The 115,343-nt window shown below is 40.3% G+C and carries 104 protein-coding genes, 1 other RNA gene and 6 pseudogenes (1 of these 111 running past the window's edge); 67 read left to right on the forward strand and 44 right to left on the reverse strand.

What is annotated here, in order from left to right; genetic code table 11:
- The first annotated feature begins 231 nt into the window (after positions 1–231).
- Together argO and AB6N04_RS03050 are read left to right on the forward strand one after the other, a co-directional pair.
- The gene (gene argO, locus AB6N04_RS03045) at positions 232–864 is read left to right on the forward strand and encodes an arginine exporter ArgO (protein ID WP_369310460.1); all 633 of its coding nucleotides are present in this window, start codon (positions 232–234) and stop codon (positions 862–864) included.
- A 155-nt stretch (positions 865–1,019) separates the two neighbouring features.
- Complete coding sequence (locus AB6N04_RS03050; RefSeq protein ID WP_369310461.1) at positions 1,020–1,751, forward strand: oxidative stress defense protein; 732 nt, start codon at positions 1,020–1,022, stop codon at positions 1,749–1,751.
- Here AB6N04_RS03050 and AB6N04_RS03055 read toward each other — a convergent pair.
- Positions 1,748–2,662: a LysR family transcriptional regulator ArgP gene (locus AB6N04_RS03055; protein ID WP_369310462.1), complete on the reverse strand. Its 915-nt coding sequence runs from the start codon at positions 2,660–2,662 to the stop codon at positions 1,748–1,750. The two genes, AB6N04_RS03050 and AB6N04_RS03055, sit on opposite strands and share 4 nt — an antisense overlap.
- A 193-nt stretch (positions 2,663–2,855) precedes the next feature.
- On the opposite strand from AB6N04_RS03055, the gene rpiA reads away from it, so the two are divergent.
- Together rpiA and serA are read left to right on the forward strand one after the other, a co-directional pair.
- A complete protein-coding gene (rpiA, locus tag AB6N04_RS03060; RefSeq protein WP_369310463.1) occupies positions 2,856–3,524 on the forward strand; it encodes a ribose-5-phosphate isomerase RpiA in 669 nt (222 codons plus the stop codon).
- Positions 3,525–4,024: 500 nt separating this feature from the next.
- A complete protein-coding gene (gene serA / locus AB6N04_RS03065) occupies positions 4,025–5,275 on the forward strand; it encodes a phosphoglycerate dehydrogenase (protein WP_369310464.1) in 1,251 nt (416 codons plus the stop codon).
- A gap of 46 nt (positions 5,276–5,321) precedes the next feature.
- Here the strand turns inward: serA and AB6N04_RS03070 are convergent, their stop codons facing one another.
- The 3 genes from AB6N04_RS03070 to zapA all read right to left on the reverse strand — a co-directional run bounded on the left by AB6N04_RS03070 (position 5,322) and on the right by zapA (position 6,668).
- Positions 5,322–5,912, reverse strand: a complete 591-nt coding sequence (locus tag AB6N04_RS03070; protein WP_369310465.1) for a 5-formyltetrahydrofolate cyclo-ligase — start codon at positions 5,910–5,912, stop codon at positions 5,322–5,324.
- 133 nt (positions 5,913–6,045) lie between these two features.
- A non-coding RNA gene (ssrS, locus tag AB6N04_RS03075) (6S RNA) lies at positions 6,046–6,227 on the reverse strand.
- Between the two features lie 111 nt (positions 6,228–6,338).
- Entirely contained in the window at positions 6,339–6,668 is a 330-nt protein-coding gene (zapA, locus tag AB6N04_RS03080) for a cell division protein ZapA (RefSeq protein WP_004913067.1), read from the reverse strand.
- A 139-nt stretch (positions 6,669–6,807) separates the two neighbouring features.
- On the opposite strand from zapA, the gene AB6N04_RS03085 reads away from it, so the two are divergent.
- The 4 genes from AB6N04_RS03085 (at position 6,808) to ubiI (ending at position 11,353) form a co-directional block, all read left to right on the forward strand.
- Positions 6,808–7,386 carry a YecA family protein gene (locus tag AB6N04_RS03085; RefSeq protein ID WP_369310467.1) on the forward strand — a complete coding sequence of 193 codons (579 nt, stop codon included), beginning with the start codon at positions 6,808–6,810 and terminating at the stop codon, positions 7,384–7,386.
- A 164-nt stretch (positions 7,387–7,550) separates the two neighbouring features.
- Positions 7,551–8,882, forward strand: coding sequence for a Xaa-Pro aminopeptidase (pepP, locus tag AB6N04_RS03090; RefSeq protein WP_369310468.1), 1,332 nt, complete (start codon positions 7,551–7,553; stop codon positions 8,880–8,882).
- Between the two features lie 38 nt (positions 8,883–8,920).
- Complete coding sequence (gene ubiH, locus AB6N04_RS03095) at positions 8,921–10,099, forward strand: 2-octaprenyl-6-methoxyphenyl hydroxylase (protein WP_369310469.1); 1,179 nt, start codon at positions 8,921–8,923, stop codon at positions 10,097–10,099.
- 24 nt (positions 10,100–10,123) lie between these two features.
- Positions 10,124–11,353, forward strand: a complete 1,230-nt coding sequence (gene ubiI / locus AB6N04_RS03100; protein WP_369310470.1) for an FAD-dependent 2-octaprenylphenol hydroxylase — start codon at positions 10,124–10,126, stop codon at positions 11,351–11,353.
- Between the two features lie 76 nt (positions 11,354–11,429).
- Here ubiI and AB6N04_RS03105 read toward each other — a convergent pair whose 3' ends face one another.
- Positions 11,430–12,005 carry an NleF caspase inhibitor gene (locus AB6N04_RS03105; RefSeq protein WP_369310471.1) on the reverse strand — a complete coding sequence of 192 codons (576 nt, stop codon included), beginning with the start codon at positions 12,003–12,005 and terminating at the stop codon, positions 11,430–11,432.
- A gap of 508 nt (positions 12,006–12,513) precedes the next feature.
- On the opposite strand from AB6N04_RS03105, the gene gcvT reads away from it, so the two are divergent.
- The 3 genes from gcvT to gcvP all read left to right on the forward strand — a co-directional run bounded on the left by gcvT (position 12,514) and on the right by gcvP (position 17,305).
- Positions 12,514–13,608, forward strand: coding sequence for a glycine cleavage system aminomethyltransferase GcvT (gcvT, locus tag AB6N04_RS03110; RefSeq protein ID WP_369310472.1), 1,095 nt, complete (start codon positions 12,514–12,516; stop codon positions 13,606–13,608).
- A gap of 43 nt (positions 13,609–13,651) precedes the next feature.
- Positions 13,652–14,044: a glycine cleavage system protein GcvH gene (gene gcvH, locus AB6N04_RS03115; protein WP_369310473.1), complete on the forward strand. Its 393-nt coding sequence runs from the start codon at positions 13,652–13,654 to the stop codon at positions 14,042–14,044.
- 384 nt (positions 14,045–14,428) lie between these two features.
- Entirely contained in the window at positions 14,429–17,305 is a 2,877-nt protein-coding gene (gene gcvP / locus AB6N04_RS03120; RefSeq protein ID WP_369310474.1) for an aminomethyl-transferring glycine dehydrogenase, read from the forward strand.
- 95 nt (positions 17,306–17,400) lie between these two features.
- Here gcvP and AB6N04_RS03125 read toward each other — a convergent pair whose 3' ends face one another.
- The 3 genes from AB6N04_RS03125 to ygfZ all read right to left on the reverse strand — a co-directional run bounded on the left by AB6N04_RS03125 (position 17,401) and on the right by ygfZ (position 20,105).
- Complete coding sequence (locus AB6N04_RS03125; protein WP_369310475.1) at positions 17,401–18,297, reverse strand: YncE family protein; 897 nt, start codon at positions 18,295–18,297, stop codon at positions 17,401–17,403.
- 189 nt (positions 18,298–18,486) lie between these two features.
- On the reverse strand, positions 18,487–19,107 hold the full coding sequence (locus AB6N04_RS03130; RefSeq protein WP_369310476.1) for an HD family hydrolase: 621 nt from the start codon (positions 19,105–19,107) through the stop codon (positions 18,487–18,489).
- An 11-nt stretch (positions 19,108–19,118) separates the two neighbouring features.
- The gene (gene ygfZ / locus AB6N04_RS03135; protein ID WP_369310477.1) at positions 19,119–20,105 is read right to left on the reverse strand and encodes a tRNA-modifying protein YgfZ; all 987 of its coding nucleotides are present in this window, start codon (positions 20,103–20,105) and stop codon (positions 19,119–19,121) included.
- 248 nt (positions 20,106–20,353) lie between these two features.
- On the opposite strand from ygfZ, the gene sdhE reads away from it, so the two are divergent.
- Both sdhE and AB6N04_RS03145 read left to right on the forward strand, forming a co-directional pair.
- On the forward strand, positions 20,354–20,620 hold the full coding sequence (gene sdhE / locus AB6N04_RS03140) for an FAD assembly factor SdhE (protein WP_369310478.1): 267 nt from the start codon (positions 20,354–20,356) through the stop codon (positions 20,618–20,620).
- Complete coding sequence (locus AB6N04_RS03145; protein WP_369310479.1) at positions 20,601–21,011, forward strand: protein YgfX; 411 nt, start codon at positions 20,601–20,603, stop codon at positions 21,009–21,011. Before sdhE ends, AB6N04_RS03145 begins: the two co-directional genes overlap by 20 nt.
- Positions 21,012–21,067: 56 nt before the next feature.
- Here the strand turns inward: AB6N04_RS03145 and fldB are convergent, their stop codons facing one another.
- Entirely contained in the window at positions 21,068–21,586 is a 519-nt protein-coding gene (gene fldB / locus AB6N04_RS03150) for a flavodoxin FldB (protein WP_369310480.1), read from the reverse strand.
- 117 nt (positions 21,587–21,703) lie between these two features.
- On the opposite strand from fldB, the gene xerD reads away from it, so the two are divergent.
- The 7 genes from xerD to AB6N04_RS03185 all read left to right on the forward strand — a co-directional run bounded on the left by xerD (position 21,704) and on the right by AB6N04_RS03185 (position 34,620).
- A complete protein-coding gene (gene xerD, locus AB6N04_RS03155) occupies positions 21,704–22,606 on the forward strand; it encodes a site-specific tyrosine recombinase XerD (RefSeq protein WP_369310481.1) in 903 nt (300 codons plus the stop codon).
- Positions 22,607–22,622: 16 nt separating this feature from the next.
- Positions 22,623–23,327, forward strand: a complete 705-nt coding sequence (dsbC, locus tag AB6N04_RS03160; protein ID WP_369310482.1) for a bifunctional protein-disulfide isomerase/oxidoreductase DsbC — start codon at positions 22,623–22,625, stop codon at positions 23,325–23,327.
- Between the two features lie 9 nt (positions 23,328–23,336).
- Positions 23,337–25,070, forward strand: a complete 1,734-nt coding sequence (gene recJ, locus AB6N04_RS03165; RefSeq protein ID WP_369310483.1) for a single-stranded-DNA-specific exonuclease RecJ — start codon at positions 23,337–23,339, stop codon at positions 25,068–25,070.
- Positions 25,071–25,199: 129 nt separating this feature from the next.
- Positions 25,200–26,301 (forward strand): peptide chain release factor 2 gene (gene prfB, locus AB6N04_RS03170; protein ID WP_369310484.1). Its coding sequence is split into 2 segments (ribosomal slippage): positions 25,200–25,277 and positions 25,279–26,301, totalling 1,101 coding nucleotides; the frame shifts between segments, so codons are not numbered across the junction.
- Between the two features lie 7 nt (positions 26,302–26,308).
- The gene (gene lysS, locus AB6N04_RS03175; protein WP_369310485.1) at positions 26,309–27,826 is read left to right on the forward strand and encodes a lysine--tRNA ligase; all 1,518 of its coding nucleotides are present in this window, start codon (positions 26,309–26,311) and stop codon (positions 27,824–27,826) included.
- Positions 27,827–29,029: 1,203 nt separating this feature from the next.
- Complete coding sequence (locus AB6N04_RS03180) at positions 29,030–29,593, forward strand: hypothetical protein (protein ID WP_369310486.1); 564 nt, start codon at positions 29,030–29,032, stop codon at positions 29,591–29,593.
- A gap of 20 nt (positions 29,594–29,613) precedes the next feature.
- Complete coding sequence (locus tag AB6N04_RS03185) at positions 29,614–34,620, forward strand: hypothetical protein (RefSeq protein WP_369310487.1); 5,007 nt, start codon at positions 29,614–29,616, stop codon at positions 34,618–34,620.
- Between the two features lie 205 nt (positions 34,621–34,825).
- Here AB6N04_RS03185 and AB6N04_RS03190 read toward each other — a convergent pair whose 3' ends face one another.
- From AB6N04_RS03190 to AB6N04_RS03200, 3 genes are all read right to left on the reverse strand, one after another.
- Positions 34,826–35,647, reverse strand: coding sequence for a helix-turn-helix transcriptional regulator (locus AB6N04_RS03190; protein WP_369310488.1), 822 nt, complete (start codon positions 35,645–35,647; stop codon positions 34,826–34,828).
- A 956-nt stretch (positions 35,648–36,603) separates the two neighbouring features.
- On the reverse strand, positions 36,604–36,951 hold the full coding sequence (locus AB6N04_RS03195; protein ID WP_369310489.1) for a nitrous oxide-stimulated promoter family protein: 348 nt from the start codon (positions 36,949–36,951) through the stop codon (positions 36,604–36,606).
- Between the two features lie 210 nt (positions 36,952–37,161).
- Entirely contained in the window at positions 37,162–37,377 is a 216-nt protein-coding gene (locus AB6N04_RS03200; RefSeq protein ID WP_369310490.1) for a DUF465 domain-containing protein, read from the reverse strand.
- 267 nt (positions 37,378–37,644) lie between these two features.
- On the opposite strand from AB6N04_RS03200, the gene eco reads away from it, so the two are divergent.
- A complete protein-coding gene (eco, locus tag AB6N04_RS03205) occupies positions 37,645–38,121 on the forward strand; it encodes a serine protease inhibitor ecotin (RefSeq protein ID WP_369311944.1) in 477 nt (158 codons plus the stop codon).
- A 199-nt stretch (positions 38,122–38,320) separates the two neighbouring features.
- Here the strand turns inward: eco and AB6N04_RS03210 are convergent, their stop codons facing one another.
- Positions 38,321–38,758, reverse strand: a complete 438-nt coding sequence (locus AB6N04_RS03210) for a universal stress protein (protein ID WP_369310491.1) — start codon at positions 38,756–38,758, stop codon at positions 38,321–38,323.
- A gap of 300 nt (positions 38,759–39,058) precedes the next feature.
- Here AB6N04_RS03210 and AB6N04_RS03215 point away from each other — a divergent pair, with 300 nt between their 5' ends.
- Together AB6N04_RS03215 and AB6N04_RS03220 are read left to right on the forward strand one after the other, a co-directional pair.
- A complete protein-coding gene (locus AB6N04_RS03215) occupies positions 39,059–39,988 on the forward strand; it encodes a cation diffusion facilitator family transporter (protein WP_369310492.1) in 930 nt (309 codons plus the stop codon).
- A 237-nt stretch (positions 39,989–40,225) separates the two neighbouring features.
- Entirely contained in the window at positions 40,226–41,266 is a 1,041-nt protein-coding gene (locus tag AB6N04_RS03220; RefSeq protein ID WP_369310493.1) for a galactose-1-epimerase, read from the forward strand.
- A gap of 192 nt (positions 41,267–41,458) precedes the next feature.
- On the opposite strand, the gene AB6N04_RS03225 is transcribed toward AB6N04_RS03220, so the two are convergent.
- From AB6N04_RS03225 to prpB, 3 genes are read right to left on the reverse strand one after another with little or no spacing between them, the layout of a single operon-like run.
- Positions 41,459–42,913, reverse strand: a complete 1,455-nt coding sequence (locus tag AB6N04_RS03225; RefSeq protein WP_369310494.1) for a bifunctional 2-methylcitrate dehydratase/aconitate hydratase — start codon at positions 42,911–42,913, stop codon at positions 41,459–41,461.
- 13 nt (positions 42,914–42,926) lie between these two features.
- Complete coding sequence (gene prpC, locus AB6N04_RS03230; protein WP_369310495.1) at positions 42,927–44,090, reverse strand: 2-methylcitrate synthase; 1,164 nt, start codon at positions 44,088–44,090, stop codon at positions 42,927–42,929.
- Positions 44,091–44,143: 53 nt separating this feature from the next.
- Entirely contained in the window at positions 44,144–45,031 is an 888-nt protein-coding gene (gene prpB / locus AB6N04_RS03235; RefSeq protein ID WP_369310496.1) for a methylisocitrate lyase, read from the reverse strand.
- Between the two features lie 245 nt (positions 45,032–45,276).
- Here prpB and prpR point away from each other — a divergent pair, with 245 nt between their 5' ends.
- Positions 45,277–46,899 (forward strand): propionate catabolism operon regulatory protein PrpR, encoded by a 1,623-nt coding sequence (prpR, locus tag AB6N04_RS03240; protein ID WP_369310497.1) that lies wholly within the window; start codon positions 45,277–45,279, stop codon positions 46,897–46,899.
- A gap of 571 nt (positions 46,900–47,470) precedes the next feature.
- On the forward strand, positions 47,471–48,613 hold the full coding sequence (locus AB6N04_RS03245; protein WP_369311946.1) for an MFS transporter: 1,143 nt from the start codon (positions 47,471–47,473) through the stop codon (positions 48,611–48,613).
- Between the two features lie 63 nt (positions 48,614–48,676).
- Here AB6N04_RS03245 and AB6N04_RS03250 read toward each other — a convergent pair whose 3' ends face one another.
- Together AB6N04_RS03250 and AB6N04_RS03255 are read right to left on the reverse strand one after the other, a co-directional pair.
- Complete coding sequence (locus AB6N04_RS03250) at positions 48,677–49,621, reverse strand: ATP-grasp fold amidoligase family protein (RefSeq protein ID WP_369310498.1); 945 nt, start codon at positions 49,619–49,621, stop codon at positions 48,677–48,679.
- 375 nt (positions 49,622–49,996) lie between these two features.
- Positions 49,997–51,091: a fatty acid desaturase gene (locus AB6N04_RS03255; protein ID WP_369310499.1), complete on the reverse strand. Its 1,095-nt coding sequence runs from the start codon at positions 51,089–51,091 to the stop codon at positions 49,997–49,999.
- Positions 51,092–51,624: 533 nt separating this feature from the next.
- Here AB6N04_RS03255 and AB6N04_RS03260 point away from each other — a divergent pair.
- The 7 genes from AB6N04_RS03260 (at position 51,625) to fghA (ending at position 57,471) form a co-directional block, all read left to right on the forward strand.
- Positions 51,625–51,951 (forward strand): DUF1090 family protein, encoded by a 327-nt coding sequence (locus AB6N04_RS03260; RefSeq protein ID WP_369310500.1) that lies wholly within the window; start codon positions 51,625–51,627, stop codon positions 51,949–51,951.
- Between the two features lie 224 nt (positions 51,952–52,175).
- On the forward strand, positions 52,176–52,919 hold the full coding sequence (locus AB6N04_RS03265; protein WP_369311948.1) for a DeoR/GlpR family DNA-binding transcription regulator: 744 nt from the start codon (positions 52,176–52,178) through the stop codon (positions 52,917–52,919).
- A 16-nt stretch (positions 52,920–52,935) separates the two neighbouring features.
- Positions 52,936–54,000 carry an oxidoreductase gene (locus tag AB6N04_RS03270; RefSeq protein ID WP_369310501.1) on the forward strand — a complete coding sequence of 355 codons (1,065 nt, stop codon included), beginning with the start codon at positions 52,936–52,938 and terminating at the stop codon, positions 53,998–54,000.
- A gap of 149 nt (positions 54,001–54,149) precedes the next feature.
- Positions 54,150–55,067, forward strand: a complete 918-nt coding sequence (locus tag AB6N04_RS03275) for a bestrophin family protein (protein WP_369310502.1) — start codon at positions 54,150–54,152, stop codon at positions 55,065–55,067.
- Between the two features lie 160 nt (positions 55,068–55,227).
- Positions 55,228–55,500 (forward strand): formaldehyde-responsive transcriptional repressor FrmR, encoded by a 273-nt coding sequence (gene frmR, locus AB6N04_RS03280; RefSeq protein ID WP_369311950.1) that lies wholly within the window; start codon positions 55,228–55,230, stop codon positions 55,498–55,500.
- Between the two features lie 17 nt (positions 55,501–55,517).
- Positions 55,518–56,630, forward strand: a complete 1,113-nt coding sequence (locus tag AB6N04_RS03285) for an S-(hydroxymethyl)glutathione dehydrogenase/class III alcohol dehydrogenase (protein WP_369310503.1) — start codon at positions 55,518–55,520, stop codon at positions 56,628–56,630.
- Between the two features lie 10 nt (positions 56,631–56,640).
- On the forward strand, positions 56,641–57,471 hold the full coding sequence (gene fghA / locus AB6N04_RS03290; RefSeq protein WP_369310504.1) for an S-formylglutathione hydrolase: 831 nt from the start codon (positions 56,641–56,643) through the stop codon (positions 57,469–57,471).
- Positions 57,472–57,541: 70 nt separating this feature from the next.
- Here the strand turns inward: fghA and AB6N04_RS03295 are convergent, their stop codons facing one another.
- From AB6N04_RS03295 to hemP, 8 genes are all read right to left on the reverse strand, one after another.
- Entirely contained in the window at positions 57,542–57,760 is a 219-nt protein-coding gene (locus tag AB6N04_RS03295; RefSeq protein ID WP_369310505.1) for a HEAT repeat domain-containing protein, read from the reverse strand.
- Positions 57,761–58,068: 308 nt separating this feature from the next.
- Positions 58,069–58,281 carry a HEAT repeat domain-containing protein gene (locus AB6N04_RS03300; RefSeq protein WP_369310506.1) on the reverse strand — a complete coding sequence of 71 codons (213 nt, stop codon included), beginning with the start codon at positions 58,279–58,281 and terminating at the stop codon, positions 58,069–58,071.
- Positions 58,282–58,558: 277 nt separating this feature from the next.
- Positions 58,559–59,347 (reverse strand): heme ABC transporter ATP-binding protein, encoded by a 789-nt coding sequence (locus AB6N04_RS03305; RefSeq protein WP_369310507.1) that lies wholly within the window; start codon positions 59,345–59,347, stop codon positions 58,559–58,561.
- Positions 59,348–59,350: 3 nt separating this feature from the next.
- Entirely contained in the window at positions 59,351–60,352 is a 1,002-nt protein-coding gene (locus AB6N04_RS03310; RefSeq protein ID WP_369310508.1) for a FecCD family ABC transporter permease, read from the reverse strand.
- Positions 60,349–61,170 (reverse strand): hemin ABC transporter substrate-binding protein, encoded by an 822-nt coding sequence (locus AB6N04_RS03315; protein ID WP_369311952.1) that lies wholly within the window; start codon positions 61,168–61,170, stop codon positions 60,349–60,351. The genes AB6N04_RS03310 and AB6N04_RS03315 overlap by 4 nt, the downstream gene beginning before the upstream one ends.
- Positions 61,171–61,187: 17 nt before the next feature.
- Complete coding sequence (locus AB6N04_RS03320; RefSeq protein WP_369310509.1) at positions 61,188–62,237, reverse strand: hemin-degrading factor; 1,050 nt, start codon at positions 62,235–62,237, stop codon at positions 61,188–61,190.
- Positions 62,238–62,262: 25 nt separating this feature from the next.
- Positions 62,263–64,281: a TonB-dependent hemoglobin/transferrin/lactoferrin family receptor gene (locus tag AB6N04_RS03325; protein WP_369310510.1), complete on the reverse strand. Its 2,019-nt coding sequence runs from the start codon at positions 64,279–64,281 to the stop codon at positions 62,263–62,265.
- Positions 64,282–64,640: 359 nt separating this feature from the next.
- A complete protein-coding gene (gene hemP / locus AB6N04_RS03330; protein WP_369310511.1) occupies positions 64,641–64,814 on the reverse strand; it encodes a hemin uptake protein HemP in 174 nt (57 codons plus the stop codon).
- Between the two features lie 246 nt (positions 64,815–65,060).
- Between hemP and AB6N04_RS03335 the strand changes: the two genes are divergently transcribed.
- Both AB6N04_RS03335 and uhpC read left to right on the forward strand, forming a co-directional pair.
- Positions 65,061–65,690 carry an NAD-dependent dehydratase gene (locus tag AB6N04_RS03335; RefSeq protein ID WP_369310512.1) on the forward strand — a complete coding sequence of 210 codons (630 nt, stop codon included), beginning with the start codon at positions 65,061–65,063 and terminating at the stop codon, positions 65,688–65,690.
- Between the two features lie 183 nt (positions 65,691–65,873).
- Positions 65,874–67,199 carry an MFS transporter family glucose-6-phosphate receptor UhpC gene (gene uhpC, locus AB6N04_RS03340; RefSeq protein ID WP_369310513.1) on the forward strand — a complete coding sequence of 442 codons (1,326 nt, stop codon included), beginning with the start codon at positions 65,874–65,876 and terminating at the stop codon, positions 67,197–67,199.
- Between the two features lie 150 nt (positions 67,200–67,349).
- On the opposite strand, the gene AB6N04_RS03345 is transcribed toward uhpC, so the two are convergent.
- Complete coding sequence (locus AB6N04_RS03345; RefSeq protein WP_369310514.1) at positions 67,350–67,487, reverse strand: hypothetical protein; 138 nt, start codon at positions 67,485–67,487, stop codon at positions 67,350–67,352.
- 326 nt (positions 67,488–67,813) lie between these two features.
- Here AB6N04_RS03345 and galE point away from each other — a divergent pair, with 326 nt between their 5' ends.
- The 7 genes from galE to AB6N04_RS03380 all read left to right on the forward strand — a co-directional run bounded on the left by galE (position 67,814) and on the right by AB6N04_RS03380 (position 77,489).
- Entirely contained in the window at positions 67,814–68,851 is a 1,038-nt protein-coding gene (galE, locus tag AB6N04_RS03350; protein WP_369310515.1) for a UDP-glucose 4-epimerase GalE, read from the forward strand.
- On the forward strand, positions 68,852–69,904 hold the full coding sequence (locus AB6N04_RS03355; RefSeq protein WP_369310516.1) for a UDP-glucose--hexose-1-phosphate uridylyltransferase: 1,053 nt from the start codon (positions 68,852–68,854) through the stop codon (positions 69,902–69,904).
- Between the two features lie 92 nt (positions 69,905–69,996).
- A complete protein-coding gene (gene galK / locus AB6N04_RS03360) occupies positions 69,997–71,148 on the forward strand; it encodes a galactokinase (RefSeq protein ID WP_369310517.1) in 1,152 nt (383 codons plus the stop codon).
- Between the two features lie 20 nt (positions 71,149–71,168).
- Positions 71,169–72,200, forward strand: a complete 1,032-nt coding sequence (gene galM, locus AB6N04_RS03365) for a galactose-1-epimerase (protein ID WP_369310518.1) — start codon at positions 71,169–71,171, stop codon at positions 72,198–72,200.
- A gap of 135 nt (positions 72,201–72,335) precedes the next feature.
- On the forward strand, positions 72,336–73,340 hold the full coding sequence (locus AB6N04_RS03370; protein ID WP_369310520.1) for a substrate-binding domain-containing protein: 1,005 nt from the start codon (positions 72,336–72,338) through the stop codon (positions 73,338–73,340).
- Between the two features lie 278 nt (positions 73,341–73,618).
- Positions 73,619–75,250, forward strand: coding sequence for a sodium/sugar symporter (locus tag AB6N04_RS03375; protein ID WP_369310521.1), 1,632 nt, complete (start codon positions 73,619–73,621; stop codon positions 75,248–75,250).
- 631 nt (positions 75,251–75,881) lie between these two features.
- Positions 75,882–77,489, forward strand: coding sequence for a GMC family oxidoreductase (locus AB6N04_RS03380; protein WP_369310522.1), 1,608 nt, complete (start codon positions 75,882–75,884; stop codon positions 77,487–77,489).
- A 232-nt stretch (positions 77,490–77,721) separates the two neighbouring features.
- Here the strand turns inward: AB6N04_RS03380 and AB6N04_RS03385 are convergent, their stop codons facing one another.
- Positions 77,722–78,702: a LacI family DNA-binding transcriptional regulator gene (locus AB6N04_RS03385; protein WP_369310523.1), complete on the reverse strand. Its 981-nt coding sequence runs from the start codon at positions 78,700–78,702 to the stop codon at positions 77,722–77,724.
- A gap of 268 nt (positions 78,703–78,970) precedes the next feature.
- Between AB6N04_RS03385 and AB6N04_RS03390 the strand changes: the two genes are divergently transcribed.
- Genes AB6N04_RS03390 through AB6N04_RS03410 form a run of 5 tightly spaced genes read left to right on the forward strand, consistent with a single transcriptional unit; the run spans position 78,971 to position 84,453 of the window.
- Positions 78,971–79,888, forward strand: a complete 918-nt coding sequence (locus tag AB6N04_RS03390; protein ID WP_369310524.1) for a GNAT family N-acetyltransferase — start codon at positions 78,971–78,973, stop codon at positions 79,886–79,888.
- Between the two features lie 27 nt (positions 79,889–79,915).
- Positions 79,916–81,169, forward strand: coding sequence for an MFS transporter (locus AB6N04_RS03395; protein ID WP_369310525.1), 1,254 nt, complete (start codon positions 79,916–79,918; stop codon positions 81,167–81,169).
- Position 81,170: 1 nt separating this feature from the next.
- On the forward strand, positions 81,171–82,247 hold the full coding sequence (locus tag AB6N04_RS03400; RefSeq protein ID WP_369310526.1) for a Gfo/Idh/MocA family protein: 1,077 nt from the start codon (positions 81,171–81,173) through the stop codon (positions 82,245–82,247).
- Positions 82,244–83,308, forward strand: coding sequence for a sugar phosphate isomerase/epimerase family protein (locus AB6N04_RS03405; RefSeq protein ID WP_369310527.1), 1,065 nt, complete (start codon positions 82,244–82,246; stop codon positions 83,306–83,308). Before AB6N04_RS03400 ends, AB6N04_RS03405 begins: the two co-directional genes overlap by 4 nt.
- A gap of 11 nt (positions 83,309–83,319) precedes the next feature.
- Complete coding sequence (locus AB6N04_RS03410; RefSeq protein WP_369310528.1) at positions 83,320–84,453, forward strand: Gfo/Idh/MocA family oxidoreductase; 1,134 nt, start codon at positions 83,320–83,322, stop codon at positions 84,451–84,453.
- A 151-nt stretch (positions 84,454–84,604) separates the two neighbouring features.
- Here the strand turns inward: AB6N04_RS03410 and AB6N04_RS03415 are convergent, their stop codons facing one another.
- Positions 84,605–85,978: a phosphoethanolamine transferase gene (locus AB6N04_RS03415; protein WP_369310530.1), complete on the reverse strand. Its 1,374-nt coding sequence runs from the start codon at positions 85,976–85,978 to the stop codon at positions 84,605–84,607.
- 1,052 nt (positions 85,979–87,030) lie between these two features.
- Between AB6N04_RS03415 and AB6N04_RS03420 the strand changes: the two genes are divergently transcribed.
- From AB6N04_RS03420 to AB6N04_RS03435, 4 genes are all read left to right on the forward strand, one after another.
- Entirely contained in the window at positions 87,031–87,180 is a 150-nt protein-coding gene (locus tag AB6N04_RS03420) for a copper resistance protein CopC (RefSeq protein WP_369310531.1), read from the forward strand.
- A gap of 12 nt (positions 87,181–87,192) precedes the next feature.
- Entirely contained in the window at positions 87,193–87,573 is a 381-nt protein-coding gene (locus tag AB6N04_RS03425; RefSeq protein ID WP_369310532.1) for a hypothetical protein, read from the forward strand.
- A gap of 53 nt (positions 87,574–87,626) precedes the next feature.
- Positions 87,627–88,136, forward strand: coding sequence for a CopD family protein (locus AB6N04_RS03430; protein ID WP_369310533.1), 510 nt, complete (start codon positions 87,627–87,629; stop codon positions 88,134–88,136).
- Between the two features lie 404 nt (positions 88,137–88,540).
- Positions 88,541–88,711, forward strand: a complete 171-nt coding sequence (locus AB6N04_RS03435) for a hypothetical protein (protein ID WP_369310534.1) — start codon at positions 88,541–88,543, stop codon at positions 88,709–88,711.
- A gap of 529 nt (positions 88,712–89,240) precedes the next feature.
- Here AB6N04_RS03435 and AB6N04_RS03440 read toward each other — a convergent pair.
- From AB6N04_RS03440 to AB6N04_RS03450, 3 genes are all read right to left on the reverse strand, one after another.
- Positions 89,241–89,579: a hypothetical protein gene (locus AB6N04_RS03440; protein ID WP_369310536.1), complete on the reverse strand. Its 339-nt coding sequence runs from the start codon at positions 89,577–89,579 to the stop codon at positions 89,241–89,243.
- 15 nt (positions 89,580–89,594) lie between these two features.
- Complete coding sequence (locus AB6N04_RS03445) at positions 89,595–90,212, reverse strand: glutathione S-transferase family protein (protein WP_369310537.1); 618 nt, start codon at positions 90,210–90,212, stop codon at positions 89,595–89,597.
- A gap of 432 nt (positions 90,213–90,644) precedes the next feature.
- The gene (locus AB6N04_RS03450; protein WP_369310538.1) at positions 90,645–91,556 is read right to left on the reverse strand and encodes a bile acid:sodium symporter family protein; all 912 of its coding nucleotides are present in this window, start codon (positions 91,554–91,556) and stop codon (positions 90,645–90,647) included.
- 1,447 nt (positions 91,557–93,003) lie between these two features.
- On the opposite strand from AB6N04_RS03450, the gene AB6N04_RS03455 reads away from it, so the two are divergent.
- From AB6N04_RS03455 to AB6N04_RS03465, 3 genes are all read left to right on the forward strand, one after another.
- On the forward strand, positions 93,004–93,540 hold the full coding sequence (locus AB6N04_RS03455; RefSeq protein ID WP_369310539.1) for a hypothetical protein: 537 nt from the start codon (positions 93,004–93,006) through the stop codon (positions 93,538–93,540).
- Between the two features lie 140 nt (positions 93,541–93,680).
- Positions 93,681–94,244, forward strand: coding sequence for a hypothetical protein (locus tag AB6N04_RS03460; protein WP_369310540.1), 564 nt, complete (start codon positions 93,681–93,683; stop codon positions 94,242–94,244).
- A gap of 56 nt (positions 94,245–94,300) precedes the next feature.
- Positions 94,301–94,813 carry a hypothetical protein gene (locus AB6N04_RS03465; protein ID WP_369310541.1) on the forward strand — a complete coding sequence of 171 codons (513 nt, stop codon included), beginning with the start codon at positions 94,301–94,303 and terminating at the stop codon, positions 94,811–94,813.
- Here AB6N04_RS03465 and tssD read toward each other — a convergent pair.
- The 4 genes and pseudogenes from tssD to AB6N04_RS03485 form a co-directional block, all read right to left on the reverse strand.
- Positions 94,782–95,045: pseudogene (gene tssD, locus AB6N04_RS03470) on the reverse strand (type VI secretion system tube protein TssD); the annotation flags it as partial. The gene AB6N04_RS03465 and the pseudogene tssD sit on opposite strands and share 32 nt — an antisense overlap.
- 13 nt (positions 95,046–95,058) lie before the next feature.
- Positions 95,059–95,451, reverse strand: a complete 393-nt coding sequence (locus tag AB6N04_RS03475; RefSeq protein WP_369310542.1) for a DUF1240 domain-containing protein — start codon at positions 95,449–95,451, stop codon at positions 95,059–95,061.
- A gap of 2 nt (positions 95,452–95,453) precedes the next feature.
- On the reverse strand, positions 95,454–96,356 hold the full coding sequence (locus tag AB6N04_RS03480) for a hypothetical protein (RefSeq protein ID WP_369310543.1): 903 nt from the start codon (positions 96,354–96,356) through the stop codon (positions 95,454–95,456).
- Positions 96,357–96,518: 162 nt separating this feature from the next.
- Positions 96,519–96,817 (reverse strand): annotated as a pseudogene (locus tag AB6N04_RS03485) (integrase core domain-containing protein); the annotation flags it as partial.
- Between AB6N04_RS03485 and AB6N04_RS03490 the strand changes: the two are divergent.
- From AB6N04_RS03490 to AB6N04_RS03505, 4 genes are all read left to right on the forward strand, one after another.
- Entirely contained in the window at positions 96,815–97,132 is a 318-nt protein-coding gene (locus AB6N04_RS03490) for a hypothetical protein (RefSeq protein WP_369312206.1), read from the forward strand. The pseudogene AB6N04_RS03485 and the gene AB6N04_RS03490 overlap by 3 nt on opposite strands.
- Before the next feature lie 32 nt (positions 97,133–97,164).
- Entirely contained in the window at positions 97,165–97,680 is a 516-nt protein-coding gene (locus tag AB6N04_RS03495) for a hypothetical protein (protein ID WP_369310544.1), read from the forward strand.
- Positions 97,681–97,758: 78 nt separating this feature from the next.
- The gene (locus AB6N04_RS03500; RefSeq protein WP_369310545.1) at positions 97,759–98,013 is read left to right on the forward strand and encodes a hypothetical protein; all 255 of its coding nucleotides are present in this window, start codon (positions 97,759–97,761) and stop codon (positions 98,011–98,013) included.
- Positions 97,997–98,200, forward strand: a complete 204-nt coding sequence (locus AB6N04_RS03505; protein WP_369310546.1) for a hypothetical protein — start codon at positions 97,997–97,999, stop codon at positions 98,198–98,200. Before AB6N04_RS03500 ends, AB6N04_RS03505 begins: the two co-directional genes overlap by 17 nt.
- A gap of 330 nt (positions 98,201–98,530) precedes the next feature.
- Here the strand turns inward: AB6N04_RS03505 and AB6N04_RS03510 are convergent, their stop codons facing one another.
- From AB6N04_RS03510 to AB6N04_RS03520, 3 genes are all read right to left on the reverse strand, one after another.
- The gene (locus AB6N04_RS03510) at positions 98,531–101,077 is read right to left on the reverse strand and encodes a DEAD/DEAH box helicase (protein WP_369310547.1); all 2,547 of its coding nucleotides are present in this window, start codon (positions 101,075–101,077) and stop codon (positions 98,531–98,533) included.
- Positions 101,074–101,964: a DUF1837 domain-containing protein gene (locus AB6N04_RS03515; RefSeq protein WP_369310548.1), complete on the reverse strand. Its 891-nt coding sequence runs from the start codon at positions 101,962–101,964 to the stop codon at positions 101,074–101,076. The genes AB6N04_RS03510 and AB6N04_RS03515 overlap by 4 nt, the downstream gene beginning before the upstream one ends.
- 491 nt (positions 101,965–102,455) lie before the next feature.
- Positions 102,456–102,851, reverse strand: coding sequence for an IrmA family protein (locus AB6N04_RS03520; protein ID WP_369310549.1), 396 nt, complete (start codon positions 102,849–102,851; stop codon positions 102,456–102,458).
- On the opposite strand from AB6N04_RS03520, the gene AB6N04_RS03525 reads away from it, so the two are divergent.
- On the forward strand, positions 102,850–102,993 hold the full coding sequence (locus AB6N04_RS03525) for a hypothetical protein (protein WP_369310550.1): 144 nt from the start codon (positions 102,850–102,852) through the stop codon (positions 102,991–102,993). The two genes, AB6N04_RS03520 and AB6N04_RS03525, sit on opposite strands and share 2 nt — an antisense overlap.
- A 210-nt stretch (positions 102,994–103,203) precedes the next feature.
- Here AB6N04_RS03525 and AB6N04_RS03530 read toward each other — a convergent pair whose 3' ends face one another.
- Positions 103,204–104,616, reverse strand: coding sequence for a hypothetical protein (locus AB6N04_RS03530; RefSeq protein WP_369310551.1), 1,413 nt, complete (start codon positions 104,614–104,616; stop codon positions 103,204–103,206).
- Between the two features lie 150 nt (positions 104,617–104,766).
- Positions 104,767–105,108 (reverse strand): annotated as a pseudogene (locus tag AB6N04_RS03535) (transposase); the annotation flags it as partial.
- Between the two features lie 66 nt (positions 105,109–105,174).
- Between AB6N04_RS03535 and AB6N04_RS03540 the strand changes: the two are divergent.
- The 6 genes and pseudogenes from AB6N04_RS03540 to AB6N04_RS03565 form a co-directional block, all read left to right on the forward strand.
- Positions 105,175–105,362 (forward strand): annotated as a pseudogene (locus AB6N04_RS03540) (transposase); the annotation flags it as partial.
- A 5-nt stretch (positions 105,363–105,367) separates the two neighbouring features.
- A pseudogene (locus tag AB6N04_RS03545) lies at positions 105,368–105,610 on the forward strand (helix-turn-helix domain-containing protein); the annotation flags it as partial.
- Positions 105,607–106,329, forward strand: a complete 723-nt coding sequence (locus tag AB6N04_RS03550) for a replication protein P (RefSeq protein ID WP_369310552.1) — start codon at positions 105,607–105,609, stop codon at positions 106,327–106,329. The pseudogene AB6N04_RS03545 and the gene AB6N04_RS03550, both read left to right, overlap by 4 nt.
- 60 nt (positions 106,330–106,389) lie before the next feature.
- Complete coding sequence (locus tag AB6N04_RS03555) at positions 106,390–106,863, forward strand: hypothetical protein (RefSeq protein ID WP_369310554.1); 474 nt, start codon at positions 106,390–106,392, stop codon at positions 106,861–106,863.
- A 39-nt stretch (positions 106,864–106,902) separates the two neighbouring features.
- The gene (locus tag AB6N04_RS03560) at positions 106,903–107,208 is read left to right on the forward strand and encodes a hypothetical protein (RefSeq protein WP_369310555.1); all 306 of its coding nucleotides are present in this window, start codon (positions 106,903–106,905) and stop codon (positions 107,206–107,208) included.
- Between the two features lie 67 nt (positions 107,209–107,275).
- Positions 107,276–108,444, forward strand: a protein-coding gene (locus AB6N04_RS03565) for an IS3 family transposase (RefSeq protein WP_152964394.1) whose coding sequence is annotated in 2 segments (ribosomal slippage) — positions 107,276–107,525 and positions 107,525–108,444 — 1,170 coding nt in all. Because the reading frame shifts where the segments join, the coding sequence is not laid out codon by codon here.
- A 135-nt stretch (positions 108,445–108,579) separates the two neighbouring features.
- Here the strand turns inward: AB6N04_RS03565 and AB6N04_RS03570 are convergent.
- The 3 genes and pseudogenes from AB6N04_RS03570 to AB6N04_RS03580 form a co-directional block, all read right to left on the reverse strand.
- Positions 108,580–110,331 (reverse strand): hypothetical protein, encoded by a 1,752-nt coding sequence (locus tag AB6N04_RS03570; protein WP_369310556.1) that lies wholly within the window; start codon positions 110,329–110,331, stop codon positions 108,580–108,582.
- 543 nt (positions 110,332–110,874) lie between these two features.
- On the reverse strand, positions 110,875–112,368 hold the full coding sequence (locus tag AB6N04_RS03575) for a DNA/RNA helicase domain-containing protein (protein ID WP_369310558.1): 1,494 nt from the start codon (positions 112,366–112,368) through the stop codon (positions 110,875–110,877).
- 486 nt (positions 112,369–112,854) lie between these two features.
- A pseudogene (locus AB6N04_RS03580) lies at positions 112,855–113,991 on the reverse strand (integrase domain-containing protein); the annotation flags it as partial.
- A 552-nt stretch (positions 113,992–114,543) separates the two neighbouring features.
- On the opposite strand from AB6N04_RS03580, the gene AB6N04_RS03585 reads away from it, so the two are divergent.
- The 3 genes in view from AB6N04_RS03585 to AB6N04_RS03595 are tightly spaced (at most 11 nt apart) and all read left to right on the forward strand, a layout consistent with a single transcriptional unit that may run on beyond the window.
- Entirely contained in the window at positions 114,544–114,738 is a 195-nt protein-coding gene (locus AB6N04_RS03585; protein WP_272516550.1) for a hypothetical protein, read from the forward strand.
- 11 nt (positions 114,739–114,749) lie between these two features.
- Entirely contained in the window at positions 114,750–115,331 is a 582-nt protein-coding gene (locus tag AB6N04_RS03590) for an ABC-three component system protein (protein ID WP_272516551.1), read from the forward strand.
- Positions 115,325–115,343, forward strand: partial view of an ABC-three component system middle component 5 gene (locus tag AB6N04_RS03595; RefSeq protein ID WP_369310559.1) — the beginning only. It continues 482 nt past the right edge of the window; only the first 19 of its 501 coding nucleotides appear in the window; its start codon is at positions 115,325–115,327; its stop codon lies off the right edge, out of view. The genes AB6N04_RS03590 and AB6N04_RS03595 overlap by 7 nt, the downstream gene beginning before the upstream one ends.

Genomic DNA, 115,343 nt, shown 5'->3' on the forward strand with positions numbered 1-115,343 from the left:
GGCGAAAATCAACATATTGATTTTCCTTATTTTTTCAAAACCTATCCACCCTGCCGCCAAACATGTTATGTTTGTCAGCAGTCTGAATGGCGCAATTTATAGCGCCATTTTTTGCATATCGCCCAATCCTATAAGTCTTGCTTATGGCCTATTAGAGTTAATCATTTCCACTGATAATAATTCATCGTTATTATTCATGCAGTTGAGTTGAATAATTATTAGGGTTTTTGCATGTTTACAACATATATACAAGGTGCGCTACTGGGTGCTGCAATGATTTTACCTATAGGGCCACAAAATGCTTTTGTTTTACAACAAGGTAGTCGTAAACAGTTTCATATGATGAGTGCATTTCTATGCGCTTTAAGTGATACAGTGCTAATTATTGGCGGGGTATTTGGTGGCAGTGCATTATTAAGCCAATCTGAAATATTGATGCAGTTAATCACATGGGCGGGTGTTATTTTTTTAGCATGGTATGGCTACGGTGCATTTTGCACCGCACTTAGCCCCGATGATGTCATATTGCGAGCGGAAAATAAGGTCAGTACTCGCTGGAAAGTGATTGCGACATTGTTTGCGGTAACTTGGTTAAACCCCCATGTTTATTTAGATACTTTTGTGGTCCTTGGCAGCGTAGGCGGGCAGTTAGAGAGCCAGTTTCGCCCTTGGTTTACAGCGGGAGCATTAACAGCTTCTTTTGTATGGTTTTTTGCTTTAGCAATTTTGGCAGCATGGTTTTCACCTGTATTGAACAAGCCTCGTTCACAGCGAATTATCAATATTTTTGTGGGTACGGTGATGTGGTTCATCGCAATTCAATTGGCAATACAAGGGCTTAAAGGTTTAGGTTTGATATCCTAATGACAATATAACCTCAACAGAATGATAAATGTGGTGAATTTCTTACTATTCTGATCTGCACTTTTTTTATGATGTGTTACTGTTAATTTGTACTCGGGATAGTTTATGGTGAACTGTCCCTTTTTTAGCGACAAATTATTGTATTGGGAGGTTCTGTGAAATTAAAATCTTTAGTTCTCGCTGCCATGGTGGCAGGTACAGCGGTTCCTACCCTGTCATTGGCTGACGCGTTACCGAATGGTCCCCACATTACGACATCGGGTAATGCTGTCGTGAAAGCGACGCCAGATATGGCAACATTGAATATTGTTGTTGAGGTGACGGCTAAAGACGCAGCGTCGGCAAAAGCCGCAGTCGACAAACGCGTTGCGGAGTATTTCGAATTTTTAAAGAAAAATGGAATAGAGAAACAGGACATTAATGCAGCTAATGTGCGCACGCAGCCAAAATATGATTACAGTAGCGTAAAACAAAAATCGACGATTGAAGGTTATACGGCGATTCGTTCAGTGGAAGTGAAAGTGACTAAACTCGACCAACTGAATACATTGTTAGACGGTGCGTTAGCCGCAGGTTTAAATGATATTAATTCCGTGCAGTTTGGCGTGGTGAACCCAGAGCAGTATCGCGATGCGGCGCGCACCCAAGCTATCAAAAATGCAACCGAGCAAGCTAATGTGCTTGCAAAAGGGTTTAATGCTCAATTAGGTCCTGTGTATAGCATTAATTATAATGCACCTGCTGCGGTGCCGTATCCAGTGGCGGCAAGAGCCTATGGGGGTAAGATGAAATCGGCCGTTCAAGATCTCAATATTGATGAGACCTATGAACAGCAGAGTATTGATTTTAATGACCAAGTTGACGTGGTTTTTGAGCTAAAACGCTAATCGTTAATTGCGATATCATCTTCTTGTTTTAACATCTGGCGTCCTGTTTTTAATAGGGCGTCAGTCACTTTTCTCATTGTCCGGCTTTCTGGCGCAAAACGGTGCCAGTACAGCATGCGTCGTTGGCATAATCCTGGCGTTAAATCGACTAATTCACGATTTTCTAACTCTTGAGCAATTTGTAAGTGTGGGATCATACAACAGGTAGATCCTTGTTTAGCTAATTGCACAAAGGCCTCTGATGAATTAACGATATGACAAGGAACACTGCCCGGTGATAAGTCAAAGTTTTGCTGCACAAACGCTTGGTGCATATCATCCAAGTGGTCAAATGCCACTGCAGGTGCCTTCAATAAGGAAGAGCGAGTGACGCCATTAGGGAAATACTTGGCAGCGAAATCAGGCGAAGCAACAAAGATATAATCTAATGCGCCCAACTTATCGACTAGGCAGCCCGGTAAAGCCTGTGGCTGGATACTGATTGCGCCGACAACTTCACCGCGTCTTAGACGTTCTTGGGTGCGTGTCTCGTCTTCCACTTGGATATTCAATCGGATAGGACTATTGCCTAACACAGGATTGAGCGCCGGGAGGAACCAGGTTGCTAAACTGTCGGCGTTGACCGCAAGGGAAAGCAACAATGGGGTAGAGCCTGTATTTTCGTCTCCGAGCCATTGTTCTTCCAACAATTCAACTTGATGAAGCAGTGCTAACAGCTTTTGGCCTTGTTCGGTCGGCTTTGGCGGGACGGTTCGTACCAGCAAAGGTTGGCCAAATAAGTTTTCTAGCTGTTTTATCCGTTGTGAAACAGCGGATTGTGTAATGCATAGCTTCTGAGCTGCACGCTCAAAGCCGCGTTCGCGGATAACGGCATCCAGTGCTTGTAATGCGCGATAATCGGGGCGCTTCATCAAAAAGTCTCCTTGTTGTTATTCTGCTAAGCACTATGCCATATTTTTATTGATAACACCTGCAATTATTGCGGGCACTCGACAAATCGCAAGAAGTCACGCACAAATGCACAGAACAACACTGCAACTTATTGCTTGCTCGGTATATACTAATAGAAGATTAGGTCTCAATTAAATAGCAAAAGGCATAAGCATGACGCAGGATGAATTAAAAAAAGCGGTGGGTTGGGCTGCACTTGAGTACGTTAAGCCGGGCACGATTGTCGGTGTCGGAACTGGGTCGACCGCATCGCACTTTATTGATGCATTAGCCACAATAAAAGGGCAAATTGAAGGTGCCGTTTCTAGCTCCGAAGCTTCTACGCAAAAACTCAAATCATTGGGTATTCCTGTTTTTGATTGTAATGAAGTGGATTCATTAGATGTGTATGTTGATGGCGCAGACGAAGTTGACCACCATATGAACATGATCAAAGGAGGTGGTGCTGCGTTAACTCGTGAAAAAATTGTCTCTGCGATTGCCAAAACGTTTGTCTGCATCGTTGACCAATCAAAACTTGTCGATGTATTAGGTAAGTTCCCCTTGCCTGTTGAAGTGATCCCAATGGCCCGTAGCTATGTGGCGCGTGAATTGGTGAAACTGGGAGGGACTCCTGAATATCGCCAAAACGTGGTCACTGATAACGGCAACGTGATTTTAGATGTTCACAATTTAACGATTGTTGATCCGGTGGCATTAGAAAACACTATCAACGGTATCGCTGGGGTTGTGACTGTTGGTCTATTTGCCAACCGTGGTGCTGATATTGTCCTGATGGGCACAACGGATGCAGGTGTCAAAACGATTAAATTGCCATCGTAGTGACTGACGATGAATTGATTTGTTTAGTCTATAAGCCAGCAAGCGATTTAGCTGCTGGCTTTTTTTATCCGATGCGCCTTATCTCCCCGTTCTTCTGAGCTGCACAGGGCAGAATCAATGCTCGGACTGGAGGCAGCGATCACGAAACAGTTTTATAAATATCATTAATTTAAAATTTATTTCATTTTTTTTAATATCCCGTTATTTTGGTGATATATCTCACATTAATATGCATTGTGCAGGAAAAATCCTTATTTTGTGTTACTGCTCCTGATTTTCTGCCATTTAACTTCTTTTTCTTCGCGCTTTTTAGCATCTTTTAAGCAAACGGTTGTATTGATACTGCGCAGAATTTTGCTATGTTGGTATACGCTTTTCATACTTCAAGGTAGATGAATGTGCTGGTATGAATATGCCTTGAATTATGTTGAGAAAAGTTATTAGTCAAACAAGCAAATTCATCTGTCACAAATTAAAAACGTTCACGATAGGGTAGGGAAATGGTTAAGGTATCTTTGCAAAAAGACAAAATTAAATTTTTACTGCTAGAAGGTGTTCACCAAAGCGCGGTCGATAACCTAAAAGCCGCGGGTTACACCAATATTGAATATCATAAAAGTGCATTATCCGATGAAGAATTAAAACAAGCGATTAAAGATGCGCGTTTTGTGGGTATTCGTTCCCGTACTCATTTAACTGAAGAAATTTTTGCTGCGGCAGAAAAATTAGTGGCCGTGGGATGTTTCTGTATCGGAACCAACCAAGTGGATCTGGATGCCGCTGCAAAACGCGGTATCCCTGTCTTTAACGCACCTTTCTCAAATACCCGTTCTGTTGCTGAAATGGTATTAGGTCAGTTATTACTGCTATTACGTCGTATACCTGAAGCCAATATGCAAGCACACCGTGGCATTTGGGAAAAACAAGCGAAAGGCTGTTTTGAAGCGCGCGGTAAACGCCTTGGTATTGTTGGATATGGTCATATCGGTACTCAGCTGGGGATCTTGGCGGAAGGTATTGGTATGAATGTTTTCTTCTATGATATTGAAAACAAACTGCCTTTAGGTAATGCAACGCAAGTTCGTTCTTTGACTGAGCTGCTTAATATGAGTGATGTCGTCAGCCTGCATGTGCCAGAAACAGCCAGCACGAAAAATATGTTTGGCAAAGCGCAGTTTGACCGCATGAAACCAGGCTCTATTTTTATCAACGCGTCGCGTGGTACTGTGGTGGAGATCCCTGCATTGGCTGCGGCGCTGGAAAGCAAGCATTTATCGGGGGCAGCGGTTGACGTCTTCCCAAGTGAACCTGCGGCAAATAATGATCCAAATGATCCTTTTGTTTCTGAGCTGATTAAATTCGATAATGTGATTTTAACGCCTCACATTGGTGGCTCTACTGAAGAAGCCCAAGAAAACATAGGATTAGAAGTTGCAAGTAAACTGGCAAAATATTCAGATAACGGTTCAACGCTTTCTGCGGTTAACTTCCCGGAAGTTTCTTTGCCTGTACATACTGAAGACACTAACCGCTTCTTGCATATCCATGAAAATCGCCCAGGTATTTTGAATAGCATCAACCAAGTGTTTACTGAAAGCAATATTAACGTGGTTGGTCAATATTTGCGGACATCGGGTAATGTTGGTTACGTCGTCATTGATGTCATGATGCAGACACCAAATCAAACAGATGAAGCGTTACAAAAACTCAAAGATCTGCCAGGTACTATTCGTGCACGCCTGTTGTTCTAATTTTGCCTAACACGTTTTATTTTTGATGATATGGCGCAGGTATTGCTTACCAGCGCCATATTTTTTTCGGAGTAATAATTTCGGGTAATGGGATATCCCAATGCGCGGCGGGCAGTTGCTCAACAAGTTGGCAATCATGAGCTAGCCCTATTGGATAAAAACCCCGTTGTTGCCAATTCGCCAATGTCCTATCGTAAAAGCCTCCCCCCATACCTAGGCGTTGTCCATAGCTATCAAATGCCACTAATGGGATTAACATTACATCAAGTTGCTCTGGCGGCAGGACATCACGTACATCTAATGGGGGCTCTGCAATGTTAAAGCGATTGTTGACCAGTTGTGTATCTGGGCGATAGTGAAGAAAAAGTAAGTGATGGGCACTAACAGGGTGCAAAACAGGTAGATAAACCTGTTTATTTTGTTGCCATAAAGCATCAATAAGTGGCTGCGTATTGATTTCACCATCGAACGATAAGAAGAGGGCGATGTTTTTTGCCTGCACAATTTTAGGATGTTGCAAGGCATTGACCTTAGCCTGTTCAGCGGCTATGTGTTGTTGTTCAGGTGTTAACTGACGGCGAGCTTGCCGAATTGCTTGGCGGATATGTTGGCGTTGTGCGGAGTGTGTGTCTTGCATATAAATAACCTACATTAAACGGCGATAGGAAATAGCAATATTTAAAGCAGTATATCGCAAGCTTAGAGATAGTGTTGGTTAATAATCGGGTTTCAAAGATTTAATTGATTGAAATACAGCGAGATAAATATAGGGGGTCTCCAAGATGCCGTTGTAGACTGTAACCCTTGAACCCTTGGTTCAAGGTGAACGCAGTTTAGCAACCTTTAGGCTTCCTGAACGGATCAGGCATGCTCACCAGCGCAATAACCACATTCTATTTAGTTGAAATATCGGCTCAGGGGACTCGCCCACTCACGCGCATCTCAGAGAAATTTGGTTTGAGAACTTATTGTTACTCAGTGATTTCATTGTACGAAACTAGATTTAAAATGCAACCCTAATTTTGTATATTTTTTTCTACTAGTGTTTGATTAATAAGCAGATTTACTCTAAGGGCAATACTTGTCTCTCAGTGATCTTAACCTGATCGTGCAACGCTTGTTCAATTGTATGTTGCAACATTTTTATCTTCTCTTCCATATTATAAGCATAATCCCGCGTTTTTGTCTTTTCTTGTGCTAATTCGTGACAGACGTTCAATGCTACGATAAAAATAAGTTGTTCCATATTAGTCACGCCGCTTCTATCTTTCAGATTTTGCAAGCGTTGTTCTAACTCTTTAGCCGACTCAAGAAGGGCCTCTTTTTGTTCTGATGGGCAATTAACACGCATTGAACGGCCAAAAATTTGAATGTCGACAGGTTGTGCGGACATGAAACCTCCATACTGAATAATATTCGCCATAAATAGGGTCGTATTTGGCGCAATTAATAGATAAGACAAAAGCATACTGGTTAGCGGCTACCCTTGATGGTAGCATATCACGAATCATAAGCTAACATGACGAATTCAGATGTCTATACAAAAAACTTTACCAAACTATGAAACACTGGACAAACTACTACAACAGCACTCAATCGCACTTACTGCGGCGGAAATCCATGGTTTAATAACCGGGCTAATCTGTGGTGGGAGCCGTGAGCATGGCTGGCAAACCCTCGTTCACGACCTTGCTAACGATGGTTTAGCATTTCCACAAACAGTTGCTCAACCGCTGCGTGAGCTGTTCGATGTTACCTTTGAAGCCCTTGATGACAGCGAATTTGCTTTTACTATGTTATTTCCTGATGAAGACGCTTCGATATTTGACCATGCTGATGCACTTGCTGGTTGGGTTAACCATTTTTTACTTGGTATTGGTGTGACACAGCCTAACTTGGCAGATAAAAAAGAAATCAGCGAAGTGATTACAGATTTGCGCAATATTGGGATGCTTGGTTACGATGAAGATGAAGACCAAGAAGAACTCGAGCAGGCGCTAGAAGAAGTGGTTGAGTATGTGAGAGTGGCTGTACAATTATGTTATATCGCGTTGGTAGAGCCGAAAAAAGGCCCAACTGCCGTTGAGAATAACAAGCCGATCCTCCACTAATTGCGACTCGCTTGTTATTTAGCACAAGTGACTTTGGTTTACCGATAGGTAAAGTGAAGTTATTTTCAGTTGGTTTTAATCAGTGTTAAATCATTATCGTCGCACATATTGCTGTTCGCAGTATGTTAGCAACCTAATAATTCAGATGATAAGGCAAAAACGGTATGAATAAACAGGAATTTATTGTTCGTCGCAACGCATTATTAGCTCAAATGCAAGCAGGGAGTGCGGCAATTATTTTTTCTGCCCCCCCTGCGCAGCGTAATGCTGATTGCGAATACCCGTATCGTCAACACAGTGATTTTCTGTATTTGACGGGGTTTAGTGAGCCAGAAGCGGTATTAGTGCTGATTAAAAGCGACGAAAGACATAGTCATACCGTTCTTTTTAACCGTGTTCGTGATTTAACTGCTGAAATCTGGTTTGGTCGCCGCTTGGGGCAAGACGCTGCACCAGAAAAACTGGGTATTGATAAAGCATTACCTTTTAATGAGATTGAAGAGCAACTTTATCAATTATTTAATGGATTGGATGTGATTTACCATGCTCAGGGTGAGTTTGCTTATGCTGATAAGCTGGTGTTTGATGCGCTAGAAACTTTACGTAAAGGCAGTCGTCGAAATCTCCGTGCGCCACAAACGATGATCGATTGGCGTCCAATTGTGCATGAAATGCGTCTGTTCAAATCTGAGGCAGAGCTGAATGCGATGCGCGAGGCGGGGCGTATTTCTGCGTTAGCCCATATTCGTGCCATGGAAACCTGCCGTCCAAATATGTATGAATATCAACTCTGTGGTGAATTAGAACATGAGTTTACTCGTCATGGGGCGCGTTTTCCTTCTTATAACTCTATCGTTGGTAGTGGCGAAAATGCCTGTATTTTGCATTACACCGAAAATGAATGCCAAATGAAAGACGGCGAGTTGGTGTTAATTGATGCGGGAGCGGAGTTTGACGGCTATGCAGGGGACATCACCCGCACTTTCCCCGTAAATGGTAAATTTAGTCAAGCGCAACGTGAAGTTTATGCTATTGTCCTCAAAGCGTTAGAGACAGCACTCTCACTATATCGTCCCGGTACTAGCATCCCTGAAGTGACGCGCGAAGTTGTGCGGATTAAAACGCAAGGATTAGTGGAGCTTGGAATTTTACAAGGCGATGTCGATCAATTGATCGAAAACAAAGCATATCAAGCCTTCTTTATGCATGGTTTAAGTCATTGGTTAGGGTTAGATGTACATGACGTTGGTTTCTATGGCGCAGATCGTGACCGTAAGTTAGAAGTTGGAATGGTGTTAACCGTTGAACCCGGCTTATATATCGCGCCTGATGCAGACGTACCACCACAATATCGGGGTATCGGCATTCGTATTGAAGACGATATTGTGATCACTGAAGATGGTAATGAAAACTTAACGGACTTAGTCGTCAAAGATCCTGATGAAATTGAAGCCCTAATGGCCGCAGCAAAACAGCGTTTAGGGTCGATGTGTTAACAGTAAAAGGTTAATCATAAAAAGGTAATAAACAACCCATGAATGTGATCATCGTGGGTGGAGGAATGGCAGGGGCGACACTTGCACTGGCCATTTCTTCACTTAGCCAAGGAAAATTATCGGTTTCACTAATCGAGGCCTCTTTACCTGAAGGTAAACACCCCGGATTCGATGCACGTGCTATCGCATTAGCCCATGGTACGTGCCAATATTTAGCAAAAATAGGGGTATGGCCAGCGTTTACCGATTGTGTTACGCCGATTACTCACGTTCACGTATCTGATCGTGGGCACGCAGGCTTTGTGAATATCAACGCAAATGATTATCATATTCCCGCACTTGGCAATGTGATTGAACTACACGAAGCGGGGACTCGTCTATTTTCTTTATTACGAAAGGCACCGGGGGTAACGCTGCATTGCCCTGCCAAAGTTGAAAAAATTCACCGTGAGCAAGATTCTGTGACGGTGATATTAGATACTGGTGAGACAGTAAGCGGTGCACTGTTAGTTGCTGCAGATGGTAGCCATTCTTTAGTGGGTAAAGCATGTAATATGCAATGGCAGCAAGATGATTACGGTCAAGTGGCTATCATCGCTAATGTGAAAACCGCCATAGACCCCAAAGGCCAAGCTTTTGAACGTTTTACCGAATTTGGGCCATTGGCATTACTGCCGATGTCTCATGGTCGTAGCTCATTAGTTTGGTGCCATCATCAAGAACACGTAGATACAATTACGGCTTGGGATGATGCAACCTTTATCAATAAATTGCAGACAGCATTTGGTTGGCGTTTAGGCAAAATTGAGGTAGCTGGTACACGCCACTGTTATCCGCTGGCACTGCGTAAAGCGCTTAATCCTGTAAGTCACCGAGTTGTATTAGTTGGTAATGCTGCACAAACTTTACACCCCATCGCTGGGCAAGGTTTTAACCTTGGTATCCGCGATGTAATGCAATTGGCGAAAATTGTGGTGAAAGCCCATAGGGAGCAGCAAGATATTGGGCGTTATGCGTTATTAAGCCAGTATCAACAAGCTCGAGCCATAGATAGAGAAAAAACCGTTACCATGACAGATGGCTTAGTTCGTGTATTTGCTAATCGCTGTATCCCATTAATAGTGGGGCGAAATTTAGGTTTAATGGCAATGGAGATGTTGCCGCCTGTGCGCGATGTTTTGGCTCGTCAAACATTAGGCTGGGTTGTTCACCAATAACCACGAAATAAAGAGGAAAAAAGTATGCAATCGTTTGATGTGGTTATCGCCGGTGGTGGCATGGTGGGGCTTGCCCTTGCATGTGGCCTTGAAGGAAGCGGCCTACGTGTTGCAGTAGTGGAGAATCATCCACCTAAAAAAATCTTTTCAGCATCGGAACCCTATGCATTACGGGTATCCGCGATTAATGCGGCAAGTGAAAAATTGTTAACCCATTTAGGCGTTTGGTCAACGATTAAAAGCATGAGAGCCGCAGCCTATCACGGCATGGAAGTGTGGGATAATAACAGCTTCGGTCGTATTACATTTTCAGCACAAGAGCGCAACCTTACCCATTTGGGGCATATAGTTGAAAATAATGTGGTGCGCGATGCATTGTGGCAAAAGGCCTCTGAATTGCGTGATGTAACATTATTAGCGCCAGCAACGCTTAAAAAAGTGGTTTGGGGTGAAAATGATGTGTTTATCACGTTAGATGATGAAAGCATGCTAACCGCAAGGTTAATTGTTGGTGCTGATGGGGCTGGTTCATGGCTACGTAGCCACGCTGATATTCCGCTAACTTTTTGGGATTACGAACATACTGCGCTGGTGGCCACTATTCGCACAGAAAAACCGCATGGGGATATTGCACGTCAATCCTTTGACGGTGAAGGTATTTTAGCATTCTTACCACTGCCGGACCCCCATCTGTGTTCTATTGTTTGGTCACAACCTGCAACGGAAGCTGCAAGACGTCAAGGGCTGGATAAAACCGATTTTAATAAAGAATTGGCGGTTGCTTTTGATGTACAGTTGGGGCTTTGCCAAGTGGAAAGTGATCGTATGACTATTCCTCTAACAGGGCGTTATGCACGGCAGTTTGCGGCTCAGCGCTTAGCGTTACTGGGCGATGCTGCTCATACTATTCACCCACTTGCAGGGCAAGGTGTTAACCTTGGGTTTATGGATGTGGCAATGTTAATGGGTGAAATTAAGCGTTTACATCGTGAAGGTAAAGATTTTGGCCAATATTTTTATTTACGCGATTATGAACGTAGCCGCAAACATAGCGCTGCCTTGATGTTAGCGGGTATGCAAGGTTTCCGTGAATTATTTGACGGAAATAATCCAGCCAAAAAACTGTTGCGGGATATTGGGCTAGTGCTGGCGGATAGCTTACCTGGCGTAAAACCACAGTTATTAAACCACGCAATGGGGCTCTTTGATATGCCAAAGTGGCTTGAAGAATTACAGCTTGAAACGGTCGAATAGCCGTATTTTAATTGAGAAGAAGGACTGCAAAGGAAGTCCTTCTTCTTGTATATTATATGCGCAATATTTGGTGTTGTTAGCCGAACTGGAGAGAGCCGCGATTATAGGTTAAGTCAGGCAGGTTTGCTGATTTACCTTTGGCTAATTCTGTAAGCGCTTGTATGTCACCGTATACTCGACCACTATGATGTGGGGCTACCATTTTTATAATTGAGAAATTAAGGTTATTTGGTAAAGAGCTTAATTCATTTTCACATTGGTAATAGTGAACTAATGCTCTAATGTACCCATCACGCTCAAAATCAGTATACCCATCCGCCATACGACCATATACCCTATCCGTACCATCATTTTCCACCGTAAAGTAATGGTTTCTCATCCATTGAATATCATCAGCTAATTGCTTCGCCATTTGTTTTATTTCATGGGTTAATTTCTTTGACTGAGAAATGGAATCTGTCTCTTTGAGTTTGTGAATCAATGTAGACATCGATTTTTCTTCTGCTTCTGTAGGCATGTGATTTGCACTCAGCGCTGTTACAAAAGAATGTTGATGGCTTTCTATGTGCTTTTGCGGAATAAAACTCTGTGTGTTGTATTCGCTGAACTGGTTGAAATAAACGTTATCTTTGGCTTTGCTAACTTGAAACATAATTGTTCATCCTTTACGTGATATATAACATTTTTCCTTATTGCCAGTTAATTATCCTGATTTTAACATTGAAAAATATCATATTTCGCCAAACGAATGTTTTTTGAACTATATGTGTTTTATTGTTCATCATGACTGAGAAAAACTAATCACATCACTTTTTCGCATTAGTTTTTCTAATTTTGCTAAGTTGCGGTGAATTTTGTCAATAATCTATTTATTAAGCTTTGTGGTGGTATTTTGAGCTAAATTATGTGCTATAGACCACTTTAGAGTGATCATTCTCAATTATTTAACAAAAATCGCTGGCAAAATCAGAGCGCAATCAGTAATACAGAGGGTAAGTCGCCCTATTTTTTTTTATAGGATCAAAGCGCAAATAGTGGTAGATTTTTTAACAGAAGTTATCGTTTGCGTCAGGTTAAAAATGCCTATTCAATAATTACAAATTGCTATTTTTAACCCCGCAACCACCCCAAAATATCTTAATCGAGCACAGAGGGTATTCATGGTAAAGCAGACAACACTGTATGAAGAGCATATTGCTTGCGGTGCAAAAATGGTGGATTTTCATGGCTGGATGATGCCGCTGCATTATGGTTCGCAAATTAATGAACATAATATTGTTCGAACGGATGCAGGGATGTTTGATGTTTCCCATATGACTATTGTCGATTTGCATGGTGATGGTTGTCGTGACTTTCTTCGTTACCTCTTAGCGAACGATATCAACAAACTTACCGAGCAAGGAAAGGCATTATATACAGGTATGCTAAATGCGTCAGGTGGCGTGATTGATGACCTGATTGTGTATTACTTTGCCGACGATTTTTATCGTTTAGTGGTTAACTCGGCGACGCGGGAAAAAGATCTTGCATGGATAGAACAGCACTCAGAAGGCTATGCCGTCGAAATGTATGTGCGGGATGATTTAGCTTTACTTGCCGTTCAAGGACCACAAGCGGCACAAAAAGTCCATACGCTACTAAGTGAAGAACAAAATCAAGCCATTGAAGGAATGAAACCCTTTTATGGCATTCAAACCGGTGATTTATTTATAGCTACAACTGGCTATACAGGTGAAAAGGGCTATGAAATAGCGATGCCCAAAGAGCAGGTCGTAGACTTTTGGCATAAGCTTCTGAAAGCTGGAGTACACCCAGCAGGGCTAGGGGCGCGTGACACATTACGCTTAGAAGCGGGAATGAACTTGTATGGTCAAGATATGGATGAGAGCATTTCACCCCTTGCGGCAAATATGGGGTGGACCATTGCGTGGAAACCTGAAGATCGCCAGTTTATTGGTCGTGAAGCTCTCGAAAAACTGCGTGAGCAAGGAACTGAAAAACTTGTCGGTATTGTGATGCGTGATAAGGGTATACTGCGTGCAGGGCAAGTGGTTCGCTTTACTGATGATTTAGGTAAATTGCAAGAAGGGGTCATTACCAGCGGCTCTTTCTCACCGACTTTAGGTTTCAGTATTGCGTTGGCACGTGTCCCGAACGGAATTCAAGATAAAGCGATTGTTGAGATCCGACATCGAGAAATGCCAGTTGAAGTAGTGAAACCGGGCTTTGTCCGCGAAGGTAACTGCTTAGTGTAATTTGGGCTGACCCAATCAATAACTTTAAAATGAGAGGCTAATAATGAGCAATACACCTAAAGAGTTAATGTATACCCGTGAACACGAGTGGCTGCGTGATGAAGGCAATGGTGAATACACCGTTGGTATCACAGAGCATGCGCAAGAAACTCTCGGGGATATGGTGTTTGTTGATTTACCCGAAGTAGGTAGTGTCGTCAGTGCAGGTGATGATGTTGCAGTGGTTGAGTCAGTTAAAGCGGCATCTGATATCTACGCGCCACTAAGTGGTGAGATTGTAGCTATCAACAGCGAGCTAAGTGATTCGCCAGAACTGGTCAACGAACAACCGTATCAAGAAGGCTGGATTTTCCGTATTAAAGCCTCAGATACCACAGAGCTGGCGGATTTGATTGATGCTGAAGGCTATACTTCGATGATTGAAGCTGAAGAATAGTTTATTCGTCATATTTTGTGTTGTGGCGGTATTGGCTTCGCTCATTCGCCCTAGCTACGTACTGGTGTATGCTTCAAGGGACTCTTTTGCTTGCCGCCTAGCCACAACGCAAACTAGATAGAATAAACATCTGTTGTGATGGTGTTGGCTGTACTCGATAACTCGGGTCACATACTTGAGTATGCCCCCTAAGGTTGTTTCGTTTGCCGCCTAGCCACAAAATGAACTATTTAGAGGTTTGAATACGTATTTAGTATTTAGAGGGTTGAAAAATACTAAATTAGAAACAAGTTGCTACATCACTGATTTTGAGTGTTATCTCGCAAGTTCCGTAACAATCGCCCGACAACTTATGCATAGCAGACAAAGGATGGGAACACAGATATGTCGATGTCACTGAGTCAATTAGAAAACCGTTCAGAATTTATCTCGCGCCACATTGGTTCTTCAGAACAACAAATAAAAACCATGTTAGACACTGTGGGAGCGTCATCGCTCGATAACTTAATGGATAAAATTGTGCCGAAGGCCATTTTACTTGCTGAACCGCCAAGAGTCGGCGGTGGAGCGACAGAACAGGAAGCATTAGCTGAATTAAAAGCGATTGCATCCTTGAATAAACGCTACAAAAGTTACATCGGCATGGGGTATGCACCTGCGGTATTACCTCCAGTTATCTTACGTAACTTGCTGGAAAACCCAGGTTGGTACACGGCTTATACTCCCTATCAACCAGAGGTCTCTCAAGGGCGTTTAGAGTCTCTTCTCAATTTTCAACAATTAACCATTGACCTGACCGGGCTAGATCTAGCCTCTGCCTCCTTATTGGATGAAGCTACCGCTGCGGCAGAAGCCATGGCGATGGCAAAACGTATTAGTAAATTAAAAAATGCGGAACGTTTTTTTGTTGCAAATGATGTTCACCCGCAAACCCTAGATGTAGTGCGCACTCGTGCCGGTACTTTTGGCTTTGAAATTATTGTTGATAGTGCTGAAAAAGTGTTGGAACACGAAGGTGTTTTTGGCGCATTGCTACAGCAGGTTGGTACGACTGGTAATGTGCATGATTACACTGAACTGCTTGCACAATTAAAAGAGCGCCAAATTGTCAGTTGTGTTGCAGCAGAAATGATGGCACTTGTGCTATTAGTTGCGCCGGGTAAACAAGGGGCTGACATTGTTTTCGGTTCTGCTCAGCGTTTTGGTGTACCGATGGGCTATGGTGGCCCTCACGCGGCCTTTTTTGCTTGCCGTGATGAGTTTAAGCGGGCTATGCCGGGGCGTATTATTGGGGTTTCACGTGATGCAGCAGGCAATACCGCGTTACGTATGGCAATGCAAACCCGTGAACAGCATATTCGCCGTGAAAAAGCCAACTCGAATATTTGCACATCTCAAGTATTACTGGCGAATATTGCCGCCATGTACGCAGTGTACCATGGTCCTGAAGGGCTTAAATTGATTGCAGGACGTATTCACCGTTTTACCTCGATTTTAGCAAAAGCCTTAGCAGATGCGGGGTTCCCGTCACGCCATAAAACATGGTTTGACACTTTAGCCATTGAAGTCGCTGATAAAACAGCGGTATTAGCCCGAGCAGAAAAAGCAAAAATCAATTTGCGTACCGATATCTATGGTGTGGTAGGTCTTACCCTAAGTGAGACGACAACGCGTGAAGATATCAATGAGTTATATGCTGTAATAACAGGTTCAGATGTTAAATTAAATTTTGAAAAGCTAGACCAGCAAGTCGCCGCTGATGAACAAGCCATTCCAACGGCACTACAGCGTAAAGACGAAATTTTAGCTCACCCTAATTTTCATCGCTACCATAGCGAAACCGAAATGATGCGTTATATGCACAGCTTAGAACGTAAAGATTTAGCACTGAACCAAGCAATGATCCCGTTAGGCTCTTGTACCATGAAACTGAATGCTGCTGCGGAAATGATCCCCATTACGTGGCCAGAATTTGGGGAGTTACACCCATTCTGCCCAGCTGAACAAGCTCAAGGTTATCACCAAATGATCGAACAACTTTCTCATTGGTTGGTGCAATTAACGGGTTACGACGCTGTCTGTATGCAGCCTAATTCAGGTGCACAAGGGGAATATGCAGGCTTGCTAGCTATCCGTCGCTACCATGAAAGCCGTAACGAAGGCGCTCGCAATATTTGCTTGATCCCAGCCTCTGCACACGGCACAAACCCTGCTTCAGCGCATATGGCAGGGATGGAAGTGGTGGTGGTACGCTGTGATGATGAAGGAAATATCGATTTAACGGATTTACGTGAAAAAGCAGAGCAACACAGCAAAGAACTATCTTGTGTCATGGTTACTTATCCATCCACTCATGGTGTGTACGAAGAAAGCATTCGTGAAGTGTGTGAAATTGTTCACCAATATGGCGGGCAAGTGTACCTTGATGGCGCTAATATGAACGCACAAGTTGGGTTGACAACGCCGGGCTTTATTGGCGCTGATGTTTCGCACCTTAATTTACATAAAACCTTCTGTATTCCTCACGGTGGTGGCGGTCCAGGTATGGGACCTATTGGTGTGAAAAAACATTTGGCCCCCTTTGTGCCGGGGCATTCAGTGGTTGAGTTGGATATGCTCACTGATCAAGGTGCGGTTTCTGCGGCACCATTTGGTAGTGCTTCAATCTTACCTATTAGTTGGATGTATATTCGCATGATGGGCTCCTATGGCTTAAGAAAAGCCAGTCAAGTGGCAATTTTGAATGCAAACTATATCGCTAAACGCCTTGCGCCTCGTTATGACATTCTATACACAGGTCAGGAAGGCTATGTGGCTCACGAATGTATCGTTGATTTACGTCCTATTAAGAAAGAGACAGGGATCAGCGAACTGGATATTGCTAAGCGTTTGATTGACTATGGTTTCCATGCGCCAACCATGTCTTTCCCGGTGGCAGGAACCTTGATGATTGAGCCGACAGAGTCTGAAAGCATGACTGAAATCAACCGTTTCATTGATGCAATGTTAGCGATCCGCGATGAGATTGACCAAGTGGTTGAAGGGAAATGGACGCTAGAGGATAACCCACTGGTGAACGCGCCTCATGTGCAAACAGAGCTGGCGGGAGAGTGGTCTCACACTTATAGTCGTGAATTGGCGGTATTCCCAACAGCACAGACTAAAGCTAATAAGTATTGGCCAGCAGTGAAACGCCTTGATGATGTCTATGGGGATCGTCATTTACATTGTTCATGTGTGCCGATTGAAGAGTATATGTAACTGTTACTCATTAGTAAGATAGATACTTTCGGTTATATTAATATTCGGCTTGCCTCCTTCTTTACGGGAGCAAGCCTGATTATTCTGGTGTTACTTTAGCCAGAATATTGGTCAATGCCTGTATAGCTGTTACCTTGGTAAAGCTTTTCAACATGACCTGTTGTTATACAAACTTGGTAAATGCCACCACTGAGATCGGCGATATACATCAGTTGGGCCGACTTATCGTGCGTTAGGCCGATGGTTTCTTTAAATCCCCGGCTGATCACGCGATAGTCTGTCAGCCCGTGAACAGTGACATTAGCGCAATTTAGGCTATTACCATCGGGTTCAGCCCCTCTATCCGTCCAGTATAAAATATTGGCATCTTCATCGAGCAATAAATCGATAGGCTCAGGCAAATTATCTAATAATAGCTGGATATCACTTCGATTTTCAGGGGATTGGGGATCTGCTGGTTTTAATGGCGCTCTAAATATGCGACCTAAATTTCCTTTGGCTGTGCCTTTTTGTGTCCAGTAAATCCAGTTATTATTAATATCAATAGCAATGCCTACGCATTGATCTAATATATCGACCTGACCATTTTCATTGCGTGACCTTGCAATGTGTGTGGTTAAATCGGAACCATCAACGTAGCAGGATGAAACCATTCCTCCTTCACGATCACACCAATATAACCGTTGGTTCATCAAATCGAGTTGTAACTGTTTTGGTGTCCTTATGGCTCCTTGGCCTACTAGCCTTTTTCTTTGGCGACCATCAAAATTCATGACATTAATTGAACCGTCATTAGCATCAAAATCATCGCCCATATTACTCCAATAGATCAAACGGCGATCAGGATCCACCGCTATGCCATCGGGAGTACCACCAAGTCCTTCAATTAGCGGGGTTAACTGATGTGTCAACTTATTGAATCGAACAATTGAAGGGGAGTGAATATCAAGCAATAACAGATAAGGGCGTGTGTTGCGCTCATTTTTTGGCATATCTAACCTCATTGATCGCTAATCAAAAATATATGATAGATAAATGAACAGATAATTATTTATCTAAGTATAGTTTAATTTGATTGAATCAGTATGTGGTTAATAAGGGGTATCGGTGTAGAGACTAGTCGATGAAGAGCAACCTTTAGGGGGTAGCTAAAGCGGCAAATAGCCACTTTAGCTTGTTAATTAAAGCAACCAACCTTTTTGTTGGGCAAGCTCTAATTGTTGTTTAAGTTGTTGGTAGAATTCAGGAAGTATTTGCTTAATGTAATCACATTTGCTGAGGACTTGCTCAAGGCGAATATGATTTTCCACCCAACTTTGCCCTTGATTATGTAGGTTCATTAGCATTGGCATAGCTCTATCTATGGCGTTTGCGTAAACTGACTCAGGGGTTTCTAATGCATCATATTCATGCCACAGTGCGAGTAATGTGGCATTTTGTGGGGAGGGCAGAAGGTTAAAAATCCGGTTTGCTGCTTTAACTTCCTCAGCATGGATAGCATCACGAGCTGCATTATCGAAAACCAATACATCCCCTGCATCAATTTCAACAATGTCATGAACAAGAGCAAGTTTAATTGCGTGTTCAATATTTACGCCTTCAACATATGGGGCAAAACTCATCGCCGCCACCGCAAATTGCCAACTGTGTTCAGCAGTGTTTTCGTGGCGTTCACGGTTAAGTAGCTTATTTTTGCGATAAATACTTTTAAGTTTATCAAGTTCCATTAAAAATTGGACGACTTCAGTAAAAGCCCCAAAATTGACCACCTCAATGGGCTTGTTACTTAATGCAGATGACATAAAAACCTCTATTAATGTTCTTCTTCTAATGAATAAGGCAAAGGTGCGATGGTTAAATGACTTTGTTCATCAGCGATAACACGAAAAACACTGTCAGCTTCCATATCGTTATTCATAATAATTTGTACATAAATTTCGCCATTTCCTAGGCGCACAGCGGCAAGGACAGTACCAGTACGACGCCATTTATCACCCAATTGCCATTCCACACCATCTCCAAGAGCAGGAAGCGTTGTTGCCGTCCCTTTTAACAAATACATCGCGCGTTTATTGGCACCGCGGAATTTTGCTCTTGCCACCATTTCTTGACCAGTATAACAACCTTTTTTAAAGCTGATCCCATGGGGAAGCGCTTGTAGATTGGCGGCTTGCGGTAGGTGTTGTGCGCTATTTTCTTGGTCGATAACAGCAAAACCCGCTTCGAGATCTAGCGCGAGCCATTGGTCATCACTGACTTGCGTCGCTCCTAGTGTTTCCGTTATTTTTTGTGCGGTTACTTCATTGGTGATCACTAAAAAGCGTTCGGCGGGTAACGAGAAATACAACAACGTCGTATCACCATCAGTGATCACTTGGTTTTGCTCATCAGGTAAAGTGCTAAACAACGTTGTGAGTGCTTCTCTTGCTCCTTTCCCTGCGATACCCAGTAATTTCAGTTCGGGTTTTTTCGCAAAAGTAACCTTAGAGAACACGGCATATTTTTTGAGCTCGGCTAATTGCGTATCAACAACACTGCGTCTAAGCAAATAAGAAAGGCCGTCTAAATGATGGAATAAACGCAGGTCACTCCACATTTTACCTTTTGGGTCACAATGAGCCGTTAAGGTGTGAGCTTGTGCTAACGTCGCGATATCTGCGGTGACTTGGCCTTGCAGATATTTTTCGGCATCAAGGCCTGTAAGGTGAATGAGTTCCCAGTTTTCCAGTGAAATCAAAACAAGTGGTAAAGACTGTGAACCAAAGGGAAATTGTTGTGTACTATCAATGTGGGTAGTCATGATTTCACCTGCTGTTCTTTGATAGATAAAGGGGCTTAATGGTAAAATAGCTAGATAACATTGCAAGTAGTTATTATGATGCAGCTTGCATTATCTCGGATTTTTTATCATCGGTTTGTAGAAAAACGGCATTTTACTACTAAAATTACAACAATGTAGTCTATGGCATGTTTTCTTTGCAGATAATCTGTTAGAGTATTGAAAATAATCAATCTTATCAGTTAACTGCAACAAAAGGTCGTAGTGGAATGGATATTGAGAATAAAGCACGAATTCATTGGGCTTGTCGGCGTGGGATGCGTGAGCTAGATATTTCAATCATGCCTTTTTTTGAGTATGAATACGATAGCTTAACGACACAAGACAAACAAACCTTTGTTCGCTTATTAGAATGTGCGGACCCAGACTTATTCAATTGGTTAATGAATCATGGTCGTCCAGAGGATGACGAGCTGTTCCGTATGGTCAAACTCATTCAGGAAAAAAATAAAAATCGTGGTCCTGTGGAAATCTAATCTCTCCATTTCATGGAAGACACAATTTTTTTCTACCTGTATTCATGGTGCAGTCGGTATTCTTTTGCTGTTTGCACCATGGTCACCGGGTAATTCGATGTTTTGGTTACCGTTGCTAGTTGTGGTCGTGGCAAGTTGGGCAAAAAGCCAAAAAAATATCAGTAAAGTAAAAGGCGTTGCCGTGTTAGTGAATGGCAATAAAGTTCAATGGAAGAAAAACGAATGGAATATTGTGAAAGCGCCATGGCTGACTCGCTATGGAATTTTGCTTACATTGGAAGCGCTACAAGGAAAAGGGCAGAAAATCCATTTGTGGGTCGCAAGGGATTCAGTATCAGAAGAGAACTGGCGGAATCTCAATCAGTTATTGCTCCAATATCCTGATATCTAAACGTTAGGGCAATAAAAAAGCCTAATTGGAATAAGATATACCGCCAGAATTTTGCCTTAAAGAGACGCTTCGATTTCTTGTAAAATTTGCACGCACCACTGGGCAATTCGCTCATCAGTTTGTTCAAATTGATGCACTTCATCAAGGGCAAGTCCAACAAACATGTCACCCGTCTCATTTAATGCTTTTGGACTATCAAAGGTATATCCCTCTGTTGGCCAAAAACCAACAAATTGGACGCCAGTGGGTTTAAGTTGATGGTAAAGCAATCCAAGTGCATCAAGAAACCATTCGCTATAATCTATTTGATCGCCTAACCCATACATAGCAACAATTTTGCCTGTTAAGTTTAAGTTGGGAAGGGCATCCCAAATTTCTAGCCAGTCTTCCTGTATTTCACCGAAGTCCCACGTAGGTATTCCCAAAATGAGAATATCATACAGCTCCATTTCGCTGGGTGGTGTATCATTGACATTATGCAGGGTGACAAAATCATTACCGAGAATATCACGTATTTTTTCAGCAACCATTTCGGTATAACAGGTACTAGAACCGTAAAAAAGACCTATTTTCATATATATTATTACTATGTCCAGCTATGGTTTTGATCACAAGGAGGGTATTGTAACAGATGCCCCCCCTTTCAGGCATAATAGAATTGTGTGGTATTATTCAAAGGAAGCGAATCACCAGTGGAAACAAAGCACCTCAATCCATTAATTGAGCAATTTCTTGATACGATTTGGCTTGAGCAAGATTTGGCCGAAAATACGTTAGCATCGTATCGTAATGACCTTCAATCCCTTGATAAATGGCTTGATGCACATCATTTGCATTTAGAAAGTGTTCAATCAATTGATTTGCAAGCTTTTCTCGCCGAGCGTATTGATGGCGGTTATAAGGCAGCAAGTTCAGCTCGTTTATTAAGCGCGATGCGGCGTTTATTCCAATATCTATATCGGGAAAAATTGCGTAGGGATGATCCTTCAGCCGTCATTGCTGCGCCTAAAATACCCCAGCGATTGCCAAAAGATCTGAGTGAGCAGCAAGTGGAGGATTTGTTAAATGCGCCCGCAACGGAAGATCCCCTAGAGCTTCGGGATAAAGCGATGTTAGAGGTTTTATACGCTTGTGGTCTGCGAGTTTCCGAATTAATTGGTTTAACCTTTTCTGACATCAGTTTACGCCAAGGGGTTATTCGGGTTGTCGGGAAAGGGGATAAAGAAAGGTTGATCCCCTTGGGGGAAGAGGCAATATATTGGTTAGAAAAATATATTGATGAAGGTCGCCCTGATTTATTGAATGGCAAAGCCAGTGATATTTTGTTTCCGAGCAAGCGTGGAACAAAAATGACACGGCAAACATTTTGGCATCGAATAAAATACTATGCGGTACTTGCTCAAATTGATACGGAATTGCTCTCGCCTCACGTTCTTAGGCATGCTTTTGCAACCCATTTACTGAACCACGGGGCAGATTTGCGTGTCGTACAGATGTTATTAGGCCACAGTGATTTATCAACAACCCAAATTTATACTCATGTTGCCACTGAGCGGTTACGTGCGCTGCATGAGCAACATCATCCAAGAGGATGATAACTAAGGATTATCTATGAAAGGCAAATTGCTATTGTTGGCAGCAACGTGTTTTGCTGCAATCACCTCGAGTGCATATGCGGCTACAGAAGAGAAAGTCATTCGTGACACCCTAGCAAAATACGATATGACGGTGGAGTCGATTAAGCCATCGCCGATTGTGGGGTTGAATGTGGTGGAAACTAACACAGGTGTTGTGTACATCACCGATGATGGTAAGTATTTACTTCAGGGGCCAATTTACGATATGAGTGGGAAAACCCCGTTAAATATCAGTAATCAGCCATTGCTGAAAAAAATCGAAGCTCTGAAAGATGAAATGATTTATTTCAAAGCACCGCACGAAAAATATGTGGTCACAGTGTTTACCGATATTAGCTGCGGTTATTGTAAGAAACTTCATGAAACCGTAGGAGAGTTAAACAGTAAAGGAGTGACAGTGCGCTATCTTGCCTACCCACGCCAAGGTGTACAAAGCGATGTGGGTAAAAAAATGGCGTCTATCTGGTGCAATGGCCTACCGCAAAATGCATTAACGCAAGCGTTTAAGGGCGAGGATATTGCAATGATCGATAACTGTAAAATTGACTTAAGTAAACATATGAATGTCGGTAACTTATTTAAAGTCACGGGGACACCCGCTATTATTTTACCGAATGGTCAAATGCTAGCAGGTTTCCTAAAACCGGATGCCCTTATTCAATTACTTGATGAAAAATAGTTAATTATTGTGAATGTAGAAACTTTTTTACGACAACGGCAGGTCGATGGAGAGCCGACGAAGCTTCAAGGGCTCCCTGAATTATTGCAGCGCATTTACCTGCACCGTGGTATTACGGATATATCACAGTTAGAGCGTAAAGCCACAAATTTGCTGGATTATCGTTCATTGTCAGGCATTGAAAATGCACTTGTGCTGCTTTACCGAGCACTGGTCGAGCATCAATCTATTACTATTGTGGGGGATTTTGATGCAGATGGTGCAACGAGCACCGCACTGGCTATCCGTGCACTTAAAGGGATGGGCTATGTTAATTTAAATTATATTGTGCCAAATCGTTTTGAGAATGGTTATGGATTAACGCCATTAGTCGTTGAAGAAGCCAATAAGCGGGGGACGAATTTAATTATCACTGTGGATAATGGCATTTCATCCCACGAAGGTGTCGCTGCGGCAAAACAATATGGTATCAACGTCATTATTACCGATCACCATTTACCCGGAGAAACACTGCCAGAAGCCGATGCCATTATTAATCCAAATCTCAATGACTGTCATTTTGGTTCAAAAGCGTTAGCGGGTGTTGGGGTAACATTTTATTTAATGTCAGCATTGCGGGCACACTTACGCCAAAAAGAGTGGTTTACCCAACAAGGTTTAAATGAACCCAATTTAGCCGAATACCTTGATTTAGTAGCATTAGGGACGGTGGCTGATGTTGTTCCCCTTGATACGAATAACCGGATATTGGTTCACCAAGGTTTAAATCGTGTTAGAGTTGGTCGTTGTTGTGCGGGCATTAAGGCTTTAGTTGAAGTTTCAAAGCGAGACATCGCCAGGTTGGTGGCAAATGATTTTGGTTTTGCCCTTGGGCCTCGGTTAAATGCGGCGGGGCGGCTCGATGATATGTCCGTGAGTATTGAATTATTGTTAACTGATGATATGGCTTATGCGCGGGAACTGGCTAATGAATTAGACGGGTTGAATCAAACTCGTCGTGATATCGAACAGGGAATGCAACAAGAGGCATCGGTTTTTTTTAATCAGTTTGAGTACAGCGATAATCAACTGCCGAATGGTCTTGCGATTTACCACCCAGAATGGCATCAAGGGGTTGTCGGGATTTTAGCCTCTAGAATTAAAGAGCAATTTCATCGCCCTGTTATTGCTTTTGCGCCCGCAGGGGATGGGGTTCTCAAAGGATCAGGTCGTTCCGTGCAAGGTGTCCATATGCGTGATGCCCTTGAACGTTTAAATACACTGCAACCTGGTTTGATGCAAAAATTTGGCGGTCATGCGATGGCAGCAGGTTTGACATTAGAAGAAAATAAATTTGCAGACTTTAAGCACCATTTCGAGCTGTTAATGGGAGAACTTATTAACCCCGATCAACTGGCAGGTGTGGTTTGGAGTGATGGCGAACTTTCGCGCAACGAGTTTTGCTTAGAAGTTGCGGAATTGATCCGTGAAAGTGGACCATGGGGGCAATCTTTTCCTGAGCCAGTGTTTGATGGGCACTTTCAGCTATTACAGCAACGGTTAGTGGGAGAGCGCCACCTTAAACTTATGTTGGAGCCAGTGAATGGCGGGCCAATGTTAGATGCGATAATGTTTAATATTGATGTGCGTAGATGGCCTGACAACAGTATTAAAAAAGCTAAAATCGCCTTTAAACTCGATGTAAATGAATATCGAGGGCAAAAAAGCGTGCAGTTGATGGTTGAACATATTTGGCCTGATTAATCAGGGAGATTATGGGATAAGCTTGGGTGGAAATAGCGCCTCCTAGTGCTATAAACCTGCAATAAATTCCGTTATACTAACCGATTTGTAAATATAAAATTATTTTTGACCAACCATAAGATATTGAAAATGACGTTTGAAATAAACCCAGTAAAAAGTAAGATCCAGGACCTGTCTGATCGGACATTGGTTCTGAGGGGGTATCTTTGACTATGATGCCAAGAAAGAACGCTTAGAAGAAGTCAATGCAGAGCTTGAGCAGCCAGATGTCTGGAATGAACCAGAAAGAGCGCAAGCACTGGGTAAAGAACGTTCTTCCCTTGAGGGAATTGTTGAAACCATTGATCAACTTACGCAAGGCCTTGAAGATGTTGAAGGTTTATTAGAGCTGGCGGTTGAAGCTGATGATGAAGACACATTCAATGAAGCGGTTGCTGAATTAGACCAACTGCAAGGCAAATTAGAGCAACTTGAATTTCGCCGTATGTTTTCTGGCGAATATGATAGTGCTGATTGTTATATTGACCTTCAAGCAGGTTCTGGTGGTACTGAAGCTCAAGATTGGGCAAGTATGTTATTGCGCATGTACTTACGTTGGGCGGAGTCAAAGGGCTTTAAAACCGAGATTATCGAAGAGTCTGATGGTGATGTTGCGGGTTTAAAATCAGCAACAGTAAAAATTATTGGTGATTACGCATACGGCTGGTTAAGAACCGAAACGGGGGTCCACCGTTTAGTTCGTAAGAGTCCATTTGACTCGGGCGGGCGTCGTCATACTTCATTTAGTTCGGCCTTTATTTATCCTGAAGTTGATGACGATATTGATATTGAAATTAACCCAGCGGATTTACGTATAGATGTTTATCGCGCTTCTGGAGCTGGTGGTCAACACGTCAATAAAACGGAGTCAGCGGTACGTATCACTCATATTCCAACGAATATTGTGACGCAGTGCCAGAATGATCGTTCTCAGCATAAAAATAAAGACCAAGCAATGCGCCAGTTAAAAGCGAAACTATACGAACTGGAAATGCAAAAGAAAAATGCGGACAAGCAAGCGATGGAAGAGAATAAGTCAGATATTGGCTGGGGAAGCCAGATCCGTTCTTACGTCCTTGATGATGCAAGAATAAAAGATTTACGTACTGGTGTGGAAACGCGTAACACGCAAGCCGTGCTGGATGGTGATTTGGATAAATTCATTGAAGCTAGTTTAAAAGCTGGCCTGTGAGGAAAAAATGTCTCAAGAGCAACAGGGTGTAGAGCAAGCTCCCGATTTGAACAACGAACTAAAAACGCGTAAAGAAAAACTCGCGGCGTTACGTGAAAAAGGTATTCCATTTCCGAATGATTTTCGTCGTGAAAATGTTTCAAACACTATTCATGCTCAGTATGGTGAAAAGTCATCGGAAGAGTTAGAAGACTTGAATATTGAAGTCTCCATTGCAGGTCGTATGATGACTCGTCGTATTATGGGGAAAGCCTCATTTGCAACGTTGCAAGATGTCGGTGGACGTATTCAAATTTACGTATCACGGGATGATTTAGCGGAAGGCGTTTACAACGAGCAGTTCAAAAAATGGGACTTAGGTGACATTTTAGGCGCGAAAGGGCGTTTATTCAAAACCAAAACGGGAGAACTCACCGTTCACTGTCACGAAGTACGCTTATTAACCAAGGCATTACGTCCATTACCCGATAAATTCCACGGTTTATCAGACCAAGAAACACGTTATCGTCAGCGTTATCTTGATTTGATCGCAAATGATGAATCACGTCACACGTTTATCGTTCGTTCTAAAATCTTGGCGGAAGTTCGTAATTTCATGGTAGCTCGCGGCTTCATGGAAGTTGAGACCCCTATGATGCAGGTCATCCCTGGTGGTGCATCAGCACGCCCATTTATCACGCACCATAATGCGTTAGATATCGACATGTATTTGCGTATCGCGCCTGAGTTGTACTTAAAACGATTAGTGGTAGGTGGTTTTGAACGGGTTTTCGAAATTAACCGTAACTTCCGTAATGAAGGTTTATCACCACGCCATAATCCTGAGTTCACAATGATGGAACTCTATATGGCATACGCTGATTACCGTGATTTGATTGAATTAACAGAAGATTTATTCCGTACGCTGACGCAAAAAGTGTTAGGCAATACGGTCGTTCAATATGGCGATCAACAATTCGATTTTGGTCAACCCTTTACTAAATTGACCATGAAGCAAGCTATCTGCAAATATCGTCCAGAAACCGATGTGGCTGACTTAGACGATATGGATAAAGCGGTTGCGATTGCACAATCTTTAGGGATTAAGGTTGAGAAAAGCTGGGGCTTAGGCCGAGTCCAGTGTGAAATCTTTGAAGAGGTTGCGGAAAGCCATCTAATTCAACCTACTTTCATCACTGAGTACCCTGCGGAAGTTTCACCGTTAGCGCGTCGCAATGATGACAATCCTTTTATCACCGACCGTTTTGAATTCTTTATTGGTGGTCGTGAAATTGGTAATGGTTTCTCAGAATTAAATGATGCAGAAGACCAAGCAGAACGTTTTGCTGAACAAGTTCGACAAAAAGACGAAGGTGATGATGAAGCCATGTTCTACGACGAAGACTATGTGACTGCGTTAGAGCATGGTTTACCACCAACGGCTGGTCTTGGTATCGGTATAGACCGCATGGTGATGTTATTTACTAACAGTCATACTATCCGTGACGTTATTTTATTCCCTGCTTTACGTCCAACAAAATCTTAAGTGTGACTTGTGCCTAGGGGCGGTAAAAACAGCAGTCTGAACAGCCCTTAGGGGTGTTCAGGTTGTTAACAAAGTGTGGTTCAAACTTGGCTTTTCCCACTTTGTGTTATCAGCCGACAATCGACAAATTGATTTTCCTGGTCTATTTTCAAAACCTATCTAACTTGCTGGCAAACCTAATCGGTTTGTCAGTAGTCTGAGCAACCCTTAAGGGCTGTTTATCGTTGTCTAATGATTTTTTCTAGATCATAAGTTAAATTATTAAAAAATGGCACTGCATTGGCGACATTTTGTGGGGGGATCTCGCTATGTATCTCACATAAGTTGGCGTTGTGTTTTAATTATTGGTGAAACAATTCGACTGCATTATCAGACGTTCATAAAATAGACAAAAAAACAGCAACCCGCTAGGTGTATCAATAACACCTATTATGTTCAGTGCTCCCTTCTTTATTCAATCCGACTGCTAACGGTATAAATCAGCTATCTAATAGCAAAATGATATGTATTAAATTATTTTTTTCTACGTGTTCGCTAATTAGTAAATAATGGACTATATAATAAGGTTGAAAATTAATTTGAGTTACGAATGGTATCAATTTAGTATAAGTAATTGTGCCTGAAAGTTGGTATGATCACTTAGGTTGCTTTTATGATTACCTTAACTCTGTTTTATTGCAGACTATTGAATCTAAATGATGTTTTCAAGGTGTTGCTGATAATGAATGATTAGGTCTAATGCCTTAATCATAAAGTGGGTGAGCATATTTAGACATTTTTAGAACAGCATATTTTTGCGAAAAAGAGCAAAAAACACTTTTTTGGAGTGTTTAAGGTTATTTAATTTGTTAGCAAATGTTTCCATGTGAAGACAAAAAAGAAACTTTGGCAAACTGTTATTGAACTGTTGAATTTATGGTTACATTAACCAGTAAAATAATGTTTAGATAACAGAATATAATTAATTTCCACCTTAAACGTGTTAATTTATCACTGACTTAGTGTATTAATAAGAATAAGCTCATAAAAATGACGAAAGGGTAGCGATAAAATAAAATTAAAACTAAAATTATTGTAATCATAAAATTATGAGATGACTCTATTTCTACATTCGGACTTATAGAAAATAGCTAGTTTTTAGCTTACACTAGGTTTCTTGGACATCATTATAATAGCGAAGAAAAGTACTGGTAAGGTAACCATATGTTTTTAAAAAATAAATTTTATGTTGCATCTTTGCTTATAGCAGGTACGGCTCTTCTTTCCGGCTGTACATTTGGCTCAGACACATACAATACAGCAGCACCTAATACAGCAACACCGAATACCCCAAGTAAACAAACAGTAAATGCCAATACGACTCCTGTTGCCGAACAACCCGTTGTAAATGCATATCAAGCTGATGATTCATATCCTGAATCTCAAAAAGTTTTAAATAGCGCTATTAATCGCACACCAATAGCGACAACAACTTATGGGCAAAGTGGCGCTGAACAACAAACATTTGCTCACCTAAATACGTGTGTTAAGGAACTCAATGCACTAAAAACACTTTCACCCAAAGATTACAATCGTTTGGTAGGTTCATTTAAGGAAGTGAGTGAAATCAACCGCCTCTACAGAGAAGTTGAAGGCACTGCTAGCCCTGATACCATTGAATTACTACAAATGGCGATCGAGTCTAAAACGAAAGTACTCTGTGCAAAAGTTCGCTATAACTCAGTATTGTCTACCGAATCAACATTGAAGAAAATTAGTGGATTATGAGAATAAACCTTAGGCTTTGTGTGTCGCTGGCACTTTTTACGACATTTTTTAGTCATGCTCCGAAAGCAGAGAAATTTAATAGCGTTATTGATGATTTTGATACTTACCTTCAATTAGAAAGAGAAGGCAAAGTAAAAGAGCAAAAGCAACAACAACAGCCGGTGAATACACAAGCTCAAGGTTACGATATTTTCTCTTCATTATCGACGGTGCCTGCGCCCAAGGAAAAACAAAAATCTGCGGCGGCGAATAAAGGAGCCAGAGGTAAAACGACAAGTAAAGGACGGTCGGGGGCTGCATCGGCAAAAACGGCTGATGCGGCTAAAACGACGCCAATAGAAGAACCAGGAAAAAACACTTTTTCTGATGTCTGTGTGGTGGCAACAGATAGCCCATCTGCACCAATTTTACTTTCATCCTACCCTTACTTTTTTCAAAGTAATCAATGGAGCCCTGAGTATTTAGCAAGAGACTTTGCTAAATATCAGTTAGTTCTTGATCCTCTTGGGTTGTATGCCTCTAAATTTGCCAGACCATCTGGGATAGATGCTTCTGCTTATCTTGAACAGCTTGCAAAATTAATTGAACGCCAGCAACTGACGAGTTTGTATCAGTTTGGTATAGCACAGGGTGTTGGCCAACTTATTGGTTACAATAATCTGTTAAATGACCAGCAACTGGTTGCTGAGCTTATTAATCACAATAAGAGTATTGCACAATTAACGCATACGATTACAGAAAAAGAATTTGAAATTAATAAACTTAATGAAGATATTAAGAAAAATAAAAATCAAATCACACAATTACAAGCACAGCTAAATTCATCAACTGATGATCAAACGTTAATTGAAACATTAAATCATAAACTTGCGGAAGCAGAAAAAACGATTGAGCAAAAACAGAATAACTTAACACAGCTCAGTCAAGAAAATCAGCAGACACAAGAAACGATCGCTCAACTTGAAAAACAATTAAATGAAAGTGCTATTGAGCAATCTAAAATAAAGCAACAACTAGCTGAGAAAGAGCAACAGTATGCGGCTGCCAATTTGAAGATTGAGCAGTTAACAGCAGATATTGCTAAATTAGAGTTGGATGCGAAAAAACAATTACAACTTGTTGGAAACACTGATGAACAAATGAAATTGGTGGCCACTGAGTTGTTACAGCAAAAAGAATTACTCAAACAGAAAGAAGCTGAACTTGCTACGGCAAAAAACGAAAAAGATGATGTCCAATCGGCACTTGCTACACAGCAAGCGAGTGCGAAACAACTAGAACAACAAAATCAGCAATTATTGGCTCAATTAGCAGAAAAAGAGCAGTTAGCTGAAAAAATACAGGCTTCTTTAGCAGAAAAAACGGCTGAGGCTGAGCAAAAGGTTGCTTTAGAGAAAGCGTTAAAAGATGCACAAATTGCACAAGAGACGCTAACTTCCCAATTAGCGTCCAGCGAAAAGCAACAAGCGGAGCTACAAGCTAAATTAGCGCAGCATGAGCAGAATTACGCGGCAGCAAAAGCTCAGTTGCAGCAAGCGAATGCGGATCTACAACAACTGCGTACCGATGTTGAAAAACAGACGGCGCTGTTAAACCAAGCCAGTGATGAACAAGTTAAAACCATCACGGCGGAGCTAAATAAACACATTGTCTTGCTCAAGCAAAAAGAAAATGAGTTGAAAAAAGCCGAAGCGGCGAGCCAATCAACACATGATGCGTTAGCTCAGCAGCAAGCGGTCGCCAAAGAGCTTGAGCAGAAAAATCAGCAGCTTGCTCAACAGCTCAGCGAAAAAACGAAGCAGGCAGATAAAATCCAAGCCTCGTTAGCGGAACAAACGGCGAAAGCGGCGGATAAAGCGGCACTGGAAACGGAATTAGCGGCGGCTAAAAAACAGTTGGCGGAGCATGAAACGCAGCAAAATACGCTAGCCAAGCAACTCGCGTCCAGCGAAAAGCAACAAGCGGAGCTACAAGCTAAATTAGCGCAGCATGAGCAGAATTACGCGGCAGCAAAAGCTCAGTTGCAGCAAGCGAATGCGGATCTACAACAACTGCGTACCGATGTTGAAAAACAGACGGCGCTGTTAAACCAAGCCAGTGATGAACAAGTTAAAACCATCACGGCGGAGCTAAATAAACACATTGTCTTGCTCAAGCAAAAAGAAAATGAGTTGAAAAAAGCCGAAGCGGCGAGCCAATCAACACATGATGCGTTAGCTCAGCAGCAAGCAGTCGCCAAAGAGCTTGAGCAGAAAAATCAGCAGCTTGCTCAACAGCTCAGCGAAAAAACGAAGCAGGCAGATAAAATCCAAGCCTCGTTAGCGGAACAAACGGCGAAAGCGGCGGATAAAGCGGCACTGGAAACGGAATTAGCGGCGGCTAAAAAACAGTTGGCGGAGCATGAAACGCAGCAAAATACGCTAGCCAAGCAACTCGCGTCCAGCGAAAAGCAGCAAGCGGAGCTACAAGCTAAATTAGCGCAACATGAGCAAAATTACGCGGCAGCAAAAGCTCAGTTGCAGCAAGCGAATGCGGATCTACAACAACTGCGTACCGATGTTGAAAAACAGACGGCGCTGTTACACCAAGCCAGTGATGAGCAAGTCAAAACCATCACAGCGGATCTGAATAAACAAATAGCCTTGCTCAAGCAAAAAGAAAATGAGTTGAAAAAAGCCGAAGCGGCGAGCCAATCAACACGGGATGCGTTAGCTCAGCAGCAAGCGGTCGCCAAAGAGCTTGAGCAGAAAAATCAGCAGCTTGCTCAACAGCTCAGCGAAAAAGCGAAGCAGGCTGATAAAATCCAAGCCTCACTAGTGGAACAAACGGCGAAAGTGGCGGATAAAGCGGCACTGGAAGCGGAATTAGCAGCGGCTAAAAAACAGTTGGCGGAGCATGAAACGCAGCAAAATACGCTCGCCAAACAACTTGCGTCCAGCGAAAAGCAGCAAGCGGAGCTACAAGCTAAATTAGCGCAGCATGAGCAAAATTACGCGGCAGCAAAAGCTCAGTTACAGCAAGCGAATGCGGATCTACAACAACTGCGTACCGATGTTGAAAAACAGACGGCGCTGTTACACCAAGCCAGTGATGAGCAAGTCAAAACCATCACGGCGGATCTGAATAAACAAATAGCCTTGCTCAAGCAAAAAGAAAATGAGTTGAAAAAAGCCGAAGCGGCGAGCCAATCAACACGGGATGCGTTAGCTCAGCAGCAAGCGGTCGCCAAAGAGCTTGAGCAGAAAAATCAGCAGCTTGCTCAACAGCTCAGCGAAAAAGCGAAGCAGGCTGATAAGATCCAAGCCTCACTAGCGGAACAAACGGCGAAAGCGGCGGATAAAGCGGCACTGGAAACGGAATTAGCGGCGGCTAAAAAACAGTTGGCGGATCATGAAACGCTACAAAATACGCTAGCCAAGCAACTCGCGTCCAGCGAAAAGCAGCAAGCGGAGCTACAAGCTAAATTAGCGCAGCATGAGCAAAATTACGCGGCAGCAAAAGCCCAGTTGCAGCAAGCGAATGCGGATCTACAACAACTGCGTACCGATGTTGAAAAACAGACGGCGCTGTTACACCAAGCCAGTGATGAGCAAGTCAAAACCATCACAGCGGATCTGAATAAACAAATAGCCTTGCTCAAGCAAAAAGAAAATGAGTTGAAAAAAGCCGAAGCGGCGAGCCAATCAACACGGGATGCGTTAGCTCAGCAGCAAGCGGTTGCCAAAGAGCTTGAGCAGAAAAATCAGCAGCTTGCTCAACAACTCAGCGAAAAAACGAAGCAGGCAGATAAAATCCAAGCATCACTTGTTGAGCAATCAGCTAAAGTTGCACAAAAAATTACGTTAGAGTCTGAGCTTGCTACGGCGAAGCAGCAATTGCAAGAGTATCAAGTCGCTCAAAATACACTCTCTAAGCAATATACAGAAAGCCAAAAACAGCAACAGCAACTTCAGGCCACATTGGCTCAAAATGAGCAAAATTATGCTGCTGCCCAGAAACAGTTAGCACAAGCTAATGCCAGTTTGCAAAAATTACAGAAAGATGTTGAAAAGCAAACGGCATTAATTGGGCAAGCGAGTGAGCAGCAAGTCAAAGAATTGACAGCAGATTTAAATAAACAACTGGCACTGTTGAAGCAAAAAGAAGCGGCTTTAGCTAAGCTTGATTCGGAGAAAAAAGGAATTCAAGATGCGCTTTCTGCACAAGAGAGTGAAAAGAAAAAACTTGAATTGCAAAATACGCAATTTGTTAAACAGATAAAAGAGCAAGAAACGCAAATCAGTAAGCTTGAAACTGATATTGCAGCTAAAGTGAAAAAACAAACCGAGGTTGAGCTACAACTTGCGGATGCAAATAAACAAATTAGTGCCTTGAAATTAGATGCCCAAAAGTTGGCGTCTGCAACGAAAGCACAACAGGAACTTGTTTTAGCACAAGCGCAATTGAAAAAATTACAGGCTGAGTTAGACGCACAGAAATCATTCTCAAGTGATGATGCGCTTAAGTCACAAATTATGGACTTAAATCGTCGAATTACGTTATTACAAGACGAAAACAATGCTCTTAAAGCGAAAGGCAAAACGGGTTCAAGTGCTGGACTAGCGGGTCGTGTGCCGCCAAGTAAAGACGCTAAAGTCGTTGCACAAGAAAATGCCAAGAAAAATCAGAAGATAATTCAAGATATCACGGCGCAAAAATACAGTAAGTTGGATAATAATACGTATTATAAAATTATTCAGCGCGGTACGCCGATAAAAGATGTTAAAAAGAAAGACATTACATTTATTATGAGGGAGCAGTTAACCGATGGAACGGTAACGGTAATGTATACCGATAAAAACCCGGTCACGCTACCTTATAATGAGTTACCAACACCACTAAATTCGTTTGTTGAACGTGCTGGAGAAGGTGGGATGGTTAAGGTATATATTAAACCTGAAGGTGGTTATGGGGTTGAGGGGATACCCGGTGAAATACCGCCAAACTCTATGTCTATCATTGACTTGAAGATTATGAATGTGAAATAGCGAAAAGTCAGTTTAGGTTCTTCAAAAGGGCAATTTGTCATTCAGGCTGATTGCCTTTTTTTATGACGAAATAAATGAAGAGAGCAAATAGAGATAGATGAAAAAAGTGAGGGTAATTGCTTGTTGCCTTTCTGTCAGATTATAGTTACATCAGAGATTTCTATAACTGACAGGGCATGTGTCTATGCTCGGCTTTATTGAGTTATTAAGCAGTTACTCTTGATTTACTCGGGGTATAGCCAAATCGCTTGCGGTAGCTCTGAGTAAAATAAGATTGACTTGAGAAGCCTGCTTCCATCGATATTTCAACAATACTCATTGCAGTATTTACCAATAATTGGTGTGCATACATAATCCGTTTTTCGCTGATCCATGCACGTGGTGACGTGGCGTAAACACTATGAAATAATTCTTTAAAGGTTGTTAGCCCCATACCAAAACTACGAGCGAATTCACTTAAATTCCACTCTTTCAAATAGTTATTTTCCATAAAAATTTGTAAACGTTGGGCTTGGCGGTTGCTTAATTGCTTAAAGTTAGAAAGTAATATTGCACCTTGTTCACTATAGGATAATAACAGTAATAGTTCGCTGATGCGTAATGATACGATAGCGTCTGGGTAATCATGAGTGATAATCGCATTTAAGCTATCTTGGATATTTTCAATTAAAGGATATGACGTAAATTTGATGATATCGGATGCGGTGTCTTCAAACCGTTCGATTTCACTTAACTGTGAGCCATGAACAGTCATAAACTCGCGTAAGAAGTTATCGTCTAAACTGACCCAAAGTAACTGACAATCTGTTGCAAGATCTGATGATTGAAATGAATAAGAGCCTTGTTTGTGGTATAAAATATCCCCTTCATTTAAAACTTGTGCACTTGCTGGCGTCTCTAACAATAAAGTACCTTTTTCGACAATAATAATGCCTTTAGATGTTAAATCGATAATGGTATGTTGCGTATCACTATCGATAGTCATCTTTCGAATCACTTGCTGGTTTAAATTGCTGTTGAATTGCATGGTAGTCACCTAAATAATCACATTCATACGATAAAAAAAACAGTATTAAGATTTAATGTCATAAAATGAAAATTTATTGATATAAAAAATAGACATTTCTTGTATGGTTGAAATTATATAAATCGATTATTTATGTGTCATTTTGTAATTCTAAATATAAATAAATGTTTCAAAATGTAGTTTTTACGAGTTATTTGTGACTTATGCTCGGTTATTTCGATATTTTTTATATGGCTATTTTATTATATTCTGATGTATTGCTGTTTGGTTGGTTTTTTATGCTGAGTTTATTATTGGTGTTGGTTGTAAATTTTTTTTGTTTTTTTACACATTATTGGTGTTTATTTTTGTTGATCTAACACGATCATCATTTTTAGTGTAGTTATCGGTTTTATTACTGTGTTAATAATTGTGATAATATTCGTAAAAAATATTAATTATAAATAATTCTTATGTTTTATATAATTATTGAATTAAGTTATTTGTTTTTTTTATCTTTTTAATAAAATAATTTTATCAAGAAGGCAATTAATGCCTTTAAAATGAGATTTATGTCTCGCTTTTTTATTGATAGGCAGTAGTTATGGTTTTAATAGGTAATATAAATATAGATTTTGGTAATTAGTTATTTTGGGTTACTATTTTTTATCTGAGCGTTTCTTAATCATGAATAGTAAGAGTTACTCAGATAGCGTTATTGAAGGCTAAACACCACCTGTAAATAGCAAAATAGTAAATTTTATAAAAATGCTAATAAAACAGTTAGATATTTATAAATGTCTATTTGGTGTGTTGCATTGAATGAATAAAGCTTTCTTATATGTAAGGATATGCATGCCAAGTGAAAAGCGGTTGAAACTCAAAATCAAAGCTATTTAAGGCGACTGTAAGGAAACAAAAGAAGGGCTTATTGCTGAAGTCGCCTATTGACGTGTATTGATAGGGGCAATTCAATTCTAAGGTGTTCGTTTACGGACTTTTGCTGGTAGAGCAGGGACAGGCTTACGATCATCAAGTAAATGGCGAATAGCAAGTATTGGGTGATGTAATAGCATTTTAGGGCCAGACCAGCGCATGACCAATTTCATCTGCTCACGCATCTTGGGCTGATAACAATGAATAGGGCACTGTTTACAAGCAGGTTTATCTTCACCGTACCGACATTTTTCTAAGCGATTAATGGCGTAAGAGAACAGTTTTTGATAATAATCCAAAGAGTCATTAGGGGCTGGGTGTGCTTTCTCATAGAGGCTGATCATTTTCTCGATGGTTTTAATTTCTCGATTTATTCGTTTGCCAGCCATGATAACCTCCCTGCTAAAATCAAATATGCATTTAATATACATCTTAATGGGTTCAATAGGAAGGTTATGCTGATTTATTGATCGATAGTTTGATGACGTTCAATAATTAGCGCATTAACGAAAAAGAGGGTTAGCTAGCAGGCTCCCCCTCTTTAACTCAACCTCTTAGGTTCTCAATAAAAATAAGGTTATTGAGCTGTTTTTTAAAGGTCATCGACACGATTGCATGATTATTTTTTGCATTTCATCTTTTAGATGTAATTTTTCTTTTTTTAGTTTGGCAACGTGCTCGTTATAACCAGCACCAGAAGGGCCTTCAAGCTGACTAATTTCTTTGTCGAGTTGATGATGTTTTTCGTAGAGCGTTTGAAAACGGGGATGTGTAGAGACTAACTTTGAAACTAAATCTTGATCTGCTGATAACATACTACCTCCTCAGAATGTATTAAGCCTCAAAATTAGTATAAACAGTGTACATATTTTGTGCACTAAATTAGCGGGTAATTTACATTATTTTTATTAATTTTATGATCTTTATACTAAAATTAAGTATTATTACGGTTATCTACTGCATGAAACCTATATTTTTGTAATTAAGAATCATCTATAGTGATAATTACAGTGTAATTGACTTACCATGTAGTAAAGCTTGGAGTTTTTAATTGATTTTTTCTTTTGAAATAGGAATAAATGATGAAAAAAGCGATTTTATCTGTAATGGCAGCCGCACTCGTCTCATCTTGTGCAGTAGCAACTGAGGACTTGGAAAAGATCGCACCATATCCAAAAGCAGAATCAGGTATGACTCGTTATGTGATCCAACTGGATCAGAAGCAGAATGAAAATAACTTTATGGTTGAGTTGGTCATTGGGAAAACAATTAAAGCAGATTGTAACCGTCAATGGTTTATGGGGGAGCTTGATAAGAAAACCTTAGAAGGTTGGGGTTATGATTATTATAAGCTAGATGAAGTGAAAGGACCTGCTTCGACGATGATGGGTTGTACTCAGCCTGCTGAAGAGCGTTTTATTACGACCCAATTAGGTGATGATGCATTTGTTCGTTATAACAGTAAACTCCCTATCGTTGTGTATGTGCCTGAAAAAATGGATGTAAAATACCGTATTTGGTCAACAGAAGATCAGCTAATTAATGCTATCAAAAAATAAAAATGCCGTTAATAGGCGGCATTTCTGAGTGCTGACAAACATAACATGTTTGGCGGCAGGTTGGATAGGTTTTGAAAAATAAGGAAAATCAATATATTGATTTTCGGCTGATAACACAAAGTGGGAAAAACACGCTTTTATCCCACTTTGTTAACAACCTCAAATGCCGCTGATTAGCGGCATTTTTTCACTCGTTATTTTAACGGATCACAAAGACAGATGTTTTTGCATGGCGAACAATTGCGGAAGCTGTTGAACCTAATAAATAGGTTGAAGTGCTTGGGCGATGAGATCCTACCATAATTAAATCTGTATCAATTTCTTGTGCATAATCCAAGATTTCATCTTTCGCTGAACCAATACTTACTTTGCAGTTAATCTGATTGTCCGGCACTTTAATGTCTTTAATAATTTCTTCTAGTGCTCGCATTGCTAAAATAGAACGTTCTGCGGAGTCTTTATGACTCTCTGGCAGTGCAGCGATTTCAATACCAAAAAATAATTCAACACTTGGAATAACGGAGATGAAATGAATTTCAGGTGCCCCTAATGTGGCTAAAGCTTCTACATGTTTTATGATGTCCTGATTCAGTTCATCTTCTAACAAATCAATTGGAACTAGAATTTTTTTATACATAGCCACCTCATCCATATGTTATTTAAAATCGATTATAGCAATTTACTATTAGTATACTATAAGTTAAATAAGCTAGCAGAAGTGCTATTAAGTGCGCATTTATCGTTATTTTAAATAATGAATGCATTTGTAATCAAAAGTAAAACAATAGGCATTTTCATTTGTGGTATCTGATTACAATTTACAGTGAGACATTTCACATTTAATGTGCGAATATTGACTTGTTTTTTGCTTAACTTATTGTTTTAAAAAGTTTATTTAAATGATAATTATTTTGTTTTTCATTAAAGAAATCACATTATGAATAAAAATGAAGTCGTCACTCAGCCAAGCAAGGAATTTGTGGTCCAACAGGCTAAATTTAAGGCTGCGAAAAAAAGTACATTGATTAGTGTGTTGGTTAATACCCTGTTATCTATTTGGCAGATCATCATCGGTATTTTTTCTCACTCATCAGGTTTAATTGCCGATGGGATCCATACCTTATCCGATTTAATTGCGGATTTTGTTGTTCTGATAGCCAATAAAAAGAGCCACAAAAAACCCGATGAAGATCATCCTTATGGTCATTTTCGTTATGAAAATGGGGCGTCACTCATTCTGGGGATTATTTTATTGATTGTTGGGGTTGGGATGGTGTGGTCTGCCATTGAAAAGCTACTTAATCCTGATTTGATCCCTGAAGTTCACATGATTGCTCTGGTTGCAGCGTTGATAGCGTTAGTGGCAAAGGAAGGTTTATTCCGTTATATGTTACATGTAGCAAATAAAGTGAATTCGAGCATGCTAGTGGCAAATGCATGGCATGCACGCTCTGATGCTGCATCCTCTTTGGTTGTGGCTATTGGTATTGTCGGAAGTTTATGTGGGCTGCGCATTTTTGATCCTCTCGCAGCAATGATTGTGGGGACATTTGTTTTCAGAATGGGGTTTAAATTTACCAACCAATCGATGCAAGATTTAATGGATAAGGGTGCTGATGAGGAGACGCTGCAAGAAATTCGTGAGGTATTAAATAATATCAATGAGTTATCTGGTTATCATGATTTGAAAACCCGTAAATCAGGGGATTTCTTATTCGTTGATGTACATTTAGAACTTGATGGAAATATGAGTATTACGCAAGGACATGATATTGCCGTGAACACCCGTAAAAAGTTAATGGAAAACCCACAAATACTCGATGTGATGACTCACTTAGACCCTTACGATAAACACACCAAGCATTAATCAGTCTGTTACCAATCTGTTTCATTAATAACCGAGCGTGGTAATTGCTCGGTTATCTGTTTATCCCACATTAAAGAAATATCTGCTAATAAGTTATTGCACTCCATAGACAACCAGTGGAAAATCAATTTGTTGTTGTGGGATGGAACAACTTTCTGCTCACGTGGGGGCGGTTGAGCAAATATGAATTTTTACCCCCTTTTGTTAAATAGATTACTACCGAATATTGAGGAAAAAATGCGGTTTACTCAAGAACAACGTCACACTATCCGTTCGCCAAAAGTTATTGCTCTGACTAATCAAAATGGTATGAAAATTTTACTCACAAGTTTAGGGGCCAGTTGGGTCAGCTGCATATTGCCTTTAGCGAGTGGCAAGCGAGATGTGGTTTTAGGGTCACCGAATATGGCGAAACAGATGGAACAGGGGGTTTATCTTGGTGCTACCGTGGGACGGGTTGCAAACCGCATTTGTGGCTCTCGGTTCAGGTTAAATGGGCAGCAATATGCGATTTCCAATAATCAAGACAACCACTGTTTACACGGTGGGAAAGACAACTTTAGTTATCGAATTTGGGGAATTATTCAGCCAAGCCCTTGCAAGGCAATCTTTTCCTTAATTTCCCCTGTTGGGGATCAAGGCTTTCCTGGGGCATTATCCGTTGAGGTAAGTTATGAACTAACGGAAGATAACCAAGTGGTTATTGATTATAAATACCAGTCAACGGAAGATTGCCCTGTTAATCTGACAAATCACACCTATTTTAATCTGGCAGGAGAGGATTCGGCTCGAACCGCTTTTGAACATGACTTGCAAATTGAGGCTGATACCTTTTTACCGACAACCGATGAAGGGCTCCCGACAGGAGAGTGGCGCGATGTGACAGATACGCATTTTGATTTTCGCCAGAGAAAGCGTATAGGTCGTGATTTTTTACAGGATGATGTACAAGCCGCAGTGGGGGGATATGACCACACATTTATTTTCAATAGTGGTATGGCGGATGGGCAGCATACTGTGGCAACGTTGGGCGCACCTAATGGTGATGTGCAGATGAACATCGCAACAACAATGCCGGCGATGCACGTTTATAGTGGCAATCAATTATTTGCTATTGCAGGAAAAAGCCAAACCTATACGGCGTATTCAGGTGTGGTATTAGCGGCACAATTTCCACCTGATGGGATTAACCATCCTGAATGGGGCGAATTATACAGTGGTATTGCAGCGGCACAACGCATTTACACCAGTCAAACTCGCTATCAATTTATATTCTAATTGTGGTGTTAGGGATGGGCAAAATAATAAGGATAACAGCTTGGTTTTATTCACGTTTTGATATTTAGTGAAGGTTAACATATTGATTTTTCTGTTTTATTATAAAAACCATTCAACCTGCCGCCAAATTCTGTATGTTTATCCGTAGATTGAGCGCCGCAATTTCGCGGCGCTTTAGCATTAAAGATGAAGTTAAATCACAAATAAATCCATATATTCATTCACTGGCATTTTCTCTAACATGGGTTTGTCGAGAGATGCCTGAAGGATGCGTAATTGCTGTGCTTCAGGAAATTGCCTTGCTAGATTTATCCTAAATTTCTGTAATAGCAGAGGTATCCCCTCTTTACGACGACGTTTATGACCAACCGGATATTCAATCACGACCTCATCCAATACTTGGCCATCTTTTAACGTAATAGTTAATCCATTAGTAATTGAACGCTTTTCTGGATCATGGTAGTCGGCGGTAAATTGGCTGTCTTCATGGCAATGCATCTTGGCACGCAGTGCATCAATACGGCTATCTTGTGCAATATTGTCTTCATAGTCGGCGGCGGTGAGTCGACCAAAAATCAATGGCACAGCCACCATATATTGAATGCAATGATCACGGTCAGCGGGGTTATTTAATGGCCCTTTTTTATCAATGATACGGATACAAGCTTCATGGGTACGGATGGCAATTGACGCAATGTCATCCGCACTTTTACCCATCTCTGCTAATGTTTGATGAAGCTGTAATGCAGCCTCGACGGCAGTTTGTGAGTGAAACTCAGCGGGGAACGAAATTTTAAACAGCACGTTTTCCATGACATAGGAGCCATAAGGGCGCTGGAAACGAAGGGGCTGGCCATTAAATAAAACATCATAAAATCCCCACGTTTTCGCGCTTAATGCACTTGGATAGCCCATTTCCCCTTTTTGTGCCATCAATGCTAATCGAACAGCTCGAGAGGTTGCATCACCTGCCGCCCACGATTTGCGTGAACCGGTGTTCGGCGCATGGCGATAAGTTCGCAAGCTATGCCCATCGATCCATGCTTGGGAAACGGCATTGAGGATCTGCTCTCGACTTAAACCTAACATTTGTGCGACAACAGCCGTTGATGCCACTTTGACCAAAATAACGTGGTCTAGCCCCACTTTATTAAAGGCGTTCTCCAGAGCAATACACCCTTGGATTTCGTGTGCTTTGATCATGGCTGTTAATACATCTTTGATGACTAACGGTTTTTTACCTTTTGCTAGATTTTCCCGAGATAACCAATCCGCCGTAGCAAGGATACCGCCTAAGTTATCTGATGGATGCCCCCATTCAGCAGCAAGCCAAGTATCATTAAAATCAAGCCAACGGCACATTGTGCCTATATTAAAGGCACCTTGGACCGGGTCTAACTGAAATTGCGTGCCAGGAATTTTAGTGCCATTTGGAACGACAGTTCCCGGTACTATTGGCCCCAGTAATTTTTTACAAGCGGGGTATTCCAATGATTCCATGCCGCAACCTAGGGTGTCTAGCAGGCAATGATAGGCGGTATCGTAGGCTAATTCAGAAACAATCGGATAATTCATTACATAATCAACGATATCGCTGATCACGCTATCAAATTCAATGGGTTGAGAATTGTCGGTTTGTGTTGTCATTATTTTACCTTAATTAACGCTGTTCTATTGGAATGAATAATTGATTTTCTGGCCCAATATAATTGGCTGATGGGCGAATAATTTTGTTGTCTTGCCGCTGTTCAAGAATATGTGCAGACCAGCCTGCTGTTCGCGCCATCACAAATAAAGGCGTAAACATATCAGTAGGCACCCCCATTAAGTGATAAGCCACTGCGGAAAACCAATCTAAATTAGGGAACATACCTTTTTCGCGCTTCATTACCGATTCAATACGGTCGGCGATACTATATAAGTGACGATTTACATTCTGCTCAGATAACTGCAATGCTACAGATTTAATGATGGGGTGGCGTGGGTCTGCAAGGGTGTAAACTGGGTGGCCAAAGCCAATAATAACCTCTTTATTATGAATACGGGCGATGATATCTTGCTCCGCTTCATCCATCGAGGCATAACGCTGTTGAATTTCTAATGAAACTTCATTTGCGCCACCATGCTTCGGACCTCGTAAAGCGGCTATTGCCCCGGTTATCGCCGAATAAAAATCGGTACCAGTACCAGCAATCACGCGAGCTGCAAATGTTGAAGCGTTAAATTCATGTTCTGCATATAAAATGGCGGCTATATGCATAAATTTTTCCCATTGAACAGGGGGCTTTTTGCCATGCAGCAAATGTAAAAAATGGGCCCCAATTGAATCGTCATCAGTTTGTGTTTCTATACGACGACCATGGTGGCTGAAGTGGTACCAGTACAGCAGCATGGAGCCTAATGATGCCAATAAACGATCGGCAATCTCTTTTGCCCCTGAAAATGGGTGGGCGTCTTTTTCGGGCAGTACACACCCCATCATTGATACCCCAGTTCGCATCACATCCATCGGGTGGGCGTTAGCAGGGATGGATTCCAAGGTATTTTTCACACTTGCAGGTAACCCGCGATAGGATCGCAGCTTTTCTTTATAGGCAATGAGCTCGGTTTGTGTGGGGAGCTTATCGTGGATCAGTAAGTGTGCGACTTCTTCAAATTCACATTGGGTGGCTAAATCATGGATATCAAACCCACGATAATGAAGGTCGTTCCCATTACGCCCCACGGTACAAAGTGCGGTATTTCCCGCAGGAACACCTGAAAGCGCAACGGATTTTTTAGGTTTAAATTGTGGATTTTCAGTGCTACTAAGTTGTTCGTTCATCGTAATTTCCTTGTAAGGGAGAGTGGCGGTTCAACTTGGTGCCGTGGGGGTGCCTATGATTTTTTTTGAGAAAATAGGGCATCCAATTTTTTTTCGTAATCGTAGTAATGAATACTTTGGTAAAGTTCATCACGCGTTTGCATCAGTGAAACGACATTTTTTTGCGTACCGTCATGACGTATGGCGGCATACACCTGCTCTGCGGCTTTATTCATTGCACGAAAAGCAGACAGTGGGTAAAGGGCGATAGCAATACCGACACTGCGAAGTTCATCTAAAGTAAATAAAGGGGTTTGGCCAAATTCGGTCAGATTGGCGAGCACTGGGGCGGACGTGTTTTTCGTAAACTGTTGATACATTGACAGTTCGGTAATAGCTTCAGGAAATAGCATATCTGCGCCAGCATCAAGATAAGCTTGAGCGCGCTCAAGAGCAGCATCAAGACCTTCGACGGCTAATGCATCAGTGCGAGCCATAATGACAAAACTATCATCGGTACGGGCATCTACCGCTGCTTTGATCCTATCAACCATTTCTTGTGTTGATACGATTTCTTTATTCGGGCGATGACCACAACGTTTTGCGCCGACTTGATCTTCAAGGTGTAACCCCGCCGCACCTGCTTTACAAAATGATTTAACGGTGCGGGCAACATTAAAGGCAGAAGGACCAAAGCCAATATCGGCATCAACCATCAGGGGTAACTCGCAGACATCGGTAATGCGGCGAATATCAATCAATACATCATCTAAGGTGGAGATCCCTAAGTCTGGCATACCCAAGGAACCCGCAGCGACCCCACCACCGGATAAATAAATGGCTTTATAACCTGCTTGTTGAGCTAAAAGGGCATGATTAGCATTTATTGTCCCCACTAACTGAAGGGGCGATTCTTGAGTGACAGCATCGCGAAATTTTTGACCGGCAGGAATAAACGACATAATGGCCTCTTAATTGTTAATAAGTTGTCATGTATTTATGGTAACTATAATGATAGTAGCAATTGCCATGCCAATTATTTTGAAAATGAATGTTTTTAATAAAAGCTTAAAAATTAGTAAGTTAAAAAATATTGAGTTTGTGATAAAGAAAACAAATTTGGCATCATTGATTAGATTGTTTCAATGAAACAGATTATTGTTAACTTAATGTATTATTGAAACATAACGATGAGGCAGTGAAACAGATGGAAAAACCGATTATTTGGACCGTGTCTGTTTCGCGGTTATATACACTTTTTCGTGATATTAGCCCTGAATTTAGTGAGCAAGCAGAAATAACACCACTAAACCTCGGCTTTGAACAGGCGGTGGACGCCCTACGTGAGAGGCTAAAGCAGGGGCATTGTGATGCTATCATCAGTGCTGGTTCAAATGGCGCCTATCTGAAAAGCCATGTTTCAGTCCCCGTTATTATTGTTAATATCAACGGGTTTGATGTTATGCAGGCACTTGCGAAAGCGCGGGAGATCAGCGATAAAATCGGCATTATTAATTATAAAACCACCATTCCTTCTTTAACCGATTTTCAACAGCGTTTTGCATTGCAAATTGAGCAGCGCAGTTATGTTACCGCTGAAGATGCGAGAGCACAGCTTAAGGCATTGAAAGCCATGGGGATCTCCGTCGTTGTCGGAGCCGGATTAATTATGGATTTAGCGGATGAAATGGGGATGACGGGGGTTTTTGTTTATTCAACTCAAACCATACGACAGGCCTTTTCTGATGCCATTGAATTAAGCCGTATGTCTCACCATAACCGCCATTCATCAGACAAGTATTTGCCCGTATCTTCATCGAAACTTCGCTATACAATCAATGACTTAATTGGTTCTTCATTATCAATGGAGCGCGTAAAGCAGGCTATTATGCTGTATGCACGTTCAGACGCGACGGTGTTAATTCAAGGGGAGAGCGGAACAGGAAAAGAAATGGTGGCGCAAGCTATCCACCATGAATTTACTTTATTTAATCAACACAAGCGCAGTAAGCAGCAAATGCCGTTTGTTGCGGTTAACTGTGGTGCGATCCCTGAAACATTATTAGAAGCAGAACTATTTGGTTATGAGGAAGGCGCATTTACGGGGTCACGGCGTGGGGGGCGAGCTGGCTTATTTGAGTTGGCTCATGGTGGTACATTATTTTTAGATGAAATTGGTGAAATGCCGCTAGCGTTACAAACACGGCTTTTACGTGTGCTAGAAGAGCGTTCTGTTGTACGAGTCGGTGGCTATAAACCCTTACAAGTCAATGTTCGTGTGATTTGTGCTACGCATTGCCATTTGGATGATTGGGTAAAACAAGGACGCTTTCGTGCCGATCTTTTTTACCGTTTAGGGGTGCTACGAATGCAAGTTCCTGCACTTACTGAACGAGGTGACGATATTTTTGTTCTTGCAGAACGGCTATTAAAACTGGCTTTTGCAGGGTTGGTCTTGCCGCTGCCCGCATTTCGTGTACAGCAGCTGTTAAGTTGTCGTGATTTTTTTCTCAATTACACGTGGCCGGGGAATGTCCGTGAGTTGCGAAATTTAATGGAACGGGTCGCACTTTATTGCAGCGCATACCCCGAAAAGCTTATTAGTGAGGAGATGCTGAGGAGCTTGTCTCCCGAGCGCAAATGGGTAACAGGTGACCATGATGCGGTAATGACTAATAGTGAAGAATCACTTACTGACGTGATGGCTCGGTTTAATGGCGATCGCAAAGCGGTAGCGCGATATCTAGGTATTAGTAGAACAACGTTATGGCGTCGCCTTTGCGCGTTAGAAAAAACGGGATCGGTCAGTGACGATGCAAGCAATAATTAATTTGTCGTCACGGAATAAGTATTTCGGCTAAAAATCGAATAAATTAATGAGGGCGTGATAAAAGAGAGAATTAAATTATGTATATTTATCACCTAAGCTAAAAAGTTTCTTTGAATAAAATGATTAAGTGAGAGATGCAAGGGGGAATGAAAATAAATAATTTTATCATTTAGCACATTTAGCACATTTAGCACATTTAGCATATGACTTAAGTTGTATCAAATCGTAACAAAAAAAAGTGATTTCGTGATTTTTTATTTTATTGATTTTTAATGATTTTGTTTGTTTTTTCTCGCGTTATTGACCTAAATTTCCCTTCGGGAAAAATGTGATTTTTCTCACATAAATTATTTTACTAGTCACCATTAGATTTTCTCATTTTAACTTACCGAGTGAACGTTCTATATTGCGCTCAAATCAGTCTTATTTTTATATCTTACTACTGCACTAATCGCCGAAATGTGCTCCTTTTCTAAGAGCACAGCCTTCTCGTATTCTACGATGTAGTTGCAGCGCATATTATTTATTTTTATTTGTTGGAGAGTGGGGCGTGAATCAGTCCACTACGATGATGCGCAAACGCGATAATGCATTCGTTCCTGTTGCAGGGTTAACCATTTTTGCTATTGCATCGGGTTATTTAATGAGCTTAATCCCATTATCAATGGGGAGTTTCGGAATTGATACGCAGTACGCTGGTTGGTTAGCGAGTGCCTACTATATCGGTTTATTAATGGGTTCTATGCTAATCGAACCTGTGATCGCCAAAATTGGTCACCGCCTTTCTTTTATTGGTTTTTTACTGATGTTAGCCGCAACGGTTGTTGTTTTGCCGTGGACACCCTCTGTTGAGGCATGGTTACCTAACCGTTTAATAGCAGGTATTGCTGTCGCGGGTATCTTTGTGGTCGTGGAATCTTGGTTACTGATAGGTGATAGCCCAAGAGAGCGCGCTAAACGTTTAAGTTTTTATATGACATCACTGTATGGTGGTACAACCCTAGGTCAGTTGGCTATAGGATTTATTGGAACTCAAGGCGCATACCCTTTTATGGTTGTTTTAGGTCTATTGTTATTAGCAATATGCCCCCCCTTATTTGTTCGTCAAGGGCAGCCTGATAGCGCTTCTCATCAAAAATTATCTTTGAAAAAGATTTCGAGACTTAGCAAGCCGGCCATTATTGGTTGTATGGTTTCGGGGATCACCATGGGAACAATTTACGGATTGATGCCATTATCATTGAAAAAAGATCAATTCACGACTGACCAAGTTGGGGTTTTAATGGCCTCGATTATATTAGGTGGTATGTTGATCCAGCCTGTAGTCAGTAAACTTTCAGTTCTGATGAGTAAAACGTTGTTATTAGCCATGGTGTCTCTATTAGGAGTATTCGCGATGGGGGTTATCTATGTCTCTAGCGATTACTTAGTGATGATCGTGGCATTAGCCCTGTTAGGGATGTCTTCATTTGCGCTATACCCAATTGCAATTACTTTAGCGTGTGACAATCTCGACTCATCTTACATTGTTGCTGCAACACAAGTAATGCTATTTAGTTATAGTATTGGTTCAGCAATGGGGCCAATCGCGGCGGGGACACTGTTAAGCCAGCATAATGGTTTAGTGGATTTCTTCTTTATTGTGTTGCTGGTGACGGCAATTTATATGCTAATAGCAAGCTTACGTCGTAAAGCGAGTGTCTTGGCAAATTAAGTATCTAAATAAAAAAGTAGTTTCTTAAAAGCTCTGTGATCTCACAGAGCTTTTTTTATGGAATTATTTTTTCTTGTGGACTGGGGCTGTTGATAATCCCCCCTCTAGAGGGATGTAGCCTGAGGACTGAGTGATACGTTGTTCCCAGAGCTCCCCTAACTTGAAATCCCACGATAAGGGCGATATTTCTGTTCTTCCTGCATTGGGTGCAAAGGTGAGTTCACTAAAATACAGGGTGTTCTCATCAGACATTAAAAAATCAGCGCGGCAATAATCAAATGGTGTGACGAGGATTTCAGCCAAGCGAAGCATTTCTTTAAACAGTGGCGGCTCGGGTACCGGCTCTAGCATATTTGGATAGCCAAAGGTGACGGGTTGTAGCTGCCAGTTGATATCGTAAATATTGATAAATTCTTCACCTGTTTCATCAGTATAATCTATTTCTGCGTAAACGGGTTTGCCCGAAAAACAGTGTATCCGACAGGTTTCTGGGACTAGTTTTCTATTTTTATTCGCGAATAGGTCAATATATTTTTCACAAATAATATAGGGTGAAATATTTTTATAGTGGCGTTCACGGGTAATATAATAAAGGTTTTTGATTAAATGGAATGACAATTTATTTTTAGCATATCGCCAATCAAATTTCGCTTTATCTCGACAAATAATACTACTGCCGCTGTCGTGATTGCATTTAAGAACAAATTTATCTGGAAGGGCATCAATATCTATTTCATCGACATTCCGGTAAGTTGCTAAGATAGGAACTAAATATTCCTCTCCAATTGTCCGGCTGATGTAATCCCTAACGGCTAGTTTATCAGCATACTGTGTGTAAAGGGGGTTTTTATCGCGTAGCATTCTAAAGTTAACCTTTTCATTGAAGCTTTTAGGGGCTTTAAAATCAGGGCGATAATTCAGTTTTTTAGTAAATTTATTAGCAAGATAGAGCTTATCACTAATAATAAGTGTACGTAGTTTTTTTATAATGTACTCTGCTTTTTTCATGCGAGTGTCAACCATTCTATAAAATGTAGTGTGTAAATTAGAAATATTATTTTTATATAGAGTATATTTTGAATAACTTAAATGGAGTGTCAATAAGTGTAATAGAGAGTTTAATAATTTCTTAATAAATTAAAACTAAACAAAACATAAATGAGTAATAAATTAATTAATATTACAGGGTTTATTGATTAAATTTATATCAATAATCAAATCAATTGTTTTAATTATTCATCAAAAACAATACGGGTATTTTATCGTTAAATAGTATCAAATTGAATATTGTTAAACCTTAAGAGTTATTTAAAAAAGCGTTAGTTAATTTATTGAGTAACTATTGTTATATCACAGTTACTCAATTTGTTTAGCTAAATACACTTAGCGCGGTTGAGTTCCCATCTGCTTTAAAAAACGGATCTGTGCAGCCACTAGCGCATTATAGCTAATACAGCGATAAGGCATGTTGTGCTGTGCAGCTAACTTTTCCAAAATGTTTGCCAAAGCGGGATAATGACGATGATGCCAATTGGGAAAAAGGTGATGAGTCAGGTGATAATTAAGCCCACCGGTTAAGCGCCATAGGCAGTGTGGCGTTGGTAGCCAATCACAGGCGGTGACAAAGTTATGATGATACCAACCATGTTTAATTTGTTTATCTTCTGGTGCAGTAAAAAACTGTGTTTCAGCCCAATGTGTTCCTAACAGTAAATAGATAACAAAAATGGAAGCTATCATCTGGCTTAAAATGTATGTAGCTAAAATTGCCGTTATACCTATCCCATTATCATGGGCAAAAAATAAGGGTAATCCCAACATCAGCAATAAATGCCCTAATTTGCTCCCAAGAAACAGTGCCCAGCCTTTTTTCCCTTGTAGTATCTTTTTATCTTTCAGACGAGTTTTTCCTGTTCTATCCGACCAGTCAAAAACCAGTGCAATCCAGGTTAAAGAAAAGGAAGCAATCAAAGGCCAATAGATATGTTGATACTTCATAAAAGGTCGCCATGTTTGAAACGGCGTTTGGCGAAAGATACCATTTTCTTCCGTATCTAAGTCATAATCTTCAATATTGGCAAAGTGGTGGTGATAGTGAACATGGCGAGTTCGCCAAAATTCTGGTTCTAATCCTAAGGGTAAGGTAACGAAACGGCCGAATACTCGATTCATCCAGCCTTTTTTAAATAGCGTATTATGGCATGCATCATGTTGTCCAATCACATTGAGAAACATAATGAGCAGAACAAAAATAAAGTAGAATAAACTGTAGGTTAATGTGGATGAGGTAAACAGTGTAGGGAGGTAGCATAAAATTGCAATGCTGAATAAGGTGACGATCACAGCAATATCGATTGTACTCGCATATACATGATCCTGTTTACTTTGAAGATACTCTTGGCTGGCTTGCTTTAAAGCCATATGGAAATGCTGTTCATCATCACTGGAAAATGTTAGTTCAATCTTTTTTGGGGGCATAACAGCTCTCATTGGTATTACTATTTTTTAGAGTATATCGTTGTTAACCCAAAAGTAGCAAAATATATATGAAAATTTAAAGTTATTTAGACTTATTCCTATAGATAAAATAATACAAATAAAATGAATTTATTTGTACAAATAAATAATATTAGCAATTTGTGCTTAATAATATTTTTTTAAGCTTGGCTAATAGTTTAATTTAATTGATGGTATTGGGGGCTGTATTTAACCAGTGTGATTGTATTTGCGAGTTTTTTAAGAAAGGATTGCCTACATCCGTGTAGAATAGTCCTTTAATAATAAGGTAACAAGGAAAGTTGTGTCTGTCTGTAATAAATTATAATGAAAAGTGTTTAAATCTATTTACAAGGTTAATTATAAATATATGTTATCATTTATACGCCTTTCAAGAGAGTGTATTTCAGATTTAGTTTTTAACCTAAGCCAAATTAGGAGCTTACTTATATCAATAAAATATAAATGTGATGAAATAGAGCTGATTTATATTATTTATGTATTTGGAGAATGATATGAAAAAGATAATGGTAGTTATTTTATCAGTGATGTTTATTTCATTATCTTCACAAGCTGATCCTAATTATTATGGTTGTGATAAGAAAATTTACCAACTTGAAAAACAGTTAAGGTATGCAAAAATGCATAATAACCATCACAGGGTTGCGGCGTTAGAGCGCGCTATTTCGAATGTACAAAACCGTTGTTATGACCACTATTCTGGGGCAACAGGCCCTACGAAATTAAATGGTCGATATTATTCAGATGAAAGTCGTCAATTAGAACGAGAAATTGATGCACTGCGTGATGAAATTGAACGCTTAAAATCGTTAAAAAACTAAGGTTTATATAAATAAGGTAGATAGCAAAAATATTGCTTTCTACCTTATTTGTTTTTTCTTCCTCATAGCACTTCTTCGATTTCGTATTTCTTTATTTAAAGCTCAAGATAGGCAACGTCAATGCGTTTATGCCTGCGGTGATTATGACATCATTTTTGTGTTTATTTCTTCTAAAATTGCGGTATTATGAGGTAAATTGCAGCTTTTTGCGGGGTTTTGCTGTGATGCATAAACAAGCGAGACAGAATTATATTGTTGAAATAATAGCAAAAAAGGGGCAAGTGAGTGTTGCCGACCTTTCTAATCAGCTACAGGTATCTACAGATACCATCCGCCGTGATTTAACGGAGTTAGAAAACCAAGGATTGGCACAAAAAAGTCATGGGGGGGCCGTGGGGTTCAATGTGCCACTTATGGCTCGCCGTGGACGGAATATGTTATTACCTGAAGTTAAAAAGCAATTAGGGCAACAAGTTGCTAACTTGATACCGAGTGGTTCAACGCTTTTTTTGGACTCGGGTAGTACGCTAATGGCTGTCGCGAGCTTTATTCAAGGACCAATGAAAATTATTACAACATCCTTAGATATTGCAGCGCACTTTAGTGATCGTCACGATATTCAATTAATTTTATTAGGTGGTGAATGGGATCCTCAGCAGCGTTTGTTTGCGGGAAGTGCGACCTTATCCATGTTGGGACGATATTGTGCGGATATTGCTATTTTAGGGGCTTGTGCTTTGCACCCAACATTGGGATTGAGCGCAACGCAGGAAGCAGATTGCGATGTAAAACGCGCAATGCTCGCGAATAGCCAACTACATTGGGTTGTTGCGGACAGTACAAAACTAAATCTATGCCAACCTTATTTGGTCGCTAATTTAGACGAAATTGATCAACTGTTCTTGGATTGCCATTGGGATGAACTGAGTCCTAATTGCAGGGTGACGGTAAATTCTCTTAGTATTTAATGAACGGGGTAAGAATATGAGCAAAGAAATTAAGGTTGCATTAATTGGTTATGGCTTTGTGGGTAAAACATTTCATGCCCCTTTAATTAGGTCAGTTGACGGTTTGGATCTTGCTGTTGTGGCTTCCAGTGATGCAGAAAAAGTAAAACACGATATTCCAAATACCAGAGTTATCGCTTCTCCCCAAGAGGCGATCCTTCACCCCGATATTGATTTAGTTGTCATCGCGAGTCCAAATGCGACTCATGCTCCGCTAGCCAAGCTGGCTATTGAAGCGGGGAAAAATGTGGTGGTGGACAAGCCATTTACCTTAGACATGCAAGAAGCAAGGGAACTGATTGAATTGGCAAAAGCGCACAATGTCTTGTTATCGGTATTCCATAACCGCCGTTGGGACAGCGATTATTTAGCGATTAAAGAGGTTATTGAACAAAAGCAGATTGGTGAAGTAAAACATTTTGAGTCTCATATTGACCGATTCCGTCCTGAAGTGAGAGTCCGCTGGCGTGAACAAAACTTGCCTGGTAGCGGTTTATGGTTTGATTTAGGGCCTCATTTGGTCGATCAGGCACTGCAACTTTTTGGTTTACCGCAATCGGTGCAAGGTAATATAGCGACTTTAAGAAATAATGGTCAAATTAATGATTGGGCACATGTGCTATTAAATTACCCCACTCATAAAGTGATTTTACATTGCAGCATGTTAGCCGCAGGTGGGTTTACTCGCTTTACTGTACATGGAGATAAAGGTAGTGCAGTAAAATCTCAGCCAGATCAACAAGAAAAACAATTATTGCAAGGAATAACACCCCAAGATAAAGAATGGGGAGTTGATAATGACCCTATTATTTTAATCGATGAGACCTTGTCTGCTAAGCCGCAACAAACGCCGAAAGGCGACCAAAGCCAATATTATGTCAATATTCGCAATGCATTGAATGGCCAAGGGGCTAATCCTGTAACACCATTGGAGGCACTAGCGGTTATGGCTGTTTTAGAGGCGGCGGTAAAATCGGCACAGACAGGTACTACACAATCCTTGACGCTGACTGAAAACGAGATAATGCAATGGAATAAATAATGTGTGAGGAATAGCTGCTCTGGATTAATTCCATCAGCTATTTTTGAATGAGTGAGAAGTTGTTAACCAAACATGACCTATAGATTATCAGTTTGATAAATGAAATAATAAGTTTTATCTTGTTTTACTAAAAATTTACTTATTACATTATGGTCATTCGCCCGCATCAGCACTGGTTTTTTCGGTTGTTTGATTGGCACGGTTCCGTGCTGTCAAAAATCACCTTTCGGTTATCCCTTAATATTATGATTTCGATAGTTGCCGTATTGAGCTACCAATGGTACGAGCAATTAGGGATCCATTTAACTATCGCCCCTTTTAGCTTATTAGGGATAGCGATCGCTATCTTTTTGGGGTTTCGTAATAATGCATGCTATAGCCGTTTAATTGAAGCCAGAACATTGTGGGCTAATTTACTAATCAATCAACGCAATATTCTAAGAAATATTAAAGGATTATTACCGAACGATAAAAGTGCGCAAAAAGAGTTTGCGAATTTACTAGTCGCGTTTGCGTGGAGCTTAAAACATGAATTAAGAAAAACCAGCCCCATCGTTGATTTATATCGGCTATTGCCTCGTGCTATTTTTGATGAAGTTATCCGCAGCCCATTTCCAAGTAGCCGTATTTTAATGCAGATTGGACTAAAAGTAGGAGAACTGCGAGATAATAAAATTATCAGCGATGTACTATTCCAAGCGATTAATAAAGATATCAATGTATTATCTGATGTTTTAGGTGGGTGTGAGCGTATCTCAAATACCCCCATTCCTTTTGCTTATACTTTGATTTTACAACGTACAGTGTACCTTTTTTGTACATTATTGCCATTTGCATTAGTGGTTGATTTGCATTATATGACTCCGTTTGTTTCGGTATTTATTTCGTACACTTTTTTAGCTTGGGATTCACTGGCGGAAGAATTGGAAGATCCTTTTGGTACTTCTGCAAATGACCTTCCATTAAATGCGATTTGTAATAGTATTGAGCGAAATGCAATGGATATGCTTGATCTCAAACCCTTACCTCCTGTGAATAAACCCGATAAATACTTTAAGTTACTGTAATTTCTAATTGTATATCTCAATAAATGGCAAAATGAAATTTAGCTTATTTTGCCATTTATCCTATTCATTCTTCGATAGATTGGCCAATCAATAGGCTAATTCTGTACAGACAACCCTATTAATACTATACTCCCCCTATGTATATTGAAGAGGCTTAATGATGCCACATTCGCCAAAAGAAAAAAAAGCAGTATTGACTCGCGTTCGAAAACTCAAAGGGCAGCTTTTAGCGCTGGAGTCTGCACTGGAGGATGAAGTGGAGTGTGCGGCTGTTTTACAACAGATTGCCGCAATTCGTGGTGCCGTTAATGGATTAATGGCGGGAGTTTTAGAAAGTCATTTACGCGAAGGGCTCCAAGAGTCTGCCACCACACAGCATCAAAAAGCGTCTGTTGATGATGCTATTTCACTTATTCGCACTTATTTGCGTTAGTTAAAAAAGGAACAACGATGAAATCACGTGCAGCAGTCGCATTTGGTCCCGGCGAACCACTTAAAATTGTCGAGCTTGATGTTATGCCACCACAAGCTGGGGAAGTTTTAGTTAAAATTAGTCATACAGGTGTTTGTCACACTGACGCATTTACCCTGTCAGGGGAGGATCCAGAAGGGGTATTTCCAGCCGTTTTAGGTCATGAAGGGGCTGGTGTGGTGGTTGAAGTGGGGGAAGGCGTTACCAGTGTCAGCGTGGGTGATCATGTCATTCCACTCTATACCGCAGAATGTGGGAAGTGCGTATTTTGTCAGTCAGGTAAAACTAACTTGTGTGTGTCTGTTCGTGCAACACAAGGGAAAGGTGTGATGCCAGATGGAACCACCCGTTTTTCTTATAATGGTCAGCCGGTTTACCACTATATGGGGTGCTCAACATTCAGTGAATACACCGTTGTTGCTGAAGTTTCACTCGCAAAAATCAACCCTGAGGCTAATCACCAAGAAGTGTGCTTACTCGGCTGCGGGGTGACAACAGGTATTGGTGCAGTACACAATACAGCCAAAGTACAAGAAGGTGATTCTGTTGCCGTATTTGGGCTGGGGGGCATCGGCTTAGCGGTTATCCAAGGTGCGAGGCAAGCCAAAGCCGGACGTATTATTGCCATTGACACTAACCCAGCAAAGTTTGAATTAGCTCGCCAGTTTGGTGCTACAGAGTGCTTAAATCCGAAAGATTTTGATAAACCCATCCAGCAAGTGTTGATTGAGATGACTGAGTGGGGGGTTGATCATACTTTTGAATGCATTGGGAATGTCAATGTCATGCGCGCGGCACTGGAAAGTGCTCACCGTGGTTGGGGACAATCCATTATTATTGGTGTTGCTGGTGCAGGGCAGGAAATTTCAACGCGTCCATTCCAACTGGTCACTGGGCGTTCATGGCGTGGAACTGCTTTTGGTGGTGTAAAAGGGCGTAGCCAGTTACCTAAAATGGTTGAAGATGCGATGAAAGGTGATATTGAGCTTGCTCCGTTTGTCACCCATACATTGCCTCTTGAGCGTATTAATGAAGCTTTTGATTTAATGCATGAAGGTAAATCGATCCGTACTGTCATTCATTACGAATAGGGAGTCTTTGATGGAGAGAATTGAGCGCCACGCCTGTTTTGGCGGTTGGCAGGATGTTTATCAACATCATTCGTCGGTGTTAGGTTGTGATATGAAATTTGCAGCTTACTTACCGCCGCAAACAAAAACGCAGCCTTGCCCGGTGATTTATTGGCTGTCAGGGTTGACCTGTAACGAGCAAAATTTCATTACGAAAGCGGCGGCTCAGCAATTTGCCGCAGAGCATGGGGTCGTTCTTATTGCCCCCGATACCAGTCCAAGAGGGGAAGGTGTGGCAGATGATGCTGCCTATGACCTCGGTCAAGGTGCTGGGTTCTACGTCAATGCGTTGCAAGCGCCATGGAAACGCCATTATCAAATGTACGATTATATCGTTTCAGAGTTGCCAGCGTTAGTGGAAAGCCATTTACCGGTGACCGATAAACGGGCAATCTCAGGGCACTCCATGGGGGGGCATGGCGCATTAATGATTGGTTTGCGTAATGCTGAACGCTATTGCAGTTTATCTGCATTTGCACCGATTATTGCCCCTTCACAAGTACCATGGGGGCAAAAAGCCTTTACTGCATATTTGGGCGATGACCAGGCTCAATGGGCGCAATATGATACAGTTGAACTGCTGAGTAAAATTCAAGTGGTGCCGCCAATATTCGTGGATGTTGGCACGGCGGATCCCTTTTACGATGAACAATTAAAACCTGAATTGCTCGCTGAAATTAGTGAGCAAAAGCAGTTAGATTGTCAACTGCATTTACGTGAAGGTTATGACCACAGTTACTACTTTATTAGTAGTTTTATTGGCGAACATATTGCCTTTCACGCACATCATTTAAAACAGTAGCCATAAAATAGAAGGGTAAGATTGCAAACAGTTTTACCCTTCTATTATTTTCTTGTTATCCGTAGTTTTGTTAATCATTATCATGATTTAAAAGTTTACTTACCGCTTTAATTGCACTGATAGCCACATCTCGATTTGGATCATTACAGAGTTCCAGCAAACGGTTCATGGTATTAATGTGCGTTACGGGTGACTTGCAATCTCCGAGCGCTGAAATTGCAGCTATTTTGACATCGTCATTTTTTCTATTAGTTAAATCGAGCAATGTATTGATGGCTTGTGTATCCATTATCTATCCTATGTAATCACGTTACAAAATTGGCTAGTCAAATATACTGATATTTAATATATATCAGCATTTAAGTTCAATAATATTAATGTTATCAAAATATTTAAGCTAAAAATATAAAAAAAAGCGGATAGGATGAAAAAGGTGTAATTGATTGGTTTTAATAAAAAAATAGTAATAGGGTCACTGCAAAGCCGACGTAGACGATAGAGGCGTTAAAAATTAGCACAAATATATGGGGAGGCGACAAGTCAAAATACCAGATGATTGGTTAACAAATTAACTCAATCATAAGGAACGGTTTTCTGTCAAAAATGGTCAGATAATTTACTTAACGCTCTAATTGCAGAGACTGCGACATCTTTATTGGGATCTTTACATAATTCAAGAAGACGATAAATAGCAGTTTGTTGTTCAACAGTGGCGCGATAATCCCCTAATGCAGAAATTGCGGCAATTTTTACATCATCATTGCCACGGTGTGTTAATTCAATCAAGGTTTGAATAATATTGTTTTCCATTTTTAGCCTTATTAGTCCATCTGTATGTTTAAGCATATTTTAAGGAAAAATCCTTAACATTTTTCTTCAAATTTCAAACAGCTACCAATAGATTGTGTCAATTTAACACCTCTTTAGTGGGAAAATTGAGCCATTGATTTACCATGTAAATTCAAAGGCTATCAATCTCAGTAAATTGAATGACTTAAGGTAAATATGTGAGAGAGGGGTAAATTGATAACGAAAGGAAAGGGCACGCAGTTAGCGTGCTCTTATTGATAATAAGGTGACGACACCCTTAATGGCGTAAATAGACATAAGGTGTATCATTTTCAGGGTGTTGACTTACCCCTAAATCAGCTTGGTACCAGCGAGTAAGATTTTTCGTGGTTAACACTTGCGTAGGAGTACCGCTAGCGGCTAGTTTCCCTTCATGGATCAGATAAACACGATCAGCATACAGTGCGGTTAGGTTTAAATCATGCAGTACGCAACATACCCCGATAGGACGCTCACGAGTAAGTTGGTGCAATAGGCGTAAACTATGTTGCTGGTGGTACAAATCAAGGGCGGATGTGGGCTCATCTAAAAATAAGCAGGCTCTTTGGGCTGTAGGCTGCCACAGTTGTGCGAGGACTCGGGCCAACTGAACGCGTTGCTGTTCGCCACCAGAAAGCTGCCGATAGTCACGATGGCGCAGTATTTGGCAATGGGTTAGAGCTAAAGCTTCATCAATGGCAACTTGCTTGTATTCAGAACCATAAGGTGTACGCCCCATAGCGACAACATCTTCAACAGTGAAAGCGAACTGCAAGTGGCTATGTTGTTTCATCACAGCCCGTTTACGGGCTAATTCATGACCTTGCCACGCTTGTAAAGAGCGCCCCTCTAATAGGCAATCACCTTGGGTGGGCGTGATATAGCCAGTTAATAATTTTAGTAGACTGGATTTTCCTGCGCCATTAGGTCCAATAATCACCACCATTTCATGGGGTTTAATCGAGAGACTAATATTATTAACTAATGTTTTATTATCGATTTGATAAGTGAGATCCCGCGCCTCTAATAAAACAGATGTATCTTGCATCGATTAAATTCTCCCAGCAGGTTGGCGTAAAATTAACCATAAGAAATAAGGCCCACCAATCAGCCCTGTGAGTAAACCAACCGGAATTTCAGCGGGGGCAACCGCTGTTCTTGCAATGGTATCGGCGATAAGTAACAGGGCGGCGCCGACAATGGCAGAACCCGGTATTAGCCAGCGGTGATCAGGACCTAAAGTCATACGAATTAAGTGGGGGATCACTAACCCAACAAAGCCAATCACGCCACTCATTGCGACAGCACACCCAACTAATAAAGCACTAAGTAATAACAACACAAACTTAGCACGTTCAACATTCAAGCCAAGGTAGTGAGCATCTTCATCCCCCAATTGGAGGATATTGAGCTTATTTCCTTGCCATAAACAAGCTACGGTAACAGGTAAAATAATAGTGGCTGCAATACTCAGTGACGTCCAATCCACATTACCGAGCGAGCCCATCATCCAAAGACTAAAGGTTCTTAATTGTTGGTCATTACTGATATAACTCAGCACACCGATAAATGACATACAGAGTGCATTAATTGCAATGCCAGCCAGTAATAATCGAGCCAAATTACCATTGGATGAACGGTTTAAGCTAAAAATAATTAAGGAAACCACTAAGCTGCCAATAAATGCGGCAGCGATGTGACCATAATTTTGCATTACCGCAGGGAGTGAAAAAGATAAAATAATAAAGGCGGCAACAGCTAATGCTGCACCACTGCTGATCCCCAGTAAACTGGGATCCGCAAGTGGGTTACGAAAAAGCCCCTGCATAATGGCACCTGACACTGCAAGTGCCAGCCCTACTAGAACCGCAATTAAGACTCGAGGTAAACGAATATTTAGCCAAATTTGCCAGTCAGGATCAGCGGCAGAAGCCTGCCACAGTTTCTGGAACGAGAAATTTATCGGCCCTGCATTTGAGGCAATAAACGTGAGACCCAAAAGTATGAACAATAAAATAATAATAACGAAAAAAGGGCGCTGAAAACGGATCATTGGGACTTCTCTAATGCCTCACGTAATTGCTGCATTACTTTTGGGGTACCTAAGCTAAACGTTAGCATACCAACATCATCAACGACGGCGAGCGCTTTATTTTTCCCTGCGGGAGTCATTGCAATTCCAGGCAAATTCCACACGCGATCAACACCGCCTAATGACTTAATCCCTTCTTCTGTGAAGACAATTAAATCTGGTTGACTAGACAGCAAGCCTTCAGATGAAAGAGGGCGATAGCTATCAAAATTTGCCATCGCATTTTTCGCACCAATGGCTGTGATCATGCTATCAACTGCGGTTTTTTTCCCTGCGGCAAGGGGAAGTACTCCACCATGACTCATGATAAATAACACTTTTTTATCAATCGGGGCCGTATTGACTTGGCTTAGGGATTGGTTGAATTTATCCACCAATTGCTGACCTTGCTCCGGCTTACCCACGGCGGCTGCAATAGAGGTTATTTTTTCTGGAATGGCTTCTAAACTCGGTTTTCCCGTGATTTTGATGACTTTAACACCACTTTTTTCAATTTGAGTTAAAGCCAGCGAAGGTTTTGCTAGTTCGCTGGCAAGTACCAGTGTCGGGCGCATTGAAAGCACGCCTTCTGCGTTAAGCATTCGCATGTAACCCACATCAGGAAGCTTGGAGGCTTGCGCTGGGTGCAGGCTGGTGCTGTCACGGGCAACGAGTTGCTCTTGAGCACCAAGTTCGTAAACTATCTCTGTCACATCACCACCGAGGGTGACAATGCGTTCAACTGCATATGAAGTGAACGAGACAAACAGAACTGAAAAGGTTAGAAGCCATTGTTTCATCATAAATTACCTAAATTTTAAATGCGGGGCAAAGCAGTCACTTGTTGACGCCATTGTTCTTGCTCTGGCGTACCTTCAGTGCGTTGACCGTACATTTGTGCGATTTGATTCCCTTCAATATCGAAAACTTCAAGGCTGGTCACAAAGCCATCTAGTGTTGGTTTGGGTGTCACCCAACACTCATGAATGCCGTTTTCAATCATGTGTAAGGTAAAATCAGGATTGAAAATATTAAGCCATTTCAAATCTGAACCTTCACTCTGATATGGCACGATTTTTTTGATTTCACCAGTGAAAATTTGCACACATCCGCGGTTGCCCACAAAAATCATGATTTCGTTCTGGTCTTGGAACGCAGTATTAATCAGCTGATTAAAGGCATTATTCGGCACTTTCCATGCTAAATCATCACTGACGGCGGCGAAAACCTGCTGGCGGCTCAAGTTATGTTTTTTCAATAAAACAAAAAATTGATGCACATCGGTCATGTCGCGCCACTCTTGCTCTAACTGCTGTTTTAGCGCATCACTAATCGGCGGGTTAGTTAATGGTGTTGCAGGTTCAAGGATTAATTCACGGTTATCTTGAGTTGCATATTTTTCTACCAATGTTTGCCATGCTGCCATGTCAGTTTCATCTGTGGTGTAGACTTTATGCAGTGCATCACCTTGTTTATCAAAGAACTGAATGCTGTGGCGCTCACCGTGTTTGGTTTCTTCTGTCAATGCGAAAATGGCATCCCAATGGGCAAAAAACATCCGTAAATCCAAGGCGCGTGGATTTAAAATTAAGCCACTGTGAGAGCTGAATGTCGCATTGTCATAACGACCCACTTGTTCATGAACCACGTATTCATTGCGAGTAATCGCTTTGACTTGCCCCACTGACGCTAATTCAGTCAATAGCGTTGGTGCGTCAACGTCTAAGCGCACTGCGTTATCATGACCAACACGGCTATGCAGCAGTTGTGCTTCAGAAATATTGAGGTAAGCGGCAAGATCACGAGCGTATTTGGCCTTGTTATCTGCTTTCGCTTGTTGGTAACGCGCAAAAATGGATGAATCCACGTCTATCTCCTTAATAATGTGTGAATTACCACTGGAAACTGACCAGTAGTTTGGCATTACGTCCATCTTGAGGAATGCCCTGTGATGAGTAATATTCTTTGTCGAAAGCGTTGCCTAACACCACGCTAGTGCCTAATCCTTTGAGTTTGCCGTCACCTTGGTAGCTAACATAAAAATCATGTACGGCGTAGCCTGCTTGTTGCTTTGCTTTAGATGCCTTATTGAAATCTGTATGGCGAGTAAATTCCCCTAACCAGCCCACGGAAAAACCACTATTAGCGACAGGAATGGATAGGTTACTGGTGAACGATTCTGGCTTGATTGACGTAATTGATTTGCCGTCAAACTCGTTTTTGCCTGTAGTTCGGTTATAGGCTAAGTTCCATGTGAAATAGTCTGTTGTATAATCCAGTGATGCATCTACCCCCCAGATTTTGGCGCGTTTTGCGTTAATTGAGGTTGTGTAATTATTTTCTGGGTGGACAAAATCAGGTTCAGGGGTGACATAAGTATTGATATAATCCTTGGCTTTGGTATCAAAATAGCTTGCTTTAAATCGCAGGTTATCCCTTTCCATCAATAAGTCGTCAAAACGTAGGCCAAAACCATATTCAGCGGTGCGTGTTGATTCTGGTTTTAGATTTGGATTCGGTCGCCATTTATTGACAATCGGGCCGATCCGAAAGTGGGCTTCATCGTTATACATTTCCATCATCGTAGGGGCGCGGAAGGCTTCAGAGTAAGATGCAAATAACATGGACCAATCCGTGGGTGTAATGCTGATTGCACCTTTCGATGACCATTTATCTGCTTTCACATCCTCATTGCCTTTTGCCTTTGATTTATAGTGGTCATAACGTGTACCAATAATAAATGACACCGGTAAATCTTTTAGTGCAATTTCATCTTGTAAAAAGCCAGAAGCAAAGGTGATATCCGCATCAGGGAATTGAGTTGTGTTGGCGTAAGGGGTTTGCTTTTGCTTATAAGCTTCGCTGCCATAGGTAAGGTTATGTGCTGCAAGTGGTAAATCATAAAAGTGGGTACGATTGTCTACTTTTAAGCCGTAGGTTTTTTGCGTACGACCTTCATAGGGCGTGCCTTTCCCTTTTGCTGTAATGTTGACCTCTGAATAATAAGGCGTGACTTTTAAGTCGAGCCAATTTTGTGACGCGGGATTGAACTGATATGTCCCTTGGACATCACGTTGACGCGTGGTGCGGTTAACGTTGAGGTTATCGGTGCCTACATCCAATTTTTGCGGGTTTTTAGGTTCATGGGCATCATTATTATAATAACGCACTTGACCAGCAATCTTTTGTGCATCATCAATTTGCCATGTGCCTTTGGCTAGCAGGTTGGCAATGGTTTCTTTGTTATCCATGTCGTCGCCATTACTGAGGCGAATATCTCCCACTTCCTTTGTGACAAAGCTGAATACACCATCAAGATTATCGCTACGCCCAAATGTTGTACCGCCAAAACCAAAACTATGATCGCCAGTTGCCGCTTGAGAAAACACGCGAAAACCGTGATTTTGACCATCGCGTAGCAGGTCTTTGGCATCAACGGTTTCCCACGCTATCACGCCACCCATCGCACCACTGCCATAGAGCATGGCGGAGGGACCACGAACAATTTCTACTTGCTTAATGAGTGCGGGGTCAATAAATGTCCCATTCACGTGACCTGTGTCGGTGCCTTGGCGGACGCCATCAACTAAGGTCAAAACGCCACGGCGGTCAAAGCCACGCATGGAAACATCTTGCCCATTCGCACGGCTGGTTCCTGCCACGTTGATGCCTGGTACTTTGCGTAGAATGTCATTGACCGTGCTGGCTGTTTGGGTTTCAGGTGAAGTATTTTTAATTACAGTTACCATCATTGGCGTATCAAAGCTGTCACGTTCAGTGCCTGTTGCATAAACAGTCATAACGTCATTGCTTTTTTTGGTCGTTGAAGGTTCTGCCGTTTGTGCATGAGCGCTGGTGATGACGCTTAGGATTGCACTGGTCAACACGGATATCCGTAAAACATGGGACATAATGGTGATACTCCGTAAAAATGTTATGTTTGCTAATCTAATTAGCGAAAATAAAAGGCTATTTTATGTAATGGTTAAATGTTTATAGGCAGGCTCATTGCCCGTCTGGAGGATAGGAGATTGGCATTACATAGGGAGGTTCAACGGTATGATACGCAACAACATCGCAAAGTAATCGAGTTAGCGTTGCGGATTGTACCAAGTCGGAGTATGACCTTTTTGTTTGCTTTATAGATGAAAAATGAGCAAATACAGACGGCAGTTTAAACCCCATAGAAACCTATTCCTATGTTTTAGATTAAGCTGGCTGCCTGGATGATTCACCTAGGTGGCTTGCGGATAAAATTTTTATTAGAACGTTACTTTGTTAAAATCAATTTACCTGTACGCGTTTGCCTTAGCTGATAAAGCTCGCCATTGTGTTGTATAGAGACTTTTCCTGTCGGCCCCAAGAGCTGCTGGCTCTCTATAACGTCAGTTTTGATGGTTTGTTTGGCCTTTTCGGCGCTCTGTTCTACAACTGGCGTTGTCATATTATTTACCATAATAACTAATCTGATAATAGAAATGATATTGAGAATTATTATCTTTATAATTATGGCTGATATCAAGTGATTTTCACAATCAAACAACAAAAGAACTACAAAATGCGATATGAGTACAAAAATGCAGCATTTGCTTAGGGGATAGGGTATATATAAGAAGAACCTATAATTGAAATGGATTTGTCATTATTTAGCCATTGGTGGTTATTATCATAAAAAGAAAGGCGATGATTTATGAAAATACTTTTAATCGGAGCAACAGGGTTAGTTGGCAGCCATGTGTTAGCGCAAGCCCTTGCCGATCCTCGGATTAGTCAAATTATCGCTCCAGTGCGCCATGCGTTACCTGATCACCCCAAACTGTCAGCGCCAATAGTCAATTTTGAACAGCTTCCTGATGACGCCAATATTTGGCAAGTGGATGCGGTAATTTGTACATTAGGTTCAACAATGAAAGTCGCAGGTTCAAAAGCTGCATTTCGTCAGGTTGATTACATTTATCCATTGGCCTGTGCGAAACTTGCCAAAAAGTGGGGTTGTGAAACGTATGCGTTAACTTCGGCTTTAGGTGCGAATGCAAATTCGCCATTCTTTTACAGCCGTGTAAAAGGGCAGCTTGAACAAAGCTTAATCGCCTTGAATTTTGCGTCATTGACACTGGTACGCCCAAATGTCATTAGTGGTCACCGTAATCAAGAGCGCCTTGGTGAGGTGATTGTTATCCGAATTCTTTCCTGTTTATCCCGCATATTGCCTGCTAGCTGTCAGATTAGCCCTGCAACAAACATTGCAATTGCTTTGTTAAATTCGGTAATTGACTCAGAGCATGGTGTTAAAATCATTTCATCCAAGCAATTAGCATAATAATCGTCAGGTTATTTTTCGTGTTTCTGTTATAGGTAAAATAAGAAAAAGTGCATTATTTGATGTATGTAACACTTTGAAATAAAATTGTAATAAAAACGTAACAATAGGTACATTCACTTATTGTTACGATAAAACTATTGTCATATTTTTGCCTGCTAGTACTTTAAGACGGGATTAACTATGTCAATATTTAAGGAACAACCAGATATACCAGTGACAATGTCGAAATCTGAAATCGACGCTAAATATAAATACTGGCGATTACATTTAATGATTGTGAGCTACATTGGCTACGCAGTTTTTTATTTTACACGTAAAAGTTTTAACTTTGTGATGCCTGAGATGTTAACCGACTTAGGGATCACCAAGGCCGATATCGGTATGGTTGGAACGGCATTCTACCTAACCTACGGCGCATCTAAATTCCTTTCAGGTATTATTGGTGATAGGTCGAACCCTCGCTATTTTATGGGGATTGGTTTAATCGCGACGGGAGTGGTGAATATTCTATTCGGCTTAACCTCTTCGATATCCATGTTTATTGCATTGTGGATGATTAATGCTTTCTTCCAAGGTTGGGGCTGGCCACCTTGTGCCAAGATCCTCAACACATGGTATTCACGTAATGAGCGTGGGCTCTGGTGGGCGATTTGGAATACTTCTCATAATATTGGAGGGGCAATAATTCCAATTTTATCCGGTAGTGTCGCGCTTATATTAGGCTGGCGTTACGGGATGATCATTCCGGGGATCATTGCTGTTGTGGTTGGTATTGGTCTATGTATTTTATTGCGCGATAGACCGCGTACGATGGGATTGCCAACCGTTGGAGAGTGGCGTAATGACCTTGAAGAATTAAAATATGAAGCTAAAGGTGCTGGCTTGCCGTTAGGCAAAATTCTTAACGAATATATCTTCAAGAATAAAGTTCTTTGGGTTCTCGCCATCTCTTATGCGGTTATTTATATCGTCAGAACGGGTATCAACGATTGGGCGAACTTATATTTAATTGAAGAACATGGCTTTAATTTACTTTCAGCTAACGCTGTCGTGATGATGTTTGAGATTGGTGGTTTCTTCGGTGCAATTGTTGCAGGGTGGGGATCTGACTTAATCTTTAAAGGTAACCGTGCGCAAATGAACGTGATCTACGCATTGGGTATTATTATTACGTCATTTTGTTTGTGGATTGTGCCTGTTGATAATGAATATGTTTTCTCGTTCCTATTCTTTATGACCGGTTTCTTTATCTTCGGTCCACAATTCTTAATCGCAATGGCTGCGGCTGAAAACTCCCATAAAAATGCGGCGGGCGCATCGACAGGTTTTGTGAGCTTATTTGCTTATGTTGGTGCGTCAATCGCAGGTTACCCATTATCGATTGTGATTGAAAAATACCAGTGGAATGGCTTCTATTCTTTACTGTTAACTTTATCTATTTTCTTAATTTTACTGTTGATCATTGCGATGGTTATGACTAAGAAGAAAGTGATAGCTGAAGGGTAATTTGTCAAAGATATTATTAATCGCATTTTAATTTAATGGATAGTGAAGTGCCTCCCAAAGGTTGCCATAATAAAAAGGTCAGTTTGTCCTTTGGGAGGTGCACGCATTACGTCAATGTTTTTAATAGTAACATCTCCTGTTTTTATTGATTTAAGCCCATTCCCAGAATACAAACAAAGCCGCAGAACGATTTAGTAATAGGTTCAACGGCATCAGTGTATAGCCTTTCATTTGCTCTGCTTTGATCAGTGACTCAAACCGTTGGCTTGCTAGGGGCTGTTTATTCATATTGGTTAATGAATTATCAAATTTATTGAGGGGCTAAAACAAGTTAGGTTTCGCCTATCTCGACACGTATCGGCTGTTTCTATCGCTTCTTTCAAGGAACCTATCCCCTCTAGCGAAACAACCAAAGGCGTCAGCCAGAATAGATAAATAGCGTTGATTTCCCTTATTGTGAACTAGTGGCTTTTCGATGAGCAGTTGGAATGCTTTTATTTTTTTGTGTAAACGTTTACACTAATCGAGGTGGATCACAGAAGCGGACAGCAACTCATTGTTATACTCCCCAGTAATGACAAGTTAAAAGATTAGAAAAAGTATCGAGGTGAAAAATGCAACTGACTGAAGTGTTAGTCACCGGTGGGTTGGGGTATATCGGTAGCCATACTTGTATTCAACTAATAAAAGCAGGGTTTTCACCTGTTATCGTTGATAATTTATATAATGCAAAGAAGGAAGTGCTTAATCGTATTGAAAAATTAACTGGGGTTCGACCGATATTTTATCCATGTGATATTCGTAACGAACAAGCACTCAATGATATCTTTGCCACTCATCAATTTGATTGTATTATTCACTTTGCAGGGTTAAAAGCAGTGGGGGAGTCAGTAGAAAAACCCATTGAATATTATGATGTTAATCTTAATGGAACCTTGGTTTTAGTGCGCTGTATGCAAAAAGCAAACTTGAAGCGTTTAATCTTTAGTTCCTCTGCAACGGTATATGGCCAGCCTGAGACATTGCCTATCACTGAAGATTTTCCTACAGGAAATACCCAGAGCCCTTACGGTACCAGTAAATATATGGTTGAGCGTTGCCTTAGCGACCTCTATCAAGCGGATAATGCATGGTCAATATCGATTTTGCGCTATTTTAACCCAGTGGGCGCGCATCCTTCAGGGGAAATTGGGGAAGATCCTCAAGGTATTCCAAATAATTTAACCCCTTATATTACACAAGTTGCTGTCGGAAAAAGAGAGAAACTGGCTATTTATGGAAACGATTACCCTACGGTAGATGGTACTGGGGTTCGTGACTATATTCATGTGATGGATTTAGCCGATGGACATGTTGCGGCACTACAAGGCGTTAGTCATAAAGCGGGATTGCATATCTATAATTTAGGTTCGGGTTGTGGTGTCAGTGTGTTGCAAGTATTACAGGCATTTGAAAAAGCGGTTGGAAAACCCATCCCTTATGTGTTTGAACCGCGACGGGCAGGGGATATTGCGGAATATTGGTCAACCCCTGAAAAAGCCTACCGTGAACTTGGTTGGAAAACCACCCGTATTCTTGATGATATGGCGATAGACAGTTGGCGTTGGCAATTAAATAACCCGAATGGTTATGGTGTAGAGGAGAACGATTGAATGAATAGGATGCAATTTAACCCCTCAGACTGCCCTCATCGTCGTTATAACCCATTAACTGGGCAGTGGGTGTTGGTTTCTCCGCATCGAGCTAAACGCCCTTGGAGTGGTAGGGATGAAAAACCGGCAGTCGAAAACCGACCCCATTATGATGCTAATTGTTTTCTTTGCCCAACTAATACACGGGTTTCAGGGGAAGTAAACCCTAACTATCAAGGAACGTATGTTTTCCAAAATGACCATGGTGCTTTATTGGCACAAGCGTGTGCCCAACCTGAAAATCAATCTGAATTATTTCAAGCTCAATCGGTAAGTGGTGTTAGCCGTGTGCTCTGTTTTTCACCGGATCACAGTAAAACCTTACCTGAACTTTCGCTTTCTGAAATTGGTCGTGTGATAGACACTTGGCAGCAACAGATTTGTGAGCTGAGCGAACGTTATATATGGGTTCAAGTATTTGAAAATAAAGGTGAGATAATGGGGTGTTCACAACCACACCCTCATGGTCAAATTTGGGCCAGCGACTTTCTGCCTAATGAAATTGAACGCAAAGATCATTTCTTAGCACAATATTATCAGCGCCATGGCAGCAATCTACTGATGGATTATCTCAATGCTGAACAACAGGATGGTTCGCGCGTGGTTGTTGACACAGAGCACTGGGTAGCGCTGGTACCTTACTGGGCAGCTTGGCCATTTGAAACCCTATTGTTACCAAAACAGCATATTAAGCGTATGGAGGAAATGAGTGACGCTATTCGTTTGGACTTGGGGGTTGCTCTAAAAAAACTCACGTGCCGCTACGACAACTTATTTCAATGTTCCTTTCCTTATTCAATGGGATGGCATTTTGCACCTTATTTTAAACAACATAAAAATATCGAGCATTGGCAACTCCATGCGCTGTTTTACCCACCATTGCTGCGTTCAGCGACCGTAAAAAAATTTATGGTGGGCTATGAAATGCTGGCAGAAACACAACGAGATTTAACACCTGAGCAGGCGGCTGAACGCCTAAGAGAGGTGAGTGATAATCACTACAAACAGGGTTAAGCCTAAATACAACTTACCGAATTATACCTAATTAATATTTGTTTGGTTTTTATTTGCCAAGCAAATCAATTTTATGATTAAGGAAAGCAATAATGGGATCATTAAAACAGGCGGTTGCTAATTCATTTGAAAAAACATTTGGTTATCCTGCTGATATTTATATCCAAGCACCTGGGCGCGTAAACTTAATTGGTGAACATACCGATTATAATGATGGCTTTGTTTTACCTTGTGCTATTAATTACCAAACCATGACCGCGGCAGCAAAACGCACCGATCGTATTATTCGCGTTGTTGCTGTGGATTATCACCATGATTGTGATGAATTTAACCTAGATGAAGAAATTACATTTTTACCTGAAAAAATGTGGGCAAACTATATTCGTGGTGTCGTTAAGTTTTTATTAGAACGTGGTTTTGCATTTAACGGTTGTGATATTGCGGTCAGTGGAAACGTTCCACAAGGGGCGGGGTTGAGTTCGTCGGCCTCATTAGAAGTGGTGATCGGCCAAACAGTGAAAGCGCTGTATCAATTAGATATTAGCCAGCAAGAGATAGCGCTTAACGGGCAACAAGCGGAAAACCAATTTGTTGGTTGTAATTGCGGCATTATGGATCAACTTATTTCTGCCTGTGGGGATGAAGGGCATGCCTTATTGATTGATTGTCGTAGTTTAGCGTTATTTCCTATTGCTATCCCTAAAGACTTGGTTGTGATGATCATCAATTCAAATAAGCAACGAGGGCTAGTGGGAAGTGAGTACAACACCCGCCGCCAACAATGTGAAGAAGCCGCAAAAATCCTTGGCGTTAAAGCACTACGTGATGTGTCTTATGATGTTTTTTTACAGAAACAGCATCAACTATCCACTGTCGTTGCTAAGCGTGCAAAACATGTGATCAGCGAAAATGAACGTACATTAGCAGCGGCTAAGGCATTGACAGAAAATAATTTATTATTGCTTGGACAATTAATGGAACAATCCCATATCTCAATGCGCGATGATTTCGAAATAACAGTTAAAGAAATTGATACGTTAGTGGATATTGTCAAATCGATTTTAGGTACTCAAGGCGGTGTACGCATGACGGGAGGTGGATTTGGCGGCTGTGTAGTTGCTTTGATGCCACAGCAATTTGTTCAGCCGGTTATTAATGCAGTTGAAGCACAATATACGCATGCGACAGGGTTGCATGCAGATATTTATGTGTGCCAACCAAGCAAAGGCGCAGGCGTGGTTTAAGTTCGGACAAAGGATTGTTTATGCAAAAGGTAGGCTCTGCGCGACGAGACCCGGTGGTAGTGACGTTAACAAATCGCAGTGGGATGCAGATTACCCTAACAAACTTAGGGGCGAGTTGGTTAAGCTGCATTGTGCCACTGGCAAGTGGGCAACGTGATGTTGTTTTGGGCTCCCCAAATATAGCCAAACAAAAGGAACAAAGGGTGTATTTAGGGGCAACAGTAGGTCGAGTGGCAAATCGTATCGAAAATGCACAATTTTCAATTAATGGGAAAGTCTATAAAGTCACCAATAACCAAGGCGCACATTGTTTACACGGTGGAAAGGATAATTTCAGTTATCGAATATGGAATATAGTGCAGCAAAGCGCACATCAAGTGACTTTTTCACTGATCTCTCCGGATGGTGATCAAGGTTTTCCTGGTGAGCTAACCGTTGAAGTCAGTTATGAATTAACCCAAGACAACCGAGTGGTTATTCGTTATCAGTATCAGAGCACAAAGATATGTCCCGTGAATTTAACTAACCATACTTATTTTAATCTTGCAGGAGAAGGGGCGGGAAAAAACGTTTTAGATCATAAGCTAAGCCTACAAAGTAACCACTATATTCCTACAGATAAACAAGGTATTCCGATAGGAGAGTGGCAAGACGTGACAAACACCAATTTTGATTTTCGCTGCGCAAAAACGATAGGGCGTGACTTTTTGCAAGATGCAGATCAAAAGGCTGCCCGAGGTTATGATCACACTTTTATTCTCGATGCGTCATTGATTGATGGCCAACAGCCTGTTGCGTCCCTATGCGCTCCGCAAAGGGATTTGCAAATGGATATTTCAACGACGATGCCATCAATGCAGCTCTATACAGGGAACTATTTAGTTTCAGTAGCCGGAAAAAAGGGAGAATACACACCGTATTCAGGGGTAGCATTTGAAACACAATTTCCACCTAACGCGGTAAATCATCCAGAGTGGGGGGCTCAGTACAGCCCAATTTCACAGCCTGGGCAGATTTATAGCAGTAACACGTGTTACCACTTTATTTTCTAAACTGATTGTTTTTATATTCAACACCGCTCATTAGCGGTGTTTTCTTTTGATAGAAATATCTTTATTATGCGCTATACCATTGTTTTTAAGCCTAGTACATTGTTTAATAAGCCATCCTAATTGTAGAGGTGCACGATGGCGACAATTAAAGATGTAGCGAAAGAGGCGGGGGTTTCCGTCGCAACTGTTTCACGGGTGATTAATCAGTCACCAAAGGCGAGCCAAGCCTCTATTGAATCAGTGAAAAAAGCCATGAACAAACTTGGCTACCGTCCCAATGCTGCGGCTCGTGCGCTGGTTAATCAAAGCTCAAATACCATTGGTGTGTTAGTCAATGATGTATCAGATCCCTTTTTTGGGGTGATGGTCAAAGCGGTTGATGCCGTGGCACATAAACATGGCAAACACATTTTAATTTGTAATGGTTACCACAACGCGAAAGAAGAGCGCCAATCCATAGAGCTACTGATCAATAATCGCTGTGATGCTTTAATTATCCATTCTAAAGCCCTATCTGATGATGAACTGATTGAATACGCAAAAGAAGTCCCAAGTATGGTGCTGATAAATCGCCATATTGAGCAAATTGGTCATCGTTGTATTTCCTTAAATAACTACAAAGGTGCTTATTTAGCGACGGAACATCTTATTCGTCATGGTCACACTAAAATTGCTTATATTTCATCAAACCATCAAATTGAAGATGCGGTACAGCGGTTATTAGGTTATCGCGATGCATTGAAAAACAATGGGATTGTGCTGTCGGATAGCTATATTGAGTACGGTGTGCCTTATGGTGAAGGTGGTGAACAAGCGATGACAAATTTGCTCACTAAATCGTTAGAAATAACCGCAGTTGTCGGGTACAACGATTTTATGGCTGCTGGTGCGATTGCCGTACTTGATGAAAATGAAATTAAAGCCCCTGAGCAAGTATCCGTTATTGGTTTTGATGACGTATTAATTGCCCGTTATATTCATCCTCGTCTAACCACGATCCGCTATCCTATTCAAATGATGGCAGAAAAAGCCACGCAACTAGCACTTTCTTTAGCGCGGGGAGAAAATATTGCAGGCGATAATTTAATCTACTCCCCCACATTAGTTCAGCGAAATTCGGTTCGTCCTTTACATTCATAATGATTGAATTTTATCTAAAACATCCAATCTAGCATTTTATGATAACGTTTACATTTGTTTTTGACGTCTATCACGCATTTATCAAATTATTGGGGTTTTCTCGTCATAAACGGGTCTTTTCTCTTTGTGTAAGTGCTATTTTTACCTGTGTAGCACTGTTTTAGTGTGCGAAATAGGCATAAGTAAAAATATTGTGAGAATATGTGATTCAAGTAACGGTGTTCTTTTGTGGTAACGTTTACACTTACTCCGTTATCATTTGGCGAAGGAACATTATTATGCAGACAGAAGGTGTTGGGTTAAGCACTTTAGACTACGGGATATTTATCTTGTATGTGCTTATCATTATTACCGTCGGGCTTTGGGTGTCCCGAGATAAAAATGGGCAAAGAAAAGGAACAAAAGACTATTTTTTAGCAGGAAAAACACTGCCTTGGTGGGCAATTGGCTCATCTTTAATCGCAGCAAATATCTCAGCAGAACAGTTTATTGGTATGTCAGGATCGGGTTTTTCTATAGGGTTAGCCATTGCGTCATATGAGTGGATGGCAGCATTGACGCTGATTATCGTGGCTAAGTATTTTATGCCTATATTTATAGACAAAGGCATATTCACCATTCCTGAGTTTGTTGAAAAACGCTTTAATAAAACATTAAAAACGATCTTAGCGGTATTCTGGCTTGCTCTTTTTATCTTTGTTAATTTAACGTCAGTACTGTATTTAGGTGCATTGGCATTACAAACTATTCTTGGTATTCCAATGCATTACGCTATTTTTGGTTTAGCGTTATTTGCTGTGGTTTACTCCCTCTATGGCGGTTTATCTGCGGTCGCATGGACAGATGTTGTTCAAGTTTTCTTCCTGATCCTCGGTGGCTTCTTAACCACAATTATGGCGGTGAGTTATATTGGTGGTGATGCAGGTTTATTTGCGGGTATAAGCAGAATGGCGAGTGAAGCACCTGCACATTTTGAGATGATCTTGCGTCAAGATAACCCGCAATTTAGTAACTTACCGGGGATTGCAGTATTAATCGGTGGCTTATGGGTTGCAAACTTATATTATTGGGGCTTTAACCAGTACATCATTCAACGTGCATTAGCGGCTAAATCTATCAATGAAGCACAAAAAGGATTAGTTTTTGCGGCATTCTTGAAACTGATTGTCCCGATCCTTGTTGTCGTGCCGGGTATTGCTGCATTTGTGATTGTGTCTGATCCTGCATTACTCGCTGGTTTGGGGACCATGGCCTCTGAACATATGCCAACCTTAGCGCAAGCAGACAAAGCGTATCCATGGTTGACGCAGTTCTTACCGGTCGGTGCGAAAGGGGTGGTGTTTGCTGCTTTAGCTGCGGCAATTGTTTCTTCTTTAGCCTCCATGTTGAACTCTGTGGCAACCATTTTCACCATGGATATTTATAAAGAATATATTGCCCCTGCAACTAGCGATCACAAATTAGTTAATGTTGGTCGAATTAGTGCGGTTATTGCGTTAATTATTGCCTGCTTTATTGCGCCGTTATTGGGGAATATTGGCCAAGCTTTCCAATATATTCAAGAGTATACTGGTTTAGTTAGCCCGGGTATTTTAGCAGTATTTCTACTGGGTTTGTTTTGGAAGAAAACCAACGCGAAAGGCGCGATCATCGGTGTGTTGCTTTCCATTCCATTCGCATTATTCTTAAAACTAATGCCACTAGGAATGCCATTCCTCGACCAAATGATGTACACCTTCTTCTTTACCGCTGTCGTCATTGGCTTAATTAGCCTGACAACGGCAAAACAAGATGATAGTGCTGGCGCGATTGTCTTAACGTCTGAAACGTTTAAAACGTCAACGGGATTCAATATTGCATCTTACGCAATTATGGTGATCTTGTGCGTGTTATATGCCCTATTTTGGTAATTCAGTAGCGTATTAACACAATTCACCGCAAAGTGGGATAAACACGTGGTTTTCCCACTTTGTGTTATCTGGTGAAAATCAATGAATGGATTTTCCTCGTTAATTGCCAAAACCTATCCAACCAGCCGCCAAATTTATTATGTTTGTCAGTAGTCTGAGGCAACGAAAGCAGGCTTGTTAGTTTCAGCCGTTGGCAAAACTAACAGCGGAGAGGTTCCACTTAAAACCATCCTAATGCTTAATGATCATTCGTTAGCAGGTAGGCATTTCCTGTGTAATTACTGCAAATGTTCAAAAACCGTACCCACGCGAAATAACTCCCCTATATTAAACGCCACATAATGGCCATTAGTTAACTTGATGACATAACGAACACGATTTCTCTAGCTACCTAAAGCGGATTCGCTATATTTTGTTTATCGTTTAAGTATTAATAATCTACTCTGACGCTTGATGGGAGTTTGTTTATTTGCTTAATATCAATAAGTTGTATTTTGATTGATTAATCGGACAAGAAATTATTTTTGATTGAAATCACATTAATAAATCATTGTTAATACATTAATAAAATAAAGGGTTATTGTTAACTGAATGTGTGTTTACTGTTGCATTGACTTGGTGAGGCGAAAGCGTGAGTAGAGAAAATTATGACTATATTATTGTTGGCGCAGGTTCGGCGGGGTGCGTATTAGCTGCCCGTTTAATTCAAGAAACCCAAGCGCGAGTCTTGCTACTTGAGGCGGGTGGCAGTGACAACCATATGTTTATTCGCATGCCTGCGGGCGTTGCGAAGATTATTGCGCAAAAAAGCTGGCCTTATGAAACCGAGCCGGAGCCTCATGCTAATAACCGCAAAATGCAAATTGCTCAAGGAAAAGTGCTTGGTGGAAGTAGCTCAGTCAACGGGATGATTTATATTCGTGGCCATCGGCAAGACTATGATAATTGGGCACAAAAATATGGTTGTGAAGGGTGGGGATATAACGATGTATTACCATGGTTCAAAAAAGCAGAGCGTAATGAAAGTTTAACGGGGAAATATCATGGTACAGAAGGCCCGCTTCCCGTGAGTGAAAACCGTTATCGCCATCCGCTATCGATGGCCTTTATTCGTGCGGCACAAGAACACGGATTACCATATGTAAATGATTTAAATGGTGAAACGCAACAGGGGACCAGCTTTTATCAAACGACCACTCACAAAGGTGCAAGGGCGAGCACATCACAAACCTATTTAAAATCGGTAGAGAAAAGCGAAAAACTCACGTTAAAACTTAACACGCAAGTCAATCGTATTATTATTGAAGATGGACGTGCAATCGGAGTGGTTTACCAAGGAAAAGATGGTCGTGAAATGGCGGTGCTAGCGGCCAATGAAGTCCTGATTTGTTCTGGGGCGATGGGCTCTGCAAAATTATTGATGTTGTCAGGTATTGGACCTGAAGAGCATCTATCTTCCTTGGGAATTAATACGGTGGCGAACTTACCAGTAGGCAAGAATTTTCACGATCATTTGCATATGTCTATCAATGTGACCACTAAGCAGCCAATAAGCTTATTTGGTGCCGATCAGGGGATAAAAGCGATTAAGCATGGTTTAGAGTGGATGGTCTTTCGCAGCGGGTTATTAGCCTCCAATGTCCTTGAAGGTGCGGCGTTTAAAGATAGTTGCAACCAAGGTCGCCCTGACGTACAAATTCATTTTCTACCGATTTTAGACAGTTGGGATGATGTGCCTGGGGAGCCGTTACCTGCCGCCCATGGCTTCACCTTGAAAGTCGGTTATCTTCAACCAAAGTCTCGTGGTGAAGTTTTATTGCGTAGTAAAGATCCGCTAGCCCCAGTCAAAATTCATGCAAACTATCTTGCATCACCTGAGGATATGGAAGGGTGTAAACGGGCGGTTAAGTTTGGTTTAGATGTTTTAAATTCGCCATCGCTACAATCCGTTAGCCAAACTGTGTTGATGCCGCCAAAGTCGGTATGCCATGATGAAACTGAGCTCGAAGGGTTTATCCGTAATTTCTGTAAAACGGTTTATCACCCAGTTGGCACTTGCCGTATGGGCGTTTCCCCTTCAGATTCAGTGACCGATTTGCGCTTGCGAGTACATGGTATTGGCAATTTACGTGTGGTGGATTGTTCTGTTATGCCGGAAATTCCAAGTGGTAATACTAACGCGCCAACAATAATGATCGCTGAACGTGCTGCCGCAATGATTATTGAAGATAGACTGTAAAACGTCATTTTCTATTTACTTACGTGGAGATAGGTGTTCTAAAACAGATAGCCTATCTTTCATGGGCTGCTCTTAGGGACAATAGTTGATTCAAATAGTCGTCTGTTAGCACGACGGATACATTTAGCTATTTTGGGGTTGGTTCTTAACCTTTTTTAGCGGTAAAAACCAGCAGTAAAGGTAAACAGCCCCTAGAAATAAGCTCCAGTGTAAGCCAATAAAAATCTATCTCTTATGTCGAGCCTCGTTCAATTAATTGCCATTCAAGGATTTCGTGACAGTCTTCAAGTTGTGGGTGTTTAATTTTATTGAGGAGTAGTTGAACGCTGCGGATACCAAATTGATGCATAGGCTGCACAATGGTACTTAATGGCGGAACGGTCACATTGCCAAAAGGCACACCATCAAACCCTAACACGGCAATATCATGAGGAATATGTAACCCCTGCTGATGTAAAACACTCATTGCGCCACCGGCAATAACGTCAGAAATGGCGAATACGGCGTCAGGTTTTTGTTCACTTTGTAGCAACCTTTCCATTGCTTGAGCCCCTGCTGTGTAATCTAACTCTTCCACATATTCGATTTTACAATAATCTAAATTAAGCTCCGCAAGTGCTTTGCGATACCCTTGCTCTCGTTGTTGTGAATAAAGATAACGCATATCGCTGTTAATTAATGCAATGCGTTGGCGATTTTTAGCCGCTAAATGATAAACGCCAGCCATAGCGGCTTGTGAATTATCGATAGTGACGGAGGAGGCGCGAAATTCAGTATCCCCCTCACCACATTGCACCCAAGGAAAATCACCAATCATATCCGTAAGTCCGGGTAAACAGCTCACGGCATCCATAGTGATAACACCATCAACCACTTTACCTCTTAATAAACTGAGATAAGCAGATTCACGAGTTGGATTGGATTCAGAGTTACATAGCAAAATATGATATCCATGACGTTCCGCTTCTTCTTCAATCCCGCGTACAACCATGGAACAAAAAGGGTTAGTAATATTTGATACCAATACTAACAGCATGCGACTACGGGAGGTACGCAGTTGGCGTGCTAATAAATTAGGCTGGTAATTACATTGTGCGATGGCGGCGAGAACTTTTTCACGGGTGGCTGGTTTGACAATATGCTGGTCATTCAATACGCGTGAAACTGTTGCGGCAGAAACTCCTGCGATTTTCGCCACTTTTTCTATCGACATAGTTCATTTTCCTTTTGTCTATTGCCATACACAGTATGCAACATCGTGATAAAAAGTACGATTGATACAAGCAAGTTGTGATGTCGATTACAAAATCATCTTTTAGGTGGTTTTTGAAACACTCAGCCAGTTGCCGAAATAAACTATTTGACTATATTTTATAGATGAAATCGATTTCAGTAAAAATGAAATCGATTTCATCTGTGAATTTATCTGCCATTTAGTGAAAAGCCTCATTTTATAAACAATAAAACATGAGAGGTAATGAATGGATATACAGCTACAGGTTGCAAAGCACACAGATCGGAGTGAGATCGCGCGTTTGATTTATCACTCAACGAATGTCTGGTATCAGCAGCACGGGTTAGGGGCGATATTTCAGTCAGCACCCGAGGATTGCCATTTATTTGTTGATGTATACCAACAACTTGATCCTGGCGCTAACTGGATAGCCTGTGATCCACAATCGAAAATTGTTGGTTCGTGTTTTTTTCATCCCCGAGAAACCCACCTGGGTCTGGGGATCATGAATGTACATCCCGACGCGTTTGGAAAGGGGATCGCCAGAAAACTGCTCACCAAAGCCGATGAATTAGCAGGAAATTTGCCTATCCGGTTAATCTCCAGTGCCCTGAATTTAGACTCTTTTTCCCTTTATCGTCGTGGCGGTTTTACACCCTATGCGGCTTACCAAGACATGGCGATTTCAGTGGCAGAACAAGGTGTGAATTATCCTCGCCTTACTGACGGGATCGTGCGCGATGCACGAATCGAAGACTTACCCGCTATTTTACAGTTGGAATCAGACTTATTAGGCATTCGTCGCAAAAGAGACATTGCGTATTTTTTGCAGGACACCACAGGGCTATGGCGAATTGCTGTCTGGGAGCGAAACCAGCGCATCGAAGGCTATCTTGCCTCTATTGCACACCCCGCATCACGGATGCTAGGGCCAGGTTGCAGTTATCGTGATGAGGTTGCACTGGATTTACTTAGCTGGATGTTAGACAAACACCATCGTGGGGCGACACCCGTAGTTTTAGTCCCCGTAGAACGAAGTGCATTGTGTCAAACGTTATTGCGATGGGGTGGCCGAATTTGTGAATTACATTTTGCGCAAGTTAAAGGCTCTGCGCAGAAACCAAGCGGTGTGGTTATGCCGTCCTTCTTACCTGAAAGTGGCTAATAAAAAATAGAAATTAGTGAGGATCTTATGGGTACAAATAGTCTTGCTCAAGGGAGCCCAAAAGCGCTCCATATGTGGGTCGTACCACGACTCGCGTTAATGATGTTTCTGCAATTCTTTGTATGGGGGGCATGGTATGTCACGCTTGGGGTGGTAATGGGGAAATATGGTTTATCTGCCATTATTGGTGATGCCTATTCAACGGGGCCTATCGCCTCTATTTTATCGCCCTTTGTATTAGGTATGGTGGTTGATCGTTTTTTTGCATCACAAAAAGTGTTAGGCGTGCTGCACCTTATCGGCGCTATTTTGTTATGGATGATCCCAAGCTATTTTACGGGTGATCACAGTGGTCTGTTATGGATCATTTTCGGTTATATGCTTTGCTATATGCCAACCATTGCGCTGAGTAACAACGTTGCTTTTTACAGTTTACCTGATAGTGAAAAAGCATTCCCTGTTGTGCGAGCATTCGGTACATTTGGTTGGATTGTCGCGGGCTTGATTGTCGGCTCAACGGGATTATCCGATAGCATAGAAATTTTCACATTGGCGGCCATCGCTTCACTGGTTTTAGCGATTTACAGCTTTACATTACCACATACACCAGCACCAGAACGGGGTAAACCTGTTGCGATGCGTGATTTGTTATGCGCAGATGCATTTGCAATGCTCAAGCAGCGTCATTTCTTAGTCTTCATCATATGCGCAATGCTGATTTCTATCCCCTTGGCGGCTTACTATGCCTATGCTGCGCCATTTGTTGCGGCGACAGGGTTTACTAACGTAGGCGGTGTGATGTCGTTAGGGCAGATGTCAGAACTATTCTTCATGTTATTGATACCGTTCTTTTTTGCACGCCTTGGTATCAAAGTCATGTTACTTATCGGCATGCTGTCTTGGTGCCTGCGTTATGTGATGTTCTCCTTGGGGATCGCTGAAGAACTTCGTTGGATGATTTATATCGGCATTTTCTTACATGGAATGTGTTATGACTTCTTCTTTGTTATCGGTTTTATCTATACGGACAAAGTTGCAGGGGAAAAAGTCAAAGGACAGGCGCAAAGCTTGTTGGTTCTGTTTACTTACGGTGTGGGGATGTTAATTGGCTCGCAAATCAGTGGCATGCTATTCAATAGTATTGTGACCACTGAAGGTGCAGCCGCGTTGCCACAATGGCAAACTTTCTGGTGGTATCCAGCGATTGGTGCGTTATTGATTGCCACATTATTCTTCTTCACATTCAACTATAAAGACAAATCAGCCGAGGAGAAACAATAAGATGACCAATTTACGTGTCTTAGTTGTTGGCTGTGGCAACATGGGGGCCTCTCATGCAGAGGCTTACCAGCAAATGGAAGGGGTTGAAATCTGTGGACTCGTGGCTCGTGGTGATTCAAAAGAAGTGCTTAATCAACATTTAGGTGGTGGATATGCTACGTTTGATAATTACGAACATGCATTAAAAGCAACAAAACCCGATGCCGTTTGCTTAACGACTTACCCTGATACCCATGAAGCTTATGCTCTGTTAGCCCTCGAGGCGGGTTGCCATGTATTTATTGAAAAGCCGTTAGCAACAACGGTTGAAGGCGCTAAGCGCGTCATTGCTGCGGCGAAACAAGCTCATCGCCAAGTGGTGGTAGGTTATATCTTACGTCATCACCCTTCGTGGCAACAATTTATTCATTTGGCTCGTGACTTGGGTAAGCCATTAGTCATGCGAATGAATTTAAACCAACAAAGTCACGGGCAGATGTGGAATGTACATCGCAATTTGATGCAGTCGCTGTCACCGATTGTTGATTGTGGTGTTCATTATTTGGATGTGATGTGCCAGATGACCCAAGCGCAGCCCGTGAGTGTTAGCGCAATTGGCGCGAGATTGAGCGATGAATTACCGGAGGAAATGTATAACTACGGCCAATTGCAAGTACGTTTTGATGATGGCTCAGTAGGATGGTATGAGGCAGGTTGGGGGCCGATGATCAGCGAAACGGCCTATTTTGTCAAAGATGTGATAGGCCCTCGTGGTGCGGTATCAATTATGGCTCGTCACAAAGAAGGAAACAGTGACAATGTCGATGGACACACACGCACTGACTCTTTACGTATTCACTACGCAGAGCTGGATAAAAACAATGCTTTTATCCGTCCCGACCATTGGGTGGAGTGCCAAGATGAACCCGATCATTTGGCCTTGTGCCTAAGTGAACAGCACTATTTTATCCAAGCTATTAGGCAACAGCTGCCGTTAGAACAGCACCTACAAGATGCACTTAATAGCTTGCACATTGCACTTGCCGCAGATGAAGCGGTACGTACACAACGCACTGTGATTTTAGGGGGAGAGTCATGAGAACTATCCAAGGTCCAGGCGTTTTTCTGGCGCAATTTATTGGCGAGGACGCCCCTTTTAACTCATTAGAAGGCCTTGCTAAATGGGCATCAGAACAGGGATTTGCCTATATTCAAATCCCAACCATCGACCCGCGTATTTTTGATTTAGATTTGGCGGCAACCAGTCAAATCTATTGCGATGAATTGATGGTGATGTTGCAGCAATATGGTATCCAGATCAGCGAATTATCGACGCATATACAAGGGCAATTGATTGCGGTGCATCCAGCGTATGACACTGTTTTTGACGGCTTTGCCCCTGTTAGTGTTAGGGGTAACCCGCAAAAGCGCCAACAATGGGCGACAGAGCAACTTATCAAAGCTGCCAAGGCTTCCCAACAGTTAGGTTTAACAACGCATGTCACTTTTTCAGGGGCACTAGCATGGCCCTATTTTTACCCTTGGCCGCCACATAATGCCCAATTATTTGAGGAGGCATTTACAGAGCTTGCACAACGTTGGTTGCCTATTCTTAACCTGTTTGATGAGTGTGGTGTCGATGTGTGTTATGAGCTGCACCCCGGAGAAGATTTGCATGATGGTGTGACATTTGAACGTTTTCTTAAACTTGTCGGTAACCACCCACGTTGCCATATCCTTTACGATCCAAGCCATTTATTACTACAACAGATGGATTACTTGGCGTTTATTGACCACTATCATCCACGCATTCGCGCGTTTCATGTCAAAGATGCCGAATATACGCCAAATGGGCGCAGCGGTGTCTATGGCGGTTATCAACCGTGGGTTGAGCGAGCAGGGCGTTTTCGCTCGTTAGGTGATGGGCAAATCGATTTTGTGTCTATTTTTAGCAAATTAACTCAATACGGTTTTTCAGGTGTTGCCACGATGGAATGGGAGTGCTGCCTTAAATCCCCTGAAGCGGGGGCGAGGGAGGGGGCTAATTTTATTGCAAATCATATTATTCCTGTTGCAGAACATGCATTTGATGACTTTGCGGCAGTGGAGACAAACCGCCAACAAATTAGAGCATTACTTGGGATCGAAAGTGATAAATAAAGGGTGAAACAATGAGGCTAAAGTTGGGTATGGTTGGCGGTGGAGAAGGTGCTTTTATTGGTGCTGTGCATCGTTTAGCCGCTCGTATGGACGATGAGTTTGAATTAGTTGCTGGCGCATTTTCTTCGAACGAGCAAAATTGTAAACGTACTGGAAAACGGTTGCACCTTGCTCCTGAGCGTTGTTACGCCAGTTATCAACAAATGGCGCAAAGTGAAATGGCACGTGATGATGGCATCGATGTTGTCGCGATTGTCACGCCTAATTATCTACATGCGCCCATTGCAGCTGAATTTTTGACATCAGGTATCGATGTGATCTGCGATAAGCCGTTGTGTACATCCTACCGAGAGGCTTTACAGCTTGCCAAGATTGTAAGTGAAACGGGTAGGCAGTTGATCCTCACGCACAATTACAGTGCTTATCCGCTAGTTCGCGAAGCTCGCAGTCGAATATTAGCCGGCGAGTTGGGGGAAATTCGCTATATCGAAGTGGAGTATTTGCAGCAGTGGCTAGCAACACGATTAGAGGAAACGGAAAACAAACAAGCAAGTTGGCGTACCGATCCGCAAAAGGCGGGGGCAGGATGCATTGGTGATATTGGTACGCACGCGTGGCAGTTGGCATCTTTCGTCACCGGAATGTTGCCATCGGCGATTAGTGCTGAATTATCGACCATGATCAGTGGAAGAGTGTTAGATGATGATGTGCGTGTACAAATGCGTTATCGCAATGGCGCAAAAGGGCGCTTATGGGCGAGCCAAGTAGCTTGTGGTGAGGAAAATGGATTAAGACTGCGTATATATGGTAGCCACGGCAGCTTGGCATTTTCCCAAGAAAATCCTAATCAATTATGGTTAAAACCCTTTGATTCCCCTGCATATTGTGTGACGCGAGGTTCTTTGCATCAGAGGGAAGAAAATCGGCTTATGGCGAGGGTTCCAGCAGGGCACCCCGAAGGGTATTTAGAAGGTTTTGCACAGATTTATCGTGAGGCGGCGATGCGTTTACGCGAAGGCGCTGCTGCATCGCAGTTATTACCTGGTATTGAAACGGGACTACAAGGTATGGCATTTATTGATGCCGCAAAACGTAGCCATGATAATGATGGGCAATGGATTGATATGACGGAATATCATTATTGATAGCACTATAGGGGAACATCCAGTTCCCCTAAAATAAAACAGTGCCACTGTAAAAGTGATACTGGGAAGACAGAAAATCTCGGTTGAGAAACGGCTTTAACAGCAACAAACAGCTATATTAGGTTAATGGGGCAAATGCCCCATTAGCTGTTTAATGAATAGGGATAACATCATTAGGTAATTGGTCAAAACTGACCGGAGTGTTTTTAAAATTTAAAACGCTATGACTAAATTTGCAGTCTTGATTTGAGATAAATTGACAATTTGGCTTTTGATACATATTGATGCCAAGCCATTCAGAATAGAGTGAGAGAAAGTTCATGCCACTGACTCGTGAGGTAATATATTCTCTGCTATTTTTATCATTGTAAGATGTAATAAAAAAAGGCACAGAGTAGTTTTCTTTATATTCGTCACCGTGGATTAAATCGAGTTTCGATGGTGTATTTCTGTTTGAGAAAGAGACGCCATGATCAGCAAAATACATCATAGACCATCTTTCATTGCTCGACTTTAACTCATTGTAAATAAGATGTAATAAGTGATCGGTATTTTTCACGGACTGAACATAACAAGAAACGCGTTTACTCAGATAAAAATCATCGTACTTATCTTTTGTTCTTTCACAAGCAGGGGTATGACTTCCTATTAAGTGAATAACGATAAGTTTCTTGCCTTTTATTTGCTGCTTAATAGCCGTACTAATATAAGGCATAAGTTCGTTATCATCTTCATCAGATGAGAAGGACGCTTTTTTAATAAAAATAGGGGTATCAGCTCGTTTACCTATGCTCGCAATTGGCGTGTCAGCATCACTAACAGAACCTTGATTTGAAATCCAATAGGTATAAAACCCCGCTTTTTTTGCGAGGGTGACTATATTGTTTTGAATTTTCACATGTTCGCAGATGGTATGTGTTAAGGACGGCACGGTAGATGGCGCAGCAGAAATATAATTAGTGAAAATTTTGCCGCTGACTTTATCTAGAAACGGGGTGTTTTCTAATTCAAATCCATAGGCATGTAGTAAGTCTTTTCTAACACTTTCTCCGATGACCACGACGTAAGTATCATATTCACCTGTACTGGTTAATGCTGGATAGTCATCATTTTTGGATACCATTTCTTTGAATCGATTGTTTTCTTTAATGGTCGATGTGATAGCCACTATTGATTGCTTGAGAAATTTAACCTCAGGCATGCCTGTATTTAATAGTGAAAATTGCTGCTCGCTAATCGCAGTTTTTATAGGGCCTTGTAAGAAGATAACAGTAAATATTGATGCAAAAATGACTCGTGACTTATTTGAAATGTCGAATTTAAACCGAGTCGTCACATATCCAAGCAGTAATATAAATATAGCGACTGCATAATAGTAGTACGGAATGTTAGAAAGAAATTCGAACGATTCTTTTCTGTCGGTATATAGCATCGCGGTGGCGATATTGAAACTTGGCTCACCATACAACATGGCTGTAGGGTAGTATATCGCAGAGATAACCGCCAAAAGAATTACAATAGACAAATAGATATATCTATTTGTCTATTGCTAATAATAGTAAAAATACCGCCAATGCATAAATAGGCTTGAATTCATAACCAAGAGCAATGTGTGATAAACAAACAAACAAAAATAGAATGATGGTTTTATGTGTAGTCGTCTTTTTAAAATAGTGTAAAGCTAAATGCATTAACAAAATCTCATTGTTTAATAATTTTTTACTAATGATATCGTGAATATTTAACTCTAACAATGAGTAAAATAGAATGTTTGAAATGCCAAGCACAAAAATAGTTACCTAAGGTAGGTGTTATTTACATCACATTTTTGAAATGACGGAATGTGACGTTAAGCTTTAGACGAATAGGGTAACATCTTGACTTTTTTGGTAAGACAGTAAAAATCATCACTAAAGATGAAGTAGGATTTTAGTAAACTTAATCATTCGCATACAATTTGCGGATGATTGGCTGGTGGATGCTGAGCTTGTTACTTAACGAAATGGTTTTATAGTGCGAATGTTTAATTGAATTTTTCAAAAGTACTTAAAAATATTTTGATTTAGTGACAATACTGTATCCGTCTTGTGTTGCTCATTAATCTATCTGATACAGCCCCTAGTCAAAAAGCTTCGTTTAATGACTAAAATGTCATCATCTAGTCACCAGTTTTTCATTAATTATATGCTAATTTGCATCTGTGATCACTGAGCTTCTTGATTTAGTGAAGAATTAAGATAGAGTTCATTGCCATGAAAATAGAACTGACAGTAGAGCAGGAAATATTGAACTTATTTATGGAAGGTGGGATATCTGCTACACCGTTCCCTTATAAATCTATAGCGGTACTTTAATGGCTTCTAGATTTTGAAAAATAAAACTTAAAATTATTGCTTGCATCATCTTTAATATTATTTAGTGTTACAACATTAGCTCATACAGAAGTGATTAGTACAAAACCTGAAAATAATGCGTCTATTGCACATGATGAAAATATTGAAGTTGTTTTCTCTTCTGGAATAATTCATAAAATGACTCGGGTTAAATTGATTAATACAGATAATACTAAAGAATACGGTGTCAACTATCAAGATAGATGACAACAACAAAAAATTAATCATTACACCCAAAAATAATTTAGAAAAAGGTTATTATGAAGTTAGCTGGAGAGCTGTTTCAGCAGATACTCATGCTGTTAATGGGAAGATAACGTTCTCTGTCAAGTAAGGAATGAGACTAGTGGATGATTACGCATTTATAACACTAAGATTTTTACTTTATTTAGATCTTATTATTATATTTGGGCTTCCATTTTTTATCTGGTATAGCCTTAAAGGTAGAATTGATTCATTTATTACAAAAAGTAATAGCTATTTAATATTTATATCATTAAATGTTGTAGCTATATTACTTTCAATCATCTACTTTATTATGCTTTGTGGCAACATGATGGGAGCGGAAGGGTGGCTTGATATTGAAACTGACATTATGCTTATGGTTTTAAATGAAACTGAATTAGGCATAAGCTTAATAATCAGAATGGCTGCCTTTTTGTCAATTTTTATATTCCTTTTTATTATAGAAAGAGAGCAGGTGCCACAGGGTTATATATCTGGTTAACATTTGCGAGGGCGATTGCATTTGCTTCATTATCTTGGACTGGGCATGGCGCAATGAGTAGTGGTATACATCATTATATCCACTTAACGAATAATATATTACATTTATTAGCCGCAAGTACTTGGATTGGTGCAATGGTTGCATATATTATATTGCTTCCATCTGAAAATGTTCAACAACCAAGTAATGTAAAAACACTGGTTAGCTCACTCACAGGTTTTGCCAAAGTTGGAACATATGTTGTTATTATCCTTGTAATTACAGGAATATTAAACTTTTACTATATTTCTTTTGGTGCTGAGGATAAACCGATATCATTAGAGGGGGTCTTTTCATCCTATAATATTTCTTTATTGGTGAAAATTTCATTCTTTTGTATGATGCTACTATTTGCAGCGACGAATCGATTTTTACTAACACCTAAATTAGATCTTATGCTATCTCAGGGAAATTATAGTCAGGGTTTGAAACTAATAAAAACAAGTATGCTAATTGAGTGCACAATAGGGTTGTTACTTATCGCAACTGTTGCTTATCTAGGTATTAATTCACCGGCTAATTGACAAAACTGTGGCTCCTATATGGATTTTATTACATGCCTTGTAACTAGGTGATAATAAATATTCGTTTAATATAGCCCAAAATCCTCCGGCTTATCTGGGGGATTTTGGGCGTCACTCGGAACTGCTGATCATTGATAACCAACTTTATCTAATCAAAGTAATAGGGTGGTGTTTAAGCATCACATATCAATCTGCTCGGCTATCATGGTGTGAGCATAATCTCGGATAAAACTTAGCAAATACTTGAGTCAATAGCCTACCTAGTGTAACCATCAAATTGATGCAGTTATGAACCTAGGCACTTGGAAAAAATAAAATCGCTCCCATCATATAACTATATACTTTGTCGCGGACATCAGACCGCTTTGTCATAAGGTTATTAGATGTAATTAGTTGGGGGGAAAATGAAAAAATCGGTTTATAAAGCAAGTGGTTTATGGAACCAAAAATCTTTCATAACTCTTTTTGTCGCAACAAGCGAAAGAGATGTTCTTTCAACGATAGCATTTTGGGCAAACCTCGGTGGCGCTAGAGTAGACGAGTTATCTATTGAGCGTTATTGCTCAGTGCATTAAGCAAACTGAGGTAAAGGGGCAAGAGTAATGGCAAAAGCCGCGGAGCGAAAAGTCGCGTAGGTGACAAAAGGGATCAGGCGTTACCAAAATTGAGTGATTTCTTGATAAGCAGGAATTAGAAATACGGCAAAGAAATTGCGCATTATGTCCACCAATAAGGGATGAAATGGCCAACGAAAACAGGCCTCGGTTTTAGTGTTTATCCAGTATCGGTTTTGCCACTCTTAGACTTGTTCATTAAGCGTATCCGTCACTGTTGAAATCAGTGAGGGAAAAGTATCTGCGCCCTATATTTTTTAATATGTGGCGACAATTCCACACGTGGTCAATCCCCCCGGTATAAAAAGAAAGAATGTGACTATCCATTTGGCTAATAATAGCTTGTTTTTTTATTTATTAACTGAGGTGCAAAATTACTTTCACGCCCCGGTTGCATGCTCAACTTAATTGGGCAGTGGTGCACGCAACCGATACTATACCAAACAAGGGTTCGAATCCCTTCCTGATTGAAGTGTTTATATTTCAACAGTTATTTGACCTGAGAGTCTATTCTTTCGGCAAATCCTTGTAGCTCCTTAACATATCTATGCCATTGTTTACCTTTTAATTCTTGTGCATATTCACGGATAGGCACAGTCCGATCATGGAGTATAGATTGATCAAGAAGAGATATTTCAAATATAACTACAGTGTCACCGTTAACTAAATAGGTATAAATATTCTCATATTGTTCAAACATTTCATAAATACAAAACACAGAATTCAATTCAATAGGATGAATTACTTGCCTTAAATAAGGGATTATTACCTCGTTCTGCATTTTGAGGAATGTCATCATATAGCTTTGGTCAGTGTGTCTATTGTGCATTATATCTCACATTCATTAACCACCTGTGGCTACTTTCATCGCTTCGCTTTCCTTTGCAATTGCTTTTAGGTAGGCCGGACTCGACTTTAGGTTATCATGATGATTAATAACATTTTGAGGAATTTCGAGTCCTAAACTGAGTGCCCATTGGGTTGTTTGGAAAAGGAATATATCCGCTATAGAGAATTTATTATTAGCAATGTATAAATTGTTGTTTAATGCTGAGGAAAGAACTTTAATTGAAGAAAGGTAATCTTCTTTAGCGATAGGAATGATTTCTACAACTTTTTTGGATTCGGGCAAAAATCTCGAGTGTTTAAAAATGTTCCAGAGTGGGGATTCAAGTTCATTGATAATAAAAGCAAGCCATTGGTTCATTATTGCTTTTTTATTGACGTCAACTGGAGACAGTAGGTTGCTACCATATTTATCAGACAAGTAAGTACAAATAGCGGAGGATTCAAAAAGCACTAAATCTTCATCAACAATAGCTGGGACTTTCATTGTAATACTTGGGTTGTCTTTATTTTTATTCATTACATCGAAAAAGATACATTGATATTCCAATCCAAGAGCTTCAGCAGTCCAGGTTACACGAATAGATCTAGATTTAGGGTAAGTATAAATTTTCATCAGTAGCATCCTTGAGTTAATTTTTTACTCTAATGGATAATTAACTTATTTCAGATTAGACCAGTCAATATTCTAATACGCTATGTTTTTTCTAGGGGCTGCTTATCTTTTTTGCTGATTTTTACCGCTAAATAAGATAAAAAATCATCTAAAAAATGGCTAAATGTATCCGTCATGCTGACTGATGACGATTTGAATCAAATTTTGTGTTTAAACGCTGCCCTCCGGATTCGATTAAAATTAACCAGCAAAGATAAACAGACCCTAATCTGTTATAACGATAGGCTGTGCGGTGTTACTAGTAAGAATGCTAACTAATTGTATAGGTGGCCCTAAGGCCACCATAAGTATTAATACCGATCGCGCCCTATACTACAACGCTCACGGCTGTACTGCTTGGGATGCTCTTTTACTGAGTCGCTTAAACCGTATCTATTTAGTTGGCTTTCCTTGCCAGTATCCAGCGAGTAAAGAGCCTGATAGGTTATGCCAAACGGAAAACAGTGCGCCTGGAAGCGCAGCCATAGCACCAAAATATTGTGCGCCTAAAGTGGCGGCTAAACCTGAATTTTGCATACCAACTTCAATGGCTAAAGTTCGACACGTTGACTCATCAAAACCAAATAAGCGTCCGCCCCAATAGCCACCAATCAGACCAATTCCATTATGTAATACCACTGCAATGGCTACCATAAAGCCAACTGAGGCAATATGGCTTTGGCTACCAGCAACGACTGCACTGATAATGGCTAATATGCAGATCATTGACAAAAAAGGTAAAAACGGTTCAATTTTCTTCACTATTTTACTGAAAAGGTGATGAATGATTAATCCTGCAATAATTGGAATAATCACAATTTGTAATATAGAAAGCAGCATCCCCATAACGTTTACACTAATTGAGGTATCTGCATATAACAGAGTCAATAGAGGTGTTGCAAACACGCCAACCAAGGTAGATACCGAGGAAATCGTAACAGATAATGCAACATCCCCACGTGCTAAATAGATCATCACATTTGAAGCGGTGCCACTTGCCACGCTACCCACTAATATCATTCCAACGGCAAGATCAGCAGGCATATTAAATGCTTTAGCTAAAAGCCAAGCAGCGAGAGGCATAATCAAGTAATGAATAAAGGTACAAATAATCACAGGGGCCGGTCTTGTCACTACACGTTTAAAATCACTAATCCTTAGTGTTACACCCATAGTAAACATAATTAGCATTAGCAAGTAGCTAATAAACGGGGAGATCCCTGTAAATGAGTTTGGCGTATAATAAGCCGCGATTGATAAGAGCAAAGCCCATAATGGGAATAAGCGAGTGACTTTAGACAACATTGAGACATTCCTTTTTATCTATTTCCCTATTTTTCAATGGGTAGTGAGATTATATTAATCGAGGGTGATTGTGAATTTGTAGCCCAATTCGTGTAAGTAATCCATAAGTTTTTTATAGATAACCATCAATTTGACTATAAAAGTGGATGATAAATGAGTCAATTACAGGGCAGTATCTTTAGCAACTTAGCTTAAGATTAAAAAAATATTTCGGCTTACTATGAGGTTAACTTATTTTTTCGTTACGATAAATTTATTTACCTAGTGATGCCCGATTTTCTTAAATAAGTCTACGATAATTAGATAGTCAGGTCTGAGGGAATAACGGAATGAGACGATAGTCAATATATGCCAAAATGATGAGATATTATACTAATTAGATTGAATTCTAAAACTTTTAACTTTCGCATTTGGTCTTAAGTGTGCTATGCCAGAAGATAGCATTATCCCCTTAGAGCGTGAAGAATAAATTGCATGTGCCCGCGGCACAGTGAATTAAATGCTATCTCATATTATGAATGACACGACTATGCGGGATACATACATTGGCATTAGGCTAATAAGCAATTTTCTTATTATAAGCTTTTGTGCCAAGTTATTCTTGATAGCTAAGTGCAATTTGGTAGACTCCAAAGTGGATGGAAAAACTCGACTTATGTTAAATGCCAAGATAGAAGGATCTATAATGAGAACGCTGATATGCATGCTATTTTTGCTACTAGGTAATACATTCACTTACGCGGATACAAAAAGTGAAATTGAAGAATTACAAAAATCTACGGATATTGCTTTATTCTGAATTGAGAGAGACAATTGGGTAAACGAGCAAGCAGATGACCTTGTGTTGGATTGGTGGACGCCTGAAGAGATATACGAGCGTAAGGATGGCGGGAGATACTTGACGTATAAAACAACGACTAGGGCTATTGTTGACGCTTGGATAGGGAAAGTAACTCGATCATATTGCTACACAACATTTATTTCTAATCCAAAAGGAATTATTACTTCTTGGCGGACGAAGGGAACTTGTGCTTATCACACCAAGTCATGACAAAGTGAAGTGGTCATTAATATTTGGCCTCAGTTTTAGCGTTTTTTGAATATAATCGTTCCGATTCATTGAGCGTTAAATTACCGTTATACTGATGAGGTCTGAGTTGATTGTAATAGCCAATGATATATCGGGTTATTTCTTGTTGTGTTTCGATAAAACTTGGATATCCTGATGTGCTTTTTAAACTTCAAAAAGCACTCTATGGGTGCATTATCCCAGCATTTTTTGTCTCAATCAGCTTTGCTTTACTTGATAGCGCAGAGTCATTGCTGGTGACTCTTGCTTGTATAATGACTTCCTTGGACTGAATGGAAAAGTAACTTCGTCGGTAATTTTAATCTTGATGGGCCACTAACACAGAGCTATTTTTCATCATCACTGAGACTTCTTTTTTTGCTGAAAGAAACAAATGGAACAAAAGAAAACATCGATATCAGAGAAAGTATCTTAAACTCACTGGATAATAAAAAGTCGAAATGGTCCCATGGGCGTTCTTCAGTTCTTCGTCGTGTTGGTTTGTGGTCACAAGGTATATTAAATTATAGCGATAACATAACCTATGAAAATGCAAGAAAAAAAAGACTTGAAAGGTTGGTGTTTGAAAAAATAGCGTACATTAATATTATGAAGTCGTCGGGGAAAAACAGAACATCTGATAAAAAGCTTACTGAATTTGTTAAGAGTCACAAAACTGAAATTAAACAACAAATAGAGTTACTGAAGCCCAATATTGTTATATGTGGCGGGACATTTAGGGTGGTTAAAAATCACATTTTTTGCTCGATGGTGAAAATTAGTGACGAACTGTTTTGGTCAGAAGGGATCTATTTTATCAAGTCCTGCCACCCCGCATATTTTGGCGAAAAAGAGCGTGTTGTTTACCAACGAATTATAAAAAATTTTGAGATATATAAGCAATATGTAATTTAACAGATTGAAATTAAAATGTTTTTTTAAATATTGAATCTACTCAGCAGCAGTATCGTGATAGATATAATTAGTTCGATTTAAAATACATAATGAATCAGTGCTTCGATGAAGGCGCGTTTTTTTAGCGATACAAGGTTTATATGGAATACCAATTCAAGTCATACAGTAAAGGTAGCAAGAAAAAATCATTACCTACTTATGTTTTTGTTATCCTTTACGGCTCTTGGCTAGCTTATTTATATCTATCGTTTTATTTAGGCGACAACATTGTGTTATTTGATTGGTTTCCTAAATGGACGATTATTATTGCTTTTGCCATTTTTACAGGGGTAATAGGGGGAATTTGGTACCCCTTTTTCCGCCCGTCAAAATATGTAATTGGTGATTTTCTTTGGGGCGGCTTTCTTGGCCTTATGCTAATTATTCCAACATTTAATGTGCTTACTTATTTATCATTAGACCAAACAATTCAATACCAAACAGAATATGACATTGTATCGCCAGGGCCTCCGCGGCTTAAAGGCCCTGGATGTGAATATGGTATACAGATAAAAGAAATCTATACAAAGAAATGGGTTTTACGGTGCATTAGCGATCCGAAATCGAAAACTAAGGAAAATACGGGAACAGTGTGGGTTACAACAAAAACAGGACCTATTGGTGCAGATATTGTTGATTACCAATTCTCTCCTTTTAACCGTTAACGCTGATTTACCTTGTATGGAGTGAATATTATCAATTTCTGATAACGAGAGGGACTATGTTACAGCAAGATAGCCTTAAACAAGATGTTATTGCATCTGTAAAAAAATCATTAAATGTTGAACATTTTTACCACAGAATTAGACCCGATATTTCACCATTCATTAGTGCAACCTCAACTTTATCGCTAAAAAACCTTGATAAATGGGAACGTCTAATTCGCTGGGAGATATACTCATCTAACGTCCAAATGTCTAAGGCTAATAACCAACTAATTGGTTCTTTTAGATGGTTGGATTTATGTAATGCAGATGGCTACAAGCGAGAGCGAGCACTAAAGGTGCTGACGGGGGGAGCACCAAACAGTTTTCTACTTGCTTTGGTGTTTCGAAAACTGAATGACTGGGTGCCTGAAGTTAGAATTGCTGCACGTAATGCATTACCATTAATTGCAGAACAATCCGACCCAGAGGTTATCGTTGATGTCTTATTTATAATGCTTCCCTATTGGAACTCATGGGGAAGAATAGGGGATGAAGAAAAACAAATACAGCCTCTAATACTTCATTAGTATCTAACGCAGTAGAAAGCAGCGGCGATGATTTATCAATTAATTTAGTAAACACAACGGGTTGATACGCTGCATTTTGAGATCGAAATGAACCACTATTTAAACTAATAACTTGAATTTCATCTTCGTGACCAATCTGGTGACGATTACCAATTGAATCAATGGTAGAACATCCTGCCGAAATCAAGCCTTGATTCTTACCAGTTAAAGTTAAATAAATAGGCTCTGCCATAAAAAGTCCTTTGTTAATCACATAGAGATATGTTTTTGACATACGTCGTTGGAGACATCCACGATATTCTATCGCATGTTAAATACCCCTCATCTTTAAGGTAATAATTAACCGCAAATGCAATCGGCACCCCACTAAAAATCCCTATGAATAATAAGTACATAAGGTATTTAAATATTATTTTATTATATTTAGGGAGTCTATTGAAAACAATGGAGTACACGCTCCCACCAAGAGCATACAATACAGTTGGAAAGCCTATAGCACACATAGCAATAGGGCCTGAAAAAATAATAATATCCTTCATTTGAAATAATGATAAAACATAATCGTATATCAGTACGCTAATCAAAAAACAGATAATAAAAAGTAGAATGCCTAATAACAACATCGCCCATTTTGGCATAATTACCCCTTAGGCCACATATGAAAAGCTTTATTAATATCCGCAGTCGGCTTGTATTCTCTTTCCCATGTGGTTTTTAATAATTCAATCACTTTTTCGCTGATTTGATACTTCTTATCTAAATACTCCAACCCAACTGCAACACCAAATCCAACTAAAAAAACAATTCCAGCAACAGCTATAATGCTCCCCCCCACCAAAGCAGTACCGAGTAAAAACGTACCAGTAGCCCATGAGGCAGCAGCGACTAAAGCCGTTTTCGCCATATCTACCGTGACATTGCCAAGAAAATCCGCAAAGGCATAATCATCCTTAAAAAGCCATTCAAGTCCACGGTAAACAGCAGAAAAAACAAGACAAAAACGAATACCTCTTGCAATACCTGCCTCTAACCCTTGTTGCCCGATCCCCATATTCAACATCACAGGGTTAGCTGCACCATACCGGGTTCCGGTCACAATACGCCTTACGCCTGCATAGCCGGATATGTGTATCATTCGGTTGCCATTCGCAGCAATATGTTCAGTCGCTGTTATGCCTAATTGCCTGAATTCACGAATTAAAACATAGATATCAGGTGTATCACGAAGAGTTCCTGCATAAGGAGAAATAGGGTCTGTCACATTGAAAATATGTCTAAAGGGGTTATTTCTTCGCTCATCTTCTTTTCGTCTTGCGTTTATATCACCTGCATTGACGACCTCTCTGGGCTTAATATCGTCAATAATTCCAACTGCTTCATTAGGGCTAATCAATGCATCATATTGAATATTCGCATTTAAAGCTTCAGTCACGCCAATGACATCAAAATATTCATGTTGTGGTTTTAACCGATTAACCCCGACATTACCTTTAAGATAATCACCTAGATATCCGCTTAATGTCGGATCATATTTTTTAACCATAATCATCTTCCTTAAGATTATTACGTTAATTTAGCTTAAGGTTAAATCAACCATCCAAACAGGTCAAAAAATGTCAAGGCTAAGTTAAAGTGTCTAAAACAGCCCGTTAGTCACAATGGTTCTGCGCAACAAAATTAGGACACTTTTCAGAAGGCGCTTTCATTATACCACAGGCGAAAGGTGATTATTCGCCGTGTGTAATCGCGTTAAATTGTAATAACGAAGATAATCCAGTTCGTCCTCTTTCATTTCTGTCCGATTTGCATGGTTTTTTAATAACCAATCATGCTTTAAACTTCCAAAAAACGTTCAACAACTGCATTATCCCAGCAAGCCCCAACATCGCCTTGGCTTGAGCGCATATCATAGCTTTTCAGTAACACTTGATATTGCCCACGTGTATATTGACTCCCTCGGTCACTGTGAAACACACGATCTTTTGAGGGAGAACGCAAGTTATGGAAGCAATTATGGATTCTATTATGGATGACCGCAGGAAAGGACTTATAGATCAAACTAAGGTTATGGAACAGCGCGGCATGATTGCATTGCGTGAAGAACAGAAAAAATCTGAACAGCGAGCACAGGAAACGTTATCTATCAATATGGATAATCAAGCGGCTCAGGTGGTTGACATAATCACCAATGCGTTATCTGAGGCTCTACAGCAAAATGCTAAGTTGGAAATTACTGTTGTGAGTGGCGATAAAAAAACAACGCAGTATTTAACTCCTAAATCAAATGGTAGAATTACGTTTCCTATGGAGACCTTATGATAATTTGATATTTTACATTGGAATCAATAAGTATGATAAAAAAGTGTATATTAAGCCTAATGATTGCTATTTTATCTGGATGTGACGGTAAAGAGAATAAAGTCATTGGAAACACACATGTTAGCGCCACTCAATTTAATGGTTATTCAAACAGTAAAATAATCCAATTTAATGGAAAACTAAATAATAATATAAGTGATTTTAATGGCGATTATATTTGTGAAATTAGCCAAAGTATGAATCAGTTAGCTATCTATAATGGACATAAGAATGTGTTCCCATCAGTAGTGACACACGCTAAATTAACGATCAAAGATGGCGTTATGACAATTCATGGTATGAAATATGGTAATTACATAAGTCACAAGATGACACTTTCAGATCCTTATATTGATGAAACAGGACGTGTATATAAGTCGGAGATTCAATTAGAATATAAAGACCGCTACACGCGAGAGGATTTCTCAAAAAAATATGGTATTGCAATGATCTCACAAATCTATCTAATAGATAAAAGATTTATGCAACAATTTACGAACTGTAAGTAAAATTACTATCAAAGAACTACGGCTTTAATTGCTATATTATCAAGATATAAATTAAATTTGATCAAGCAAGGAAATTTCATGAATAAAAGATGGATTGTATCGGTATCAATAATATTTTTGCTTGCTTGCAAAGAGAGCAGGGCAGAGAGCATTGAAGGGAATTATTCTTGTAATATAGGATCTTTATTCAATGCAATGTCACATGATAGAAAAGGTGATTTTACTTTTCCTTTTGGGACGGAATATGCTGAATTAACGATCCAAAATAACACTGACAGTAAGTGGGATGGACATTGGTTCTTACGTTGGCCATGTTATGGTTCGCCAAAGTAGTAAGAAAAAACTAAAAAGCGTTGTTGATGTTAATGTTGATATTGATGCGGGTGATTACTTATATGATAACGGGATGAGCATTGAAATTTTTTCTCCTAAGAAAAAAAGAGGGCAACTGTATTCTGTAAATCCCATTACCAATAAAACAACGTCATTGCAGTTATTATTAAACTGTAAAAAGAAATAAGTAGATTCTTTTCTATATTAGCTATTAGCCGCCTATACGGCTTTTTTCATTTCTGGAGTTCCCCTATCACTGACCCACCAAATTTGGCTGGCGGAGTCTGAATTAAGTTTGTAGTGCATTGATTTTAAATTAATAAAATCCAATTCAACTTTTAATTTGGGCCTAAAGTTTATTTTATTTTTTTTGATGGTGGATCTAAAATCCGATTCGTATCTTAGCATAGCTGGGTAAGTTAAGGAGAGAATAAAATTTGGCTGTTAGCTTTAATCAAAAGCAAATGATAGTAACACCTGCATCTTGTGCAATGCAGGTGTTATTTGAGTGTACTTGTTAAATGCATACGCTATCAATTTGACTTTCTATCCAAGGAGATAAATTGGATTTTATCTTACCTAAATGAAGTTGTACTTCATGAAGATTAGGCTCATCGATATCGAACTCTTGGAGGTATGTGTTTTTTAAAAATATTGCAGTATCTCTTGGTACTCCCTTTGAAATAAGGAAATTTGTGATTTTATTGAATGCCCCTGTTTCAATGATACCTAAAACTGAGTTCTCAATAGGTGACATGTCTGCTAATGGCTTGAGTAGCATCGGTAAGCCAAAGCATACTTTTGATGTGATCGTCTGCACTGCATTGTCAATACCGTCACTAGCATTATCAGAAAAATCCCTCTCAGCTAAGATCTCCCGTAATAGTTTTTCGCGACCCCAATCTGTTGCGTATGTACATATACTCCAAATAAGTATGCTCATCCGTTCCACATCTTCATTTATATTACCAATATATTTTCTAAAATAATAAGGGAAATTTTCCATAAAGCTGGTCATTGCTCTTATCAAAGAGTTTTGCAAGCCCTTATCCCAAATGTTATTGGGAATAGGCTCTATCGCCCTATTTTTTTTGTATTGAAAAATCAACTCTAGATCGAATGGATCCCAATATCGATTGTTCCAAATTACACTTGATGGTACTTCAAGTTGATCTAATGATTGGATTGTATGTCTTACCTGATTTTCATCTATATCAATACCTACTTCAGTTAGTCTTGTGATGCTAGCTTCACGATGACGAAAGATTGTTTGGCGAATATATGTCAGTAAGTGCTTCTCTTTTCCATCATCAGCTATAATATCGTTTGATATTTTTTCCTCTATATCATTTTTATATTTTTGATAATAATCACCGTAACCAGTATTAATTTCTTTTTCTACATGTTCGAATAGAGAATCTTGAGTTGGTTCAACTTCAAAAGATGATTCATCAAGTACTATTGTTCTACCAATAAATTCTTTTAAAAGGCGACCTGCTCTTCCTCTGAGGTTTGAGAACTCGTAGTTGGATAGCTTAACATTCTCTGCTAAACTTCGTCGTTTTACGAATAGATATGGGTTTCTAATTATAATATTTGACGCTGGGAAATTTACGCCTTGCATTAAAGTTGTTGTGCACACAATATTGTTTATGATGTTTGATGAAAAAGCATCCTCTATAGCAGACCGTATGTGTAGAGGCAGTTTTCCAGTATGATAGGCAACACCACATTTAACTATTTGAGCAAGATCATATTGCGGGTGTACAAAGTACTCAATATATTCTGATAAGCTCTCTATCTGATCACTGTCGATGTTTGGTTTATTTTCTGAAAGAAATATTGCTGTCTTTCTAGCTTGCCTTGCGGTAGGTGAAAATATTAAATTACTCTTTTTTGAATCAATTTTATTCAAGATTGATAATAGATAATTGTGGAAATTATTGTTGTATTGAGTACCACCGATACCTTTAATTTCTGATGGATTTGATATTTCTATAGTAGTGGGATTTTCATAAATATCACTATACTGATTAAAATAGTATCTTTTTCCTGATGCTGAAATTGAGTAGGTGATATTTACAACAGGGGGAAGCTTAGTTTTAGCTTCGTATGATATTTCATCAAATATATCAAACCCTAGATTTCCAATATTTTTCAGCCTTGGCCCACTTAGAATAATATTATCTGTAACTGTTTGGTTTTTTATTTCTTTTAAAAAGTCATATAGTATTTTTGATCTCTGGTCACTGTCATTAGCAACTCGCTCAATATTTTGAACTTCGTCAACAACCAATAAATTTAGTTCTGTAAAGTGACTGTTTTCTCCAAATCCAGAAATTGCCCTTTCTTGAGTTAGCACGTAAATAAATCTTGAAGAGATATCCTTTTGTATTCCAGTAAATACATCAACATCTACGATTGAAAAATTTTTTAGTAACTTTATTAGGTCTTTAGTTACTTGATTTACTAGACTAATTGTTGGAACAATATATACAATTCTAGTATTGCCTTCGAGTAATTTTTTAATTATTTTTAAATATATAACAAATGATTTACCCGCAGATGTTGGTGCTGAAATACATATGATTTTATTATGATCTATTGAGTCCCATACCTGTTTTTGAAATTGTGTCAGCAGAAAAGTTCGAGAGTTGATGCTGACCTCATATTTAAGTTGATTTACTAATACTGAAAGTTCATTAAGATAGCTTGAGAAAGGTTTATAATGTCCATCAAGTTTATAACACTCATCTATTAGCATAGTAGAAGGAGCGATTCCCATGCGTGTTAACGCAACAATGAATATTTCTCTTAAAGACTCTTTGTAATCTGGATCCGAATATTCCCAACATAGAGCAATAGCTAGTATTGAAACTCTACGTGGAAATTCTTGCTCAAACCTTGATAATTTATCAATTAACGAAATTGAATGAATTAATAATTTTCGGTCAATAGTTTGAGGTTTTTTATTTACCAATTCAAGCATGGAGGCATAATTATTATGCTCAATCTTTAATAGTTTATTTATGATTTCTTTCTGTGAGCTTGTGAGCTTGTTCATGAGTCAAAATCCTCGAGCAGTTTATCAAACTCCCAGAATGGAAAAATAATGTAATGAATTCTTTCTAGTATTACGTCATCAATACTGTTAGTTAAGCTATCATCAGTAGATTCGAGTCTATCTAATACAATTTTTTTTATTGCTTCTTTTATTTCCTCCTCGCACTTACCGAAATATTTATTAGTTTCGTTATATGAAATTAAACATACCAGTTCGTATTTTGTATTTTCAAGTTCACCTTCTTTCAATTTTTCAGCTATATTTTGTAGTATAGGGTCAATGAAATCATCATAGGTATACAGAAGTAACTCCTCTTGAAGATTATTATATGTTCCTATTATACTATTTAAAGAGTCTTCTAGCGCCACATTAAATTTGTATTTTGATTTATATGCTTTGGATTCACCAATATATATTATGTTATTTTTATTATCTCTTTTGTAATGTATTGCATCAGCCCCAAATCTTTCATGTCCTCTACTTGTTGTAAGGGGCATTTTTCTAAGTAAAGCTGGAGCTTTAAATAGATATTGAATGAAATTAAATAAAAGTAATTCACCAAACTGCCCTTGAGGGATACCCTTTCTAAATTTATCCTTAGCTAAAGAATCAATATGTGAAGATACATTCTGTATGTCAAATCCTCTTTTTTTTAATTCATGTTGAAATAGACTTTGATATTTTTCTTTTCCATACACCCAGTTACATACTGTATTCTTTAATTCTCTTACAAAGTCATACCTGCGTTCTTGAAGATCAGTGAAGTTTATCGAGATACCTTGACGGCTACTTCCTTTCAGTTTTGATACATCTAATCTGAAATGGTAGGTATGCTTTATTAATGAATCTACATTTGATAGTAAACTTTGTATTTTTTCTTCATCCATAAAATTAACTTCCGAATTTTTGAGAGTGTAAAAATTTAACATCGAGGAATTGGGGAACATCTCTACGTTAATAATCAGCCCCATTCTTATAGTAGGTATAGTTTTACCATTTATTTTAACTGATTGCTATTATTGTATGCCACATTTGAGAACCTTGTAGTCTTAAAGTTAAGGACGACTTTTTTATTAATAATGCTAAAATTAAGCAAGTAATTTTCATCAAATTAACTAGTGCAATATTTTCAATATGATTCTATTCTGTGTAGAAAAACATTTATATAATATATTTTCAATGTCATCAATATTAGTCAGAAATCGAAATTTTCATCTGCGTCTTATTTATTCTTAGCATAAACATCTTTTTAAGAATGAGTTTTTATCTTAATATTGATGAAAACTTTAAATGTTTTCTACTTGTAAAGCCGATTAATCAAAAAATGGCAGATCATTCAATCTGCCACTCGTTACTTTGATATATAGCTAAAAAACTATTATTTTTCCCTAGCCACACTCATCTTCGCCAACTCTGGATTATTAGCCTGAAAGATCGATAGCGGTAATTCAACCTTACGCCCGTTCTGATCTTCCACCGCTTTAACCACTTCAAACTCAGCAACATCTTCACACGGTATTTCCAGTCCTGCAAAGGTGGCACGAGTTGCGCTAGAATCGCCAAAAGGTTCCACTTCCAGTACCGTATCCCCTAATACTTTTCCTTGCCCATCTTTCATTCGCAGCGTTAGCTCAAGGGCACCAAATTCAGCGTGGCCTAGAACTATATGGTTACCGCCATTATCGAGGGTAAATGAATAACCACAGTAGCCTTGATTAATAAAGTTTGAACTCGTATGCGTGATGCTCGCATAACGCTGTTGTTCTTCAGCCATGCTAAATGCAATAACTGCTTCTCGTATCGCATCAATGTGTCGAAAAGATGAAATTGCTGATGCACATATCTTGATAAAAGAGCTCAAAGCTGAGTTAGTCACACTTCCTGATTGGGATGGTGATACACATGATGACATCTAGAGAGTTATCGAATTGTTAAAATCACTTCTTAAGAATGTGAGATAATAAAGTCTTAATATTTCGCTTTTAGCGCCAAACAGCCCATAGAACCCAAAGTGTTGTTTTGACCGAGGGGCGTTAAATCCCTTAAGCATGTGCCCACAAATAAACCGACTGGCAAAATATAATCTCAAAAGGCTCACCAGGTAAATAGGTGAGCCTGCTCATCCATTAATGTATTATATTAACATGTTCCAGTTTGACTGGACTTTCAGGTTTATCGCCCACTTGCATAGCGACTGGGACAAAAATGTTGAAATCTTGCAACCAAGCGAGTTTAGTACTGCTATTTGGCTGCCCTTTAGTCGTCATACGACATTCAACGGATAAATATTTCCCGCTAAATTTGGCGGCAATACTTTGAGCATCTCCTTCTCCGGTAACATCACAGAATAATGATGACGTTGTTACTTTCTTATTAGTGTCAATACCTTCCCATTGCACCTGATATCGTTGACCTATTGCTAACGGAAAATGCAGATCTGTCTGTAACTTGCTAAGCCGTGAGGTATCATTACTAATAGACATAGCGAACTTCAATTGTAACTGATTTGCCAGCGTTAAACGTTGTACTGTCCAAATGTCATAATCTTCTAGCTTGCGTATATAGCCATCCGGTTGTGCATCAAGCTGTATATTGACCTTACCGAAATCGCTGACTTCCGTATAGTTAATCTGTTTAAAACGAGGAGGCATCAAAGGTTTGATCAATAACTGTGCTTGGTTATCAATCGCAGAAGAAAGCGGAAATTTATTCAGCCACTGCGGATTATTATTACTCAGGTCGGGCATTGAAGGCCCCATCAGTGTTGATGCAGGCTTATTCTTAGCAGGCACAAATAGCCCTTTCGCTGTGAACGACTTTCCTTCTGGCAACTCGCAAAGTTGATCGAAGAGCTGTGTCATTTGAGCATCAATTTTGAAACTACTCTTGCGGCGAATAATATCCGCAGTGATCAGTGAGTCTGTCACGCGACCCTCGCTATCAAAGTTCATTGCAGCAACAGCATTACCTTGATGTGTTTTACAGTTATATAAATAGTGCTCAACCTTTAATTCTAATGGTGCATCGTAAGGCGGTTCCCAAGTAATTTCTGAGATATCATATCCCATGCGTACCGATAAAATGTCACCAGTGACATGAACACTATTAATATCAACAAGATTGGTTATAACATCTTGAGAAGTTGTTGATAATTTTTCCCACCGTATTTCTTTTATGGGTAACTGGCAGATAGTACGGATTTCCTCTTCTGTTATTTGCTTATCAATTTGTGCGGGCGCATAGCGGGCATAACTTTTCCCATAATAACGAGCTCTAGTTACTCCATCATCATTAAGCAAATCTTTATATAGAAGCTCAGCCTTACCTTGTTTACAATCAATTGAACGCCAGTGCTGAACTGTTTTTCCGTTATTATTGGTAACCGACAACATATAATTCACACGGTCATTTATTCGGGTTACAGACAATGGGTTAATCCCACTCTCTATCAATTCAGGCTTATCGGCAGCTTGAACGAAAGAAAAAGGTAAGAAAGATAGAAGCAACAATGGATTTATTAAAGAACGAGGGTAGGACATATATATTCCTTTATAAAGAATTAATAAGGAGATGGCTATCTAAATATAAATCATTCGTCTAACTTGATATGCACATTTAAAAATAAATGTAGCATTAAATCAACAATACTCACTTTTGGCACTTAACAGCTAAACGAAAAATAAAATAAGTTCAGGGCTTTTGGGTGGTACGAACTGCATTGTTGGCTGCATCAGAGCAATTGCGATAGCCTGTGCATCATTACCGTCATTTTTTTGCCCGCGGACAAAGGGTTTTACATACTGGGGACTGATCACTTTTACCTTATGTCCCAGTTTTTCGAACTCACGCCGCCAGTAAAATGCGCCCGTGGAGGCTTCCACGCCAATCAGGCAGGCCGGAATATTCGCGACGGTCTGTAGTAACATTTTACGATCCGTGCGTTTTTTATAAACCGGTTTACCCGCCTGATTTAATCCACAAAGCTGAAAAACATTTTTAGCCAGATCAATACCGAGATAGATAACATTCATGATAATGCTCCTGCTGAGTATATTTTGTTCAGTTAACCTCAGAGGGAGGAGGTAGTCCATCCCATTAATTGGAAAGCCAAATACGGCGGAATGGAAACGTTTGATATTAAATGGTTAAAAGAGCTTGAGGAAGAAAACTGGCGTTTAAAACAGATGTTTGCTGACCTGAGTCTTGAATGTCGGGCACTGAAGGATATTATCGAAAAAAAGCTATAAAAACAGCGGTAAAGCGGGAGCTTGTCAGTTATCTTATCGAACAGTATGGGTCAATGAGGTTCGATTGATGCACACGATTGACGGCAGAACGCATAGGCAAATTTGCAGGTTGTTCGATAAGGCGAACAAGGACCCATTTTGGTGCAAAAATATTCTTAGCCCAAGCACACTTCGTAAGCAGTGGGACAAACTGGTATTAAAATTTGCTGAAATTCCACAGGGTGAAGATTGTTTGCCTGCACAAGCTCATTGGAATAGTCCTGAAGCGTGGGAGAACACACTATGAAAAGTCTCCTATCAGCAATTGAAACCAGAGATAGCAAACAATTATCGAGCCTAATTCAGCCAATCAATAAACCTGCTGGAATCAATGAGCATGCGGAAAAGTTGGTTGATATGCTGTTTGATAACTTAGTGCAAATTTTCCCAGCAGCAAAGCATACTGTATTTTCAAATCAAGATGATATTTCAGCAACTAAACGACAATGGGTGCTGGCATTTATCGAAAATGGCATAACATCCATTGAGCAATTGAAAGCTGGAATGAGTGTGGCTAGGCAGCAAGAGTCTGATTTTTTTCCCTCTTGTGGAAAATTCATCAGTTGGTGCCGCGAGGGGATGATGCAAGCTATGGGCCTACCTTCAGTTTGTGAGGTCATGGCTGAAATGAAGCGCTATAGCAACATGGAGTGGCGATATCCATCCGTTGAGGCATTCCCTTGGAAATCAGCGGTGATGTATTGGATTGTGCCAGAAGCAAGGCGACGAATGACGCAGTATAATTTGTCCGATAAAGAGATCAGGGAATCTATCAAAAAGCAGTTGATAGCCTATTACAACCAGATACAGGAAGGTAAGCCAATCCCACCAATCAAGCCTTTAATAGGCCAAACTAAAAGAGGGATTTCTACATCAGAGTTAATTGATAAAGAGGGTAAATATCGACTGATAGGGCAGCAAGCATTAAAGGAAATTAGGGCTAAAATTTTATATCGGGATAGATGATTAGTTATTGGCTGAATATAATGTATATAGTGGAACCTAAACCAAATAAAAGTGATAAAAATGAAACAGAAACCGATGCCTAAAGAGCTTGTTTTGCTGGATGTGGAAAAAATTAATGGCTATTTGTGTGCTGTTGAGTCGTTGAATTGGGCGCCAAATATCTCACCTGATTATGAGTGTACTTATGTGGAAGAGAAAACGACTTTGCTTAGCTCCGTTCAGTCAGTGATTGTTCGCCACAGTGATAAACATCCCATCGAGTATTGGCATGTTTCGTTAGAGCCAATTAGCGAGAATGATATGATCAAAATAGTGGAAGAATGGTTTTTTCAGCTTGGCGTCGCTGCAAAACAATCTGTTTTACTAAAGGATTTACTCGTTGGCTTTAAAGACTTAATTAAGCCATATACTGTTGGCTCTTCCATATACAGGGTGAATATGATCCCACCGATTTGGTACGCAATACGTTGGGATAATTTTGTTATCCATTCTAGGCATGGTTCTCTTTTATTTGAATTTAATTTTGATGGCTAGAGTGTTTGTAAGTAGTTTTATGGGAAAGAGGCAAGACCAATGGCAAAAACAGTAGCAGAACGAAAGGCGGACCAACGTAAGCGGCAAAAGGAATCAGGCATTACTAAAATAGAGTTATTTCTTGATGAGCAAGAATTAGAAATGCTTCAAAGAAATTGCTCATTACGTAGACCAGGAAGAGAGCCTTATGATATCGCTGAATATCTCTCAATGTTGATTAGAATTGATGACAGTTCAGTTATATCATTAATTACAGAACTAAATAAAAGGCGCTGTAAAAAGTGTAATGAGCACCTGCCGGTAGCTGAGTGTTGCCTCAGTGGTAGTTTTGAGTGCTGGGTGTAGTGGTTTAATAAATTTGGCCACCTGAACAGAGGTGATATGCTCACCTCAGAACAACACAGGTGCCTTAATGAAAAAACGAAATTTCAGTGCAGAATTCAGACGTGAATCAGCCCAGCTGGTTGTGGATCAGAACTATACAGTTGCAGATGCCGCGAAAGCCATGAATGTCGGGCTTTCCACCTTGACGCGGTGGGTAAAGCAATTACGGGACGAACGGGCAGGCAAAACACCGAAAGCATCCCCTATCACGCCGGAACAAATTGAGATACGTGAGCTGAAGAAAAAAATTCAACGTATTGAAATGGAAAACGAAATATTAAAAAAGGCTACCGCGCTCTTGATGTCAGACTCCCTGAACAGGTCTCGGTGATCGGGAAACTCAGAGCGCATTATCCTGTGGCCACTCTTTGCTGCGTGTTCGGAGTTCACCGCAGCAGCTATAGATACCGGGAAAACCGGCCTGACAATCCGGACGGCAGGAGAGCCGTATTACGTAGTCAGGTTCAGGAGCTGCACGGCCTCAGTCATGGCTCAGCAGGTGCAAGAAGTATCGCTGTAATGGCAACACACAGGGGCTTCCGGATGGGACGATGGCTTGCCGGACGGCTAATGAAGGAGATGGGGCTGGTGAGCTGTCAGCAGCCTGTTCACCGGTATAAACGTGGCGGTCATGAACACATTGCTATCCCGAACCACCTTGAGCGACAGTTCGCAGTGACAGAGCCCAATCAGGTATGGTGCGGCGACGTAACGTATATCTGGACCGGTAAACGCTGGGCATACCTGGCCGTTGTACTCGACCTGTTCGCAAGGAAACCCGTGGGCTGGGCAATGTCATTTTCTCCGGACAGCAAACTGACCACCAAAGCGCTGGAAATGGCATGGGAAATACGAAATAAGCCATCCGGGCTCATGTTCCACAGTGATCAGGGTAGCCACTATACAAGCAGGCAGTTCCGACAGTTACTGTGGCGATACCGGATAAAACAAAGTATGAGTAGGCGTGGTAACTGCTGGGATAACAGCCCGATGGAACGCTTCTTCAGAAGTCTGAAAAATGAGTGGGTGCCGGTGACCGGCTACATCAGCTTCAGTGAAGCAGCCCATGCAATAACGGATTATATCGTCGGGTATTACAGCGAAGTCAGGCCGCATGAATATAACGGTGGATTACCACCAAACGAATCAGAAAACCAATACCGGAAAAACTCTAAAACCGTGGCCAATTTTAGTTGACCACTACAAGTCGTATAATCTATCCGATCCTTTTGGATATTGTTTAAATCTGATGGTGTTGTAATTTAGCTCCAATAAGCTTATGAAAGCTTTTTAGTATCTGCAATAATTGAACACTACACCAGTGTTCCTCGCTTAGTCCATTTTAAAATTCAGTAGCGCAAACAGCTTATTGCGTTCACTTTCATTGATACATTTTCCATTTTTATACAGCTTCGGAAATAACTTCTCCGGGTGGGAAAACGTAGTTTTTATCGTTGGAGTACCATCTTGTCCGACTAGTTGCTTCGCGTATATATATTGATGAAGACGTTCAAGAGCAAGGTCTTCGGTTCTAAATATCACTTCGATACCGGCTGTCTCAACAGTAGCCTTAGCCTTTGCTAAGCGATTAAAAGACATTATATCAGATAAACAATTCCCGGGTTCAAAATCGTTTTGATAGCCTTTTATTTTTAGCACCCCATTTGCATCTTCACACTCATAAAGCGAGGCAATACAAATAGTAATAGGCGAATAACCCGGTGGAAGCCCTAATCGTTTACCTTCATTAGCGGCTTCTTCGGCTAATTTAAATCGTATGTCTGCATATTTAGAATGTTTTGCTCTTAGTTCGGCGAAATATTCAAGAAATTCTAAACTTTTATCATATAGTTGCTCAGCACGTTCAGATTGAGCATAACGCTCATCCATGTAAACACTGAGCATTTTCTCTAGAATTTCTGCAGGTTCAACAATATTTTCTTTACCCACAAAATCGACAATTGACTCGTAGTTACCTTTAAATACATCAATTAAATCATCTCGACTTAATACATGCTTCTTATCTGTAGCTTTTTCCATCATGGCCAATAAAAATGAGAAACGATAACTTTTAGCAATCAGCCCTCTCAGCTGCCTTACACGCTCCTGCAAAACCTTATTTTGACCACTTTCAATTTTTTTGTATTTTTCAATGATCTGAATGGTACAAAGATCCATCAAAACAATTGGCCTTTGGTTTTTGGGTTGAAGTTTCCGTAATTTTCCCGAATTAAAATAAGCATTAGGAACAACTAATCCATTCTGATTTAATGAAAAAATATGTGTTCGTAGCGAAATCTCACCATACCTTTCAAAATCATAGGGTATATTTTCTTGTCGAATATGCTCATTAAGTCGCTGGTCAATGTCCGAAAATTGACCTTCTATTTCGGCATTCAGCGGGTATGATGAGTGCCAATATCGTTGATACCAGTCACAATCTTGAATTAAATCTGCGGAGCAAGATACATTGAGTAAAAGCGAATTTTCAAAAACGAAATGACTATTAAAATCGATATCATACCCTATATTCACCAAGGTGTGATACCACTGTAAAATAACAGTGAAAAATGCAACTTTTGACGTTAAGGCTAACTTGGGTAACTGCAAATCCCAACCTCGATACCAACCACCATTTTCGGCCGCAATTGTCGCTGAAAATGTCCCATTGGCATTTTTACGAAGTCTAAAACGAAGTTGTTTTGTCGTCAGTTCCCTCAAAAACTGGCTAAAATTCGGGTTAGAAAATGGAATTGCTGAAACGTGCGGTTCCATCGTTTCCGCATAATGTAGTGGAAATAACGTCAAAAAGTTAGGATGATCGGCAATCCCCATATTCGATAATACTTGTTGCTGATGCTTTTTCGCCGTGGCCATCATGGTGCTAAATTGAGGATGACCTAACGATTTCGCTAAGGCATTTAACGCCTGATTTTTTATTGCAGGATTATGCGAATGTGAACAATTGTCACCATCAAATATTTGAGGCAAAAGAAAATCACAAAATGCGTGTGAAATAGGTTTTTGTGAAAGATGAAATGGGTAGACTTCACCATTAATCGGGGTGCGTTCAGAAGTATTCATATTTTTACCTTTAATTTGGCTATGTGATAAAACGGGCCTGACTTACGCGTTTTGATAGCCAATGATTAAAGGATGACAGTCAAAACAAAATAGAGAAGCCATACAGTCAGTGGTCATTTCTCTATTATTAGGATAAACATAAAATTTCGGATAAAGCAACTACTGTTTTTAGTTTCTCAATTCTGCTGGTGATAGGTCAGGGTAATGCGCAATTCCTTTTTCTGGCTTGCGTATCGGGATGATGCTAATAATCACGCATATGGTGTTTGTGGAAATAAAAATATACAATATGTGGTGAATTAAGCTAAATGAAAAATCTAGTGGCGAAACGGAAATTGGCTAAAATCTATCAAACGTCCCAAAAAATAAACTGTGTAGAATGCCCATAGCGACGAGAAAAGACCGTGGATGAGGTCACTCAGGTAGCTGAAAGAAAAAATAGGTAACATATCGTAGGGTGGAAATTTGGGCGATTGCAAAAAAGTGACACTGTAGAGAAGTGTCACTCACGGGGGACAGAATTCTTGAGGAAAATGTGGTAAATCAATCCGTTTGCTGGAATTTGGGGGGATTTAATAGTGTTAAGCAGCGTTCGAGGATAGTGGGATTATTAAGAATAATAATTTTGAGTTGATTACGCGTGCGGGTCATGTTTTGGAATAGCATTTTTACTGCACTGTAATAAGAACGGCCTGAATAGGATAAATCGCCATTTGGTGCATAATAAAAAAATGTATCAATGATGACACCAACTTTATCAAACTCTTGGCCTATAACACTATGAGATTTTTTATTGTAGTGGTCTAAATAGTTCTCATGTGTAGCTATACCATATCTATTCGGTGTTAATTGTAATACTTCCCATCCTTCCAGCTTTAGATATTTTATTGCCAATTTAAGATAATCTAGATTGCTATAATATTCAAAGCTCACATTACCACAATTTAAAACGAAGTCATTTTTATTGTTATTAAAAAAACCTCGAATAAATGAGGCGACTTCTTTATTTGTCCTGATTTTATTGGTTAACCGAAAAATACTAATAGCCGGCAAAGTCTCTATTTTACCTGCAGTGTTATTGAGTGTCTCTGAATTATCTAATGTTTGTAATTTATCAAATGAAAAAATGCATTTACAGTTTGATTGTAATATGTTCTTAATAAAAGAATCAAATTGATGAGGACGCATTCGTTGAACTTCATCAATGACAATGATATCGTAATCATTGACATCGATATTCCCAATCTGTCTTATCGGTAGAATATTCCAGCCTTGTTCATTTAGAATATCTTGTCCTAGATTCAAGTTCCCACAATGAATAATTAGTATTCGTTTGTTATCTGATTGTAAATCATTAGCAATGTCATAAACTAATAGGGTTTTTCCTGTACCAGCACTCCCAATGACTGCAGTAAAATGATTTCCTGAAGGGGTATTTGTTCTGGCAATCACAACCCGTTTGATATCACTTTGTTGCCCTGTTAAAAAATACTGACCGGCTAAAAACTTATCGGTTGAGTTAAAGGGAGAAACCAGATAATTTGATGGGTTAAATAATGAATTTATATTTTCAAGGTTATGGGGATTTTGGTTTGCTAATATATCCTGCAAAACTAAAGGTTCTACTAAAATTAAATCGTTATCCGTTAATAAAAATAACGAATCTGTAGATGATACATAAGTGAAGTTAAAGACTTTCTCATTGAGGAACTTTAAATAATAACGATTTTGGATTAATTGTTTTTTTATTTTTTCTTCGGTACACTCACGCTTTAATTCTATATTAATAATGTAATTATCACCAATTCGGAGTAAGTCAAATTCTTTACTAATCTGAGGAATGCTATAACCAACAAAAAAATGACTAAATATCCGTTTATCAGTGCAGTTATTATCTAGTTTAATAACAAAGTCTTTTAATACTTCGACTTCATCAGGTTTAATGCCGATTCCATGATATTGATAATAACGCGAGAAATAGTCTTCACTTAATGTATTTGCTGCTTGGGTGAGTGAAATTAAGTTAATATGTTTCATTTGGGTTTCCTTACACCGTCATAAAATCGTTTTTTAGTGATTATACGCCATCTTCTCAAAATGAATAAGATAGAAATACGATTAGAATATCTTACTTTACAACCAAAATAAACAGGCTAAAAAGCGACGAAATGACACTTGACCGCTAATAATACATTTGACTAGATTTGAATTGAAACGATGGCGGTATGGAATGAATTAGGGTCAGAAACGTGTGGCTGAAGAACTGAGCGTGGGCGCGTGAAGTTACAATCGGTATGAAAAAATGCAAAACATAGCTAAACTCGTTGAGTTAGCGGCGTTTGCGTTAAGCATAAATTGAAAAAGAGATAGGCTACTTTGCAATGATTCACCAATTCATTATCATCAATTACCGTCACATCTACTAGCGGGAACCGTTGGAGCTACAATTTATTGGCAATATAGACGGTGTATAGCACTGTACTGTTAGTGTACCAGCTCAAATTTGAGCTGGTACAACATAAACTACCCAACTAGAGATATCCCCCTTATCCCTCCTTCAATAATACTCCCCCTATCTGCTTCCTCGATAAAATCAGCCCACCATTGCATCATAGGGCGTCTTTGCTCTAGGTAGTCACTACGGTTATAGGCACGTCTCACTTCGTTTTTATCGACGTGGGCTAGAGCGGCTTCAATCACATCAGGTGGGAAACCTTGTTCATTGAGGGCGGTACTAGCAATTGAACGTAGACCGTGTGAGACTAATACACCTCCGAACCCAGCGCGTTTTAATGCAGCATTGACGGTTTGGCTATGCATGGGTTGAGTAGGCTTGATACGACTAGGAAAGATAAACTCACGATGACTACTTAATGGTTTCATTAGCTCTAAAATAGCTAAAGCTGCGTCAGATAATGGAACAGTGTGCTCACGGTTCATCTTCATTCTAGCGGCCGGTATCTTCCATTCTTTGGTTTCAACGTTGATTTCATTCCAACGGGCTTCAGCGGCTTCGGCAGGGCGGGATATGGTAAGCAGCTGCCACATAAACAAGCATCGAGTCGATAGGCTAATACTAGCTGTACGCATTGTCTGCATGAGCTTTGGCAGCTGATCAGGGGGAATACTTGGCATATTCTTTTTCTTGGGTTTTTCAAAAGCTTTACCAATGTTGATACTTGGTACGGCATCAATTAAGCCAGTATTTTGAGCGTAGATCATCACTTCGTTGATACGCTGACATAGGCGGCGAACAGTTTCTAGCGCACCTCTAGCTTGAACTGGTTGTATTGCTTGAACCAATATATGCGCTTTGATATCGGTAACACTAATATCACCAATAGCGGGGAAGACATCTCTTTCAAGTGAACGCCAGATATCATTACCATAATCTTCGGTTACGGTGGACTTCTTCACTTCCCACCAACGTTCAGCAACTAGTTGAAAGGTATTTGCCTTAGCTTCTAAGGTGTTACGGACTTGCTCTTTATGGTGATCTTGTGGGTCTATCTGCTTAGCGAGTAGTGTTTTTGCTTCAAGGCGGTAACTACGTGCATCAGCAAGACTGACGGCAGGGTAAGACCCAAGGCTCTTTTTAGCTCGTTTTTTAGTGAGAGGGCGAATGTAGCGAAATGACCACAACTTGCTGCCATTGTTTTTAGGCACCTCAAAAACTATAAAGGTTAACGAGGTGCCTATCAAGGTGCCTAAGATGATTGGATTTAATTAGGTGACATCAGACTGTGCAGGACATAAAAAAGCCCGCAACTCATTGAGTTAGCGGGCTTTTCAGTCTTCTTTGGACGTCCTTAGAAGATAATTTGGTGGAGCTGGCGGGAGTTGAACCCGAGTCCGTAATTTTTTAATTGATTGATTATAAAAGAGTATTTTTAGTAATCATCAATCATGTGCACTAGGTGTGCACATGGAGGTCATAGTGTAGTTCTGGTATAGAGTTTTTATTTCAGCAGGTTATCTAACTTTTGATGTTTTTATCTAAGAGTTTTAGGGGGGAGTTTGTTATTTTTGTGATGCCTTATTGAAATTAAAAGCTTGCTAAGAAAAACAATACACTGTATTTTTATACAGCTATGATGCAATGGTATGATATAGATGTTACGCATGTCTATATTCAAAAGCATAGCAGTTGTACATATTATTTATAATAACTATGATGTTAAGTAACTTCGCTTCTATTATAAGGACTTGTAAATGGACTGGGTTACTCACATAGTAAGTTTTATCGTTGGTTTAGGTGCTGGTTGGACATTGCGAATCGCTTTTATCTCTAGAAAAACATCTATAGAGCTTAAAAGCAATGATGCTAACTATAATGTTAGCCAAACTAAAAATAATGTTACTAATGGTAATATTGTTGGACGTGACCAAAATAACTCCAGTCGTTGAGAGGTTAGTCGGTGTTTACAACTCCTCGAGCACAGATACATACACAACAAACTGGGAATCGTGTTGATAATGGTAGCATTGTTGCAGGTGACCAGCATAACCATATCTATGGTAACTCTAAGGTTAATAGAGAGTTACTTGAGCTCTACGAGCGCTTGAGAAATGATGATTTTGGTGAGCGTAGCGCTCAATTCAATGAAAAGCTTAATCATTATTTCACTGCTCAAAATGAAACGGATGTAAGGGGGTTAGACGCTAAGCTTACTGATAGTAATAGAGAAGATTTGTTGTTTGCCGCAAAGATGTTTAAGCAGCAAGCAACTATGGCTATTATGAAAAAGCAAACATCCAAATCAGCTCAGAGAATATTCGTAATTCTTCTTGATAGAATATATTTTGATTTTCTAATGAAAGTTAACCCATTAATTCATAATGACAGTGATCGTATTACTGTCGATTCAAAAATTACAGAAATAATTGAAACCCTATATGAAACTCTAGGGGAAAATCCTCTAGAATTAACACCAACAGATTTGTTGGGTTTATTATTTTTTCTGGGGGGGAATTGTCATATAAGGTGGGATAAATGTTAATTTATCATCCTG

It is taken from the genome of Providencia rettgeri (genome assembly GCF_041075285.1).
Taxonomy (GTDB): Bacteria; Pseudomonadota; Gammaproteobacteria; order Enterobacterales; family Enterobacteriaceae; genus Providencia; species Providencia rettgeri_G.

Excerpts from the sequence above, each read along its gene's own strand:
- argO (WP_369310460.1), top strand. The coding sequence starts at position 232 with ATGTTTACAACATATATACAAGGTGCGCTACTGGGTGCTGCAATGATT.
- AB6N04_RS03055 (WP_369310462.1), bottom strand. The coding sequence starts at position 2,662 with ATGAAGCGCCCCGATTATCGCGCATTACAAGCACTGGATGCCGTTATC.
- rpiA (WP_369310463.1), top strand. The coding sequence starts at position 2,856 with ATGACGCAGGATGAATTAAAAAAAGCGGTGGGTTGGGCTGCACTTGAG.
- serA (WP_369310464.1), top strand. The coding sequence starts at position 4,025 with ATGGTTAAGGTATCTTTGCAAAAAGACAAAATTAAATTTTTACTGCTA.
- AB6N04_RS03070 (WP_369310465.1), bottom strand. The coding sequence starts at position 5,912 with ATGCAAGACACACACTCCGCACAACGCCAACATATCCGCCAAGCAATT.
- zapA (WP_004913067.1), bottom strand. The coding sequence starts at position 6,668 with ATGTCCGCACAACCTGTCGACATTCAAATTTTTGGCCGTTCAATGCGT.
- AB6N04_RS03085 (WP_369310467.1), top strand. The coding sequence starts at position 6,808 with ATGTCTATACAAAAAACTTTACCAAACTATGAAACACTGGACAAACTA.
- pepP (WP_369310468.1), top strand. The coding sequence starts at position 7,551 with ATGAATAAACAGGAATTTATTGTTCGTCGCAACGCATTATTAGCTCAA.
- ubiH (WP_369310469.1), top strand. The coding sequence starts at position 8,921 with ATGAATGTGATCATCGTGGGTGGAGGAATGGCAGGGGCGACACTTGCA.
- ubiI (WP_369310470.1), top strand. The coding sequence starts at position 10,124 with ATGCAATCGTTTGATGTGGTTATCGCCGGTGGTGGCATGGTGGGGCTT.
- AB6N04_RS03105 (WP_369310471.1), bottom strand. The coding sequence starts at position 12,005 with ATGTTTCAAGTTAGCAAAGCCAAAGATAACGTTTATTTCAACCAGTTC.
- gcvT (WP_369310472.1), top strand. The coding sequence starts at position 12,514 with ATGGTAAAGCAGACAACACTGTATGAAGAGCATATTGCTTGCGGTGCA.
- gcvH (WP_369310473.1), top strand. The coding sequence starts at position 13,652 with ATGAGCAATACACCTAAAGAGTTAATGTATACCCGTGAACACGAGTGG.
- gcvP (WP_369310474.1), top strand. The coding sequence starts at position 14,429 with ATGTCGATGTCACTGAGTCAATTAGAAAACCGTTCAGAATTTATCTCG.
- AB6N04_RS03125 (WP_369310475.1), bottom strand. The coding sequence starts at position 18,297 with ATGCCAAAAAATGAGCGCAACACACGCCCTTATCTGTTATTGCTTGAT.
- AB6N04_RS03130 (WP_369310476.1), bottom strand. The coding sequence starts at position 19,107 with ATGTCATCTGCATTAAGTAACAAGCCCATTGAGGTGGTCAATTTTGGG.
- ygfZ (WP_369310477.1), bottom strand. The coding sequence starts at position 20,105 with ATGACTACCCACATTGATAGTACACAACAATTTCCCTTTGGTTCACAG.
- sdhE (WP_369310478.1), top strand. The coding sequence starts at position 20,354 with ATGGATATTGAGAATAAAGCACGAATTCATTGGGCTTGTCGGCGTGGG.
- fldB (WP_369310480.1), bottom strand. The coding sequence starts at position 21,586 with ATGAAAATAGGTCTTTTTTACGGTTCTAGTACCTGTTATACCGAAATG.
- dsbC (WP_369310482.1), top strand. The coding sequence starts at position 22,623 with ATGAAAGGCAAATTGCTATTGTTGGCAGCAACGTGTTTTGCTGCAATC.
- lysS (WP_369310485.1), top strand. The coding sequence starts at position 26,309 with ATGTCTCAAGAGCAACAGGGTGTAGAGCAAGCTCCCGATTTGAACAAC.
- AB6N04_RS03180 (WP_369310486.1), top strand. The coding sequence starts at position 29,030 with ATGTTTTTAAAAAATAAATTTTATGTTGCATCTTTGCTTATAGCAGGT.
- AB6N04_RS03190 (WP_369310488.1), bottom strand. The coding sequence starts at position 35,647 with ATGCAATTCAACAGCAATTTAAACCAGCAAGTGATTCGAAAGATGACT.
- AB6N04_RS03195 (WP_369310489.1), bottom strand. The coding sequence starts at position 36,951 with ATGGCTGGCAAACGAATAAATCGAGAAATTAAAACCATCGAGAAAATG.
- AB6N04_RS03200 (WP_369310490.1), bottom strand. The coding sequence starts at position 37,377 with ATGTTATCAGCAGATCAAGATTTAGTTTCAAAGTTAGTCTCTACACAT.
- eco (WP_369311944.1), top strand. The coding sequence starts at position 37,645 with ATGAAAAAAGCGATTTTATCTGTAATGGCAGCCGCACTCGTCTCATCT.
- AB6N04_RS03210 (WP_369310491.1), bottom strand. The coding sequence starts at position 38,758 with ATGTATAAAAAAATTCTAGTTCCAATTGATTTGTTAGAAGATGAACTG.
- AB6N04_RS03215 (WP_369310492.1), top strand. The coding sequence starts at position 39,059 with ATGAATAAAAATGAAGTCGTCACTCAGCCAAGCAAGGAATTTGTGGTC.
- AB6N04_RS03220 (WP_369310493.1), top strand. The coding sequence starts at position 40,226 with ATGCGGTTTACTCAAGAACAACGTCACACTATCCGTTCGCCAAAAGTT.
- AB6N04_RS03225 (WP_369310494.1), bottom strand. The coding sequence starts at position 42,913 with ATGACAACACAAACCGACAATTCTCAACCCATTGAATTTGATAGCGTG.
- prpC (WP_369310495.1), bottom strand. The coding sequence starts at position 44,090 with ATGAACGAACAACTTAGTAGCACTGAAAATCCACAATTTAAACCTAAA.
- prpB (WP_369310496.1), bottom strand. The coding sequence starts at position 45,031 with ATGTCGTTTATTCCTGCCGGTCAAAAATTTCGCGATGCTGTCACTCAA.
- prpR (WP_369310497.1), top strand. The coding sequence starts at position 45,277 with ATGGAAAAACCGATTATTTGGACCGTGTCTGTTTCGCGGTTATATACA.
- AB6N04_RS03245 (WP_369311946.1), top strand. The coding sequence starts at position 47,471 with ATGCGCAAACGCGATAATGCATTCGTTCCTGTTGCAGGGTTAACCATT.
- AB6N04_RS03250 (WP_369310498.1), bottom strand. The coding sequence starts at position 49,621 with ATGAAAAAAGCAGAGTACATTATAAAAAAACTACGTACACTTATTATT.
- AB6N04_RS03255 (WP_369310499.1), bottom strand. The coding sequence starts at position 51,091 with ATGCCCCCAAAAAAGATTGAACTAACATTTTCCAGTGATGATGAACAG.
- AB6N04_RS03260 (WP_369310500.1), top strand. The coding sequence starts at position 51,625 with ATGAAAAAGATAATGGTAGTTATTTTATCAGTGATGTTTATTTCATTA.
- AB6N04_RS03265 (WP_369311948.1), top strand. The coding sequence starts at position 52,176 with ATGCATAAACAAGCGAGACAGAATTATATTGTTGAAATAATAGCAAAA.
- AB6N04_RS03270 (WP_369310501.1), top strand. The coding sequence starts at position 52,936 with ATGAGCAAAGAAATTAAGGTTGCATTAATTGGTTATGGCTTTGTGGGT.
- AB6N04_RS03275 (WP_369310502.1), top strand. The coding sequence starts at position 54,150 with ATGGTCATTCGCCCGCATCAGCACTGGTTTTTTCGGTTGTTTGATTGG.
- frmR (WP_369311950.1), top strand. The coding sequence starts at position 55,228 with ATGCCACATTCGCCAAAAGAAAAAAAAGCAGTATTGACTCGCGTTCGA.
- AB6N04_RS03285 (WP_369310503.1), top strand. The coding sequence starts at position 55,518 with ATGAAATCACGTGCAGCAGTCGCATTTGGTCCCGGCGAACCACTTAAA.
- fghA (WP_369310504.1), top strand. The coding sequence starts at position 56,641 with ATGGAGAGAATTGAGCGCCACGCCTGTTTTGGCGGTTGGCAGGATGTT.
- AB6N04_RS03295 (WP_369310505.1), bottom strand. The coding sequence starts at position 57,760 with ATGGATACACAAGCCATCAATACATTGCTCGATTTAACTAATAGAAAA.
- AB6N04_RS03300 (WP_369310506.1), bottom strand. The coding sequence starts at position 58,281 with ATGGAAAACAATATTATTCAAACCTTGATTGAATTAACACACCGTGGC.
- AB6N04_RS03305 (WP_369310507.1), bottom strand. The coding sequence starts at position 59,347 with ATGCAAGATACATCTGTTTTATTAGAGGCGCGGGATCTCACTTATCAA.
- AB6N04_RS03310 (WP_369310508.1), bottom strand. The coding sequence starts at position 60,352 with ATGATCCGTTTTCAGCGCCCTTTTTTCGTTATTATTATTTTATTGTTC.
- AB6N04_RS03315 (WP_369311952.1), bottom strand. The coding sequence starts at position 61,170 with ATGAAACAATGGCTTCTAACCTTTTCAGTTCTGTTTGTCTCGTTCACT.
- AB6N04_RS03325 (WP_369310510.1), bottom strand. The coding sequence starts at position 64,281 with ATGTCCCATGTTTTACGGATATCCGTGTTGACCAGTGCAATCCTAAGC.
- hemP (WP_369310511.1), bottom strand. The coding sequence starts at position 64,814 with ATGACAACGCCAGTTGTAGAACAGAGCGCCGAAAAGGCCAAACAAACC.
- AB6N04_RS03335 (WP_369310512.1), top strand. The coding sequence starts at position 65,061 with ATGAAAATACTTTTAATCGGAGCAACAGGGTTAGTTGGCAGCCATGTG.
- uhpC (WP_369310513.1), top strand. The coding sequence starts at position 65,874 with ATGTCAATATTTAAGGAACAACCAGATATACCAGTGACAATGTCGAAA.
- AB6N04_RS03345 (WP_369310514.1), bottom strand. The coding sequence starts at position 67,487 with ATGAATAAACAGCCCCTAGCAAGCCAACGGTTTGAGTCACTGATCAAA.
- galE (WP_369310515.1), top strand. The coding sequence starts at position 67,814 with ATGCAACTGACTGAAGTGTTAGTCACCGGTGGGTTGGGGTATATCGGT.
- AB6N04_RS03355 (WP_369310516.1), top strand. The coding sequence starts at position 68,852 with ATGAATAGGATGCAATTTAACCCCTCAGACTGCCCTCATCGTCGTTAT.
- galK (WP_369310517.1), top strand. The coding sequence starts at position 69,997 with ATGGGATCATTAAAACAGGCGGTTGCTAATTCATTTGAAAAAACATTT.
- galM (WP_369310518.1), top strand. The coding sequence starts at position 71,169 with ATGCAAAAGGTAGGCTCTGCGCGACGAGACCCGGTGGTAGTGACGTTA.
- AB6N04_RS03370 (WP_369310520.1), top strand. The coding sequence starts at position 72,336 with ATGGCGACAATTAAAGATGTAGCGAAAGAGGCGGGGGTTTCCGTCGCA.
- AB6N04_RS03375 (WP_369310521.1), top strand. The coding sequence starts at position 73,619 with ATGCAGACAGAAGGTGTTGGGTTAAGCACTTTAGACTACGGGATATTT.
- AB6N04_RS03385 (WP_369310523.1), bottom strand. The coding sequence starts at position 78,702 with ATGTCGATAGAAAAAGTGGCGAAAATCGCAGGAGTTTCTGCCGCAACA.
- AB6N04_RS03390 (WP_369310524.1), top strand. The coding sequence starts at position 78,971 with ATGGATATACAGCTACAGGTTGCAAAGCACACAGATCGGAGTGAGATC.
- AB6N04_RS03395 (WP_369310525.1), top strand. The coding sequence starts at position 79,916 with ATGGGTACAAATAGTCTTGCTCAAGGGAGCCCAAAAGCGCTCCATATG.
- AB6N04_RS03400 (WP_369310526.1), top strand. The coding sequence starts at position 81,171 with ATGACCAATTTACGTGTCTTAGTTGTTGGCTGTGGCAACATGGGGGCC.
- AB6N04_RS03405 (WP_369310527.1), top strand. The coding sequence starts at position 82,244 with ATGAGAACTATCCAAGGTCCAGGCGTTTTTCTGGCGCAATTTATTGGC.
- AB6N04_RS03410 (WP_369310528.1), top strand. The coding sequence starts at position 83,320 with ATGAGGCTAAAGTTGGGTATGGTTGGCGGTGGAGAAGGTGCTTTTATT.
- AB6N04_RS03430 (WP_369310533.1), top strand. The coding sequence starts at position 87,627 with ATGAGTAGTGGTATACATCATTATATCCACTTAACGAATAATATATTA.
- AB6N04_RS03435 (WP_369310534.1), top strand. The coding sequence starts at position 88,541 with ATGAAAAAATCGGTTTATAAAGCAAGTGGTTTATGGAACCAAAAATCT.
- AB6N04_RS03440 (WP_369310536.1), bottom strand. The coding sequence starts at position 89,579 with ATGCACAATAGACACACTGACCAAAGCTATATGATGACATTCCTCAAA.
- AB6N04_RS03445 (WP_369310537.1), bottom strand. The coding sequence starts at position 90,212 with ATGAAAATTTATACTTACCCTAAATCTAGATCTATTCGTGTAACCTGG.
- AB6N04_RS03450 (WP_369310538.1), bottom strand. The coding sequence starts at position 91,556 with ATGTTGTCTAAAGTCACTCGCTTATTCCCATTATGGGCTTTGCTCTTA.
- AB6N04_RS03460 (WP_369310540.1), top strand. The coding sequence starts at position 93,681 with ATGGAATACCAATTCAAGTCATACAGTAAAGGTAGCAAGAAAAAATCA.
- AB6N04_RS03465 (WP_369310541.1), top strand. The coding sequence starts at position 94,301 with ATGTTACAGCAAGATAGCCTTAAACAAGATGTTATTGCATCTGTAAAA.
- AB6N04_RS03475 (WP_369310542.1), bottom strand. The coding sequence starts at position 95,451 with ATGCCAAAATGGGCGATGTTGTTATTAGGCATTCTACTTTTTATTATC.
- AB6N04_RS03480 (WP_369310543.1), bottom strand. The coding sequence starts at position 96,356 with ATGGTTAAAAAATATGATCCGACATTAAGCGGATATCTAGGTGATTAT.
- AB6N04_RS03490 (WP_369312206.1), top strand. The coding sequence starts at position 96,815 with ATGGAAGCAATTATGGATTCTATTATGGATGACCGCAGGAAAGGACTT.
- AB6N04_RS03495 (WP_369310544.1), top strand. The coding sequence starts at position 97,165 with ATGATAAAAAAGTGTATATTAAGCCTAATGATTGCTATTTTATCTGGA.
- AB6N04_RS03500 (WP_369310545.1), top strand. The coding sequence starts at position 97,759 with ATGAATAAAAGATGGATTGTATCGGTATCAATAATATTTTTGCTTGCT.
- AB6N04_RS03505 (WP_369310546.1), top strand. The coding sequence starts at position 97,997 with ATGGTTCGCCAAAGTAGTAAGAAAAAACTAAAAAGCGTTGTTGATGTT.
- AB6N04_RS03510 (WP_369310547.1), bottom strand. The coding sequence starts at position 101,077 with ATGAACAAGCTCACAAGCTCACAGAAAGAAATCATAAATAAACTATTA.
- AB6N04_RS03515 (WP_369310548.1), bottom strand. The coding sequence starts at position 101,964 with ATGGATGAAGAAAAAATACAAAGTTTACTATCAAATGTAGATTCATTA.
- AB6N04_RS03525 (WP_369310550.1), top strand. The coding sequence starts at position 102,850 with ATGCTAAATGCAATAACTGCTTCTCGTATCGCATCAATGTGTCGAAAA.
- AB6N04_RS03520 (WP_369310549.1), bottom strand. The coding sequence starts at position 102,851 with ATGGCTGAAGAACAACAGCGTTATGCGAGCATCACGCATACGAGTTCA.
- AB6N04_RS03530 (WP_369310551.1), bottom strand. The coding sequence starts at position 104,616 with ATGTCCTACCCTCGTTCTTTAATAAATCCATTGTTGCTTCTATCTTTC.
- AB6N04_RS03550 (WP_369310552.1), top strand. The coding sequence starts at position 105,607 with ATGAAAAGTCTCCTATCAGCAATTGAAACCAGAGATAGCAAACAATTA.
- AB6N04_RS03555 (WP_369310554.1), top strand. The coding sequence starts at position 106,390 with ATGAAACAGAAACCGATGCCTAAAGAGCTTGTTTTGCTGGATGTGGAA.
- AB6N04_RS03560 (WP_369310555.1), top strand. The coding sequence starts at position 106,903 with ATGGCAAAAACAGTAGCAGAACGAAAGGCGGACCAACGTAAGCGGCAA.
- AB6N04_RS03570 (WP_369310556.1), bottom strand. The coding sequence starts at position 110,331 with ATGAATACTTCTGAACGCACCCCGATTAATGGTGAAGTCTACCCATTT.
- AB6N04_RS03575 (WP_369310558.1), bottom strand. The coding sequence starts at position 112,368 with ATGAAACATATTAACTTAATTTCACTCACCCAAGCAGCAAATACATTA.
- AB6N04_RS03585 (WP_272516550.1), top strand. The coding sequence starts at position 114,544 with ATGGACTGGGTTACTCACATAGTAAGTTTTATCGTTGGTTTAGGTGCT.